A 115,343-nucleotide genomic window follows, 5' to 3' on the forward strand; every position below is an offset into this window, starting at 1 on the left:
TTCTTTTCTGTCTCAAGCAATCTCTCAAAGAACTTTCCGAGGAGCTACTCTCCTCGCTTGCCACCTCTCAGTGTCTCCCTTTCCCTCCCGAGCCGTTCGCTCCTTGGCGGGGTGCAAAGGTCCGAAAGTCAATCTCAACTTCCAAACTTTTTCGCAACTTTTTTTTCTCTCTTTCCGTTCCCGGGCTTCCCCCGGGGCGGGCTGCAAAGGTAAGGAACATTTCCCGAACCAGCGCAACTTTTTTTCATCTTTTTTTTCCGGCCCTGCCGGCCGAGGCTTCTCTGAAGGAAGCGGCTGCAAAGGTAAGCAATCTTTCCCTCATCCCAGCAACTTTTTTTCCTCTTTTTTTCCGCGGGCGGCCCGTGTTACCGTACCCCCCTCGCTGCCCCGTCCCTGCTGAACCGGGATGCAAAAGTAGGCAAAAATCCCGCCCCCGCAACACCACCACCCAAAAAAACTTAATCGAAACAGGTAAGCACCTGATTTTCAAATAAAATATTTATCAACTACTCAATACTTAATCTTGTTACCATTACTAGCTAATGCAAAAGGGGAGTAGAAAGGATACTTCCTTCTCCCCTTTTAATCTTTAAGTAGCCTAATTATCCGTTCTTGGGCTTTTTATAGAGTGGTACTGTACTGCAAGGTTCTCCATACATTATACTTGCTGCCACTGGCAATAGCTTTCGCATTACCTCAACATAGGCATATGTAGGCACTGGTATACTTCCGCAACCTTTTACTACAACCTTGGCATCTCTATATTCTTCCATATCAACTTTAGCTATGGCTTCTTGCATTAACGCCTGCTCCAGTGCCTCCAAATCGCCAAACACATAGTAGTGGGCATGGTTCTGCAGTTTAGACGCCAGCAGCATATAAGCCCAGGTTGGCACAATTGCATCTACTGAGCAAGTAATCGCAATGTTCTTGCCTTCATACTGCGACCAGTCGTGCTCCTTAACAAAGGCGCGGAAATCTTTCTCACGCAGGATCAGCCCCTGAAACAGGTTGTCCTTTATATCATATATTACTCGCTCGCCCGGATGCAGCAGCAGTTCCAGGTTTAAAGTTACCAGCGCACTTTGCGCCACTCGGTTTACTATTTCTTCTGACATGATTTTAACTCCTTTTACTTTGCTCCTTTACTCGGGCTTGTTATATAAACATCCTTCAGGTAGAAGGGTTCATAATATGCTACGTCTTCAAAGGCCTGCTGCTCATACTTTGGCAGCGCCAGTGCACCTATGGTTTTAGCGTTTGGCAGCACGCCATCTATAAATAACGCATTGGCCACTGTGTTCACCATACTTTTATACTTGGCGGCTCCGCTTCCGAAGAAGATGATCGGCTGCTCCTTCAGTCTATATTCAAAAGTATGCTCCTCCAGCACCACCGGTGCTATCGGCTCCACCTCCTGCAGCTCGTGGGTGAGCAGGCAGGTATATACTTCCATACGGCGGGCATCCAGCATCGGGCAGAACAGGTAACGCTCCGGGTTTGGCGTCATGGCGATAACCTGGGCCGCCAATCCATATAAGGTTGAGACCTCCAGCAGCGGGATATCAAGTGAGTAGCACAACCCTTTGGCCGTGGACGTGCCGATGCGCAGCCCTGTGTAAGAACCTGGCCCGCCAGACACTGCCACTGCACTTAAATCCTGCAGCGTAGCCCCGCAGTTCTCTACCAATTGCGACACCATCACAGTAATATGAGACGAATGTGATTTCTCGATCTGCAATTCTGATGCCCCCAGCAACTGCTGATCTTTATACAGTGCGACAGAACAGACGGTGGTAGAAGTTTCGAGCGCGAGCAACAGCGGCATGGGCAAGTATGGTTATAGTTTAAAGATGCTTGCAAAATTACGCCAAGTAGGCGAGGCCTCCAAAAGTATGGTTCTTCTAAAGTAAAAGAGGGAAGCACTACTGCGCCTCCCTCCCCTGCTTATGTTCTTTATACTCTTAGTTAGCCTTCAGGTATGCTTTATACTTTGCCGGATCGTTCAGCACCTGTACGGCTGCCAAAATATCCGGGTCATCATCAAAGGAAGACTCTATATATCCTTTCTGCAAGTAATAGCGCGAAGCTATCTCCGCCTCCAGCATCTCCTGAATTTCAGTACGGAAACGTGTCAGGTCGTTAGACTTGTTGTGCGACACTTTCTTTCTGATGGCATCAAGCTCTGCCTGTATATCATTGTAGTGTTTGCCCTCTTTAGCTTTTGAAGCCACATCTTCCAGCTCACTTTCTATGGCTGTGGTATAAGACAGGTCTTTATTGTCCAGGTAAGCGACAAACTTCTTGTACTCGGCATCTGTCAGCTTAAACTCTTTGGCCGAAGGGATGTTTGGATGCTCCACTTTATACTTGTTGGCATAATCGAAGAAGTAGCCCTTGCCAGCAATTGTTTTAATGATCTCAGAGTAATTCGGTTGCTCCACTTCCACATCCGGGCTAACGCCGCCGCCGTCGTATACTACTCTACCTGATGCTGTTTTAAATGCGGCTCGAAGCGAATCTGGAATAGCGGCCACGCTGCCGTCTTCGTTGCGGTGCGCATAATCGATGGCTTGGATGCAACGGCCGCTCGGTATGTAATATTTAGCCGTTGTAACTTTTAGCTGGGAATTGTAAGACAAAGGCCGTGTTACCTGCACCAGCCCTTTCCCAAAGGTACGCTCTCCTACCAGCACAGCGCGGTCATAATCCTGCATTACACCGGCCACAATTTCAGAAGCCGAGGCGCTGCGCGAGCTGGTAAGTATAACCAACGGCATATCCAGGTCCAGGGGCTCGTCCAGTGCTTTGTACGTTTTGTTCCACTCCTCTACTTTTCCTTTGGTGCTTACAATATCGCGCCCTTTCTCAACAAACACGTTAGAGATATTCACAGCCTCGTGCAATAAGCCGCCTGGGTTATCGCGCAGATCAAACACAATTTTCTTAGCGCCCATTTCTTTTAGCTTCTGCACCGCTGTCTTCACCTCTTTGCCTGCATCCACAGTAAAGCCCGATAGCTGCAGATAGCCGATTTCGTTGTTCAGCATGCCGTAATATGGCACGTTGTCCACCATAATGTTTTCGCGCATCAGCTCCAGGTTTCTGGACTTCGTTTGCCCGTAGCTGCGCACTTCCAGCTTTATAGAAGTATTGGCCTGGCCTTTTAGCAGCTTACTTACCTCTTCGGTTGATTTGTTTCTGACATCAACGCCGTTCACTTTCAGGATTTCGTCGCCGATAGAGAGCCCTGCTTTATGCGCCGGGGAGTTCTCGTAAGGCATCTGCACTACCACCTTGCCATCGCGGCTGCCGATAATAGCACCAATACCGCCGTACTGGCCAGTGGTCATCGTACGGAAATCCTCAATATCGTCTTCGGGAATATAATTGGTGTAGGGGTCTAATGACTTAAGCATGGCATCGATGCCGGAGCGCATCATTTGTGCGGGAGGCACATCATCCACGTAATAAGTGTTTACTTCTTTAAATAGCGTGGCAAAAACATCCAGGTTTTTGGCTATCTCAAAGTATCTCTCAGAATCTGTTTTAAAGGAAAAGAGGCCGAGGGCGAAAACGCCGATAAAAAGGCCAGCTATAGATTTCTTGTACATAATATCAGGCTTAAGGGAGCGGGTAAGTCTATTTATTTAGACAACGCTCCAAACCTGAAATTAGTTTTTTTTGAATAGATTGGAAGGATTTTTTTTCCTTGCCAATATACAGGATACCCAGCAGGCGTGGCGCCTGGTCCGGGTGCTGCAACAGGATGTGCTTGTTAAGCCGATATGCCTCCCGCATTTGCCTCTTCAGGTGGTTACGGTCTACAGCACGCTTAAAATAGCGCTTAGAAACGGAAACGAGCACCTGGTTTTGGCCAGGCGGCAGGTCTTGCGGCGTGTAATATACAAACCGCAGCGGATACAAATTAAAAGAAGAACCCTTGGAGAAAAGCAGCGAAATAAGCCGCTTACTGCACAAGTGTTCTTCTTTTGAAAAGGTATAACTGTTAGGCTGGTCGGCTTGCTGCTCGTTAGCTGCTCCTGAATCCATTAGCGGCTATAAAACGCAAAGCCTATTCCTTTAAAAGGAATTAAGCTGCCTTATGTCTTTTCTCGCTAGAAACCGTAAGTCTCTTTCTGCCTTTGGCTCTTCTGCTGGCCAATACTCTTCTACCGTTAGCGGTTTCCATTCTAGATCTGAAACCGTGCTTATTTCTTCTTTTTCTCTGAGAAGGCTGGAATGTTCTTTTCATCGTCTGCCAATGGTTTTATTATGGCCTGCAAAATTAGTAAACCTTTGTAGAATAGCAAAGTCTGCTTCAGATTTTTTGTAAAAAGATGTTGAGAGGGTGAGATACTGCTGTTAGAATAGTGTTGATGAAGTATGATGTTGCGGCTTTTGCTGATTGCGGCTATACTTGCTAGCTGCTTTTCTGGCGCAAGCATCCGCTTGTGCCTATAACTGCTGTTTCCTGCAACTTGACACAGGCTATTCTTTCTAACAGTCTTTTATCCTCAGTCTTACAAGCGGCTCGTTTCATTTCTGGCCTTGGCCCCCTCAAGCCCGGGAGGGCTCGTCTTCGGGCATCGCGCTGTGTTCCCTTCCTTTGCTACCCTTCGGTCGCAATGCCCTTACGGGCACCGGAATCTCACAAGGCGCTCAACCCAAAGACTGGGATCATTTTTGATAGCCACCCCTAACCCCTCCTTTGACAAGGAGGGGTTAGGGGTGTTTGGCCCCGTCGTTGCATACTTGTTTTTCCAGCTTCCATACTTATACTTGTATCACTTTCAACTACTCCAAAGTATAATCTGATTCATCCGTATAAGCAACCATGATACATTACCACCTCTCCTATCAAAACCCGCTCACGCATTTTGTTGACATTAAAATCACTGTAAAAAACAACCAGCAGCAGGAGTTATACTTGCAACTGCCCGCCTGGCGCCCCGGCAGGTATGAGCTACAGCATTTTGCGCAGAAGCTGCAGGCTGCTACGGCCACTGCTAACGGAGAAAGTATAGCCATAGAGAAAACAACCAAAGACCGCTGGAAGGTGCAGGCTGGCAGCGCAAATGAGATTGAGATTAGCTACAGCTTTTTTGCCCGCCAAATGGATGCAGGCGGCTCCTGGCTGGATGAGCAGCAACTGTACCTAAACCCGATAAACTGCCTGATGGCGGTAGAAGGACGCGAGCAGGAGCCTTGCCAGCTTGCACTGCAACTGCCGGAGGAGTGGCAGATTGCCTGTGGCTTGCCGGAGGCGGAGAAGCATACATTAGCGGCCGCAAGTTTTGATGAACTGGCAGATAGCCCATTTATTGCCAGCGGAAACCTGAAGCGGCAAAGCTTTGAAGTGGCAGGTAACACGTTTCACATCTGGATTCAGGGAGACTGCCAACCGGATTGGGAAAAGCTGAAGCATGATTTTAAAGGTTTCACACAGGAGCAGCTGGAGGTGTTCGGTGATTTTCCGGTGCAGGAGTACCATTACCTGAACGAGATACTGCCTTACCGCTTTTATCATGGCGTGGAGCATAGCCATTCTACTGTTATAACGCTTGGGCCAGGTGAGCTGCTGATGACACCCAGTGTGTACAAAGAATTTGTGGGTGTGAGCTCTCATGAGCTTTTCCATACCTGGAATATTAAGAAAATCAGGCCAAAGGAAATGCTGCCTTACAATTTTGCGCAGGAGAACTACTTTAGAACCGGTTACGTGGCCGAGGGCATCACGACCTACTACGGCGATTATATGCTGGCGCGGAGCGGCTTCTTTACTGCCGAGGCATACTTTGAGGAGCTTAACACCAGCTTGCAGCGCTATTTTGCAGACTACAGCCGCCATAACCTCTCCGTCGCCGATTCATCTTTCGACCTGTGGCTGGATGGCTACAAGCCGGGCATCCCCGACCGTAAAGTATCTATCTATATAAAAGGCGCCCTCACTGCCCTGCTCCTGGACCTGCAGCTGCGCAAAGCTACGGGCAACAAGGCAAGTATGGATGCGGTGATGCGGCAGCTGTGGGAGCGTTTTGGCAAAAAGAACATTGGCTATACCGCGCAGGATTATGCTCAGCTGGTGAATGAGGTGGCCGGGCAGTCGTTTGAAGCATACTTTGCCAAGTATATTAACGGCACTGAGAACATTGAACCTGCACTGGACGAGGCGCTGCATTATGTGGGCTGCTCCTTAATCGAGAACCAGAACCCGCTTATCTATGAAAGCAAGTATGGTTTTAAGATTTCCTCTGAAGGAAGTATAAAAGTAACTGCTATTGCTCCCGGCTCTCCGGCAAGCGAACTGCTAAGTATAGATGATGAGCTTATAGCCCTGAACGGACGAAAGCTGGAACACAACCTGCAACAGCTGCTGGCGTTGGAGCCGCAGGAGGTGGAGCTGGCGTTGTTCCGGGAGAAACAGCTGCGTGTGGTAAGGTTAGAGCAGAACGGCAAAAACTTTTATAGTAAATGCACCGTGCAGAAGTGCCAGGATGCCAGCGAGGAAGAGAAAACAAACTTTAAACTGTGGCTGAAGCAGGAGTTTTAGCCACTGCTTTTCCTATTGATGCCTCCGGCCTCCTCGGCTGGCGCTAGTTTTCAACTCGTGTCTTAATATGATGTTGAGTTTGTAACTCAACTGGGCCGGAGGCCCACCAATAGCCAGTTACGAGCGAGGGCGCTCGCGCCAGCTAAAAAGCTTATCCTTTAGTTAAACAACAGCTTGGCGTAAAATGAGGGCTGCCGGAGGCGCTTGCGCAGGTCCAGGTCATTAAACATGCAGGAGATGGTTTCGGCTAGAGCCTGGTTTCTGGAAGCTTTGCTGGCTACTTTGTCGAAAAGCCAAGGGTAATGGAGAAGCTTTTGCATCTGCCGGCTCAGCTTCAGTTCTTTCCAGAGGCGGTTGTACACGGCTTTGTCATACCCTTGCAGATAAGCAGCCGAAAAATTTTGCGCTGCTATACTTTTTGCGGCTTGCTCGGCGGCCCAGCGCCCGCTGATCATGGCATTGCTGATGCCTTCACCGGTAAAAGGGTCGATCAAGGCACCGGCATCGCCTAAAAGCATATAACTCTCTCCGGAGATGCTCCGCTTTTTTGATCCTAAAGGCAAGCCGTACCCTTTTATACTATCTACCAGCTCTGCCTTGGCAAAGCGCTTTTGCAGCTCAGGGTGCGATGCTATCATTTGCTGCATCTCCTTTTTCAGGTTTACTTTTTTACGGCTCACGGCACTGCTCAGCATGCCCACGCCTACGTTGGCCTGTCCGTTGGGCAGCGGAAATATCCAGAAGTAGCCTGGCAGGAAATCTTTGAAGAAATGGAGCTCTATGAAGCCATCGGCATCCATACCTTCCACACCTTTATAGTATGCCCGCAGCCCTGCGCAGTAATGCTCCGGCTCCTGCTGCAGGCCGGCCACATGCCTTGTAAACCCCGACTGCGCTCCGTTAGCTACCAGCAGCAACTTTGCCTGCAGCAGCGGCTGCCCCTGCTTATCCGAAAGTATAAACCCGCCCTCAGGCGCCTGCTCATACTTTGCCACATCTATATTTTCCTGAAATTCAATCTCCGGTCGCTGCCGCACCTGCTCCACCAAAAAATTATCGAAATCAACACGCTTGGAGATATAACCGGCTGGTGCATCCTGCTCCGGCGCATAGTCATACTTAAACGGCACGCTCAGCTTGTGCCCACCCGGCGATATAAAATGAATGCCCCACGATGGCAGCGCCTCCTGCTGCTGCCCCAGCAATTCGGGCAACTCCGGCGAAATGCGGCGCAGCTCGTTTACCACTTTGCCGCTCAGCGCGTCTCCGCAAATTTTATCTCGCGGAAAAGCAGCTTTATCTAACAGGAGGGACGGAATGCCTTTATTGGCGAGATGAAGGGCGGCAGTAGCTCCGGCCGGGCCGGCTCCAAGTATACAAATGTCTGTTTTGCGCATGTTTAGTTTTAAGGCTGCTAAAGATAACAGAAGCCGCTAAGCGGTACAAACCAGACAAAAAAAAGGGAAGCCCTATTAATAGGGCTTCCCTTTTTTACAGTTTTCATAGCTTATTTTGTGTAGAACGCCTTACTACTTATTGTTTGGCGTGTTGTTACCGCCCTTTGCCAGGTTGCGGTTTGGGTTTTGCACTTTAGTCGCGTCATCGTTTAATTTGTTGCGCACTGGGTTATCATCAATATTACCCATTGGCTTATTCGGATCTTGCTGATTTGGATTGTTTTTCTTTAGCTCATCCAAATTCTTTTTGTTCTCATTCTTTATGCTCATAGCTTGATTTCTTTACAGTGTATAGTATAGTTTACCCCGTTTGCCCCTATTTTGTTGCACTTAGTTGCTGCACCTCATACTCTGGAAGCTCTCAGCAAGCATATCGGAAGCATTTAAATTGCACTATATCCGGCAACAAAAAAGGGAAGCCGAAGCCTCCCTTTTCATATGTTATACTTTAGCTGCTACTACTGTAGCACGGTATCGAAGGCAACCAGGTTCACGAACTCCTGCACACGCGCGTCAATCTCTTCCTGCGTCAGGTTTTTCAGACGCTCGGTACCGAATTTCTCTACGCAGAACGATGCCATGGCAGAACCGTGGATCACGGCGCGCTTCATGCTCTCGAAGCTGATGTTGTTGCAGCTGGCCAGGTAACCTATAAAGCCACCGGCAAAGGTATCGCCGGCTCCGGTTGGGTCAAACACTTCTTCCAGCGGCAAGGCTGGTGCAAAGAAAACTTTATCCTCGCCAAACAGCAGGGCACCGTGCTCCCCTTTTTTGATGATCAGGAATTTCGGGCCCATCGCCATAATCTTCTTGGCAGCCTTCACCAGCGAATACTCGCCGCTCAGCTGGCGCGCTTCTTCATCGTTGATCGACAGCACATCCACCAGTTTCAGCGTTTGCGTCAGGTCTTCCAGGGCAATGTCCATCCAGAAGTTCATGGTATCCATCACCACCAGTTTCGGGCGGTTGTTCAGGCGCTCAATTACCGTGCGCTGCACTTGTGGGGCCAGGTTGCCCAACATCAGGAACTCGCAGCCCTGGTAGCTCTCCGGGATGATCGGGTCGAAGTCGCCGAGCACGTTTAGCTCTGTGGCCAGCGTTTCGCGGCTGTTCATGTCGTTAAAATAGCGGCCAGACCAGAAGAATGATTTCTCGTTCTCCTTCACCTGCACGCCTTCGGTGCTGATGTTGCGATCGTGCATCAGGCTAATGTGGTCCTGGTCAAAATCGCCACCCACTACCGATACCACGTTTACCGGCTTCACAAAATAAGAGGCCGACAACGAAATATAGGTCGCCGCGCCACCTACGATCTTATCTGTTTTTCCGAAGGGTGTCTCCAGCGCGTCAAACGCCATCGAACCAACTACTGTTAAGCTCATATTTTATCAATTACGAATTATGAATTAAAAATTAAGAATGGGGCACCACTTGTAAGTATAGCTCCTTGTTTAAAAGAAACTAAAAGGCATACCTCCATTTAATCTCAGCAAATATAAATAAAAAAAGCCCTTGAAGGTTCGCTTCAAGGGCTTGGGGTGGAAGATGGGGCTCGAACCCACGACCCCCAGAATCACAATCTGGTGCTCTAACCTACTGAGCTACAACCACCGTGTCTCAATTGAGAGTGCAAATATAAGCAGCATTTCACATAATACAACACCTATGGCTCATTTTTCGTCTTAAAAATCAACTTAAACTTATAACAAACTATAAATCAGAAATATATTTTTCTAAAATATAACAGTCCAATCTATCTGCTTCTGCTTATTTGGCTAACCTGGCGCCGCACCAGGGGCAATAGTTAATCACCACCATGGATGCGCTGCCATCATGCACGGGTATGCCGTACAGGCCTTCGTCCCATTTGTTGATGATCACCTCCGGGTCGTTATACTTGGTTTCGCCTTCCTCATCTATACTTTGGAATACCTTATCGGCCAGCATCAGGCAGCAGTAGCTCTCGTAGGCAAAGCCCTGGGCATTTAGCTTTTCTGCGGTAGCCCAGTTATAGCACCCCTCATCTTCGTGGATGGCATCGATGTAGGCCTCATACTCTTCCGAATCCAGCACCTCCTGCGGCAGTTCTTTCCCGAAAAAGCGGGCGTGCAGCTCTTTGAATTTTTCCAGCTCCATACTTACCTGTCGAACAGCATCCTCTCGCCTTTCTTGCTTTCATCAAAGGCGCCGTTGGCAAAGGCGTGGTGCCCTGACACGATGGTATGGATTATACTTGCACTAAAGGTATGGCCCTCGAACGGCGACCAGTTACACTTATAGTATGTATTCTCTTTGGTAACAGTATACGGCTTGTTCAAGTCCACCAAAACCAAATCGGCCCAGTAACCCTCGCGGATGTAGCCACGCTCGCGCACGTTGAAAAGTATGGCCGGGGCATGCGCCATTTTCTCCACCATTTTCTCCAGCGTCAGTTTGCCCTGCTTCACAAATTCCAGCATCATCTGCAGCGAGTGCTGCACCAGCGGCACCCCTGACGGCGCTTTTTTATACTTGTTCTGCTTCTCGCCCCAGGTATGCGGGGCGTGGTCGGTGGCAATTACATCCAGTTTATCTTCCAGCAAACCTTTTAGTAAGCCTTCTTTGTGCCGATGCTCCTTTATGGCCGGGTTGCATTTAATCTGCGTGCCAAACGTATCGTAATCGTCCTTATCAAACCACAGGTGGTGCACGCAAATTTCGGCGGTAATGCGCTTTTGCTCCAACGGAATATCGTTTCTAAACAGCTTCAGCTCTTCTTCCGTGGAGATGTGCAGGATGTGCAGGCGCGTGTTGTGCTTCTCGGCCAATTTCACGGCCAGGTAACTCGATTTAAAACAAGCCGCCTCGTTGCGGATTTCCGGGTGGCATTTTATCGGAATGTCCTCGCCATACTTCTGCTCATACAGCGCCATGTTATCACGGATGGTTTGCTCGTCCTCGCAATGCACGGCAATTGGCAGTTTGGCTTTGGAGAAAATCTCTTCCAGCGTCTGCTCATTATCCACCAGCATGTTGCCCGTAGAGGAGCCCATAAAAATTTTGATGCCACAAACCGTGTTAGGGTTAGTAAGCATCACCTCGGCCAGGTTATCGTTAGTGGCGCCCATGTAAAAGGAGTAGTTTGCCAACGAGGTTTCAGCCGCGATTTTATACTTGTCTTCCAGCAGTTCCTGCGTGGTAGCGTTAGGCACGGTGTTTGGCATCTCCATAAACGAGGTGGTTCCGCCGGCCACAGCCGCTCTTGCCTCTGTTTCGATGTTGGCTTTTTGGGTAAGCCCCGGCTCCCGGAAATGCACCTGGTCATCGATTACGCCCGGCAGTAAATGCAGCCCGGTGGCATCAATGGTTTCGTCGGCCTTGGAGGCTATACTTTGGCCAATCTGCGCAATGCGGCCGTTTTGCACCAGCACATCGGCGGTGGTTATACTTCCTTCGTTTACGAGTTGTGCGTTTTTTATGAGGATGGATTTCATCTATAGATATGCTCTCTGGTAACCATTATATCGGCTAAGATACGTGAAGTGCTCGAAAGGGTAAAGATTTAGTTGTACTTACTCTTGCCCTTTCCAGTTTAGATTGTAGCTTATCCCAAAACGCATGTTGGCGCGGCTCGACATAAAATCATAGCTTTTGCCCCATACCTTAACCGCGTTGGTGGCCGAGCGTGTTAGATTTGCCTGATACCTTGCCTCCAGCCTGAGCCGCCATACATTAAAACCGGCACCAACAGAAGTATCCCACACCACAGGTTTTACAGCCGTGCGCATGGCAGGCAGCACGTCCGATACGCCTTGCCCTGCATCTTTATGGAAATAGTACGGAGATCCTTTCCGCTGCAGCCTTATACTTGGCGATAGGCCTGCCATAACAAAAAATCTCCCTTCGGTTAAGGGGATGTTGAACTCCAGAAGCAGGGGAATCTCCAGCGAAGCATGTCCTACCGTTCCGCCTTTCGTGATCGGGCAGAACTGACAATCTGTTCTGGTGTTGTAAACAATGTAACTAAGACCATCATCATAATAGTTTATACCTGATGAGATGCTGAACGCCCTGTTTATAGTATAGGAAACATATCCGCCAAAGTAGCCGCCAAGGTCTCCGCCGCCGCCCAACTCCACCTGAACCGAATCCAACAACACCCTGCCAGCATCACCTTGGTTTATCAACCCAAAGGTAGGTCCGAAGGAAAGCTTTTGTGCCGTTGCAAAATGTATACACATAAAAGTGCAGATAGAACAGAGTATAAGTTTTGTTTTCATATAGAGTAGATAAAGTATAGCAGCATCAATATACTCAATTATAGTACAGGTTGTACCATACTTCAGAGCTTAGGCAAAGCTGCAGCAAACTGTGTTAACCTTTTTTCCCGTACCTTTGTGCATCAACACGAAGTATAAATTTGAACACCATGGCCGAAGAAGCAGAGAAAGAGATAAGCACCTTTGAGGATTTTAAGCTGAACAAGCAGCTGCTGAACGCCATTGAAGATGCCGGTTACGAAAAACCGACGCCGATACAGCTACAGGCTATCCCGCTGATTTCGGCAGGCCACGATATACTAGGCATTGCCCAGACAGGCACGGGTAAAACTGCCGCTTTTCTGCTGCCGCTGCTCATGAAGGTTAAGTATGCGCAGGGCCAGCACCCGCGCGCGCTCATCATTGCGCCAACCCGCGAGCTGGTGATGCAGATTGAGGAGAATATTACGCTACTGGCCAAGTATACCGATATCCGCCACCTGGCCATATACGGCGGCCTCGGCCCAAAAACCCAGATCGAAGCCATCAGCAAAGGCATTGATATACTGGTAGCCACGCCCAAGCGCCTGATAGAGCTCTATCTGAAAGGCGACCTTGTATTGAAAGACCTGAAAACGCTGATTCTGGATGAGGCCGACAAGATGATGGACATGGGCTTTATGCCGCAGATCCGGAGGTTGCTGGAGGTAATTCCGCGCAAGCGCCAGAACCTGCTGTTTTCGGCCACGATGCCGGATAAAGTGGTGGAGCTTTCTGAGGAATTCCTTGAGTTCCCGACCAGAGTTGAAATTACCCCGCAAGCCACGCCCGTTGAAACCGTGAGCCAGGTGCTATACAAGGTGCCAAACCTGCGTACCAAGATTGAGCTGCTGGAGCACCTGATTCAGGATGCGGAAACGCTTAACCGGGTCATCATCTTTACGCGCAGCAAGAAGAACGCCGAGAGCGTGTCTAAGTTTCTGGAGCACCGCAACTACGGCGAGGTGCGCGCCATACATGGCAACAAAGGCCAGAACACCCGCATCAACTCCATGGAGGCCTTTAAGGGCGGCGAGGTGCGTTTCCTGGTGGCTACTGATGTGGCAGCCCGTGGCATCGACGTAACCATGGTAAGCCATGTGATTAACTTTGACGTGCCGCTGATTTACGAGGATTACGTGCACCGCATTGGCCGCACAGGACGCGCCGAACAGGCCGGGGCAGCCATCACCTTCGCCACTGAAGCTGAGATGTACCATGTGCAGAAGGTCGAAAAGATCATCCGCATGAAAATTCCGCAGGAGCCGATGCCCGAAACGGTGAAAGTGTTTAAAACCCCTTTTGAGGAGCAGCAGGAAATGGCCCGTGAGATAGACCGCCAAAAGCGCCGCGACGATCCCGACTTTAAAGGCGCTTTCCATGAGAAGAAAGGCCGCCACAAGTCTAACTTCGACAAAGGCAAAAAGAAAGGCGACCCGAAGAACTCGGTTTGGCAGAAGACCAAGAAAAAAGGAAGCAGAAAGAAATAAAACAGCAGCGGCCTGAAGTTTAAACTTCAGGCCGCTGCTGTTTTAACTGTTATACTTTTATAAGGCTGATCAGAAAAACCGCGCGGCAAGGTGGCCAAACTCAAATACCATCAGGTTCAGCACGGCACTCCATACTATAGAGCTCCACAGCATATGTATAAATATCTGCTTGCGCGATGCCCCAAACAACGCCGCTACCACCGTACCTAAAATAGGCGTAAAAATAACGGGCGTTAAAAAGGCCACGCCTACCACTCCAAAGCTTCTCCAGATTTTGATAATGCGGCGGTTCTTTTTATTGAAAGCTGATTTGTTCTTTGCCTTTTGCCGCGCAGACCACCACTTTGCAAACGCTCTGCCGATTATTGAGAAGATAATCACGCTGGTCATCATGCCAGCCACCGTTAGCATCACCGTTTCGAAATAAGACAATCCTAACGACACACCTGTAAGCGGCCCTCCAATAAACTTCACCATACTGGCCAGGTATACCGAAAGGTATTTTAGTATTTCAACAAACACAGTAGACTACGTTAAAGAATTGCTTTCAAAAATTAAGCTAAAGCTGAATTAGTAGTTTATACGCAACACCAGAAAAATTACCGCACAATTTCAGGCGCAAACCAGCTGGGCAAGCGCATTTGCTATACAACCGCTCAGGCTGCCATACTCCCGCGAAAAATAAACCAGCGTATGCACTTAAATTTTCGGGCCAAAAGCAAGGTCGCCGGCATCGCCAAGGCCAGGCACAATGTATGATTTGTCGTTGAGGTGATCATCTACAGCTCCGAGCCAGATATGCGCCTCCGGCACCTGCTCCTGCACATAGGCAAGCCCTTCCGGGGCGGCTATGGCTGCGGCAATATGCACCTGCTTTGGCTTTCCGTGGCGCAGCATGCCCTGGTAAGACTTCACCAAGGATCGGCCCGTGGCCAGCATCGGGTCTGCCAAAATCAGAATCTTGTCGTGCAGGTTTACCGAAGCCAGGTACTCCATATTTATCTGCAGCTGCGTGTTCTCCTCCTCCACACGGTAAGCGCCTACAAAGGTGCTGTAAGCTTTATCGAAGTAGTTGAGCATGCCGTTGTACAGCGGCAGGCCGGCCCGAAGTATGGTGGCCAGCACCGGCTGCTCAGCCAGCAGTTGCGTGCGTGTTTCGGCCAACGGCGTTGTGATGTTTACTTCCTGGTATGGTAGCGTTTTAGAAATCTCGTAAGCCAACAATTCTCCCAAGCGCTCCAGGTTTCGCCGGAAACGCAGGCTGTCGCGGTGCACGTGCACATCGCGCAGCTCGGCTACGTAGTGGTTAGCAAGCGATGGTGTTTGGGTAAGGATGTGTACGTTTTCGTTTTCCATGATAGCTACCAAATTATAAGTGATGGCTTAAAGATACGTAAGGTGCAGGGCTCACTCCAAAACGGAAGGCAAATTTCAACCGCTCGTCGGTTTTACCTTATTTTTTGGAACCGCCAAAGAAAAGCATCTGCATGCTGCCACGGCACGTTCAGTAGCTCAGGCAAAGTATAAATTAGCCTTTCGTTTCTAAACTTTCAGCTTCAAAAAGAGTACATTCGCATTTTATTATTCTGATTTTCTTACTAATACAATATACATGAAACGCATACTTGGTGCCTTTGCCCTTTTGCTTGCCGCTTTTGCAGCGCAGGCGCAGGATGTATACATGCCTTATGATCGTGACACGTATCATCTCGTGGACCGTTACCAGATAAAGTTTGGCAGCCAGGTGCCGGAAATGCATACAGCCGTTCGGCCTTACGGCCGGGCCGAGGTGGCAGAACTTGCCGAGATTAGCGCCCGCAACACCATCTCCCGCGCTGATGAGTTTAACACGGCTTACCTGCTCAACGACAACTGGAACTACACTAACCAGGCCCAAAACGAAAGCCGCAAGCCTTTCCTCCAGCACTTTTACCGCAACAAATCGGACTTATACCATGTGGATACTGAAGACTTTGTGCTGCGCGTAAACCCAGTTATTCATTTTGAATTAGGGCTGGATAGTGAGTCTGATGGCGCGCGTTACGTAAACACGCGCGGTGTGCAGCTGGAGGGAAGTATAGACGAACGCTTCGGCTTCTATGCTTTTGTGGGCGAAAACCAGGTACGTTACCCGGAATACGTAAACCGCCGCATCCGCCGCGATGGCGTAGTACCGCACGAAACCATGTGGAAGAACTTTAAAGATGGTGGCTACGACTTTATAACCGCACGCGGCTACCTGAACTACGCCCTGAGCAAGCACGTGGAAGTACAGCTAGGGCACGACCGGCATTTTATAGGCGATGGTTACCGCTCCTTGCTTTACTCCAACTATGCTCCGCCGGCCTTCTTCTTCAAGCTCAACACCAAAGTATGGAAGCTGCACTACATGAACCTCTTCCAGGAGCTGATCTCACAGTTTAACCGCAGAGATGAACTCTTGCCTAAAAAGTACATGGCCATGCACCGCCTGGGCGTTAACATCACCGATAATTTTAACTTCGGATTATACGAGCAGGTAATTTTTGCGCGTGGCAAAGGCCGGTTCGAGCTGCAGTACCTGAACCCGGTGATCTTCTACCGCAGCGTAGAGCACGGCCTCGGCAGCCCAGATAATGTGTTGCTGGGCGGCGATTTCCGCTGGAACATCCTGAACCGTGTGCAACTGTACGGCCAAATAGCGTTGGATGAGTTTGTGCTGGACGAGGTGAAGTCCGGTGACGGCTGGTGGGGCAATAAGTTCGGTGGCCAGATTGGCGCTAAGTATATTGACGCATTCGGTGTAGCTAACCTGGACCTACAGGGCGAGGTAAACGCTATTCGGCCGTACACTTACCAGTACGAGGATGAATTCTCTAACTTCCAGCATTACCGCCAGCCGCTGGCGCACCCAATCGGGGCTAACCTAGTGGAGCTGATAGGCATTGTGCGTTACCAACCAATACCGCGTCTCCACCTTACAGCCAAAGCCATTGCCACACAGTATGGCCAGGATGTGGTCACGGCCACCGATACGCTAAACTATGGCAACAACGTACTGCTCTCCTACCTCGACCGCGTATCTACCTACGGAAACGAGATTGGCCAGGGCGTTAAGACTAACCAGGTACACTTAGACCTATCAGCAACTTTTCAGCTGCGCCACAACGTTTTCCTGGACCTGAAGCAGATTGTGCGGCGAGCTGAGGCAGCAGGCGAGGCACCAGACTACAACACATCTTTTACCTCCTTCGCCTTCCGCTGGAATATTGCGCAAAGGCTGCACGAATTTTAAGATGAAAGTATAGACGAATTTGAAAAGGTAGGAGGGTAACTTTCTACCTTTTTACCTTTCTACCTTTTATTAAGTATCTTTGCAGCGGCTTGAGCACCTAACGCTTTAACAGCCATAGTATAAACATTTTAAACACTGACCTGTGGTTGCCAAGTGTAGCAGCCACACCTGTTGCCGGAGTGCGGAGAAGGCTTGTGCAGAAGAAGCGGCCGGCAACCCCAACCATACCATGAAGACCTACCTTCGCATACTTCAGTTTGCCAAACCCTACAGCCGGTTTGTGCCGCTTTATACCATTTATACTTTCCTGGGCATCATCTTCGGCCTCTTCAACTTTACGCTGATCATCCCGCTGCTAAACGTGCTGTTTGGGGAGGTTGGGCAGGAAGAAGCTGTTGCAATGGCTGCCACCCGGCCGGAGTTTGCGCTCGACATCGAATTCTTTAAAGACTTTTTCAATTACCATTTCGGGCAGATTATACTGCAGGAAGGGCGCGAGGGAGCATTGCTGTTTGTTTGTATCATGGTGATTATTTCCGTGTTTCTGGCAAACCTGTTCCGTTACCTGGCCTTCCGGATTGTGGGTGCATTGCGTGCGCACGTAGTACGCAACATGCGCCAGACGGTATATAAACGCGTAACTGAGCTGCACCTGGGCTACTTCAGCAACGAGCGCAAAGGCGACCTGATGACGCGCCTGACCGTTGATATTCAAGAGATAGAGAGCTCGGTAGTGAGCACACTGACGGTGGTAATACGTGAGCCGATCTCCATCATCGCCTTTTTCATACTTCTCTTTAACATGTCGGTGGAGCTGACGCTGTTTTCGCTCATACTTTTGCCTATATCAGGCGGCATTATCGCTGGTATCTCAAAGCGCCTGAAGCGGAAGGCAAAAGAAGGCCAAAACTCCCTCAGTTTTATACTTACTATTATTGATGAGACCCTGAGCGGCATGCGTGTGGTGAAGGCTTTCAACGCTGAGCCGTTTATACTTAGCAAGTTCCAGGACCAGAATAGCCGCTATGCCCGCATTCAGCGCTCGATTGCCAATAAGCGTGATCTTGCTTCTCCGCTGTCGGAGTTTTTGGGTGTGTCGGTGGTGGCGGGGCTGCTGCTATACGGCGGCACGTTGGTGCTCAACCAAGAGTCTGATCTGTCGGCAAGTGAGTTCATCACCTATATTATACTTTTCTCGCAGGTGTTGGTGCCGGCTAAAGCCATGTCGGCGGCCTTCAGCAATATTCAGCGCGGCCTGGTGTCCGGCGACCGCGTACTGCAGGTGATTGACACAAAACCACAGATCGTGAACAAGCCAAACGCAAAAGTGCTGCCGGCTTTCAGACACGAGATTGAGTTCCGCGACGTGGCCTTTGCCTATGGCAACAAACCAGTGCTGCAGGATATCAACTTCCATATCAAGAAAGGTAAAACAGTGGCGCTGGTAGGCCCATCTGGTGGCGGCAAATCCACGCTAGCCGACCTGCTGCCGCGTTTCTATGACCCAACCGGTGGTGCTATTTTGATAGATGGCCACGACATCAGGGATTATACCATAGAGTCGGTGCGGGCACAGATTGGGGTGGTAACGCAAGAATCTATACTTTTCAACGATACCATCTTCAATAACATCGCCTTTAATAAAACTGATGCCACGGAAGAAGAAGTAATTGCCGCCGCCAGAATAGCCAATGCGCACGAGTTTATCATCAACGCTGAAAATGGCTACCAGACCATGATCGGCGACCGGGGTGGCAAACTTTCCGGGGGCCAGCGCCAGCGCCTCAGTATTGCCAGGGCTATACTTCAAAATCCGCCTATACTTATTCTGGACGAAGCTACCTCGGCTCTGGACACAGAATCAGAGAAGCTGGTGCAGGAAGCCCTGACCAACCTGATGCAGAACCGCACCTCTGTTGTGATTGCACATAGGTTAAGTACTATTCAGCATGCGGATGAAATATTAGTGTTGCAGAAGGGCAGAATAGTGGAACGAGGTACGCACGACGAGCTACTGGAGCATTCCGGTTTGTACGCAAAGCTGACGCAGATGCAGCTCACTGCATAAACCAAATTTGCACTGCAGCAGTTGCTTTATTGCTTTAGAAGCAAATTACCAGCACAACAAGTATTGCTAATACTATTTTTTTACTAATTTTAGCAAAACAGTTGTTGCACCTAAATTGCTAAATAAGCATGAAAGCTCTAAAAGCGTTACTTGATGTACTTGTGTTCTGTTATATTATATTCACGGTACTGCTCCTGGCCGGAGCAATAGATGAAAATGCTATTTTGAACACAACTATAGAAGATGAGGCTCTAACGCTTTACAAAGGACTGGTGGCTGTAGGCGGTGTGGTGATGCTGGCCAGAGTATTGCTGAGCAACGTTTACGTAGCCGACCTGGAGCATGAAAAGTATCGTGCAGAATTAAAGATAAACAACCTGAAGGCCACACTATACGAAAAGCGCCAGGCGTTCAGGAGCAACAACTATAAAGAGGCTTTCGCTGAAGAACAACAGGCAGAGGTCGCGTAAAAAAACACATGACATCAACTACCATACTTGCAGAACTAACGCAGGCACAGGAAGTGCTTACTGCGTTTCTGTCTGATGCGAAAAACATCGCATCCATTGAGCTGGCCGCCGACACAATGGCCGAATCTATTAAATACGGAGGAAAAATTCTGAGCTGCGGCAACGGCGGCTCTATGTGCGATGCCATGCACTTTGCCGAAGAACTGACCGGCCGCTACCGCGATAACCGCAAGGCTATTCCTGCTATCTCTATTTCTGATGCAAGCCACATGAGCTGCGTGGGCAACGATTATGGCTATGAGTTCGTCTTCTCGCGCTACCTGGAGGCACTTGGCAATAACGGTGACGTTTTGTTAGCAATCAGCACCAGCGGCAACTCCGGTAACGTAATTAAGGCAGCCGAAACAGCAAAAGCTAAAGGCGTGAAAGTAGTTGGCCTTACCGGCAAAGATGGCGGCAAGTTAGCCCCGCTCTGCGATGTAGAGATACGCGTGCCGCACTTTGGCTACGCAGACCGTGTACAGGAAATCCACATTAAAGTAATACACATACTCATACTTTTGCTGGAGCAGAAGCTGACTTAGGATACTCCATCTTAATAGCACAAAAAAGGCTGAAGCAGATGCTTCGGCCTTTTTTGTGGGTATGTTCGGGTCGCCGCTACATCGGCAAGTACACATCTATGGTAGTGCCTCTGCCAAGCTCGCTGGCAACTTCTATACGCCCGTTTGCATTTTCTATGATACGTTTCACGATGTATAAGCCTACCCCAGATCCTTCTACGTGGTCGTGGAGGCGCTTGAACATACTGAACAGTTGCTCCTTGTAATTCATATCAACGCCAAGGCCATTATCCTCCACCCGCAGCCTTACATGGTGAGGCAGTTTGGCAGTACTTATTTTAACCTCCGCAGGCCTGTCCGGCGACCTATACTTGATGGCATTGCTCACTAAGTTATATAGTACGCTACGCAAATTTTTATGAGAGAACTGCATGCTCTCCACCTCAGAAAAATCTTTCTGTATTGTGGCGCCTTCTCTTTTAATCAGTTCGCTTATACTTTCTTTCACCTCCTCCAGCAGCTCATCTAGGTCTATTTTTTCAGAGGAGTCTTCTTCTATGTTGCGTTGGATCTTGGATATGTCTGTCAGGTCTTCGATGGTTTTCTTGAAGCGCATCACTGCTTTATCCATCATCTTTAAAAGAGGCTTTACACTTCCGACCGGTGTCTCCAGTTCCTCTTCCAGCGCCTGCAGCAGGCCTTCCAGGTTAAGTATAGGAGCACGTAAGTCGTGCGAGGCTGTATAAATAAAGTTGTCCAGATCTGCATTGGTGCGGGTAAGCTCCAGGTTTTTTTGGCTTAGCTCTACATTGGCCTCCTTAAGCTGATCCTGCGCCTGCGCCAGATGCTCTGTCATCATCCGCTGCTCATGTATATCGGTGCTGGTGCCAAACCACTTTTTCACCTCTCCGGTACGGTCACGCAGCGGGAGAGCCCTTACCAGATGCCAGCGGTAACCTCCGTTGCGCCTCATCCGGAACTGCGTTTCATAGTCTATTCCGTTTAAGTACGAGTTGGCCCAAACCTTGATAACTGATTCCTTATCATCAGGATGCACTACACTCATCCAACTATTTCCAAGACCAAGCTCTTTATCCTGGCCGGCATACTCCTGTACCCAACGTGCATTCAGGTAGTCGAGTTCTCCGTCTGGGTTGGCAGTCCAGGCAATTTGCGGCATGGCTTCCAGCAGCATCTTAAACTTTTCGGAGCTTTCCACAATATCCTGCTGCGCCTTTTTCTCACGGGTAGTGTCTCGAACCTCAATTACGGTGCCTACCGGCACGCCATTTTCTTTTATTGGGCTGGCTGCACACGATACCGGGAAGAAGGTGCCATCTTTTCGAATAAATACATCCTCATGGGCTCGAACTGAGTTGTCCTGCGGCAGCGCACGGTCTATAGGGCATTCCGACATAGGATAGTGAGTACCGTCAGGGTGCGTATGGTGGATAAGGTCGTGCAGCGGCTTTCCCCTCACCTCCTCCAAAGTAAAACCGATCATGGCTACCGCAGCAGGATTCATAAAGGTGCAAAAGCCTTTCTCATCCATCATAAACATAGCAGCAGTGGCATTGTCTGTGATCGTTTTGGTGATGCGGTTTTGATACTCCAGTTCGGCAGTACGTTGCTGCACCCGTTTGTCCAAATCCTGGTTTAGGTTAAGCAGTTCGCTGTTGGCGTGCCGCAGGCTGCTTTCTAAAGCCGTGCGTTCGTTCAGCAGCTGCTTCCACTCTATTGCCGTACCAGCAAGGCCAGCGGCCAATTCCAACAGCTCTACTTCGTCTTGGGTAGGTTTTTTAAAGTTGGCATAATACATGGCAAAAGTCCCGAGCACCTTTTTTCTATCAGACGAAAGTATAGGTTCTGACCAACAAGCCCGCAAATCATAGGCTACGGCAAATTGATAAGCGCGCCAGCGCGGATCCTCGGCTATATTCTCCACAATTACCCGTTGCTTAGAGTAAGCAGCAGAACCACAAGACCCTACATTTTCTCCTATTCGCAACCCTTCAACTAACTCGCTGTAGGCTTTAGGCAGGCTAGGAGCACAGATAACATGCAGCGTTTGCGTCTGCTCATTAAGTTCTAGCACAGACCCTTTCATTTCCGGGTAATACGATTGCAGAACATTAATAAGAGACTCCAGCACCTGTGCCAGCGGTAGCCCCTGCATTAGTTGCTCCCGCACAGTATTTTGCGCCTCATTAAAAATAGCAAGCGCACCTTTTTTGCCAGACGAGGCAACAGGCACAGCTGTGTCTTTAGGCTGAATTTGCATGGTAAAAAATTGGAAGAGGTATAAAATGGCTTTCAGGAAGCCTTACAAGTACGCAAATTTATACTATATGTTTGATCCACAGACTCAATTTCTATAAAATAAGTTTCTCTCACACTCACTATTTTGTGCAATTGCAGTATTTTGCTAAGCCAGCTTTTGTTTTCATTTTAAGCATATCTCGCATGCTTAATAAAAGGCAGCATAAGACTTTGTATACCTGCAAGATACCGCCACTTACTATACTTCTGCAACGCTGAAAATATGTAAAAAATATATACTAAATCAATGCGATACTAATACTTATCACAGTCAGAGATGGTATTTGTGTGCAAACTTCGGATAGAAAAGCCAGCTGCTGTTACTCGTGGCTTACGGCTTAATCTGACCTGTACATGCTGCCGATAGTTACCGTACAAGTCAATATGGCCTGCGGCTTATGCTATACTATAAGGCATGGTCATACTTTCAGCATCTATAATTATGATAAGGAACACGCTATCCATTATATTCTTACTAGTTCTACTCTCCTGCCAAAGTCAGGAAGCCAACAACCAGGCAGCACCAGATCCTGCCGCTCAGGATACAATAGCCATTGCACAAGCTCCGCAGCCTGCCCCTCTAGACTCGGCCTATCTAATAGTTCCGGGCAAAAGCATTGGCCAGATACAATTAAACATGCCAGCCCGGCAAGTGAACCTTATACTTGGCAAAGCTGATAGCGGAGACGCTGCAATGGGTAAAGCACTATCTTTCTGGCTAAGCAAACAAGCTACTGGCCAGCCGCAGCACTATGTGGCAGTGTATACAGTTACAGATTTTGGAGGGAAAAAGGACTTGCCCAAAGTACAGCAAGTGCAGGTTACCTCGCCACAGTTCCAGACAGCCAAGGGCATTGGCACAGGTAAACCGCTATCTGCTATCAGAAAGCATTTCAGTAACATTCGTCCCATAGCTTATTACCAAAACGCACTACAGCAACAAGTATACATCTACGATGACCAGGAACAGGGAATTGCCTTTGAGGTTGCCTTGCCTGACAGCCTTTGCACTGCTGTAACCATACATCCGAAAGGGGAAAACATGGCGGATATTTACCTGCCGCTGCACCCTGACATAACCAGGCTTGAGCAGCCGTAACAACTTCAGCAACTGTTTCTTTAAATATTAAAGTATAGGGCGGAATCAATTAACAAATTGCATTGTTCCGCATCAAAATCCTCTGAAATTTATATTTCTTACAAGAAGAAAACATGCTTATCAAAACATTTGGCAGCGCCGTACAGGGCGTAAATGCCTATACCATTACCGTAGAGGTTAATGTTAGTGCAGGCACAAAATATTTCTTGGTGGGCCTGCCAGACAATGCAGTTAAGGAAAGCGAGCAGCGCATAGAATCGGCACTGAAGCAGTACGGTTATAAAATACCGAGGCAGAAGATTGTCATCAACATGGCTCCCGCCGATATCCGCAAAGAGGGCTCCTCTTACGACCTAACCATTGCCATGGGTGTACTTACTGCATCCGGCCAGATTGCTGATAGTAAGGTTGGCCAATACATGATTATGGGTGAGCTGTCGCTGGACGGCTCCCTCAGACCTATAAAAGGTGTGCTGCCTATTGCCATACAAGCCCGTAAAGAAGGTTTTAAAGGATTTATACTGCCGGCGCAAAACGCGCAGGAGGCGGCTATTGTCAATAATCTGGATGTGATTGGGGTACATACTATACTGGAGGCAATAGAGTTCTTAGACGGTGCACGCGAAATTGAGCCGATCGTGATCAACACCCGCGACTTGTTCAGCAGCACTGCCGATCAGTATGCCGCTGATTTTTCGGATGTGCAGGGGCAGGAGAACATAAAACGCGCCTTAGAAATTGCCGCTGCAGGTGGCCATAACCTAATTATGATCGGACCTCCAGGAGCAGGCAAAACGATGCTGGCCAAAAGGCTGCCGTCTATACTTCCGCCCCTCTCGATGCACGAGGCGCTGGAAACAACCAAGATACATTCTGTGGCGGGCAAGTTAGGCGAGGCTGCCTCCTTACTCACCACGCGTCCATACCGATCACCGCACCATACTATTTCAGATGTGGCTTTAGTGGGAGGCGGTGGCGTGCCGCAGCCCGGCGAAATCTCCCTTTCGCATAATGGCGTGCTGTTTCTGGATGAGTTGCCGGAGTTTAAGCGTACGGTGCTGGAGGTAATGCGGCAGCCGCTCGAGGAACGCCGCGTCACCATCTCCCGCGCCAGAACAACTATTGATTTTCCGGCCAACTTTATGCTGGTGGCAAGTATGAACCCTTGCCCCTGCGGATATTATAACCATCCCGAAAAAGAATGCGTGTGCGGACCAGGCATAGTACAGCGCTACCTGAACAAAGTAAGCGGCCCGCTGCTGGACCGCATAGACCTGCACGTAGAGGTAACGCCTGTAACTTTTGATGAAATGACGGCTTTGCGTAAAGCCGAAGATAGCGCCTCGGTGCGTGAGCGCGTGATACAGGCACGCGAGGTGCAGACAAAGCGCTTTACAGATTTGCCCCAGATTCACTCCAACGCCATGATGCCCTCGCAAATGGTAAAGGAAGTTTGCCAGATTAATGAAGCTGGGCGCAATCTGCTGAAAACTGCCATGGAGCGCCTCGGCCTCTCGGCACGCGCCTATGACCGCATCCTGAAAGTGAGCCGCACCATTGCCGACCTGGCCGGAAGTGAAGATATAAAAATTGAACATTTAGCAGAAGCCATTCAGTACCGAAGTCTGGACCGCGAAGGCTGGGCTGGCTAAACACCCCACCACACAACCATTTTATTAACAAACACTTGACATAAGCGACAACTAAGTATGGTTGTCGCTCTTTTTTTGCCTATACCGTTGTTGGGCCTCCCTAAATTGTACTCCTCTGTCGCTAAAATCCAAAATCAGAATTATACTTTTCTAAAAACCATGCGTAATAGCTTACGACTGTTAACCAAAACACTCATTTAGAGGCTGACAGTGTAGAGTAATTATCACAAAAAAGTAGAGCTATGAAAAAGACCCTATTACTTTTAGTATTTATGCTGGCAACTGTGTTTGCCGCAGACGCCCAGACGCGCTTCGGTGTTAAGGTTGGCGCTAATTATTCAGGTTTTGAGGGAGATGACGCTGATGACCTGGACCGTCTGTTTGGTGTGCACGCCGGCGTGATGGCAAGCGTACCTGTTGTAGAAAATTTCTTTTCCGTAAACCCGGAGGTGCTTTTCTCTAAGAAAGGAGCCGAAACCAGCGATGACCGGGTAAAGTATAAAGTCAGCTACATTGATGTGCCTGTGTTAGCGCACATTAACGCAGGACCGTTGTTTTTTGAGGCTGGCCCACAGGTATCTTTCCGCATAGGCGGCGATATTGAAGTGAATGACGTAAACGTCGATGATGACCTGGATCAGTTTAAGAGAACCAGCCTTGGTTATGCGGCAGGTATAGGTTTGGCCTCTACTCCGCTCGGCCTAAGCCTGGGCATCCGCTACAACGGAGATATTTCGAAGCTATATGATGATGACAGCATCTCTGACGCAAGAAATGGCGTATTCATGTTGTCGTTGGGTTATATGTTCCCGAGCCGCTAAGATTGCCTTAGTATAAAATAGAACTATGGAAAACAGAAAGTCCGGTTAACAGCCGGACTTTTTTTAATATCTGTAAACTAAGCATTTAAACATACAGGTCTTCCATATTTACGCATCCTATATACAATAAAACTATACTTTGGCCCATTTGTTGATATGGACGTTAAAGCTGGCAGGGCATATAAATTACAAGGCATTTTTCCGTTAAGTTATAGGCGGGTTGCTGCCTATACTGCCAGTTGATTACGGTATTTAACTACATTTATTAAAAAATTTGCTGCCTATAGACAGGCGCATACAACTAACTGTTACTATTATGAAGAAGCTAATTTTATCTTTTGTCATCGCACTCACCTCGTTTGCAGCGGCACAGGCGCAGTCTGGTCTTGGTATCAGAGGCGGCGCTAATTTCTCTAACCTCTCCGGCGACCTTAAAGAAGAATCCCGGTACGAGAACAAAGTAGGCTTCCATGGCGGGCTTACCTACAACATACCAGTGGTAGGCGACTTTTTCTCGGTTCAGCCTGAGCTGCTGTACTCTAACAAAGGCTTTAAGTATCAGGATTCGGAAATACCCTTGCCATTGGGCGGCACGTTGCGCAGAGAAGGCAACATGAACTATAATTACTTGGAGCTTCCGGTACTGGCTCGCATCAAGGCTGGCCCAATTTATTTTGAAGCTGGTCCGCAGGCCTCTTACCTCTTAAGCGTGAACAATAACATTAAGGAGTACATGAATGGAGAGCGTACCAGCTCCGCTACTACCGAAATGGACAAAAGTGATTTAAAAGATTTTGAGTTTGGCTATGCGGCAGGCATCGGTATTACCAGCGGTATGCTGAGCCTTGGTGTGCGTTACAACGGCAGCGTCACAGATTTTATGGATAAGTCTTCTTCAGATTACTTTGAAGATGAAAACTTTACCGATGCGCGCCACTCTACCATTTTGTTAACGTTAGGGCTCAACTTCTCAGCCTCCAGATAAAAAATTTTCTTTTCCTGTATTACCTAAGCCCGCCTCGCCTTTTTGGTGAGGCGGGCTTTTTTATGCCTCTCAACTATTTTATACCTCCGCCAGTAAACTATTATACAAATCCATTCCTCTCTATACTATGAAAAAGCTGCTCCTACTCCCACTGTTTATACTTTTGCCCATGTTGCTTGCGCAGGCGCAATATGCTCGTTTTGGAGCTAAAGTAGGCGGCAACCTTTCTACCGTGCAAGGCACCGATGGCTCCTCCAACACCACCAACAGCTTAGCTGGCTTAAACGGAGGGTTTATTCTGAGCTATGAGTTTGTATCTCGGCTGGCGGTGCAGGCAGAGCTGCAGTATGAGCAGAAAGGCTTTGTATACGATGCCTACCCGATTAGCCCGGATGAAGTGCTGGCAGACGACCACCGGCTGCATTACCTAACTTTGCCTGTTATGCTGAAGTTGCAGAAAGGAGGCTTGTTTGTAGAGGGCGGCCCATACTTAGGATACCTAATAGGCGAATCCACTGCAGTAAAGCGCCTCGACCGAAGTACCTTAGACAACCCCAGCCCCACCCAGTTAGGTAACTACCCATTAAACATGGATGACTTTGAGCGGTGGGATTACGGCTATACTATAGGTATTGGTATAGAGCTAGACAATGGCTTCTTTTTGAGTGTGCATAATTCCGGCGGGCTCACCTCCTTCTCCAAGGCATTAGACCAGAAAAACTTTGGCTACAAATTAAGTATAGGATACCTGCTGCGCCCGCCCTCGCTAGATCAGATGATGCGCTAAAAAACAAATGCCCGGCTAGTTTACCAGCCGGGCATCTTTATACTTTATACTTTAAATTGATGCTTATTTCTTCAGCTCAGCAAAGTGCTTGTAAAACAGCGGTATTGTTTCGATGCCTTTCATGTAGTTAAACAAGCCGAAATTCTCATTCGGAGAGTGAATAGCGTCTGAATCTAATCCGAAGCCCATCAGCACAGAGTCCAGCCCTAGCTCAGATTTAAACATGGCCACAATCGGAATAGAGCCTCCGCTACGCACCGGAATCGGCTTCACGCCAAATGTCTCCTCATAGGCCATAGCTGCCGCTTGGTAGGCTGGCGAATTGGTTGGCGTTACCACCGGCTCGCCACCGTGGTGCGGCTTCACCACCACTTTCACACCCTTAGGCGCTATACTTTCAAAGTGCTTTTTAAATTTCTCAGTGATCTCTTCAGAAGTTTGGTGCGGCACCAGGCGCATGGAAATCTTAGCATAGGCTTTAGACGGAATAACCGTTTTAGCACCCTCTCCGGTATAGCCTCCCCAGATGCCGTTTACATCCAACGTTGGGCGGATAGAGTTGCGCTCCATTGTTACGTAGCCTTCCTCGCCGTGCACACCGCTTAAATCAAGCGCCTTTTTATACTTGTCCAGGTTAAATGGTGCACGCGCCATTTCAGCACGTTCCTCCTGGCTCAGCTCCTCCACATTATCGTAAAAGCCCGGCACTGTGATGTGGTTATTTTCATCATGCATCGAGGCGATCATCTGGCAAAGTATATTGATCGGGTTTGCCACAGCCCCGCCATATAGGCCAGAGTGCAGGTCTCGGTTGGGGCCGGTTACCTCTACCTCCACATAACTTAGGCCACGCAATCCGGTTGTAATGGACGGTGTGTCGTTGCCCAGCATGCCAGTGTCAGATATCAGGATCACATCGCCTGTCAGTCGGTCTTTGTTCTCACGCACAAAAGCGCCCAGGTTAACGGAGCCTACTTCTTCCTCGCCCTCAATCATGAACTTCACGTTGCATGCCAGGGTGCCGGTTTTCATCATAGTCTCGAACGCCTTTACGTGCATGTACATCTGTCCTTTGTCGTCACAGGCTCCGCGGGCATAAATTTTCCCGTCTTTTATCACCGGCTCAAACGGAGGTGAGCTCCAAAGTTCATAAGGGTCGGCGGGCTGCACATCGTAATGGCCGTACACCAGCACCGTTGGCAGGCTTGGATCTATTATTTTCTCTCCGTATACTACCGGGTTACCGGCAGTCTCTACCAGCTCCACGTTATCGGCACCGGCTTCTTGCAGCCGCTCTTTCAGGAACTCGGCATTGCGCGTCACATCGGCCTTAAATTTAAGGTCGGCGCTTACAGACGGGATACGCAGCATATCGAGCAGCTCGTTTACAAAACGGTCTTTGTTGTCGTTGATATATTGATTGATCATAGCGTATGGGTTTTGCTCAGTTTTGACTTAAAGTTACAAAAAAAAGCCACCCTTGCTTAGCAGGATGGCTCTTCCAATGTTTTTTATACTTGTGTGTACTTTTTACCGTTTGCGGCCAAGTTTGATGTTCGCCTTGCTCTCCTCGCCCGCTATCAGGCGGTTAATGTTTTTCCGGTGGGTTAGCACCACCACCGCGAAAAGTATAAAACCGAAGATAATAAGTATAGGATTGTCAGGATGGAAGCGCGGAACCAACAGCAGCAGCATCGGGAAAGCCAGCGCTGCAATCATAGAGCCTAAAGACACATACCTAGACGTGAACAAGACAACCACAAAAATCGCGATACACATTAAGGCTACGACCGGCTCAATGGCCAGCATCATGCCCAGCAGCGTTGCTACACCTTTGCCGCCCTTAAACTTCTCGTATACCGGAAAGATATGCCCCAGCACTCCGACAGCGCCATAAATCAGCTGGTACACAATAAGATTCTCGGGCTCAATGGCGCTAAAAATCACCAGGAAACCTGCAAGCGAGGTAGCCGTCCAGCCTTTGAAAATATCCAATAGCATCACAATGGCACCAGGCTTCTTGCCCAATACCCGAAAAGTATTTGTGGCGCCGGAGTTACCGCTGCCATGCTGCCTCACATCGATGCCGTAATATGCTTTGCCTATCCAAACAGCCGAGCAAATAGAGCCGATCAGGTAAGCAGCCAGTGCAAATACAGCTATCAGTAAAATATCCATAAGTTTGAGATTTGAACCAAGGAGTTTGTTTTCTGCCAATTACACCGGCAAGCCGCTCAGGTACAGATTTAGCAATAAAAACAAGCCCAAATATAGGCAAAACTTAATTTCTAAGCTAGCAATTAAGCGCCTCTTTAACCCTATACGCTGTGTTTATGGTTCCTGGTTATATTAGAATATTTCTGATCCATCTTCTTCCTTGTTTTTCTTTTTCTTCTTCCGGCTCTTCTTGTCATCATCTTCTGATATAAAATCGAAGTTGCCTGTTGGCTCGTTGGCTACCTGCTGCGTTACAGTTTTAAAGCCTTCTTCGCCGCCCAAATAGGTTTGCTGGAAGTAGTTTATGAATTCGTTCTTTTCGATCGGCATACCTTCGTAGAAGCCATAGCTGCTTGTGGCGCCGCGGCTGCCTTTAGACTTAGACCTTACCACCTTGTTAAACTTATCATCCGATGATGCCATGGTGAGGCCGTTCTCGAAGAAACTGAAATAGTACCAGGTATACGGGTCAGCCTGCAAGTATAAATTCACCACCGGGTCGCCGTACATGTCCTGCTTCATTTCCAGATAGCCGTTCATGCGGGAGTTGATGTCTTCTTTCATACTGCTGGCCACACCTATTCCACCTTTGCTGTACCAGGCTTTCTGCTCGTTAGACCAATGCAGGTTCACATCGGTCAGTACCAGGCTGCGCTCCAGTTTCTTTGATACCTTCGGCAGCGGCACATACTCTATCATAGACTGATCTCTATACTTACGGGCATCTCTGTCGCCTATAAATTCGCCTAACTGGTAAAGCAGTTCATCATCTACGTTACTGATGGCTGCAGCACCGGCAGCATTGCCCCGCAGGTTACCGGCCATGGCGCCCAGTGCCTGCGATGGCACATCCAGATCAAATACAACCAATGATTTCAGGCTGTAACGGCTACTGTCTACGTCAGCGTCGCCGCTACCAGCTGCTTCCACGCTAAAGTTCTTCTTCGGCTTTACAAGGTTCAGTTTACCTTCAAAATGAATAGCATTAGAGGCCTCGTTGTAGCGCAGCATATTACCCTCATACGCGTTGCCATAAGCCCGATCCTCACGCCCGATCTTAAACTCGCCGCTTTCTTTGTTATAAGACAGCAGCCCATCCACTGTAAACAGGTCCAGGTCTTCTTCGCCCTGCTTTCTTGAAACGAATGTGTTGTAAATTTTACCTGATCCGGTGGCTACGTGCAGCCCTGTATACAGCGGCGACCCGTCAGCGGCTTTCGGTTTCAGAATAGGGATGCGGACGTTGTTAGGGTTAAGCGTGTCTTTCTTGTAAGGAAACCAGTCAGCGTCTTCCGGGTTGCCCGTAAAGTTCAGTTTCACTTCTCCGTCAAAATCCATGTACTGATTTGGCGCTTGCATCACGGCTTTACCGCGGTACATAATCTTAGGGAAGATGTAAAACGGAGCGGCTCCTTCCTCCATATTTGCTGTGGCATAAGTATAAATCGGCTTCTTTTTCTCCTGCGGATTTCCGTATACAAAATCGCCGAAACGCAGCTGGAAAGAGTCTCCTGCGGCATTGTAGTAGTCGTGCACTGCATCGCCCCGAAACTCCTGCCGCGACAGCACATCAATATTGCCTGCATACAGTTTATGGTGCTGCTGCACGGTATCCGCTAAAACTTTAGCATTGCGCAACGTCCGGATACTGGCCCCGGCTAACACGGCCACCTTACCGCTATCGGGCACTACATACGTATCGGCTACAGCTATATGAGGCACTCCGATGGCATGCAGCGTATTGTCCTGAAGACTAAACTCACCTCCGTCAGCCATAAACCTTAAGCCTTCCTGCTCTGGGTGCTGCGAGTAGAACCAGTTCTTGCCTCCATTCACATCTGCCTTCAGGTTAACTTTTTCCTGATTCATATTCCAGCGGGCGCTGCTCATGGAGGTTTTGTACTGCGTTTTCGGAAACTCCATACTGGCTGCTCCTTTCTGTTCGCTCTCAAAATCTACGAAGCCGGTTGTCATATCATAAGTAAAAGCCACATCCAGGGCTTTGATTGCCGGGCGCCCCTCCACATCCGATTTCACAAGCATCTGCGCATTGTTGCCACTAAAGCTGCGCTGCTTAAACATGATATCTGCGGATGTTATACTTGCATTCTGGTTATCCAGCACGCCGCTGCCATACAAGCCGCCCGGAGCAAGCTTGGCTACACCTTTAAAAACGTAGCCTTCTTTGTACACCGTCATTGGGCTGTCTGTGGTCTGCAGGTACATGGTATCTGCCTGCGGCTGCCAGTTCATACTAAAGTTCTTTAAAGAAGCTACCGGGTAGGCTGTTCCGTTTAAGGTACTTTCAGAAATGGTAACTTCTGCTCCGGCTTCGGCCACGGCTCCGTTTTTGTAGAAAGTATACTCTGGCGCTTGTAGCGTGGCAGCTAGATAGGTTAATTTGCCCCGGCTCTGTATACCTGCTGAGCTCATCATAACGGTATCATACACCACACCTTTGCCGCCAAAAGCTTGAAGGCCTTTGGAAGATGGCTGGTAGTAGAAGCCCATGGTTTCATCTTCCATCATCTGCAGCTTTGTTTTTATGGGCGGAAAGATGCCTCCTGAATGGAAGGTGCCATCAAAGGCAACCACACTTTTGCTCGAACTTAAGCTATCGAGCTTAAAGGGAGGCATGTCGAAATACACAGTGCTGTCGTAAGCGCCCCCAGCCACATCAGGGCGGGCAAAAGCCATTTGGGCACCGGCCACCGCGTCAAATTTAGGGTACTCTGCCATGTACTTCTCCCCGGATTTGTTGCTTGGCTTGTTGATGTAAAGTTTACCGGAGAGGTTACCGCCTGAATTACTTGTCAGTACCTGCTCCGACACTTTCCGGTTCAGAGTTTTGCGGCTCTTTGTTACCAGTGCAATGGTGTCCAGCTTGGTCAGGTTGATGGCAAACTCATCATAGTTAAAGCGGAACTCCGTGCCGCGTAAAGCAAGGCGGCTCGCGTATACTTGTCCGTCAAACTCAATGTCGCGGTTCTTCAGCACATGAATCTCCTCGCGCCGTGGCAGTATGTATACGCTTGCGGTATCATTGTTAAAGGTGATTCTATTCACTCCGCGCACTGTCAGCTTGTTGTTTTCCAGGTTTAGCGTGGCGTTGCGGCCAGAGGGCACCACTGATTTTATAACGATGTGGTCGTAGTCGTTTTTATCGCGAGAGGCGCCAACGTAATGCCAGGCTTTGTTCTTGAGTTCTATATAGCCGGAGGCGGGATCAAAGTCTAAATACCCCTGGTAAGACATAGCTTCGGCTGCCTCGCGCACAGCTTTTTCGTTTAAGCGGGTAGCTTTTGCCACGTCAGAAGCATAGAATGTACTTGATTTGGCCTTGGCTCCGTAGCCAACCAGCACCTGCAGCGGGTGGAAAGTAGCGATACCGACTAGCTGCTGATACCGCACGTTAGAGTAATATTCCGTCGACTCCAGCTGCACTGGAATAAGTGTTTTTGTGTTCAGGATGGAGAACTCGATTTCTGGGCTGTTGAGCTTCCAGTGCAAACGCTCGGCAGTTATTTCCAGCTCGTGGTAAGAGTCGTAGAACGGTGTGTGAGCGTAAGGCCCTTTGTCTTTTGTGAGTGTCAGCTCCTGGTTTGCGCGGGAGTAGCGTAGCTGCATGGCCGGGTGCGTCAGCGAATCCTGCCCTTGGTACACAGCTACTGAGGCGCGGTTTGCCAGCACTAGCGAGTCCTCAAAAGTATAGTTGCGGGCCATGGTGCGGAATTTACGCTGCCCCTGCTGCGACACAATCAACTGAGAAAGACTGCCATCCAAGGGGCGGCTGCCTATACTATTCCCCGTAAGCGAGAAGCCACCGGTATATGCAATGTTGCTCCCCAGGCTGTTCAGGCGGGCATCGCTTGTAAAAGATGTAAACTTAGGGTAAGGGTAATTGCCGGTTTTGCGCTTGCTACTGATCCACTCCAAGGCGCCATCTACAGGGGCGGCAAGCACAGCAGGGTAAGTTACTTTTACATCTGGTGCCTTAAAACCGGCAAAGCTGGTGTTAAAGCTATACTTGGCAAGTTCCGCTTTGGCAGCCTCTCCTTTTACCTGCCAGTTAAACTCTCCGCCTTCGCCCACAAACATGTTTTGGGCAAGCATCAGCTGGCCGGCCGTACGCTGAATAACCGTAGAGTCCCAGGGGGTAATAAAAGTAAGCGCAACCTCCTGCAGCTTAAGCACCGGACCGGTTACCTTGGGCATGGCCGGTACAAACTGCCGCTTCAAGCTTTCTTTCTGCTTCTGCGCATTTTTCTGTTTATCTTCTTTTTTAGGCTTCGGAATAACTGCTCCCCAACCATCATCTTCCCAGGCGTCTGCCTCCCCTGAGCTTGCTTCATCATCCCAGGATACGCTGCCCCAGGCATCCGCGCCTTCTTCCTGCTCATCGGTTGCTTTGCTGGCACCCTCATACCCAAAGCTGAAGCTGCCGCCAGAGGTGCGCAGGCTATAGTAGGAGTTTTGGAACAGCTTGTTCTGGTCCATAAACAGGCTGGTAGTACGCAGAAACTGCTCCAGGCGCTTTGTATCCTCCTGCTGCACCGTTTTCGCGATTACATCCAGCATATTGTCTAGCTGGGTTGGGCGCAGGCTCTGCTTTTTTACACCGGCCGTAAGTATGGTAAACAAATCGGAGAAGTGAGGGTTGCTGCGCATACGCTTGCGGTACATCTGCTGCGCAATCTCAATAACCTCTTTTTGCTGCCTCGCGGAGATTTTGCCGCCGCTCCATACTTCCTCCAGGTCGGCAGAAAGCGCTTCGGCATTCTCAACCTTACCTGCCAAGAGCATGGTTTTTACATCTCCCAAAAATTTATCAGGCTCGGTAGACAGCTTTGCCTGTTGTGCCTGCGCCGCCAAAATTGTAAAAAACAGGATGAGGGGTAAAAGTTGTTTCATAAAGTAGTGGTTGGGTGATTGGGGTGGTGAACTTTTATACTATGCCCTAAAGACTGCAGAAACCCAGTTGTTCTTAACGCGGTGTGATACATAGGCCAGGCCCAGTTCTTCACAGCGTTGCTGAATCAGGGGCAGGTCTTCTGTGTAGAAGCCGCTCAGCAGCAGCCAGCCTTCCGGCTTTAGTACAGCCTTGTAAGCCGGCATATCTTCTAATAGAACGTTTCGGTTGATGTTGGCTAGTATAATATCGAAGGGTTTTTCTCCTTTAACAGCCTCAGCATCACCGAGTCTCACATCTATACTTGCGTAATTGTTGAGTTCGGCGTTTTCGCGGGCATTCTCCACTGTCCAGTCTTCTATCTCTACCGCCACAATCTCTGAAGCGCCAAGCTCTCCGGCCATAATGGCGAGTATGCCCGTGCCGCAGCCCATGTCCAGCACGCGCTTGCCCTGGTGGTCCAGCGTCAGCTGGTTCTCAATCATGAGTGTGGTGGTTTCGTGGTGGCCAGTACCGAACGACATCTTCGGGTTGATGACGATATCATACTTGGCGTTGGCAGGTTTCTCATGAAAAGAGGCTCTTACCGATACCTGATCGCCGATAAAAAGGGGCTCAAAGTTGCGCTCCCACTCCTCGTTCCAGTTCTGGCGCTCGATCTTCTGCGTGGTATACGCTACCTGCACAAAATCAGCGTAGCGGTTCAGGGTGTCCTCCAGTTCCTGCTGGCTATACTTATCCTCCTCAATGTAGGCGCTAAAGCCGTCTTCATTTTCTACAAAGGCGTCAAAACCAAGCTCTCCCAGCTCGGCTGTCAGAATATCCGCAAAGTCTGCGTTTACTTTTAAGGTTACTTCTATAAAATCCATAGTAAATATTAATCTCGACAAGTGGCAAAAGATCGCGCATCGGTAAAATGCACGGTAAAATCAGCTTGGTGGCGCTGCTCCGTTACGTACAGCACATGGTTGGCAAAGGCTTTGTTGGGAGTTACATACCAGATGGCGGGTGCATCGGCAAAGAGCTTGTTGCTCTCGCGGTATACTACCATATCAGCAAAAGCCTCTTCCTCTCCCAGGTAAACAATATGCGTGGCGGTGTTTTTATATAACGGGTTTCGTTCCAGGTACACAGACCCGTATACCTGGCAGTGGTTTCGCCCGACTTCTGTGGCAGCAGCAGGGTTCAGGTATGGCAGCAGCGCCATACAGATCGTGAACAGTATCTGCATAATATTAATTTGTTGAAATATTGGCAAGATACAAAAAAAGGCCGCTAACCCAGTGGGCTAGCGACCTTTTTAGCAATTTCTGTTTGTATTTTATATGGATTTGATCACATCCGTAAAATCTCTGGATTTTAGAGAGGCTCCGCCAATCAGGCCGCCATCCACATCGCTCTGCGAGAACAGTTCTTGTGCGTTGGCCGGGTTGCAGCTGCCGCCATAAAGTATGGAAGTGTTGTAAGCCGCCTCGGCATCGAACATGCGCGCAATTTGCTCACGTATGTACTCGTGCATCTCCTGCGCCTGCTGGCTGCTGGCGGTGCGACCGGTACCGATGGCCCAGATTGGCTCATAAGCGATAACTACCTGCTCAAACTCCTCGTTGCTGAGGTAAGAAAGGCTGTCGTGCAGCTGCTTGCCTACATAGTCGAAGTGGCGGTCAGCGTCGCGTTCTTCCAGCGGCTCTCCGCAGCAGAAAATCGGCTTCATGCCATGTGCCAGTGTGGTTTTCATTTTTTGGTACAGGGTCTGGGCATCCTCATGGTGATACATGCGGCGCTCGCTGTGCCCGATAATCACATACTCTACACCCACTGACTTTAGCATAGCCGCAGACACCTCACCGGTATAAGCGCCGCTTTCGTGTTCGCTCACATTCTGGGCTGCCAGGTGCATTTTATCGTTGCCTTGTGTTAGCTTGCCTAAGCTCTGCAGAAACGGGAAAGGAGGGGCCACAACTACTGCTACATCGCCATTCACCTCGTCTTTCACCATGTTATCGATCTCCGACACCAGCGAAAGCGCCTCTTCAGCGGTTTTATTCATTTTCCAGTTGCCTGCAACAATTCGTTTTCTCATGTTTTATACTTTGGGTTGATGATGGTTATACTTGCTTTTGCTTGCTCAGAAGCTTTACGGCAAGATAGGAAAATTTGGTGTACCTCTCCTATTCATACTTAGTATGGATATTATCTTCAGAGATATACTCCCATGGCCACAGCTTCTCGCAACTAGATACAAGCTATACTTTCCAGCTGCTGTTTATCCCTAGCCTTACAACCTGCTCTTTTCACCTCTTGCTTTGGCTCCCTCAAGGCCGGGAGGCCTCGTCCTTGGGTATCGCGCGGTGTATTGAAGCTGCCATCGCTTCGCTGTAGGCTGCCCTTCGGGCACCGCATCAATACAAGGCGCTCAACCCAAGGACTGGGATCAGTTCTCTATAGCCGCTGCTGACGGAGCTTCTACAGAATTCCCCGCCTTGGACTAGTGAGAACGGGAGTTCGAAACTAGCGAGCGTAGCTCTGAGGGGTTAGGGGTGGTTCGATAGCCACGGCTGACGGAGCTTGAACCAAACTCCCTCCCCTGTTTTGGGGGTAGGGGCCCTCGATAAAAGGGGAGGGGCGAAATGAGGGTTGGGGTTGAACACAGGCACAACAAAAAAGCCGCTGCATTTATACTTGCAGCGGCTTTTTAATCATACTTTATACTTACTTTACAGCCTCTCTTTCAGGAATCTGGCGGTGTGGTTGTCTTCCAGCTTAATCATTTCCTCCGGCGTGCCCTCAAACAATAAATGGCCTCCGTTTGTGCCCCCTTCTGGTCCGAGGTCTATAATCCAGTCTGCGGATTTCACAATATCCATGTTGTGCTCAATAATAACGACGGTATTGCCGTTCTCGATCAGTGCGTTAATGGAAGTTAACAGCTTGCTGATGTCGTGGAAGTGCAACCCTGTGCTAGGCTCATCAAAAATGAATAAGATATTATCCTGGTGCGGCTGCGCCCCTTTGGTAAGGAAAGATGCCAGCTTTACGCGTTGCGCCTCGCCACCCGAGAGGGTGTTACTAGACTGCCCCAGGCGTATATAACCCAAACCTACATCGTTCAGCGGCCTCAGCTTCTCAATAATTTTTGGCTGATCAGCAAAGAAGTTTATACTGTCTGCAATTGTCATGTTGAGCACGTCGGAAATGCTCATGTCTTTAAACTTGATATCCAGCACGTCCTGCTTAAAGCGCTGTCCGTGGCAGCTATCGCAGGTCAGGTAGATATCAGCCATAAACTGCATCTCAATTTTCACCTGCCCTTCGCCCTGGCATACTTCGCAGCGGCCGCCCTCAATGTTGAAAGAGAAATGAGAGGGCTTAAAGCCACGCGATTTAGCCAGAGGCTGATCTGCGTACAGCGCCCGGATGGCATCATAAGCCTTAACATAAGTGACCGGGTTAGAGCGCGACGATTTGCCGATCGGGTTCTGATCCACAAACTCCACATGCTCGATGCTGTTATAGTCGCCGGCCAGTTTATCGAACTTACCCGTAGCCTCTGCGGTAGAGCCATGCAGCTTTTGCATAGCCGGAGCCAGTATCTTCTTAATCAAGGTTGATTTGCCGGAGCCGCTCACACCGGTAACCACTGTCATCACGCCCAGTGGCACCTTTACATTCAGGTTTTTAAGGTTATTCTCGCGTGCACCGATAAGCTCAATAGCATTGCGCCACTTACGGCGCTGCGCAGGAACCGGCACCTCCATGCGGCCACTTAAATATTTTGCGGTATAGGTATCCGCTTTCTCGGCGAGCTCTGCAAAAGTACCCTGAAACATCAGGTTGCCTCCGCCAGATCCAGCTTCAGGCCCAATGTCTATGAGTTGATCTGCCGCACGCATCATTTCTTCCTCGTGCTCCACAACAATAACGGTATTTCCTAACTGCTGCAGGGTACGCAGCACCCCGATTAACTGCTCCGAATCTTTTGGGTGCAATCCTATACTTGGCTCATCCAGAATATACATAGACCCAACCAAGGCACTGCCTAAAGAGGTAGCCAGGTTAATGCGCTGGCTCTCGCCGCCGGAAAGCGTGTTAGACAAGCGGTTGAGGGTGAGATAGCCCAAGCCAACACGCTCCAGGTAACTCAGACGGTTTGTTACCTCCGTTACCAGGCGCTCGGCCACATTCTGCTCGTGCTCCGTTAGCTGCAGGTCGCGGAAAAACGGCAGCACCTGTGTCAGGGGCATCAGCACCAGGTCGGTTATACTTTTGCCGCCTACTTTTACGTAGCTGGCGTCTTTGCGCAGGCGCGAGCCTTTACAGTCGGGGCAGGTGGTGCGGCCACGGTAGCGCGACAGCATCACGCGGTACTGAATTTTATGTGTCTGCGACTGTATTTCTCTAAAAAAGGCGTTGAGGCCCGAAAAGAACTTGTTACCTTTCCATAGCAGCTCCTGCTCCTGCTCCGTCAGCTCGTTGTAAGGCCTGTGAATCGGGAAATCGAAGCGGATACCGTTTTTGATAAGCGGCTGCTGCCACTCGTTCATTTTGTCGCTTCGCCACGGTGCGATGGCTCCTTCGTATACTGTCAGGCTTTTGTCTGGTATCACCAGGTCCGGATCGATGCCAAGCACACTCCCAAAACCCTCGCAGGTTTGGCAGGCGCCGTATGGGTTGTTAAAGCTGAAAAAGTTGACCGACGGCTCCTCAAACACCATTCCGTCCAGCTCAAATTTATCAGAAAACACCCGCTCCTCATTATCGCCATACTTTATGCGGCACTCACCATGGCCTTCAAAAAAAGCGGTTTGTATGGAGTCAGCAATTCTGAACTGCAGGTCTTCATCAGTTTTGTAGATAACGGCACGATCTACCAAAATATAGGCTTCTTTGCCCAATTTAGGCTTTTTCTCTTCCAGCAGCTCCTCAATAAAGTATACTTGCCCGTCGGCATACAGGCGGGAATACCCCTTCTGCAGCAGCAGGTCCAGTTCTTTGGCCAGTGTGCGCTCCTTGTGCTGGTGCAGCGGCGCCAGAATCATCACCCGGGCCTCATCTTCCAGGGAGAAAATGAAATCCACCACATCCGCCACAGAGTCTTTCTGCACCACCTCGCCTGATACCGGAGAGTATGTTTTGCCAATGCGGGCGTAGAGCAGCTTCAGGTAATCGTAAATTTCGGTGCTGGTGCCAACGGTGGAGCGGTTGTTTTTTATACTTACCTTCTGCTCTATGGCAATGGCCGGGCTGATGCCCTTGATATAATCCACATCAGGCTTATCCATGCGGCCCAGAAACTGGCGCGCGTAAGAACTGAGGCTTTCCACGTACATGCGCTGCCCTTCGGCATATAAGGTATCAAAAGCCAGCGACGATTTGCCCGACCCCGAGAGGCCGGTGATGACAATAAACTTGTTGCGGGGCAGGGCCACGCTCAGGTTTTTAAGATTGTGCACCCGTGCGCCTTTGATAATAATGTGCTGCCGGGCGTCAAGTTCTTCTAATTTATCTTCCGTGTTATTTACCATATATCAGTTAGCCTCTCTGGCAAGTATAAGTAGCCGTTTATGAGGCTGTTTTATGCGAATTCTCAATTTGTAAAGATACGAATAGATAACCGCTTTTTGAAGGGCTTTGTTGCAGTTAGAGCCAGAGGCAATTGCCTGCCAACCGAGTAACTTTATACTTTCAGCAGAGACCAGGCAGGAGGTAGTGCGGCAGCGGCTAGGTCTGGGGCAAGAATCCAGCAACAAAATTCAGCCTCTGCCAGACAACCTGCACCGGCATATAAAGCGTATGAATTGTTACTGTTAAACAAAGTTTTAAGCATTGTTTTATCATGGGAAAAGGCGACAAAAAATCCAGAAAAGGCAAAATCACGAAAGGCACTTTCGGGAAAAAGCGGACTCGTAAAGATTACAACCTCAAAATGAAGCCTTTTAACAAGGAGGCATCTGCCGAGTAGTGCAGCAGAACTATCTTAAAGCGCCTTGCTCCGGAACCTAAATGCCTGAGTGAGGCGGTTTTGGATTTTTACACTTGTCTGCCTTAGCCATAACAGGTAATATACCTATCCCGCCCCTACCCGGCAACAACAGTAATTAACATCAAACAGTAAGGGCTTTACAATATGGTAGCAATAAGCTGCCTTACTGACTTTTAGCATTATTAATCAATTGCATCCAAAAATTTTACTAAAAACAAGGCTTTTTCTGCAACTATGTCCTATTCAAGGAAGTATAAAGATTTACCTATTTTTAGTTTCGAGCCACACTTAATTAGGCGGGCATAAGGTATTTTGATTAGCCTGCTGTAACAATATTGTAATCTCACTGTTAACACAGCGGCTCGGGTGTTATTAGTATGTAAACTATACTTTTCCAAGCCAACACTTACCATAAAGGTTCGTACCTTAAGGTCTATTAAGCATTAAATAAATTATTTTCATCTTTAAAACACTATTCCATGCAAGTACTGAACATCAGAAATTTGTTGGAGAACATTGAGCGGAAGGTGTACCAGCAGGAAATCACTACCGACGACGCAGTAACAAAGTATATCAACACAGAAATTGCTAAAGCCATAAACCTAAAATATAAAAAGGAGAATGAGGCTGAAGCAGATATACTTAAAAATGTATCTTGCACAACGTTGGAGTGCTACCTCGACCACCTGAAGGCCGTAGAAGCCAAGCTTAAGACGCCATGTGATATCTCCGCGCAATGCAACCCGGTAGAGGAGCGCGAGATTAACCGCCGCCTGTTACTTATACTTAACCGCCTGAAAGGCTACAGCAGAAAGTAACAGCCAGCACAGTCTCTTAATTGTCAGACCATCCTTCGAAGATTCCTCAGCTCTCTCGAAGGATTTTTTTATGCCTATACTTTTTCCTCCACAAATTAACCCATACATGACATAGATCATTTTTCGGGTGGCTCTACCTTTGTAAACTTGTACTTTACAAAAGGCAGCAGGAGAAGGTATGGCACATACACTAAATAACTTACAGGAATTTACCGAAATGGGCAGCCAACTGGCTTTTAGTCCCACAGGATTCCAAAGCAAGGTTATCTTTGAGCGCGAGAAGCAGAAAATTATTCTTTTCGCTTTCGAGCAGGGGCAGCAGCTAAAGGAGCATAAAACAGCTCACGACGCACTGCTGGTTATGCTGGAGGGGCAGTGCACTTTTGATATTTACCAGACGAGGCTGCACCTGAAAGCAGGGGAAGTGTACCGCATACCAGCAAATGAGCCGCACGCCCTGCAGGCAACAAGCAACTTTAAAATGGTGCTTATCAAGTAATAACAATGAAGAAAGACATTTCAACCCAAGAAGACATAAAGCTGCTCGTAAATACGTTTTACCACCACGTAAACCAGGATGAGTTACTATCGCCGGTGTTTAACGGTTTTGCAAACGTAGAATGGCAGCAGCACCTGCCCATTATGTACAGCTTCTGGAGTTCGCTGCTTTTTGGGAGCATGTCGTACAAGGGCCAGCCGTTTCCGAAGCACATGCGCCTGCCCATCCAGCAGGAGCACTTTTTGCGCTGGACAGCACTATTTACCAAAACTGTAGATGAGCTTTTTGAAGGCGTTAAGGCTAGAGAAGCAAAGCAAAAGGCTAAAAGTATTGCGCGCATTTTCCAGATGAAAATGGGCCTGCTCAGCATACTTGATAAGGAGGGATAAGCAGTACCGCAGCCTTCCTTGTCATTTTATAAGAGGCAGTAGCACCACCAGCTACTGCCTCTTACATTTTACGGCAATCATACTTAGGTGTAGAGCAAAGTATTGAAGGCATTTATACTTTCGAAAGAGGCCTGCATTTATTTGATGTCTAGGCAAGTTGCGCGGCACAGCCTTTTTTAGCTAACAACAAGGCTACAACTTGTCCTCTTATTAAGAATTTGCCCTTCCATACCTTATATACTGTTTGTGCTCAACTCCACTTTCAATAAGCTCGGCAAGCTAACTAGACCATAACAACCTACTGCACAAACCAATAGCTTTTCTTTCAATATGTGGAAAACTAAATTTAACCCATCGCATTATAACTTTGATTATCTTAACGTATATACCACTTTAAGCAAAAGCAGCGCAACGTTTTAGTGCGGTGGCAAGTATAAGGCCAACTTATTTTTTTTGAATATTACCGGCATCAATGCTTGCACATCCAAAAGGCGTTCTATATATTTGATTTACATTTCTGATAAAAACTGTTTAATAACAAGTAAACGCTACAATATGATATAAAGCTCTACGTTAACTTAATGTAGCTTTAAGATGAATACAACTACCCAGATGAGCGACTCAGCATTGGTGTCTCTCTACATCGCAGGTAATGAAGGTGCGTTTGAACAGCTTGTAAACAGGCACAAAAACAAAGTCTACACCACTATTTTATTGATTGTAAAGGACTCGTACACGGCCGAGGACCTCATGCAGGATGCTTTTATCAAAGCCATCCACACCATGAAGGGTGGACGTTATAACGAGGAGGGCAAGTTTTCTTCCTGGATATGCCGTATTGCACATAACCTGGCAATCGATCATTTCCGTAAAGAGAAAAGAAGCCCGGTGATCACGCTGGAAGACGGCAGCAACGTGTTTAATAATATGTCTTTCTCTGAGGACTCTGCGGAGTCGCTGCAGATAAAAGAGGACACGCATGCCCGTTTACGCGAGCTTATCCAAACGCTGCCACAGTCGCAGCGCGAAGTGCTTATGATGCGCCACTACGCAGAAATGAGCTTTCAGGAGATAGCTGACGCTACCGGTGTGAGCATCAACACTGCCCTGGGCCGGATGCGCTATGCGCTGATCAACCTCAGGAAAAAGATGCTAAACAGTAATATTGCGTATGATACAAACCTCTACTCAGAATGAACTGATCCAGTACGTATATGACGAGTTGGCCGACGACGCCTGCGCGCAGCTGGAATCAGCGTTAATGCAAGACTCAGAGCTGGCCGAGGGCTGCTCCGACCTGCTCCTGCTCCAGCAGCTCCTTGATGGGGCAGCAAAAGCGCCAAGCGAACGCTCGGTACAAAACATATTAAATTACTCAAAAAGCTTAAGTTTGCAGTCTTAACTGATTGCAAGCTTTTTTTTATGCAGAAAAAGGAACGCTACAAGCTCCTGATTGAGTACTTTACCCAACACTTTCCGGAGCCGGAAACCGAACTGGCTTACAGCAACCCTTATGAGCTGATACTGGCCGTGGTGCTGAGCGCCCAATGCACCGATAAGCGTGTGAACATGGTAACGCCTGCCCTATTTGAGGCTTACCCAACGGCTGAGGCACTGGCCACTGCAACGCCTGAGGATATTTTTCCGCTGATCAGAAGTATATCATACCCAAACAACAAGGCCAAACACTTGGCTGGTTTAGGCAAGATGCTGTTGGAAAAGTTTAATGCGGAAGTACCTAACACTGTGGAGGAACTGGTGAAGCTGCCGGGCGTTGGCCGTAAAACAGCAAATGTAATAGTTTCTGTTATCTGGAACCAGCCAGCCATGGCCGTTGATACGCACGTGTTCCGGGTAAGCAAACGTTTGGGTTTAGTAACAAAAACCGCCAAAACGCCACTGGAGGTAGAGAAGCAGTTGGTTGCCAACATTCCGGATGAGCTTATTTCCAAAGCGCACCACTGGCTTATATTGCATGGCCGCTACATTTGCCTAGCCCGCCGCCCTAAGTGCGAGGAATGCCCTCTAACCCATTTCTGTGCCTTCTTCCAGAAGAACTTCCCTAACATACCGGATGACCCGGAGAATAAACTGGGTGGGGTGTAGATTTAGAAGTATAAAACAGAGACAGGCAAGCTTTATAGGCTTGCCTGTCTCTGTTTTATACTTCTTCTAGCGGGATTGCATTCTGCCTCTCTCTTGCTGGGCGCCACGCTTACCTTTTTCCTGGTGGCGGGCTTTCATTTGCTCACGCTTCTGAGCCTGCAACTCCTCATACTTGGCATACTGCTTTTTGTTGAGGATGTCTTTCATCTCTTCGTTGTGGCGTTTATGAGCAGCCATCATTTCAGACCGCATCTGCTTACGTGCAGTAGCATCTTTCCGGTCGCTCTTCTTAAAACCTGCTCGCTTTGCCTCACGCTCTTTAACCTCTTTCAGGTGTAGGGCCTCTACTTTTTTAGCCTGTGCTTTAGTAAGATCAAGCTCTTTTGTTATACGCTCTGTTCTAGCTTTGGCTCTCTCTTCAGGAGATTTGCGCTCGCCTTTATGCTTATGCATTCTGGCTTCCTGGCGAGTTTTATTATTGTCTTGTGCTACTGCTGGTGCTACAGAGCTTCCTGCTATCAGCACACCTAGTGCAAGCATTAATAGGTTCTTTTTCATCTTCTTTGGTTTTAAGTAGGTTAGATAGATCAGCACCACAGCCTAGTTAAGGCGTTTTGTGCTTGTATTTTTACTTATCCAAACCATGTGCCAAAAACCAAATGTAGATTATCCACAAAGCCGACCCATCAATAACAACTTGATAATCAAATATTAAATATTTAATTAAATTAACCTAAAGGCTCTATATATGCTTGTTTGCCACTTGCGCCAGAATACTCTCTACCTGCCTTACCAGCTTTTTTCTGTCAAATAGATCTCGCGCTACTGCCTCTCCCCTTTTTCCGGTAGCTTGCAGCAGCTGCGGCTGTGCCAATACCTCACGCAGGGTTTGTGCCAGCGCATCCGGCTGCTCGGCGGGCGTGTACCAGCCACACTCATACTTCTCTACAAATGCTTTTGTCCAGCCGGGGTTGGTAACAATAGTAGGCGTGCCGCAGGCAAGGCTGTCATAAAACTTAGCAGGCGAATTACTGGCTAGCACGGCCAGATCATTAAAAGTCACTAAGGATATAGCAGCCAGTTTAAAGAGCTTAAACACGTCCGGCCTGGGCTGCGGCGGCAGCAGCAGCAAATTAGTGACTTGCTGTGCCAGTTCTTTTAGCTGTGGCTCATAGTATCCGTTGCCCGTCAGTACAAACATTATACTTTCATCCTGAGCCATACTTCGGATGGTTTGCATGAGGGTAGTCATGCTGTTGGCGCGGCCATAAGTGCCGGCGTACAGTACCACCTGCTTGTCTTGCAATTTATACTTTCGGCGCAGCTCCTCCACCTCCTGCTCCTGCACGGCATCCACCATATTAAAATCAGTGCCGTTATAGTTAGTCGTGATTTTCTCCTGCGGAATACCAAGGCTTGCTATATAATCCGTCATATCCGGAGAAAGGGTGATGATATGGCTAGCGCTTTCGTACAGGCGGCGCTCCATATTAAACAGCCGTTGCTGCAGCCAGGCATTTTGCACTGCCCCCATCTGTATCGGGAAACTCGGCCACAGGTCCTGCACCTCAAAAACCCACGGCACATTTCTCAGTTTAGCCACTTGAGAGGCAACCCAAGGCGTACTTAGCGGAGTTGAAACCGCCCACAAAACATCCGGCTTCTGCAGCTGCATAGTTCGTTTAAAGGCACTACCGGCAAAACCTGCAAAAGACTTAAGCCGTTTGCGCACACCCATTTTATTAGAGTATGGCGCAATACACTCCTGCAACTCTACCCTGTTGGGCACCCAACTGTATTTATTTGTAATACGAACTTTTCGCCAGCCGTCGCTTGTCACCAAGCTTATCCTATGCTTTTGCACCAGCTCCTCCATAAAAGTATAATGCCGGCACGTGGCGGGGCAGTCCGGATTATGGTGATGCTGATTAAGGAGGGCAATATGCATTCTTGATTGTTGAATTGGTGGATCGTTACATTGATGCGCGTAGAATTTTCTTTTCAGCAATGTAACAGCTAAGCCATTTGGCTTTTAAAAATTACCGTCGTTTCTCTGGTTTATACTTTGATCCGTCAAAAATCTTGCGGTAATCTGTTTCGGCCATTAACTCTGGCAAACTCACATCCGGGTTACGTTCCATGTACTTCCGCACAATCTGCCAGCCTAACCAGGCGCCTATCCTGCCGGGAGCAGTGGCATCAATTTCAGGTGTGTTCGGGCGCTCACCAATATATTTATTTATGTTGAATGGAGTTTTATCAAACAATAATTCCTTCTCTACAAAATGTGCCCAAATCCGGCCTTCGTTATGGAACACATCTGCAATTTGCTTATCTGTGTAAGAGATGATCAGCGAATCAGGCACGCACGGCAAAACCTCTTTTACAAAATAATATGCCTTGCCCATGCCAATCATTTCGGCTAGCAATGTGCGGTCTGCAAAATTGGTATCGTTGAAACGGTTGGATAGCAACAGCATGGCGGCAGGCACCATTTTACCCGGCTCATAGCGGTTCAGTATATACTCGTAGGCCTGCGGGCGATACTTTGCTTCCGGTCCAATGAAGTAGTCTATCCCAAACACGATCAGGCTGTCAGAAACATACAAGTCGTTGCCCAGAGTACCAAGGCCAGTTACAAAGGTCTTTACCTGCGGCGCTTCAAATTCAGGGTAGTTATACTTAAGCACTTTGAAGGCGCCTTCCAATTGTTTTTCCTGCTCCTCCATATCCGCAAAAGTATACATGGCCTGTTGCGCCAGCGAGTCTAGGGCTGGGTTGGTTGCAAGGCCGTATAGCGGGTTGATAAAAGCAGAGTCGGACGGATACTCCCCCTGCTGCAGGTACTGCTCCGTAAAGTATGGGTTTGCTTTGATAAATTCGGCTATATCCGCTTTTGTATCAGCCGCAAAAAAAGGCTTCTCCAGCCGCTCTATCTGCACCTCAACCGGAATTTTGGCAATTTCTTCAGGCAGTTCGCACCCTTTGTCACCGCATCCGAAAGAAAATACAAGTATGGCAAGTATAAGTAATCTATAATACATGTTTCGTATCTTTGTACAAAAATAGGGGGTTACTTCGTAATAGGGTAACACAAAGTATAATAAAAGCTATGCTGATGAAGAAAATTACACTCTTAATGCTGTTTTTGTGCGCTGGGTTCACATCTATGGCTCAGGTTGAGATCGGTTTGCAGTTATCTCCCACCATTTCCGGCAACCGCTTCGTGGCTGAAGACAGGTACAACTTTGAGAAGGAGAGCAACAAGCTTCGCCTTGGCGTTGGCGTGGTGGTTGACTACTTTTTTGCTCAAAATTACGCTTTCAGCACAGGTTTAATGTACCGCAGCAAAGGCTCTGAAATTACTTATACCGAAACAGACGACAGCGGTTTTAGCCGTTCTGCGAAAGACGATATTTCAGTGCAGTACATTCAATTGCCGATTACGCTTAAGCTATTTACCAATGAGGTAGCCCCAGGCACAATTTTATACTTCCAGGTGGGTGGCTCGCTTAACACGAAAGTGGCTGCGCAGGTAAACGACAAGAAGGTAATAAACAGTGAGAAGGTTATAAAGCGCTTCAATATTTTTGAAACGGATGCTATCTTAGGAGGCGGCGTGGAGTTTCAGATGGGTCAGAGTACAAAGGTTTTCGGCGGACTTACTTACCACCGTGGCCTTACTGACATAGACGATTTTTATGAGGAAAAATTTGATGACAAGAATATCTCTGTAAAGAATAACGGTGTGTCCCTGGATTTCGGACTGAAGTTCTAGATCAGCCACCGGGGTTATAATAAAAAAGCCGCTGCTAGTAATTAGCAGCGGCTTTTTTGTGAGTAATTTAAATTACTTCTTCTTCTTTATCTTGCACGCCATTCATGTCGCTGAAGGCGGATCGCAATTCAATTTCCTCTCCTCTGCTATCCATCACTTTAAACTCAAGAATGCCAAGGGAGGTGTCTTTTACTAAGCTCACCCACCTGAAGTACTTGAAGAACCACTTCACCTGTCGTGAGATCAAGCCTTTGGTATAGTAGGCATGCACAAACGGGTGTAAGTATACTTCCAGACTCTTGTGGTTGTGGCTGGTCAGCAGGTCGTCTACCGCTGCGTCAATTTCGTCTGTTACCAGAATACTGGCAGATGTTTTACCGGTGCCGCCACATGTTGGGCAAACCTCTCCGGTTACAATGTTTTGCTCGGGCCTTACACGCTGTCTGGTGATCTGCATCAGGCCAAATTTCGAGATAGGAAGGATCGTAGACTTCGAACGGTCTCGCTTCATTTCCTCCTTTACCACCTCGTATACTTTCTGGCGGTTTTCCGGCGACTTCATATCAATGAAGTCAACTACTATGATACCACCTATATCCCGGAGACGCAACTGGCGGGCCACTTCTTTGGCGGCCATCATGTTTACGTGCAGTGCGGTTGCCTCCTGATCGGTTTCAGTATTAGATTTGTTCCCACTGTTCACATCAACTACATGCAGTGCCTCGGTGTGCTCTATTACCAGGTATCCGCCTCCTGGTATTGTCACTGTTTTACCGAATGCAGCTTTTAGCTGTTTCTCGATGTGGAAGTGTTCAAAGGTCTTGGTTTTGCCCGTATAGTGCTTCAGGATCTTGATCCTTTCCGGCGCTATACTTTGAACATATGCCTTGATCTCGTCATAGAGTTGCGTGTTGTCAACTACTATGTTGTCAAAGCTCTCGTTTAATAAATCCCTCAAGATGGAGGAAGAACGATTGAGCTCACCAATGATTTTATCATTTGGCTTTGCTATTCTGAGGGTTTTAAAGCCCTCTTCCCAATTTGCTAACATGGTACGCAGGTCTCTGTCGAGCTCTGCCACATCGCGGCCTTCTGCCACTGTCCGGATAATCACGCCGAAATTCTCCGGCTTTATACTTGTGATCAGGCGTTTCAGTCGGTTTCGCTCCTCTTTGCTAACGATTTTCTTGGATACGCTTACCGTGTTTGAAAACGGCACGAGCACCAGATAGCGTCCGGCAAGAGAGAGCTCGCAGGATAAGCGTGGGCCTTTGGTCGAGATAGGTTCTTTTACAATTTGCACCAGCAGCTGCTGCCCTTTCTTGAGCACGTCAGCTATTTTGCCGAGCTTGTCTATCTCAGGCTCATACTTCGCCTGGTTTAGCTTGGGTGTTGCGTTCTTCTGTGTTTGCGCCGCTTTAACATACTTGTTAAGTGTTTTGATATTGGCGCCCAGATCGTGGTAATGCAAAAATGCATCCTTCTGGTAGCCAATATCAATGAAAGCGGCGTTCAGTCCAGGCATTACTTTTTTTACAGTTCCCAGAAAAATATCGCCTACTATGTAGTCCGTGTCCTTCGACTCGAAATGATATTCAACCAGTCTCTTATCCTGTAAAAGCGCAATGCGATCCCCATCTTGAGTAGAATTGATAATTAGCTCGTTGCTCAATTTCTCTCAAATGGTTATGTTGGATGTATAAGACCAAAGCCCACTTTAGCTTATGCAAAGTGGGCCCTCGTGAACGCAGAAGAATTACTTCTTCTTATGTCTGTTTTTTCTAAGGCGCTTCTTTCTTTTGTGTGTAGCGATCTTATGTCTTTTTCTTTTCTTTCCGCAAGGCATAATCTTGTAGTTTTTGTTTTATGGATGATTTCTTTAACTCTCTACTGTAATCTTGCCAGATACTCGTCTGCCGAGGAATTCAAGGCCGGATCCGTGCTCATGCCCTTCACCTTGTTAAATAATTCTTTAGCCTCTTCGTTCTGCCCCGTCTCAGCCAACGCCACACCCAGGTAGAAGGTTCCTTCCACGTGCTCCGGGTTTACCGCAACAAGCTTCTGGAAGTGCCCTACAGCCTTATCAAACTGGTTTGACTGAATGGACAGAATGCCAAGGTTAAACAGCGCCTTCTGGTTGTTAGGGTCTGATGTCAGCACCTCGCGTAGCATGGTAATTCCCTGCATCGGATTTGAGGTCGCGATATAGGTCATGGCTACGTTTGTTTTGGCATCATGGTCAGAAGGGTTGTTCTTTAACACCTGCTCATACATGCTGCGGGCTTTTGTACCCAACTCGCTGGCACGCTCCTGTGTAGCGGCAAACGTAAAAGCCTCATAGTAAGCGTCTCCGGCTCTTTTAAAGCTTTTCTCACCTCCACGGGCCTTAGCGGCAACTTCGTAATAATATCCAGCGCTATCATACTTGGCAGCGTTGGCATAAGCCTCCCCAAGTTCTACAGCCACACGACTGCGTGCCTGCTCATCGGTAGCCTTGTTATACTTGGCGCGCGCTGTTGTTAGCGCCATCAGCTGCTCTGGTGTGGCTGTTCTGTGAGCGTCTACCGCTGGTCCCTCTTCTGCTGCTCCGTGGTTGTGGCCATCATCTTCTGAGTGGCCTTCCGGCACGGCGGCAGTAGTCTGGTTTCCGGCTAGGTTGTCCTGATCGTCATTATCCACAACAACTTTAGGCAAAAAGAATAGAACGGCCACCAACGCGATGGCTGCAACAACTATCAGTATTTGTGTCCGTTTCATTCTTTTTGCCTTAGTGCTGTAATGCTTTATTCAATTTAAGATCAGCAAAGATACAAAAAATTAAGAATGCGTAAGCTCCTGAATCTTTTTGCTGTTCTTGATCTTCTGAATGAAGGTCTTAGACGGTTTGAAGCTTGGAATAAAGTGCTCGTCGATAATGATAGATGTGTTTTTAGAAATGTTACGAGCTACTTTTTTCGCACGCTTCTTATTCACAAAGCTACCAAAACCTCTCACGTAGATGTTGTTACCATCAGCCATTGAGTCCTTCACCACTTTGAAGAAAGCCTCGATTGTAGACTGTACATCTGCTTTATCAATCCCTGTCTTATCAGCAATCTCTGATATTACTTCTGCTTTAGTCACTTTCTTAGATTTTTAGGATATTAATAATATGTTAACTTTCTAATCTTTGGAAATCAACCTGTTCCGTGAAACGGTAAATTTCGGGGCACAAAGGTAGTTTTACTTTTCGAATAGTAAAAGCTTTAGTGCTAAATTATTAGGGATGAAAAAAAGCCATTTTTAAGGCGTTTCACCTGCCGTAATGCAACCGCTGCTAAACACTTACCATCTGGTAACGCTTCTTGCCTGCCATTATTTTAATGTTTACCCATTGGTTCTATACTTGCGCTTGCCTTAAACAATGACGTAACTTGCCTGTTCTGCAAACTTTAAGCGATACAATTAATGTCAACTGCCGAATACGCGCATTTCTCAAGAACACTCCTACAATGGTATGGCCGGCACAAACGTTCCCTGCCTTGGCGCGATACTACTAATCCATACTTTATATGGCTTTCGGAAGTAATCCTGCAGCAGACGCGTGTGGCGCAAGGCTTGCCTTATTACGAGCGCTTTGTAGCGGCATACCCTACCGTGCACGATTTGGCTGCAGCCCCGCAAGACGAGGTGCTGCGGCTTTGGCAAGGACTCGGCTACTACTCCAGGGCCCGCAACATACACCACACAGCGCAAATAATAGTAGGAAAGTATGAGGGCAAATTTCCAGGCAGATACGAAGAACTGATAAAGCTGAAAGGAGTGGGCAGCTACACGGCTGCGGCCATAGCGGCTTTTGCCTTTAAAGAGCAGGTGGCCGTGCTGGATGGCAATGTTTTTCGGGTGTTGTCGCGTGTCTTTGGCATCTCGGACGATATTGCCGCCCCCGCCTCCCGAAAAATATTCCAGAAACTGGCCGATGAACTGGTACCCGCCAATGAACCGGACACCTACAACCAGGCCATTATGGAGTTTGGGGCCATACAGTGCACGCCCGTAATGCCCGACTGCCTGTTCTGCCCGCTGCAGCAGAGCTGTTTTGCCTTTAACCATGGCATGGTGCAGGAGCTGCCGGTAAAATCGAAGGCCAAGGCGGCGCGGCCACGCTTTTTCCACTATATTGTGTTTGAGCTGGAGGGTAGCTTTTACCTGCGCAAGCGCCTGGAGGGAGACATTTGGCAGGGGCTTTATGACTTCTATCTTTATGAGAGCGACACCAAAGACTTGCCAACCGAGCGCCTCCTGCAGGAACTACGAGAAGCAGGCGTGCCAGTACAAAATGCGCAGCTGCAGCCGCCCGCTAAAGATTATAAACACGTACTTAGCCACCAGAAAATAACAGCGCGGTTTTACCGTATTAAGCTTAAAGCGCCTTTAAAAGAGGAGGTACTTCAGGAGACAAGGTTAGCACTTTATAACACCGAAAAAATAGAGGCCTTACCGAAGCCAGTTTTGATCAGCAGCTATTTGAAAGATGCTAAGATTTTAGTATATTTATAGGCTGAAACTTTTCTGGTAATAAAAGCATTCTAGTAGTTCAGTAAAAGCCATATTTGCCTCCAGCTTGGTTGTTGGAGTAGCCCAATTAAACGTTATATTTAGACAAAAAAAGACATGGCAAGTGTAAACAAAGTAATCCTGATCGGAAACCTGGGCAAAGACCCGGAAGTACGTCACTTGGAAGGTGGAGTGGCTGTTGCCCGCTTCCCAATCGCAACTTCCGAATCCTTTAAGGATAAAAGCGGACAGAAGCAGGAGCGCACCGAATGGCATAATATTGTGGTTTGGAGAGGTCTTGCAGAGGTAGCAGAAAAGTACCTGCGTAAAGGCAATTCGGTTTTTATCGAAGGCAAAATCCGTACTAACAGCTACCAAGATAAAGAAGGCGTTCAGCGTTATAGCACCGAGATTGTGGTGGATAACCTGACCATGCTCGGCGGCCCTAACGGCGGTAGCGGCAACGGCGGCGGTGACTATCAAAGCTCTAATGCGGCAAGCAGCGGAAACTACAGCGCTGCTCCAACGGCCAGCAAAGGCGGCGGAGCTGCCGGCGGGTTCCAGAATGATGAGCCGGACGACCTGCCGTTCTAACCTATGTTCCATTAAACTGAACAATCTTGGAAAGTACAGATCCCGGAGACCCCCTAAGTTATAGTCTACTCCAACTTTTACAGAGTTCGCTAACGCAACTTAGATTTGAATACCTGGCTGCCATAGCAGGCGGCTTGATTTTATTGCTGCTCTCGGCCCTGACCTCAGGTGCCGAGGCAGCATTTTTCTCTCTTTCGGAGCAGGAGCTAGAGCAGTGCAAAACAAGCAAGCACCCCGCTGAGCAACGTGTGTATCGCCTCCTGCAGGACCCGCGCAAGCTTCTTACCACTATACTGATTTTTAACAACGGCATCAACGTTGCCATCATCACGCTATTTGCCTATGTGGCCTGGCAGGTGTTTGGCACCATGTCTTTGTCTGTTGGCGCTTTTGCACTGTGCATGCTGTTTGCCACGTTCTTCATTGTTTTTTGTGGGGAGGTGCTGCCAAAAGTATACGCTCAGAAACAGCGCATGCCGCTGGTAAAGCGTATGGCAGGCGTGCTGGACAGGCTACAGGTTTTAGTGCGTCCTATCTCCTGGCTGCTAATTTCTATCAACGAGTATGTAGACCGCAAATACATTATCAGGGGGTATACCCATACGATAGAGGAGCTACACCATAGCCTAGATGTTGCGCTTATAAACGCCGACACCTCGCCGGAGGAGCGCAAGATACTTCGCGGCGTGGTAAACTTCGGGGCTATTTCTGTAAAACAGATTATGCGGCCGCGCATTGATATGGTGGCTTTCAACACAGCCCTTACACTACCTGAGCTAATGCCGGAGATCGTGAAATGGGGTTATTCGCGCGTACCTGTTTATAACCAAGACACTGACCACATTGAAGGTATACTTTACGTGAAAGACCTTTTGCCGCACCTGGGCAAAGGGCAAGACTTTAACTGGCAGCAGTTAGTGCGCACGCCATTCTTTGTGCCGGAAACAAAGCGAATTGCCGACCTTTTTCAGGACTTTAAGGAGAAGCATGTGCATATGGCCATCGTCGTAAATGAGTATGGTGGCACAGTGGGCTTGCTCACACTAGAGGATATTGTGGAGGAAATTGTAGGCGAGATTAATGATGAGTTTGACGATGATGACGATATTATTTACTCTCAACTCGACGAAAATACCTATATCTTTGATGGCAAAACCTCTTTGCATGATTTCTGCAAAATTACAGAGGTGCCTTTTGATGCCTTTGATGAGGTAAAAGGTGAAAACGAAACGGTGGCTGGCCTGATGTTAGCGCTGTTCTCCAAAATCCCGAAATCCGGCGAAGACGCTTCTTTCGGGCGCTTCCATTTTACTGTAGAGTCGGCGGACTTAAAGCGTGTGAAACGAGTAAAGATCAATGTCACAAGTAAAAAAGAACAGTATCATAAAGTTGGGTAGCCTAAAAGCGTTTATGTGGTTAAGCCTGCTAGCAAGCATGGCAGCCTGCGCAGGCGAGGAATATACTCCAAAGCCTAAAGGGTATAACCGCATTGATTTGCCATCGCAGTCGTACCAGCAGTTGCAGGAGGCACACCCGTATACTTTTGAGTACTCGCAGCACGCCAAAATACGCCCTGACTCTTCCGGCATTGCACAGCCGCACTGGATTAATATCATCTACCCCAGCCTGGGCGCCAATGTGCAGCTGACGTACAAGCAACTGCAGAGCAACCCCAAAATGCTGAACGACCTGGTGGAGGATGCACGTAAACTTACCGCCAAGCACCAAATTAAAGCCTACGCCATCGAGGAATCCCAGATCAAGGTGCCTACCGGCGATATAGCTGCGGTTTTCGAGCTGGAAGGCGAAGTGCCAAGCCAGTTCCAATTCTACGTCACTGACTCTACCGACCACTTTCTACGCGGCGCTTTATACTTCCGCACCGCCACCCAAAACGATTCTTTAGCTCCGGTTATTGAGTTTGTGAAGAAGGACATCGTACACTTGCTGAATACACTGGAGTGGAAATAGGCTGGTTGTTGATTGTTTTTTATTGCTTGATAAAAAGCTGAGCAGGAATAAAAATCCTGTCCATCCATGCATCCTGTAAATCCTGATTCAGACAACAAGTATAAAGTATAAAGCCCCGGCAGCATTTACTCCTGTCGGGGCTTTTGCGTATTTTTGTAATCTATACTTGCCAATCTTTCACCCTAAGCAAGCCAGAGCACGTGAGCAATTTCTTCAATACCAAAATAGAATTTCTGAAAGGCGTAGGGCCGATGCGGGCAGAGCTGTTGCAGAAGGAGCTCAACATCCATACCTACGGCGACCTGATCCAGCATTACCCCTTCCGCTACCTCGACCGCACCCAGTTTTATAAAGTGGCCGAGCTGGACGAGAGTATGCCCTATGTGCAGGTGCGCGGCCGCATCCGGGGCAAGGAGCTGATCGGGGAGGGACGCAAGCAGCGCCTGGCCGCTACGCTGGTAGATGAAAACGGCGACCAACTGGAGCTGGTTTGGTTTAAGGGTGTGAAGTGGATGCAGAAAACGCTGAAGAACCACACCGATTACATTGTGTTTGGCAAGCCAACCTCGTTTAACGGGCGTTTTAACATGGCGCACCCCGAGCTGGAAGAACTGGCCGAGGAAAAGCAAACCACCTCGTTTCTGCAGCCGGTTTACCATACCACCGAAAAGCTGAAAGCCCACCGCATCGACAGCAAGGTGATTGGTAAGATGATGGAACATCTGCTCAAAGTGGCCTTGCCGCAGGTACAGGAATCGCTCTCCCCAGAGCTGATTGATACGTATAAGCTGATGGACAAGCAGAGTGCTTATGCGAACATCCATTTTCCTGAAACCGCAGACAAGTATAACAAAGCTAAATTCAGGCTTAAGTTCGAAGAACTTTTTTACATACAGCTGCGCCTGTTCCGTCAGAAGGTGGTGCGCAAAGCCGACCTGAAAGGGCAGATTTTTAACCAGGTGCCCACGCTCACGGAGTTCTATAAAAATCACCTGACCTTCGACCTGACCAATGCCCAAAAACGGGTGGTGAAAGAAATTTACGCCGATCTGAATGCTGGCAAGCAAATGAACCGCTTGCTGCAGGGCGATGTGGGCTCGGGCAAAACCATCGTGGCCTTCATCACCATGCTGATTGCCGCAGACAACGGAGCGCAGTCGGTGCTGATGGCGCCAACCGAGATCCTGGCCGACCAGCATTACGTGGGGCTGAAGAAGTTTGCCGAAAGCTTAGGTATAAACCTGGGCAAGCTCACCGGCTCCACAAAAGCTAAAGACCGCAGAGTGCTGCACGAGCAGCTCCGCTCCGGCGACATGAAAATGATTGTGGGCACGCATGCCTTGCTGGAAGACGTGGTGCAGTTTCAGAACCTGGGCTTGTGTATTGTGGATGAGCAGCACCGTTTTGGCGTGGAGCAACGCTCCAAACTCTGGCGTAAAAACCCGCGCATTATTCCGCACGTGCTTGTGATGACAGCCACGCCAATTCCGCGCACGCTGGCCATGACACTGTACGGTGACCTGGATGTATCGGTGATTGATGAGCTGCCGGCAGGCCGGAAAGAGATCGTAACTGTGCACCGCTTCGACTCGCACCGCCTGCGCGTGTTCCAGTTTATCCGCGACCAGATAAAGCTTGGCCGCCAGGTATACATTGTGTACCCGCTGATAGAGGAATCGGAGCAGATGGAAAATTACAAAGACCTGATGGATGGCTACGAGAGCGTGAAGCGGGCATTTCCGGAGTATAAGGTAAGTATGGTGCACGGCAAAATGAAGCCGCAGGACAAGGACTACGAGATGCAGCAGTTCGTGAAGCACGAAACGCACATTATGGTGGCCACCACGGTAATTGAGGTAGGCGTGAACGTGCCCAATGCCTCTGTGATGGTGATAGAAAGTGCCGAGCGCTTCGGGCTTTCGCAGCTGCACCAGTTGCGCGGCCGCGTGGGCCGTGGCGCCGAGCAAAGCTACTGTATCCTGATGACGGGCTACAAACTGAGCAAAGACAGCAAAACCCGTCTCGAAACCATGGTGCGCACCAACAACGGTTTCGAGATTGCCGACATTGACCTGAAACTACGCGGACCCGGCGACCTGATGGGCACTCAGCAAAGCGGCGTGCTCGACCTGCTCATCGCCGACCTTTCCAAAGACGCAACCATACTTCAGGAAGCCCGTGCCGCTGCCCAAAAAGTCCTGAATGAAGACCCGCAGTTGGAACAGCCGCAGCACCTCAACATCCGCCGACATATACAGTCGCTCAGCGCCAACACCGTGAACTGGAGCAGAATCAGTTAAGTTAGAAAGTTAGAAGGTTAAAAAGTTAGAGAGTTATAGGCTCCTTAATGTGATTGGTTTGTACTAATGATAAAGGAGAAGTGTGCTTACCTTCTTTTTCTAATCAAGCAGATATTCCCCTCCTCGGAGGGGTTAGGGGTGGGTCTTTCATGCTACACCTGTAAAGGCATACTTAATCTGCAGCAGCTAATTGATATTATCATCTACGCTTAAGTATAAGCTGATTCATCCCCATACATTTCTCAAAAAGCTTACCTTTGCTGCGTCTGCGGTACTTTGGTTAAGTATAACCGGGGTTTAAAGAGGAACCGTGTGTAAATCACGGGCTGACGCGCAACTGTAAGTAACGTTTATACTTGCTGCCATTATAAGTCCATTGTCCGGAGGAAGGATGAGAAGGGCCGCAGCGAGGTTACAAGCCAGGAGACTTGCCACAGACACATACACGCATGCTTTCGCGGATAAGGCCTGTGGACAAAGTATAAACGGCAACACACTCTTGCCGTTATCCCTGCTTTTCCCCTCTCCTACTGCTGCGCCAGTCTGCATTTTATACAGGTGTTTGCCGCAAAGCTACACTTTAGCCAAAGCTGCCTTTGCGCCTGCACCATAACAACAGGCATACTTAAACATTATACTTTATGAATTTAGAAGAACGCATTGCGCAGTCCGAAACCCGCATTTTTAAAGCCGTATTCCCGAATACTACCAACCACTACGACACCCTTTTCGGTGGCACCGCCATGCAACTCATGGACGAGGTAGCCTTTATCGCCGCCACCCGCTTCTGCCGCAAACGCGTCGTTACCGTTTCCTCAGACCGCATAGACTTTACCCAGCCCATTCCGGCAGGCACCATTGTAGAGCTTGTAGGCCGTGTAATGAGTGTAGGCAACACCAGCCTAAAAGTACAGGTTGAGATTTTTGTGGAGGAAATGTACTCTGACGTACGCATAAAAGCCGTAAGCGGCAGCTTCGCTTTCGTAGCCATAGACGAGCACAAACACCCCGTGCGCGTGCTCCCCGACTAAGCCAAAGTATATCCCTGCTCCGCCAGAAGTTCCACGAGAAACAATAGTTAGATTTTATACTTTATCAAATTCAGATTAAGTATATTCGGTGGGCTTATTCGGATCAATCCAGCTGCTGATGGATGGGTAATGGCAGTAGCTACTGAAATCTACTAGTTGGGGTATAATAATATAATATGAATGAAGAAGTAGAGGGTCATTTAAGAAGCTTAGAACTTTTAGAATCTAAAGTTAAACATTCTGCAAAAGTTCTGATGCAATCGGGAAAAGGCATATACGATTTAGACTTTTTAGCTAATGCAGCTTTAAACAGGACTTTATCTACGATTAATGGGTTCCTATTATTGACAAGAGCAAATAATTTTAATTGTGCGGCTCATCTAATAAGAATCCACTTAGATACCTTTTTAAGATTCGCCGCTGCATGGCTTGTAGATAATCCACACGAATTTGCAAGGAATATTCTTGAAGGTAAGAAGGTTAGCGCAATGAAGGACAGAGCAGGAGTATATATGTTAGACAGAAATTTAAAAGAGAAACTGTCTCAGCTATATCCTTGGGTCGAAAAGGTCTACGACGAAGCTTCTGGCTATATCCATTTAAGCGATAAACATATTTTTAACTCATCAGCATTAAAGGATGGAGGTACATTAGCATTTTCAATTAGCAGCGAAGACCGCTTTGTGAGTGATGCATCAAGGATTGAGGCGACAGAGCTTATGATTGAAATCACAAACTGTATCTGCCATTTTGCTAATGAGTATAGTATAGCAAAAGATAATCAAATTAATCTTGATGATGAAGGTTAAGACTTTATAGCCTTACCGTTAGCACTAAATTCAAACTACTTGATGCATCCGGTATAACTTACATCTAAAAATGAACAGAAAACTTACTCTCACCTTAATCATAGCCCTTTTAATCTGCTATCTACCATTGTTTGCACAAGGAGATTCGAACACAGAAGAAGTTGGAAGAACTGTTATAAAAAATGGCGTAGGCTTAGGTGCTGTCATTGCTGTAGTAGCCTCTTGGTCTAGAAATGCATCCATTCTATGGGCTATACTTCATGGACTTTTTAGCTGGTTTTATGTGATTTACTTTGCCTTTACAAGAAGGTCAGAAAGTTAAAAGGAATAGCAACTCTCTAAAATATCATAGGTTCTAAATTTTAATAACGCCACAATTTATTCCTACACCTCAGCCCAGGAAAGTAAAGACCTGCACAACAGGCACACAGAATAAACAGCAACAGCCAACCGTTGTTGTAAAATACTAGTACACGCGTTAAAACCCAGTTATACTACCCGTGAAAAAGCATTTTATACTTCTGGCGCTTTTGTGCCTGCTCTGTTTGCCGCAGTTTATACTTGCCCAATCAAAAACCAAGGCAGCCATAGCGTTTAATTACCAGCCCAACCCGGAGGCAGATCAGTACAACCAACGCCTGCCGCACAAATCCATACCTGTGGGGCAAAACGAGTTTATACTTTTAAACCGCCAGGGCGATGGCAAGTATGTTGTGGAGAAGTATAACGTAGACCTTAAAAAGCAGTGGTCGGCGGAGATACCGATGGCTGCAGGCGAGGAAGTAGAACAGTTTACGGCCAGCCAGGAGGCGGCATTGGTAGTAACGTACCAGAAAGAAAGCCAAAACCAGTTGCTGCACGCGCACCGCATCAACCTTAAAAACGGCCAAACAGACAAACCTGTGCAGCTGCTGGAGGCCCCGGCCAAAGGTCGGCGTGCAGGAGTGGCGGTGTCTGCCGATGGCTCTCAGGTGCTAGCTTACCGCTTCCATACCGACAACAGCTTTCAGATACAGCACATCAGCGGAACGCTCTACAACGGCAACCTGCAAAAACAGCAGGATGTAAAGTATGATCTCAGCGACCTGCGCGGCATCCTGACAGCAGATATAAAACTGGGCAACGGAGGCGAACAGTACGTGAACCTGATCTCGGACCAGATGAACCGCCTGAGCGTGCGCCAGTTTAAGCCGGGCAGCCAAGAAGCACAGGTAATGTCGGTGCTGGTGGGTGGCGTGTTTGGAGGCAAAAAAGTATACATCCGCGATACGCGCTTTGAGCTGATGCCAGACGGACAAATGTACGGCGCCGTACTAACCGCCGATGAAAAAACAGGCAGCTACTACAGCCTGAAAGCAGTAAAGTATGATTTTGAGAAAGAAGACATGCGCTTTGCTGAGGAGTTCAGGTTTACACCGGAATATGTGCAGAAGGTAAACGCACTGGATAAGGCCAACACGAACAACAGACTGCAAGATATCTACCTGACTGACCTGGTACTGACGCCAGAAAAACAGCTGCTTATACTTGCCGAAAAAAAGTATACCGAAGGCGGTGAGGATGCGCCATACTTTGCCAAAGAGATACACCTGTTCGCCTACGACGAGTACATGACTTTTGACTGGAACTCTGTGCTGACGAAGCAGCAGCAAGCCCCTGCTTCCGAGGGTTTTAGCGGCATTTCCTATAGCTCCTTTTTAGATGGCAACACGTTAAACCTGCTCACGCTGGAAAACCTCAATGGAAAGCATGATTTATACTTCCGCCAGATAAATACCGGCAACGGCAGCGCTTCAGCACCGCAAAACCTGCGCCTGAACATCCCGAATGATAGCAAGGCAGCCTATATAAAAGATTATACTACCTGGCTTGGCCAAAAAGACCTGGTAACGGTGCTCCGCAGCGGCAAACAAGAGCTGCAGTTAGTCCGCATCGAGGTTAAATAAAAGCTGTTGAAAGCACAAAATAAAAGCGCCGTAGCCTAGAGCCACGGCGCTTTTATTTTGTGCTTTACCGAAAGGCCGCTGCCAGCAGCAACAGCCTTTCTTAACTATAAAAAATGGTCAGAAATTAATAGGTAAATTCGTTTGCCTCAATCATAGCAGCGGCTATGCGGCGACGCGCTTCTTTCGTGTTGTACAGGTCCTTCTTCGTGAAACGCTTCAGGCCCATAAACAGCAGGCGCTGCTCATCGCCTTCGGCCATGGCGGCAATTGCCTCCTTACCAGCTTTAAAAGAAGTATCCACGGCATCGTTTACCGTAACACGCACAATATCAATTTCGTTAGCAACGGCCTCTTCACCTTTCTGGCTCACCAGTTTCTCCACACGCAGCAAAGTAGACTCCGCCACATACGTTTTAATAGACATGTCAGCGATGTTCATCAGAATCTCCTGCTCTTTTGCCAGCGAGTTCATGTACTTCTGCACGGCTGTACCGGCTACCATCAAAATGGCTTTCTTCAGGTTTTTAATTGCCTTGTGCTCTGCCGAGAACAATGTTTCTTCCTCTGTATTAAAATCCGGAATGGCCATCAGTTCCTGCTGCACCGCCTGGGCTGGGCCCATCAGATCCAACTCGCCTTTCAGCGCTTTTTTCAGGATCATGTCTACGGTAAGCATGCGGTTGATTTCGTTGGTACCCTCAAAAATGCGGTTGATGCGTGAATCGCGGTACGCGCGGTCCATAGGGTAATCGGCTGAGAAGCCGTAGCCACCGTAGATCTGCACGCCTTCGTCCACCACGTAATCCAGCACCTCGGAGCCTTCTACTTTCAGCATGGCGCACTCTACGGCAAATTCGCGGGCAGCACCCAGCAGCGCTTCGTTCTCGTTCGCTCCGCCGGCCATCAGCTCCTGCTCCTTGCGGTAAATATCCATTCCGCAGCGGTACAGCGCCGACTCCACCGCGTAAATGCGGATAGCCTGCTCAGCTAGTTTATAACGGATAGCACCGAATTTAGAGATTGGCAGTTTAAATTGGTGGCGCTCATTAGCATACTTAACTGATAGGTTAGCCACACTTTTGGCAGCACCTAAAGTAGCAGCACCAAGTTTGATACGGCCAATGTTCAGGATGTTAAACGCGATAAGGTGCCCTTTGCCGATCTCGCCCAAAACGTTCTCTTTCGGAACTTCGCAGTCTTCAAAGAAAACCTGGCGGGTAGATGATCCTTTGATACCCATCTTATGCTCTTCGTTGCCTAAGCTCAGGCCTTTAGAGTCTTTATCCACAATAAAGCCAGTAAACTTGTCGCCATCAACTTGTGCAAACACTACAAACACATCGGCAAAGCCAGCATTGGTAATCCACATTTTCTGGCCGTTCAGGATGTAATGCGTGCCTGCCTCGTTCAGCTCAGCTTTGGTTTTGGCTGCAAGCGCGTCAGAGCCAGAACCCGGCTCCGTTAAACAGTAAGCCGACATCCACTCGCCGCTCACCAGCTTCGGGATATACTTGTTCTTCTGCTCCTCGTTGCCGAAGTATAAAATCGGAAGTGTACCAATACCCGTGTGCGCCGCAAAGGCAACTGGAAACGAGTGGCCACCGCCTACTGACTCTGTTACCAGCAGCGAGGTGTTAAAATCCATGTCCAGGCCGCCGTACTGCTCCGGTACAGATACTGCAAATAGCCCTAGCTCGCCTGCTTTTTTCATCAGGTTCTCCATTAGGCCTTCTTCATGGTTATCGAGACGGTCTAATAGCGGGTATACTTCCTCACGCACAAAATCGCGGCATGTCTGAGCCATCATGCGCTGCTCCTCATTAAAGTCAGCAGGTATAAATACGTCTTGCGGGTTAGTCTCCTTTATCAGGAATTCACCACCTTGGATGGTGGCTTTTTTGTCTGTTATATTTTCCATGGCAGGTTATCTTTTTATATTCTGAATACAGTCTTAGTAATTTATTTAAAGGCAATGCTGGCGCGAGCTTCCTCGCTCGTGATGCACCATAATTTGGGCTTCTGCCCCAGTTGAGTTACAAACTCAACTTTATCGTAAGACACGAGTTGTAAACTCGCGCCAGCAAAAGTTTTATGTCGTGTGGCGTGATACGTGATACCCTATTTCAGCAGTTCAAACACACCGGCCACACCTTGTCCGCCGCCAACGCAGGCAGTAACAAGGCCGTGCTTGCCGCCGGTTCTGCGCAGGTCGCTGAAAAGTTGCACCGACAGCTTGGCGCCAGAGCAGCCCAGCGGGTGACCAAGGGCAATGGCACCTCCGTTGATGTTCAGCTTATCCGGATCGAACTCCAGGTGGCGCATAACAGCGATAGATTGTGCCGCAAAGGCCTCGTTCATCTCGATCAGGTCGATATCGTTGAGTGTCATGCCGGCTTGCTTCAGCGCTTTAGGCACAGCCGCAATCGGCCCCATACCCATAATGCGCGGATCTACGCCGCCGGTTCCGTAACTAATTAACCGGGCAATCGGTTCGAGGTTCAATTCTTTCACCATACGCTCGCTCATCACGATTACGAAAGCAGCTCCGTCGGACGTTTGTGAGGAGTTACCGGCCGTTACCGTACCACCAGCCGCAAATACAGGCTTCAGGCGGGCAAGCGCTTCCATAGACGTATTGGCACGCGGGCCTTCGTCAGTATCTACCACATAAGTGCGCGTCTTCTTTTTGCCGTTCTCGTCCAGGTAAGTCTCCTCCACGGTTACCGGCACGATCTGATCTTTGAAGTAGCCGTTTTTGATGGCGTTTATTGCCTTTTGATGCGACTTAAATGCAAACTCATCCTGGTCTTCACGTGAAACATTGTAGTCGTTAGCCACTGCCTCAGCCGTTAAGCCCATGCTCAGGTACCAGTCGGGGTTATTTTTGGCGATCTTATAGTTTGGAACGGTTTTCCAGCCGGCTGTTGGCACCATCGACATAGATTCCGTACCGCCTGCCACGATACAATCTGCCATACCTGCTGCGATGCGATTTGCGGCAATGGCAATTGTTTCCAGGCCTGAGCCGCAGTAGCGGTTCACCGTCATGCCACTCACGGACATTGGCAAGGCCAAAAGCGAGATCATACGGCCAATCTGAAGCCCCTGCTCTGCCTCCGGTACAGCGTTCCCCACAATCAGGTCGTCTACGCGCTCAGGATCGAGGGCTGGCACAGAGTCCATTACATGTTTGATGACGTCAGCGGCCAGGTCATCAGGTCTGGTGAACCGAAACCCGCCACGGCCCGCTTTACCCACGGCGCTACGAAATCCGGCTACGATATATGCATTGTTCATTTTGATGCTCTTTTATAGTTTATACTATAGTTCTTAATTTCTCAGTGGCTTGCCTGTGGTCAGGATGCTCTGGATACGCTCCAGTGTTTTGCGCTCCCCTGTCAGCGACAGGAAGGCCTCACGCTCCAGATCCAGCAGGTACTGCTCGCTTACCTCGGTCGGGGCCGACAGATCGCCGCCGCACATCACATAAGCCAGTTTTTGCGAAATTTTCAGGTCGTGCTCCGACATATAACGGCCAGTATACATGGCGTTGGCACCTGTCAGGAACATACCTAAGGCTCCTTTGCCTTGTACCTTCACGTTTGTGCGCTGTACCGGCTTGGTGTAACCAGCATCTGCCAGAAGTATAGCCTGCGCTTTGGCATCGGCTATCAGTCGGTTGCTGTTGATCGTGATGCCGTCGCTCTTGCGCATAAATCCTAAGTCAACGGCTTCTTTAGCCGAGGTAGAAACCTTCGCCATACCGATGTTCAGGAACACGTTTTTCAGGTCGTTGTACTCGATGTCGCCGTCAGCATACATATCGGCAGCGCGAAGCGTCATCTCTTTTGTACCGCCACCGCCTGGTATCAGGCCAACACCAAACTCCACCAAGCCCATATAAGTCTCAGCGGACGCTTGTATATGGTCGACGTGCAGGTTCAGCTCGCAGCCACCGCCCAGCGTTAGGCCATGCGGAGCACCTACCACAGGAATAGCCGAGTAGCGCATGCGCATCATGGTGTTCTGGAACTGGCGGATAATCATGTTCAGTTCATCGTAATCCTGGTCCAGCGCATACATATAGATAAGGCCCACGTTGGCACCGGCAGAGAAATTAGCTCCCTGGTTGCCCACTACCATACCACGGAAATCTTTCTCGGCAAGCTCTATCCCTTTGTTCAGAGCCTGAATCACATCGCCGCCAATGGTGTTCATCTTCGTGTGGAACTCTACGTTCAGGATGCCATCTCCCAGGTCAAGTATGGTAGCGCCGCTGTTTTTCCAGATCACGTTGCTGCTGCGCAGGTTATCCAGGATAATGAAGTTCTCAGCGCCAGGTATGGCTTTATACTCGTTGCTGTTGATGTCGTAGTAGCGGCGGGTGCCGTTCTCTACAATGTAGAAAGATTCTTTGCCGTGCTCCAGCATCTTCTCTACCCAAGGCGCAGGCTGATAGCCGTTCTCGATCATGCGCTGCACACCTTCGCGGGCGCCAATGGCATCCCAGTACTCAAACGGACCAAGTTCCCAACCAAAGCCGGCACGCATGGCATCGTCTATTCTGTATAGTTCGTCGGAGATTTCTGGGATACGGTTGCTCACGTACTGGAACAGCCCGTAAAGCGACTCGTTGAAAAACTGTGCGGCTTTATCGTTTTGTTTGGAGAAGGTCTTGATGCGTTTCTTCAGGTCATCGATCGGCTTGAGCACTTCCAGGCTCTGGAACTTAGGCCGCTGCTTTGGCCCGTACTCCAGTGTGTTCAGGTCCAGCGTCAGTATCTCAGTTTTGCCTTTGGCGTCTTTTGTCTTTTTGTAGAAGCCCTGACCGGTTTTATCGCCCAGCCATTTGTTCTCTACCATCTTCTGAAGGTAGTCAGGCAGCTTGAACAACTCTCTGGACTCGTCGTTCTCGCCTGTCTGATACAGGCCATTGGCCACATTTGCCAGGGTATCCAGGCCAACCACATCCAGTGTGCGGAACGTAGCCGACTTCGGACGGCCAATGATCGGACCGGAAATCTTATCTACCTCATCCACGTTCAGGCCCAGTTTGCTCATTACTTGCAGGCCCTGCATAATGGCATAAATGCCTACACGGTTCGCAATAAAGGCAGGCGTATCTTTGGCCAGAACGGTAGTTTTGCCTAAATATAAATCACCGTAGTGCATCAGAAAATCAACTACCTTTTCATCCGTTTCCGGAGTAGGAATGATTTCGAGCAGCTTGAGGTAGCGCGGCGGGTTAAAGAAGTGCGTGCCGCAGAAGTGTTTCTTAAAATCGTCGGAGCGGCCGTCCAGCATCATGTGGATCGGGATGCCCGAGGTGTTAGACGAGATAAGCGTACCCGGCTTACGGTGCTGCTCCACCTGGTCATACACAATCTTCTTTATTTTCAGGTTCTCCACTACCACCTCAATGGTCCAGTCGGCAGTGGCGATGTCCTTCATGTTATCTTCAAAGTTGCCTGTCTTGATCAGGCTGGCATCGGCCTTGCGGTACAGCGGCGATGGATTGGAGTTGATGGCCGCCTTCAGCGAACTATCCACGATGCGGTTGCGCACAGCTTTGCTTTCCAGCGTCTGCCCTTTTTTCTCTTCGTCCGGCGTGAGCTCTTTGGGTACGATGTCGAGCAGCAGCACCTGCACCCCGATATTGGCAAAGTGGCAGGCAATGCGAGAGCCCATCACTCCGGAGCCAAGCACGGCTACTTTCTTGATTATTCTTTTCATAGAATAGCGATAGTTGTCTATGGGTTAAAAGATTTTTTTATTTTCGATCATGCCAAGTATATGGCCACACACTTTAAAGAACACATCCAGCTCCTCCTGCGGTATCTCTTCGCGCACCTTGTTGTTGAACTGCTTCACCGTTAGCCGCGACACCTCCTTTTTCTCCAGCCCCTTCTCCGTTAGGAAAATACGCACCAGGCGCTTGTCGTTGGGATCTGATACTTTATAGATAAGGTTTTTCTCCTCCATGCTTTTGAGGATGCGGGTGAGGCTGCGGGCCTCCAGGCCAAGCAATGGAGCTATTTTAGTGGCGGGAGTGCCTTTGTCCTGGTCTATGTTGAGCAGCACAAAGCCAATGGATGTGGTAATATCGTTCTGCGCCGCCTCGGCATTATACATACGCGAGATGGCGTGCCAACATACTTTAAAGTTATAGTCTACTGTTTCTTCGGGCTTCATCATTCGTAATGGTATATACCAAATATAGATAAAATTGTTATGCTTGCATACCTTTTTCAGCAAAAATTTTATCTGTACCCCTGGTGCAGCAGCTGGCAGTAATATTATAGGAGTTACAGGTATAGTTATACTCCAAACTTGCAGATGGGATTTGCTAAACTGCGATTAAGTATGAATAGAGCTAAAAAAAGCCCTTTCCGGTGGGGGAAAGGGCTTGGGGCAAGGATTTATACTTATAAACTATCGAGCAATGCTTTATCATACTCATGTCCTGGAGGCGGAGGAAGTGTTACATCTTTAGCAGTACTGAAATGTCGGTTCTTACTTGGCACAAACTTCTGGCTCTCAATAATATTTAACAACTCAGCAAGCTTAGGATACATCCCCTTAGGGGTACCAACCATATGTACTTCACCATTAGCCATATTAAAACGTGCAGATATGTAAGATTCATGCTCTGCAGTCAGCTCTTCTATTTTTAATCTATTAAAATCAATTGATGCTAGAACAGAGCGCACCTGAAACATTAACACAGAGTCTAGCACACCAGTATAGTTTGCTTCTATTTGGCAGCAGTACCTTTCTCTTAAGCGGTAATAAAATGTGCCATCTTCTAAAATCTCGACATCCTTGCTATTAGGTACACTGCTGAAACCTGGAAAGATGGAAAAAGTAATTCTCTCAAATTGCGCCTGCTTCTTAGCAGCAGGTGCTTCCACAACAGCAATAGCAGTCTCCTTCTGCCCACCACAGGACACAAGCACAGCAAAAGCTGCGAGTAGTAAGGCTTTTATTATTATAGGTTCGGGAAAGGCAAGCATGAAGTATAATAAGTCTAAACAAAATCATCCTGAAAGAACCTTAGCAGAAGCGAAACCTCCGCCCAGGATCCTTTCAGGATGACAAATTAGGTTATGGAAGTATGGCTGCAGTTAGTTTACCAGCATCAACCATACTTTATACTTTAGTACATGCCCTCAATCACATCGCGGTAGTTCTGCGTGATGATCTTGCGCTTTACTTTCAGGGTTGGTGTCAGTTCTCCGGTTTCTACTGTCCACAGGTTCGGGATGAGCGCAAACTTCTTGATGGTTTCGTACTGCGCCAGGCCTTCGTTGGCTTTCTCAATCTCACGCTTAAATTTCTCGATCACCTCCGGGTGCTTGATCATCTCCTCATCCGAAGTATACTTTAAGCCTTTGTGGTTTGCCCAGTCCTGCAGCCCCAGGAATGCCGGCACAATTAGCGCTGCGGCATACTTGCGGCCGTCGCCTACAATCATCACCTGCTCTATCACCACCGACTCTTTCAGCTTATTTTCTATTGGCTGCGGCGCCACATACTTGCCACCAGAGGTTTTGAACATCTCTTTTTTACGGTCCGTGATCTTCAGGTATTTGTCCTGTATCATCTCGCCGATATCACCGGTATGGAACCAGTTATCCTGGTCGATCACCTCGGCAGTCAGGTCCGGCTTTTTATAGTAGCCCTTCATCACGTGCGGTCCGCGGGTCAGTATCTCTCCGTCTTCTGCTATTTTAATCTCTACCTCGTCAATGGCCATACCTACGGTCCCGATCATGTTATTCTCCGGCTCGTAGCGGTTTACGGCAATTACCGGCGATGTCTCTGTCAGGCCGTAGCCTTCCATGATGCGGATATTGGCCGACCAGAACACGCGCGCCAGACGCGGCTGCAGCGCTGCACCACCCGAAACGATCACTTTTACATTGCCGCCCAGGGCTTCGCGCCATTTGCTGAAGATAATTTTGTTGGCCAAATCCAGCTGCTTGTTGTACCACCAGCCGTGGTCTACCTGCGGGTCATACTTCAGGCCCAGCTCCAGCGCCCAGAAAAACAGTTTGCGCTTTACGCCTGTCAGTTCCATGCCGGTAGCTACAATCTTATCGTATACTTTCTCGAGCAGGCGCGGCACTGTGGTAAACAGGTGCGGCTTTACCTCCTTCAGGTTATCGGCTACTTTCTCTATGCTTTCGGCATAGTAAATAGACACCCCAAAACGGAAGTACAGGTAAAGCAGCATACGCTCAAACACGTGGCAAAGCGGCAGGAAGCTCAGCGCGCGATGGGTATGGTTTACTGGCACGTAAGGTCCTGCTCCGCGCACGTTGCTCATCAGGTTATTGTGCGTCAGCATAACGCCTTTGGGGTTACCCGTGGTGCCCGAAGTATAAATAATAGTCAGGGTATCATCCGGCTTCACGGCGGCTTTTAGCGGCTCCAGCTGCGCCACATCTCCAGACTCGCCCATCTTCAGCACTTCGCTCCAGTTTTTGGCGCCGTGTATGTCATCAAAAGTATAAATCTCCTTGATGCCTTCCATACCCTCGGTGGCGGCCACTACTTTGTTGTAAAGAGAAGCATCCGCTACGAAAATAGCCTTTACCTCGGCATCGTTAAAGATATAGCGGTAGTCCTCTTCTGTTATAGTCGGGTACATCGGAACGCTGATGGCTCCTATTTGCTGAATCCCGAAATCTACAAGCACCCACTCCGGCCGGTTGAACGAAATGATCGCTACTTTGTCTTCTTTACCTATTCCAAGTTTCAGCAAGCCCAAGCTCACTTTGTTGGCATATTCCTGCACATCACTGGTGGTATACTTTTGCCAGCTGCCGTTTACTTTAGCCGCCAAACAGTCGGGCTGCGGGTAGTTCTGCAACTGGTAAGGCAAAAGATCGAAGGTACGGGTTACGTTCATAGTGTAGCGTTATACAACAGTATTTTGATTAAATAGCTTGCAAAACAGGTAAAGATCAGTGAAAAAGACCTGTTCTTGATGCATTTTAATTATTTTTTTCGAATTCTGCCACGGCAGACCATATAAATATTTCCCATGTGTTATATTTATACTTTTAGAAGTATGGCCATACATACGCATAAACCCATACTTGTTTCCTGTATGCTGAAAGTGATTTTTCGGAGATAAGCCAACAACGCCACACCTATGAACCTGTCAATCTTTTTCGAGCCCCTGAGCGAGGAGGTTTTTTCCAACCTGAACAAGCCGCGCACGCTTGGCTCCTACGTCAGCCGTTTCGTGAGCAAGTTCCCTGATTGGCGCTCTGCCGACATTGCCATACTTGGCGTAAACGAAACACGCGGCCGCAGCAGCGAGCAGGAAGACCTGCCAGGCCTTGTTACCACCCAGGCTCCGGCCAGGTTGGTGCGCAAAAAGCTTCTGAGCATGACTAAAGGCAGTGGCCGCTGCCAGATTGTAGACTTGGGCAACTTGCGCCCCGGCATTACGCTGGAAGACACGCACCTGCGCCTGAAGGAGATCGTGGAAGTGCTTATCTCTCATAACACCATCCCGGTTATTATTGGCGGCTCTCATGACCTGGAGTATGGCCAGTACATGGGCTACGAGCACCTGGACCGCGTGGTGAACATGGTAACTGTAGACAGCAGCGTGGACATGACCGAAGACACAGACGCAGCGCCAAACAAAAAGCAGCTGCGCCAGATACTCATGCACGAGCCCAACTACCTCTTCAGCCTGAGTCAAATTGGGTACCAGTCGTACCTGGTGGAGCCTGAGGTAATGGCTACTTTTGAGAAGATGCACTTTGAGGCTTACCGTGTAGGGGAGGTGCACCGTAGTGTGCAGGAGATGGAGCCGGTAGTACGTGTGGCGGATTTGCTGACTTTTGATATCGCAGGCATACGCCACCAGGACGCACCAGGCTATGTTCCCGCCAACCCGTTTGGGCTTACCGGAGAGGAGGCTTGCCAGCTATGCTGGTACGCCGGCCTGAACGACAACCTGACTTCATTGGGTATCTATGAGTACAACCCCGACCTCGACGACCGTGAGCTAACCGCCATGACCATCGCCACCATGATCTGGTATTTTATAGAAGGCTTTTACCATCGCAAAAACGAGACAAGCTTTAACAACCGGAACTTTACAAAGTATGCCGTAGCCTTTACCGAAGATAACCCCGACCGCATGATCTTCTTTAAAAGCCGCAGCAGCGAAAAGTGGTGGCTGGAAGTAGAACCCCTGAGTTCCGACAAAGGCAGCCGCATTGTGCCCTGCAGCTACGAAGATTACCTGCAAGCCACGAAAGGCGAGGTGCCCAACCGCTGGATTCTAACACAGGCCCGCATCGGTTAAGCTCAGGTTTTGTAGTTTTGGGAACGAACTATATAGAAGCATGCGCTCTCTCCGGGTATACTTCTTTTTGGAAAGCACCAGGACGACCACCGGCAGTTACAGCCGTTTCTTAGCTTTTAAAACCTAAACCAGGCAATGATTTTACCAGAATATACGCTACAGCAACTGGCGCTACGAAACGGCCAAGACCGCGACGAAGTATGGGTAGCTTACCAAGGCGTGATCTATGACGTTAAAAAGTCCAGAATGTGGCGCAACGGCAAACACTATGAGCACTGGGCCGGGCAGGATTTAACAGAAGAACTGGCTGATGCACCGCATAATGCCAATGTTTTTGATAAATTTGAGGCTGTGGGCCTTGTTAAGAATTCTGCCTACCGTCCGGCGCAGAATTAACAGACCTCAAAATAAAACCGTATATTAGGGTTACCACTTGTATAAACACAAATAATTCAAATTTATACCAATGATATTTATAGCTGATAGCGGCTCAACGAAAACAGACTGGCGCATCGTATCGAGCGACAACGAGCTGGGCCAGGCACAAACTGCCGGATTTAACCCGATGTACCAGGAGGCTGACGAGATTTACCAGGAGATACACGATGTACTGCTGCCACAGCTAAACGACCAAAAACCTGAGGCTATCTACTACTACGGCGCAGGCTGCAGCTCCCCGGAGCGTAACAAACGTGTGGAAGAAGCGCTTCTTAGAGCTTTCCCGGATGCACTGATCCATGTCGACCATGACCTGCTGGCGGCGGCGCGCGCGCTGTGCGGCCGCAAGCCTGGCATAGCCTGTATTCTGGGCACCGGCTCTAACACCTGCCTTTACGACGGCACCAACATTACGGATAACGTACCATCGCTGGGCTTCCTGCTAGGCGACGAGGGCAGCGGCGCTTATATGGGCAAGCTGCTGATAAAGGCATACCTGTACCGCGAATTGCCTGAGGATTTGGCTACATCACTGAAAAACACCTATGGCCTGACCAAAGACGGTATTCTGGACACGCTGTACGGCTCTGCCATTCCGAGCCGTTACATGGCTACGTTTGCCAAGTTCATGTACGACAAGCAGAAGAACCCGATTATCCACAGCATGATCTATGAGAACTTCTCTGAGTTTTTTGAGCGCCATGTGGTAAAGTATGAAGGCTACCAAGTCCTACCGGTAAACTTTGTGGGTTCTATTGCCTACCACTTCAGCGATATACTAAAGCAGGTAGCGAAGAAGTATGGCCTGCACGTAGAAACTATTCTGCAGAGCCCAAGCGAAGGCCTGATCAAATATCACCAGGAGCTGCTGCAAACATTCGGCACTCCTAAAAAAGCGTAAAGTATAATTATAAAGGATAAAGAGATGGCTCCAACTGTCTCTTTATCCTTTTACCTGTTCATCACCTTAAAACACCTTACACAGTGTCTACTACCGAATCAACGTCCAACTACGACGGATTAGAGCAAATGAGCGTGCATGAGCTGCTCGTAAACATAAACCGCGAAGATAAAACCGTACCCCTTGCCGTAGAAAAAGCTATTCCGCAGCTAGAGGCTTTGGTAAACGCCACAGTGGAGCGCCTGAACCAGGGCGGCCGCTTGTTCTACATCGGTGCCGGCACCAGTGGCCGTTTGGGTGTTGTGGATGCTTCAGAATGCCCTCCTACCTATGGCGTACCGCATGGCATGGTGGTAGGCATTATGGCTGGCGGCGATGCAGCTATCCGTAAAGCAGTAGAGTTTGCCGAAGACGATGAGCAGCAAGCCTGGAAAGACCTGCAGGAACATAATATTTCGGATAAGGATATTGTGGTAGGTATAGCCGCCTCTGGTCGCACACCCTACGTAATAGGTGGCCTGAACGCTTGCCGTGAGCGCGGTATCGCCACAGGTTGTGTTGTTTGTAATGCGGATAGTGCCGTAGCCGCCGCTGCTGAGTTTCCGGTAGAGGTTGTTACCGGACCCGAGTTTGTGACAGGAAGCACCCGCATGAAAGCAGGAACAGCTCAAAAACTCGCCCTCAACATGCTCACTACCTCCACCATGATTAAGCTTGGCCGCGTAAAAGGCAACAAAATGGTAGACATGCAGCTCTCTAACTTAAAGCTGGTAGACAGGGGCACCCGCATGGTGATGGAAGAGCTAAACATTGGCAGAGCGGAGGCAGGCGCCTTACTTAAAAAGTATGGCAGTGTACGCGCTGCCGTAGAAGCCTACCGCAACGGAAACGGGCATCAGGTTTGAAAAACACAGAAACAGCAAGAGCCGGAGCAAAACTCCGGCTCTTTTTTTATACTTGTAGGCGGCGCAAACTTCAACCATACTTATCTTAACACACCAATGCACCGTTAACTATACTATAGCAACCCACAGAAGACGATCTGAATGAAAACTGGCATAGCGTCTCTTCTAATTGGCATGATAGGCTTGGCAATAGTAACTTATTTTTACTACCAAACCGCGCACTTTGGCCAGCTGCAGGATGTAGCCACCGCCCCTGCCCTGAATTATACAACCAGGCTCATACTGTTTATACTTGAAGCTGCGGGTGCAGTAGCAGGGTTTTTATCTTACAAAAAGTGGCGAACTAAAGTCGGGCTGTTGGGTATGGGCTTATGCACGCTTAGCCTTATTTTGCTTCTATACTACCCTTTCTAGGTTGATTGATTCCAGCAAATCCTAAATCTACACTTTACTACTTCATCGTCAGCTTCTCCAGCAGCACCCGGGCAGCCTCTTTGCTTGGCACTACATAATTTATCACCGACCACGGATAAGTAAGTATAAACTGCTCTCGGTTCTTGTCGCCGATGTGCACTATTTTATACTTGTACAGCTCCAGCGGCTCAAGCCCAAGCTCTTTGCGGCGCTTATCAACCCTTTCTTCTTCTTTTCTGCTGATTTTTGTGGTCATGTAGTCATCCAACGAGCCGAGTTCCTCATCGCCGGTGCATTGGCCGCAGTTTATCTTGGCGAAAACGCGGGAGCCATACTTGCTGGTACCCGCCTGCTGGTCTAAAAGGTAAGCAGCGGCTTGTGGGGCTATGCGGCCCTGCTGTACTGCTTTTGTGAGTACTTCTGTAAAGTCGTGGCCTTTGCGTGCTTTTGTCTGCCGCTCAATCACAACCGTGAAGCGGGGCAGCAACTCCAAGGTATCGGCTAAACCTATCTGGTCTTCGCCGGGATAGCCATACTCCTCCACCCAGCCGAGCAGCAGCTTTGTGTTAGCATCTTCAATTTCCCGTATGGTGTCGCCGTGCACGCGCCAGCCACCTTCGGCCTGCCGGAAGTACTGGTCTCGGGCATACAGTTCATCCAGGTCGGCACGCAGTTCTTTGTTCAGCTTCTGCTCATACTTTTCGCGGCGCTTCGGGTATTTTTTTGCAAATTTCTTCCAGTGCTTTGTGCTCCGCAGCGAGTCTAGCACCGGCTGTTGCTCCAGGTACTCCAAGCCCACGCCTTTCTGCACCAGCTCCTCCAGGTAATTAAAAGTCTGTTTGCGGTCCTGTAGCTCCAGCGCACAGATTGCCGCATTGTAATAATCGCGGGCGAAAGGAGAAGGCACAGCGGCAAAGGCTCTTTTGTAGGTACGCAGTGCCTGTTGATAGTTTCGATCTACTACCAGCAGTTCCGCCTCGTTTATGACCGGGTGGTATACCTGCGTGTAGTCAGGCGCCTCTTGGGCAAAAGTATACTGCTGCACCAGCAGCAGCACCACAAAGTATAAAAATAGTTTTCTGAACATTGTTGTAGAGCTGATGGCGCGGGAGGTACGGCGGCAGCCCTGTTTTAGCTGCTGCTACCGTAGCCAGTCTATGGCTGTATCGCGCTCATCTAATTTAAAGAATTTCACATTATCTCCGGGAGGCTGCACACCCGACCGCTGCAGCCACTCCTCATGTCCGGCTATAGCCACCTTACTTAAATCGCTGTAATACTGCACCCGGTGCTTCAGGTCTTCCCACATGGCTTCCGGTGTGGCTCCGTTAGGCTGAAGCACCTCCAGATACAAACGCAGATTGGAGCTTTGAATTGCCTGCTTGTCCAGCAGCTGGTTTATAGTCTGGTAATCGCCTGCGGATAGCCCGCTGAGGGTAGCCAGCCCTACCACGTGCCTTGGCATCGCCTCCAGCACCGATACGCCCTCTTCGGCCTTTTCGGGTATAGGCAGCCGCAGCCAGTCTAGCGCCTTTTCTTTATCAGCCAGGCCAAAAGCCATCACTTCAAAATGTGGTGTCAGAAAATTAGCCAGCCTCGACTGTTTTTTAACCCAGTCTTTGTCTGTTACAATTACATAACGGGCTATTTTGTTCCAGCTATGGAACTTCATCTTCAGGGTATCGAAAAATGACTGCACACTATCCCAGTCGCCGAAGCTGATAAACTCAAAGTATAAGTATACCTTCTCATGAGCGCAGGCTTTCTTCTCCATCTCATGTACAATTGCTCTAAGGCCAGATTCGTCAATATAGTGTTGCACGTGGAAACCCGCCAGGTTGCCTTCTTCAAACTGAATAATAGAAACCATATTTTGCCGAAAAGTTAAAGTTGAGCCGCGCTCTTTGTGGATATCTTTGCTACTGTAAAGCAGCGCTATAATCTACATACAGCAGGAGCTTCTAAACTGTTTCCTTATCTTGCCTTTTACTTTGCTAACTTAGCGGCTTTTGCTTTATTTAACCTGCACCGGTGCCTAAACGCCGCAAAAAAGGATAGCGCTGCGGCTAACTTTGCGACAGCCATTGCAGTAAGTTATGCTACAGCTGCTAAACCTGTACTTATTGCTTATGCACACAATAGAACCATACTACAACTGGATTGAGAAGTATTCTGCCTCCGAAGACCCGTGCTCGCCCCTTTACGGAGCCGAAAACAGCCTCTCGCAATACACCCATACCATTTACGGGTATTTTATACACCCGCAGTGGGACGACATGGACTCTGAAACGCTTTTCCTGAAGATCCTTTTTGTTGATTATGACCTGAGCTTTGCCGTGATTGAGCTGATAGGCGAGTGGAACGATGCCATAAACAACGATATTATGCAGCTGAAGCGTAACATCATCGACCCTATGATAGAAGAAGGCGTTAAAAACTATATTTTAATCGGGGAGAATGTATTTAACTTTCACGGCTCCGACGACTCCTACTACGAAGAATGGTTTGAGGACATAGAAGAAGGTTGGATAGCTGCACTAGGGTTTCAGGATTTTGTATTGAGTGAGATGAAGAACTATAACCTGGACTACTACATTAACTATGGCGGCAACCTGGACGATATTCATTGGCGTACCTTTACGCCTAAACGCTTGTTCGGGCTTGTAAACAGCCTGATTCAGAAGCGGCTGGGGCCATAGCAAAAGAGCCTGCACAACGCGTTGTGCAGGCTCTTTTGCTATTAAGGTTAACGGTATTACTTCTTATCTATTTCGTCTTCTACTTCTTCAGCAGCTTCTTCCACTTCGTCGGCAGCCTCTTCTGCTGCGTTCTCTACTTCGTCAGCTCCCTCCTCTACTGTGTTTTCTGTAGAAGCGCAGGCACCCAGGGTAAATAACCCTGCAACTGCCATGGTATAAAAAATCTTTTTCATCGTTTGTAGTTTTAAGTGTGTAGTGGCAGCGTGGCATGCTTAACTTTCATTACCATGCCTATTGAGAATTCTTAGCAAACTAATGGCAAGATTACTCAATTACAGTGTTAGTGTCTGCTTCTTGGATTTCTTCCTGATACTCACCTCTTTCCTCTTCCAGTTCACGTCTTTCCTCGGCTATGTCATCTACATCACCTTCAGCTCGCTCATCAGCCAAATCCTCTCTTTCCTCTATAACGTCCTCTCTCTCACTAGCGGGAGAGTCGCAGGAGGTGGCAAAAGTAAATGTGCCCATGGCAAATAACATAAAGATTAATTTCTTCATAACTTATTAGGTTTTGGTTTTACATTTTTGACTCCACCTTGCTTCAAGTACATACATGCACCCAAGCAAAGAGTTCTTTACTTCAACGTTACTAACCTATCCTAGGTTAATCATCAAAATGATAAGGAGAGATCACCAACCTGCTAATCGCAAAAATTTGTGGCATACTGTTCTCTACGACCAATATTCTTATTTATACTTTAAGGTACTGCATATTCACTCAGTTAAAAGTGCAGCACTTTTAACTGAGTGAATATATGACAATGGTCAAACCCAGTATGGCTGCTCTACTCGATTACAGCTGTTGTGTCTTCCATTTCATCGGCCATATCGTCCATTTCTTCGGCTCTTTCCTCTGCGTTGTCTTCCATTTCCTCTACGGCTTCTTCTCTATCCTCAGCTCTTTCTTCAGCCGGAGAGTCGCAAGAAGCAAAGCCAAACAGGCCTGCAAGGGCAAATACATACAGTACTTTTTTCATGGTTCTTATTGTTTAGTGGTGGGATATTCCCTTTTGAATAGCACAGCATACTACAGGCTGCGCCAAAACATGAGAACAATACGCGCTGCTTCCTATATAGTTTTTGCAAATATTGTAAAAACGCAAAGAGGCACCTTTTCAGGTGCCTCTCCGGAAGCTTGCTAGCAGCTAATTATCTTTAAAAGACAGTTACTTTTTCTTAAATAGTATCCTGATCGGAACACCTTTGAAATCGAAGTGCTCGCGCATCCTGTTCTCCAGGTAGCGCATGTATGGCTCCTTAATGTACTGGGGCAGGTTGCAGAAAAACGCAAACGTAGGGTTGTGTGTTGGCAACTGCGTGATATACTTAATCTTGATAAACTTGCCTTTGTTTGACGGCGGCGGGTAACGCTCGATATCGGGCAGCAGCAAGTCGTTCAGCTTAGAAGTTGGGATTTTACGCGTCTTGTTGTCGTATACCTCCATGGCCACCTCAATGGCTTTGTGGATACGCTGCTTCGTTACCACCGATGTAAAGATGATCGGCACGTAAGATATTGGCGCAATACGGCTGTAGATTTCCTCTTCAAAATGCTTGGTAGTATGCGTATCTTTCTCCACCAGGTCCCACTTGTTCACCAGAACCACGATACCTTTGCGGTTCTTCTCAGCCAGGGCGATGATGTTTACGTCCTGCGCCTCGATGCCGCGCGTGGCATCCAAAATTACGATACAGACATCAGAGTCTTCCAGGGCGCGCACCGAGCGCAGCACAGAATAAAACTCAATGTCTTCGCTTACCTTGCTTTTGCGGCGCAAACCGGCCGTATCTACAATGATAAACTCCTGGCCAAACGCGTTGTAGCGGGCATGGATGGCATCGCGGGTGGTACCGGCTCTATCGGTTACAATGTTGCGCTCATGGCCGAGCAGCAGGTTAACAAAGGATGACTTGCCTACGTTCGGGCGGCCAAACACACCAATCTTCGGAATGCCTGCGTCCGGGTCTTCTATGCCTTCGTCTTTAAAGTGCTTTACAACTTCGTCCAGCAGTTCGCCGGTTCCGGAGCCGCTCTGCGAGGAGATCGGGAAAATATCTATACCTACACCCAGAGAGTAAAACTCGCCCATTTGGTGCATGCGGGCATTTGTATCGGCTTTGTTAGCCACTACATACACCGGCTTATCAGTGCGGCGCAGCACGTTGGCAAACTCTTCGTCCAAACCTGTCAGGCCGGCATCCACGTCCACCATAAACAGGATCACGTCAGCCTCGTTCATGGCCAGCTCAACCTGGCGGTTAATCTCGGATTCAAAAATATCGTCGGAGCCGTGCACGTAGCCACCTGTGTCTATCACGGTGAAGTACTTGCCGGTCCAGTCGCCGTGGCCGTAGCTGCGGTCGCGAGTTACGCCGCTCACGTTGTCCATGATGGCTTTGCGCTGGCCTATCAAGCGGTTAAAAAGGGTAGACTTGCCTACGTTTGGGCGGCCTACAATGGCAATGATGTTGGTTGACATCGAACTAAAATAAAAGTGTTAAAGTGCCCCCGGAGCACCGTGCCCCGAAGCTTTATGGTGCGCTACTCTTCGCGGTAGCCGAAGCGCCGAAGCAGCTTCTGGTCTGTCCGCCAGTTCTCGTTCACGCGCACGTATAAATCAAGAAATATCTTTTTCTGGAAGAAGTTCTCCATATCGAGGCGGGCCTGCGTGCCTACTTTTTTCAGCGCCTCGCCCTTGTTACCGATCACAATGCCCTTCTGGCTGCGTCGCTCCACACTGATCTCTGCACGAATCCGTATGATGTCCTCCTCTTCCTTGAACTCCTCTACCACCACCTCGCAGCTGTAAGGGATCTCTTTCTTATAGTTGAGGAAGATCTTTTCCCGGATCATCTCCGACACAAAGAAACGCTCTGGTTTGTCTGTCAGTTCATCTTTGGGATAAAAGGCCGGATGCTCTGGCAGGTAATGCAGTAAGCGCGCGAAAAGCTGGTCCAGCCCAAAATTGTGCAAAGCTGAAATGGGATGTATTTCCGTCGGGTTCATGTGCTCCTGCCAGTAGGCCACCTTCTCGTTAACCTCCTCTTCGGTGGCCTGGTCAATCTTGTTGATCAGTAGAAGTATGGGCACCTTAGCGTGCTGCAGGCGCTTGATCACGTCGTCCTCATCGTGCTTCTCATAAATGTCCGTCACAAACAGTATAACATCGGCGTCCTCCAGCGAGGTGCGCACAAAACCCATCATCGACTCGTGCAGGGCATACTGCGGTTTAATGATACCCGGGGTGTCAGAATACACGATCTGGAAATCATCGCTGTTCAGGATACCCATGATGCGGTGGCGCGTTGTCTGGGCTTTTGACGTGATGATAGAGAGCTTCTCTCCTACCAGTGCGTTCATCAGCGTTGATTTACCCACATTTGGTTTCCCTACTATACTTACAAAACCTGCTTTGTGCGGTGTGTCAGCCATACTCTTAAAATTTGAGGGTGCAAAATTACTTCTTTTTTACGAGAGTCTGGCAGAATGTCTAAATTATTGTGAATGAGGATGTGAGCGCATGAGCACTTTGTTGCCCAGAATTGCTTTCTATACTTGCAGCAGAAAGCTGGTTAGCACCTTTTCTAATACATCCTGCCGTGAACTTTAAAGTCATATTTATTATGAGGCAAGTTTTTAGCTTGCGCAAGTATAAGTATAAATCACCCTCGCCGGTTAGAAGTTTGCCAGATGCAGCACCACAAGCCGTTTATGGCAGCATTGCCATTTCATAAACCAGCTTCTTAAACCTTTTTTATACTTGTGGCTTTATGCTTTACCGCCTCTATAAGGCATAAAGAATTCTGATCGGCAAGAAAGAATTATACTTAGTATCTTTGCACCAGATAAGCACTTATACTTTACATGAGCAAGAAGAACACCGGTAAGATTGGTGTGCTGTTGGTAAACCTTGGCACCCCCGATACCCCCGAAACGCCTGATGTTAGAAAGTACCTGCGCGAGTTCCTGCTGGACAAGCGCGTGATTGATATAAACCCGGTTGGCCGCTTTTTCCTGATTAACGGGGTAATTGCGCCTTTCCGTGCGCCTAAGTCTGCGGTGGTGTACAAGCAGCTCTGGACTGAGCGCGGCTCCCCGTTGCTTTACCACGGCCTCGACCTGAAAGAGAAGCTGCAGGCCAGCCTCGGTAACGATTACTTCGTTTCCTTTGGCATGCGCTATCAGAAGCCAAGTTTAAAAAGCGCCCTGGAAGAGCTGCGTGAGCAAAGCGTGGACCGTATTATCGTATTTCCGCTGTTTCCGCAGTATGCCTCGGCCAGCACCGGCTCCGCCCAGGATAAGATCATGGAGATTGTGAAAGACTGGTGGATCATTCCGAGCATCAACTTCATCTCTAACTTCTGCAACGACCCTGGCTTTATTGAATCGTTTGCGGAGCTTGGCAGCAAGTATATGCAGCAGGAAGAATACGACCACGTGATGTTCAGTTACCACGGCCTGCCGGAGCGCCACATCCTGAAGGGCAGCGACCACGGCTATTGCAAGCTTGGCTCCTGCTGCAACAGCTACAACAAGCGTAATCAGTACTGCTACCGCGCATCCTGCTTCGAGACCTCACGCCAGTTGGCGGCGGCACTTGGCCTGCGCGAAGACCAGTATTCCGTTGCGTTCCAGTCGCGTTTGGGCAAAGACCCATGGCTGAAACCTTATACCGATGAGATGCTGAAAACCTTTCCGGAGAAAGGCATCAAGAAAGTGCTTGCCTTCAGCCCGGCCTTCGTGGCCGACTGCCTGGAGACCACTATAGAAGTGGGCGAAGAGTTCAGAGAGATGTTTTTAGAAGCTGGCGGCGAGAAGTGGCAGCTGGTAGAAAGCCTGAACTCCAACGACACCTGGGTGGAGGCCGTGAAGCAAATCATACTTGAGAACTAGTTTGAGAAATTTAAAGACGCAGAGATCTCTGCAAAGTATGAAAGGCCGCTGCAAGTATAAATGCAGCGGCCTTTTTATGTAACAGTAATCTGCCGCTATACTTTAAATTGCCGCAAGTTTAGCGCAGCGTACCTTGTGGTAAAAACGACTGAAAGCTTTCGACTTGCTTTCTGTGGAACAGAAAAGTATGTTTTTAAAAAACACTCCGCGAAATTTTGCTCGCCTATTCTATTTGGTCCTCCGCCCTAGTTGAGTTAAAAACTCAACACCATACAAAGCCACGAGCTCGCTAGCCTAAACTCGCAGCAGGTATTTTGAGCAGCCTGTATAACCAGTAATTAAATTCGCTCAGCGTCTACCCAGTCTTTGGCACAGGCAGCGGCATACTTGCCCAGCTTTTCGAGCAGTACACTTGCCTCAGCTTCTACAATCAGGCTCTTCTGATATGCAGGCTGGATGAATCCTTCTGCCACACCGAGCGCCACCTGCTGCATAAACGCATCAAAGTAACCTCCTACATTGTAAAACGCCACAGGCTTCCGGATGATACCCAGCTGGTTCCAGGTGATGATTTCGTTGATCTCGTCGAGCGTTCCAAAGCCGCCCGGCATCGCAATAAACGCATCCGACTGTGCCGCCATCAGCGCTTTACGCTCGTGCATAGTTTTTACCACGTGCAGCTCCGTTAGCCCGGTGTGCGCCACTTCGCGATCAACGAGGCTCTGCGGGATAACCCCAACGGCCTCGCCGCCGGCAGCAAGTATGGCATCGGCAATGGTGCCCATCAACCCTACTTTTCCGCCACCAAACACCAGCTTAATGCCTTGCTCGGCCATAAGCTGCCCCAGTGCTGTGGCCGCTTCTGCATACATACTTTTATGGCCGGCACTGGCTCCGCAGAACACAGCTATACTTTTTATACTCATCTGTTAACTGATTAGAATGTGATGTAACTAAAGAAGGCTCCGGCAAAACTGCCAGAGCCTTTGAATTTATACTTCAAGTAAACTATCCTTGGTTTAGGCCAGCTCCTTTTTATACATTTTAGCTAGTGTGGCAGCGGCATAATCTATCTCTTCGGGTGTGTTATACTTGCTGAAAGAGAAACGCACCGAGCCGCGAGTTGGGTCTACATTTAGCGCGCGCAACACATGCGAGCCGGTGTTGGCCCCGCTGCTGCAGGCACTGCCGCCGGATGCTGATATCTTATTGATATCCAAGCTAAACAGCAGCATTTCGTTAATGTGCGAAGCCGGCAGGTTCACGTTCAGCACCGTATATAGGCTTTTGTCACCAAACTCCGACATCCCGTTAAAGCTCACATCCTCCATCTGCTCGCGCAGTTTATAGATCATGCGGTCTTTAAGCCCTTGGATATATGTGGTGTGCTCCTCCATATCGCGGTAGGCAATTTCCAACGCCTTGGCTAGGCCAATAATACCGTACACGTTCTCGGTGCCGCCGCGCATGTTACGCTCCTGCGCCCCGCCCTGGATCAGGGGCTGAATTTTAGTGCCGCCATCGCAATACAAGAACCCAACACCTTTTGGCCCATGGAACTTATGCGCCGAGCCTACAATAAAGTTTGCGCCCAGCTGCTGCACGTCGTGCTTGTAGTGGCCCATCGTCTGCACGGTGTCCGAGTGGAACAGCGCATTATACTTGCGGCAGATCTCCCCGATGGCTTCTATGTTGTTCAGGTTACCGATTTCGTTGTTGGCATGCATGACCGACACCAATGTTTGCGGTTGGTTTGCCAGCAGTTCCTCCAGGTGCTCCAGGTCCAGGTTGCCGCGCTCATCGTGGCGCAGGTAGCTCACCTGTACGCCTTCCTGTTTCTCGAGCAGCTCCATGGTGTGCAGCACCGCATGGTGCTCCAGCTTGGTAGAAATGGCGTGCTTAATGCCCAGCGAGCGGCACGTGCAGATTAGTGCAGCGTTGTCGGCCTCGGTGCCGCCGGAGGTAAAGAACACCTCGGCAGGAGATGTATTTATTAAGCCCGCCACCGTTTTGCGTGCTTTCTCGATGGCTGCCCTCACCTCGCGCCCATGCGAGTGGATGGAGGAAGGGTTACCGAAATGCTCCAGCATAAACGGAGCCATGGCATCAAAAACCTCTTTATCCAGAGGTGTGGTGGCAGCATTGTCTAAATAAACACGCATATTCTTAAACTGATTTTTTATTCTATTCTTAAATCAACCACTAAAGTATAAAAAAAAGTTGCGCCAGAGACAGGAACATTCTCCTACCAGTGGCGCAACACGGTGCGTTACTCATTGTTTTTATGACAGCAGCAACAACACATTATACTTATGCTTTGGCAGAGATGATCTCTTTGATGTCCGCAATAATTTTATTGGCCAGGTGCTCAGCGGTGGCATTGCTATCGCTCTCGGCGTAAATACGAATGATAGGCTCGGTGTTGGACTTGCGCAGGTGCACCCACTCCTTGTCAAACTCAATCTTAACGCCATCAATGGTATTGATCGGCTGCTTGGCGTAACGGTCCTCCATCTGGTGCAGCACTTCGTCCACGTTTACATCCGGAGTCAGCTCGATTTTATTTTTGGAGATGTAATAGTTAGGATAGCTGGCACGCAGGCGCGTCATGCTCATCCCTGATTTAGCCAGGTGCGTCAGGAAGAGGGCGATACCTACCAGCGCATCGCGGCCATAGTGCAGCTCCGGGTAAATAATACCGCCGTTGCCCTCGCCCCCGATGATGGCGTTTTGCTCCTTCATCATGTTTACCACGTTCACCTCGCCTACTGCGGCTGCATAATACTCGCCGCCGGCTTTCTCGGTAACGTCGCGCAGGGCGCGGGTAGAGGAAAGGTTAGATACGGTGTTGCCTACTTTGTTCTTAAGTATATAATCCGCTACGGCTACCAAGGTATACTCTTCGCCGAACATGCTGCCGTCTTCGTTTACCAACGCCAAACGGTCTACATCCGGGTCTACCACAATACCCAAATCAAACTTGCCTTTCTCGATTACCTTCGATATTTCGCGCAGGTTTTCTGGGAGCGGCTCCGGGTTGTGGGCAAAGTTTCCGTCTGGCTCGCAGAACAGTTTTTCAATCTTATTCACACCAAGCGCTTCCAGCAGCATCGGCACGGCAAAACCACCGCTTGAGTTTACGGCATCTACCGCTACGCTGAAGTTTTTGGCTTTGATGGCCTCCACGTCTACCAGCGGCAGGTCAAGTATGGTTTTGATGTGCTTCTCCAGCGCATCTTCGCTCTGCGTATACTTGCCAAGCTCTGTTACCTGCGCAAACTCGAAAGCTTCTTTCTCCGCGATCTCCAGCATAAGCTTACCTTCGGCATCAGAAATAAACTCTCCTTTATGATTGAGTAGTTTCAGCGCATTCCATTGTTTTGGGTTATGGCTTGCTGTAAGTATGATACCGCCTCCAGCCTCTAGCGCCGGCACCTCCATCTCCACGGTTGGCGTGGTAGATAGCCCTACATCCACCACATCTATCCCTAAGCCTTGCAGCGTAGCGCACACAAGCTTGTTCACCATGTCGCCGGAAAGGCGTGCATCACGGCCAACTATAATTGTTTTTTTGTCGGTGTTCTGAAGCACCCAGGTTCCGAAAGCAGCAGAAAACTTAACTACATCCACAGGGGTAAGTCCTTCACCAGCCTGTCCGCCTATCGTGCCACGTATTCCTGAAATCGATTTTATTAAAGCCACTGTTCGTATATTTATTACTCAGGCAAAAGTAGTAATTTTACTTATACTTCCAGCGGGATAATTTGGTATTGTGGCAAGCCGAAAAATACGTAGCGGGAAGCACGCAGCGCAAAAACCTTGTATAGAACATTCAACAGCTAATCCGGAAAGGCGCTAAACTTTACTCTCCGTTCTCGGCCTCCAAACTATTGTCTATTTAAGATTGATACCATTGTTTACAGCGGAAGATTTTTAATGGCTGATTAACCAACCGCCAAGCCTGCTAATACCACAGCAACGGCAAACCTGTTTATACTTGCTTTCAGCATATCTATACTCAACACCACCGTTTTTTTTAAGGAAAGGCGCAGGCCGGTGACTTCAGAAATCACTTCAGGGTTAATAGAGGGTTAAGCCTTGCTTTGGCCGAACCACATACGTTAATTATTTAGTATCTTTGCCTTTATGACTACTTTACAACCTGGTAATAACATGCGCCATCGCCAGCTCGAGGCCTTTAGCCGCCTGCTGGATGTGATGGACGACCTGCGCGAAAAATGCCCCTGGGATCAAAAGCAAACAATGGAAAGCCTGCGCCACCTGACCATTGAAGAAACCTACGAACTCTCTGACGCCATCCTGAAAGGAGAGCTGCAGGAGGTAAAGAAAGAGATCGGCGACATAATGCTGCACCTGGTATTTTACGCCAAAATTGCCGCCGAGAAAGGCGCCTTTGACATAGCCGACGTACTAAATGCGCAGTGCGAGAAACTCATCTTCCGCCACCCACACATTTACGGCGACACCAAAGCCGACAGTGAGGAGGAAGTAAAGCAGAACTGGGAGAAGCTAAAGCTAAAAGAAGGCAACAAATCTGTGCTGGGAGGAGTACCTCAATCGCTGCCTGCATTGGTAAAAGCGATGCGCATACAGGAGAAAGCCCGCGGCGTTGGCTTTGACTGGGACGACAAATCGCAAGTATGGGCTAAGGTGGAGGAGGAACTAAACGAGTTCGCAAGTGAGTTTAACATAGAGGATCCTGCCGCCATAGACCAGCAAAAAGCCACGGCCGAGTTCGGCGATTTACTGTTTTCGCTCATTAATTTTGCCCGCTTTGCCGGCATAAACCCAGAAGAGGCGCTGGAACGCACAAACCTTAAGTTTATCTCCCGCTTCCAGTTTATTGAGACAGAAGCTGCCAAAGACGGAAAGCAACTACAGGACATGACCTTGCAGGAAATGGATTTTTATTGGAACCAGGCAAAAAAGCTGTAGGCACACGCACCGAATAAAGAATTATTGTTTATATTTAATGCGCTTTTCTTTACAGTAAAGAGAAAAAGCAGCTTAAAGAGCGTAAAGCAGTGTGTATTAGCAGGCGTGTTTATTTAATAAAAGTAAAGAGCAGGCCAACATGCCGCCCCACATTCCCCATTTCACCCCCTGGTGGAGTAAACTGATGCGAAACGGGAGAGCAAACTAAGTACCGTAAGCTTCGGTGTTTATACTTTGAAAGTAACTTGATAATTGATAATTTGCGATATTGCTGCAGCATGGATTTGGAATCCTGAAAGATAAAAGCTTAAATTTAGGCAGCTAAAGCAGCAGATTTTGGCTTTTATCTAAATTTTCCGGCCTAATTTAATTTGGAAAAGTTTAGAAAAATCGGAAATTGCAATTTCAATAAAGAACTAAAAGCGAAACAATTACATTTTATACTTACACAACTTTTTTTTATTACAACACAAACAGCTAAACTTTAAATTTTAATCAAAATGGAAAAAAAGACTGCAGTAGTGAGCAAGAATGCTAATGTAGAGAAGCAACCTAGCCCGGTAGGCTCTCTATTTGCAACCATCGTTATTCCGGTAGCCTTGATAGCATGTGTGCTTATCTATATGTTCGTTTTTGGCAACCCTGCCAACTTCGAAGGCAATGATCCAAACAATCACCCGCTTCCGGGCAACTATCTTGGCATCGTTTACAAAGGTGGATGGGTAGTACCAATCCTTCTTTCTCTTAACTTGATGGTATTCATCTTCGCTATCGAGCGTGCACTTACTATCGGTAAAGCAAAAGGTACTAAGAGTGTTGCTGAGTTCGTACGTAACATCTCTGCAAAACTGAACCAGCGTGACATCAACGGCGCTATCGCTGCCTGCGACTCTCAGAAAGGTTCTGTTGCAAACGTAGTAAAGGCTGGCCTGCTGAAGTACAAAGAAATGCAGAACGAGCCAGAGTTACTGAAAGCTGAGAAAGTAGCCGCTATCCAGAAGGAAATCGAAGAGTCTACTTCTCTTGAGCTGCCAATGCTGGAGAAAAACCTGGTAGTTATTTCAACTATCGCCTCTATCTCTACACTGGTTGGTCTGATCGGTACAGTACTTGGTATGATTAAGGCCTTCTCGGCTCTTGCAACTTCAGGTGCTCCTGACTCAGTAGCTCTTGCAAACGGTATCTCTGAGGCCCTTATCAACACGGCCCTGGGTATTACAGGTTCTACTATCGCGATCATCGCTTACAACTACTTTACAAGCAAAATCGACGAGCTTACTTACAGCATCGATGAGGCTGGTTTCAGCATGGTGTCTACTTTCACGGCACAGCACGAAACTCCAACTACAAGACCTCAAACTGTTTAAGTTAAACCGTTTTAATAAAATAAAATGCCTAAAGTAAAAGTAAAAAGGAAAAACCCCTCATTGGACATGACGCCAATGGTGGACTTATTCTTCTTGCTGGTTACTTTCTTTATGCTGACTGCAACAGCCCGTCCTGACGAGGCTGTTATAGTAGACACGCCTTCATCGGCGTCAGAGATCAAAATCCCGGATACTAACGTAATTACTATTACAATAGATAAAGATAGCCGAGTGTTCTTTGGAGTTGATGGGCAGCAAACAAAGGAAGCGCTACTTGACAAAATGGCGGGCAAGTATGGCATAGGATTCACGGAGGAAGAAAGGAGAACGTTCTCTCTTCTTAGCAACTTCGGTGTTCCAATGAGCCAGCTTAAGTCTATCCTAGCCATGGAGTCATCTGCACGCAAGGAGGTAAACCAGCCAGGTATTCCAATTGACTCAGTTCGTAACGAGCTTGGTGACTGGGTACTGCAGACACGCTTGACAAACCCAAAAGTAGTTATCGCTATCAAAGGTGACCAAGATGCAGATTACCCAACAGTTCAGCGAGTAATCGATATCCTGCAGGAAAGAAAAGTAAACAGGTTTAACCTGATTACTGACATGGAAGCCAAGCCAACGAATTTATAATTAGAAAGGAGAAAGACTATGGCAGAAATGCAAGAACAAGGCGGCGACTCCGGCAAAGGAGGTAAAAAACGCGCCAAACGTTCGTCGACTAAAATCGACATGACTCCACTGGTAGACCTTGCTGCCCTTCTGATTACATTCTTCATGCTTACCACGACTTTCAACAAGCCACAGACCATGGAAATCAACATGCCTGTGAAGCCTGAGAACGAAGAAGAACAGATAGCTCTGAAAGCCAGTAACGCGATGACGATTATACTTGGCGATGACGATGAGATCTACTACTACTTCGGTCTTGCTGAAGATAATCCGGAGGTAATCGAGTCGAGCTACGCATCAGACGGTATTCGTAAAGTTCTGACTTCACCGCAAGTGAAATCTAACGACAAGATGACCGTAATGGTGAAGCCAATGGAAGGGTCCCGCTATAAGAACATGGTGGACATTCTGGATGAATTAAAAATAACTGATACCAAGAAGTTTGCAATGGTAGAAATTGCCGATGATGACAAGCAACTGGTACAAGAACAAATTGGAAATTAAGATATGGACGCAAGTAAGTTAGCAAAAGCATCGCTTGATGATATCGTCTTTGAAGGACGAAACAGAGCGTACGGTGCCTACCTACTTCGCAGACTTTACAACAAGCATATCACAATTGCCGCTATTGTAGCGATTGTATTGTTCTTCCTTTTCATTAGTATTCCTTTGATCACTAAACTGATTAAAGGCGACCAAAGTGAAGAACAAGTGGTAGAGCGAATTGTAACAGAAGTAGACTTGGCCCCACCACCACCATTAGATGAGGCTACGCCGCCACCGCCGCCACCGCCGCCGCCAGATCTTCCGCCACCACCACCACCAGTGCGTGCTACTGTAAAGTATACGCCACCGGTAGTGAAGCGTGATAACGAAGTTGTGGAAGAGGAAGAGATTCCGGATGTGGACGTACTTGACGAGATTGATGCGGGTATAGAAACCGTAGAAGGTTCTAAAGACGCACCTCTCGACTTAGGTGAGATCGACGGTACAAGCGATGTAGTAGCAGAAGTAGTAGAAGAAAAGCCTTATACTTACGTTGAACAGATGCCAACCTTCCCGGGTGGTGAGATGGAAATGATGAAGTATTTAGGTAAAAACATTCGCTACCCAGCAGCTGCACAGCGTGCCGGAGTTGAAGGCCTAGTAGTACTATCGTTTGTAGTAAGCAAATCAGGAGAGATCTCCGATATCCAGGTTGTTAAAAACCTTGGAGCAGGCACCGACGAAGAAGCTGTACGTGTTGTGAAAACGATGCCAAAGTGGACTCCGGGCAAGCAGAACGGTAGAGCTGTACCAGTGCGTTACACACTTCCAGTACGATTTACTATTAAGTAAGCAACAAAGCTTATTATATAAAAAGCCCCGCCAATCTAATTGGTGGGGCTTTTTTATGCTCAAAAATAAAATACTCAGCATGCATACTGTTTATGCAAAAATCCGTATATTAAGAAAACAAAACATAATCCCTTACACAAAATACCTACCAAAATGCCTTAACTATTTTTTCACATAAACCTTACAGCCCATGGAAAAGAGCTATTTCTTAAACATGACCTTCAACGACATTGTGTTCAGAGGGCGAAACAAAGCGTATGGAGCCTACTACCTGCGCAGGAAGTATAGTAAGCATATGTTATTGGCATCAACATTAGCCATAGCAACCTTTTCCGGGGCACTAGTCGGCCCACTGGTGGAAACGCTGTTTTTCAGTGAGCCAGTAAAGTATGTGAAACCCATTTATACCGTAGTAGAGCCGGTAACTATTATACTTCCTGAGCCACCAAAACCCAAGCCGGAACCGGCCGCTGCTGCAGTAGCACCGACACCTGCATCTGAGAAAAATGTGGCAACTGAAAAGTATACCAGCATTAAGGTGGTGGACGATGCAACTCCGCTAACAGAGACAGTACCTAACCAGGAAGACTTAGCGAAGGCCAACATCGGGACAGAAAAGATAGAAGGCGCCGCTCCAGAAGTTCCATCGGTTACTTTATCTGATAGCCCGCCAACAGGCATAGAAGAAGGTACAGGAACAGAACCGGCAACATCAGAACCTTTTGTACATGTAGACCAAATGCCGCAATTTAAAGGAGGCACTGACGCACTGATGCAGTACCTTGGCCGAAAACTGCGCTACCCACACGAGGCACAGAGCAACGGCATAGAAGGCACTGTAGTAGTAACGTTTGTGGTGGCAGCCAATGGTAACATCTCGGATGTAGCCGTACTGAAAGGGCTTGGTTTTGGAACGGAGCAAGAGGCAAGCAGAGTAATAGAAAGTATGCCTAGGTGGGAACCTGGCAGGCAAAACGGACGGGCCGTACCTGTAAGATATACGCTCCCGATTAAGTTTAAAATTCAATAAGACAGTAAATAAAATTTAGGAAAGCAGAGGCAGCAAGTTACTTTTGTATGCTTCTGCTTTCTTTTTATTAGCAATAGCCTTATTTTTAAGGGTTAAACAAACTGACAGCACATGCTAAGACCAAGGAGAGAAAATGAAAGGCAAACACAAAGTATGTTTGCAAAGTTTGCACGTATCTTCGGCATCTTCATGACTTTGCTGTACATCTGTATGGGTATCTTTATCATGTTTGCAGGAGATACCATGAATTTAGACATTCCTGACACCATGAAATATGCCTTGGGGGGAATTCTCATATTATATGGAATTGTTAGATTTGTAAGAGTATACAATAGCACGAAATCTAACAGAAACAGATATGAAGATTAAAACAATAAGCATAGCGGCCTTTGCAGGCATTGTGGCTCTCACTAGCTGTGGCAGCGACCCAACCACTCAGCTTGATACCCCCACAACCGGCACTATCAGCATAAGCGTTGATGAGTCCTTTCAGCCAATCATAGAATCAGAGGTTAACACGTTTGAAGGCATCTACAAGTATGCCAACATCAATGCAGCCTATAAGGCAGAAGGGCAGGTAATAAATGACCTGCTGAACGACAGCACCAAGATCGCCATACTTTCGCGAGAGCTTACTGCCGACGAAAAAGCAGTGTTTGAAAAACAAAACAGGGTGCCCCGCGTTACCAGAATCGCAATTGACGCTATAGCCATTATCACTAATAAGCAGAACCCAGACACGCTTCTAACTATGGACGAGCTGAAGCAGATCTTCAACGGGCAGGTTAAAAGCTGGCAAGAGCTGGACGAGGAATCTACTTTGGGTGATATCACAATTGTTTTTGACAACAACAACTCCAGCACAGCGCGTTACGTACGAGACTCTTTAATTACCGGCAATAATCTGCCAGCTAATACGTTTGCATCAAACTCGCATAAAGCTTTGATAGATTATGTAGAGGAAAACAAAAACGCCTTGGGTGTGATTGGTATAAACTGGGTAAGCGACTTGGATGACTCAACAGCCGTAGGTTTTCTTAATAGAATCAAGGTGTTGGGTATAAGCAAAGAAGCGGCACCTGTAACCACAGAAAGTTATTACCAGCCTTACCAGGCATACATTGCTCAGGAGGCATATCCGCTTCGCCGTTTCCTCTATATCATTAGTACTGAGGGGCGTTCAGGACTTGGCACAGGTTTTGCATCTTATGTAGCCAGTGACAAAGGGCAACGCCTTATCCTGAAGTCGGGCCTTGTGCCGGCTACAATGCCAGTTCGGGTAGTTAGCCTGGGAGACAATTAAAATCGCAACAACTAAACTATAATACAATGACAAATAACTGGAAGTACATCGCTTTGATGGCGGCTGCTTTCCCTGCTACTGCAGCGTTTGCGCAAACAGGTGATGCAGGAAGAAACGCCGTTGACCTTGAGCGCTATGAAGAAGCTAAATCTATTTATAAGTCTCAGCTGAAAAGCAAAAACACAGCAGATAATGCTTACTTCGCACTTGGCGATATTTATCTGCGCACTGATATGCCAGATTCTGCGGCATACTACTTTAATCAGGGTATTGCAGCAAATAAAAAGTCTTACATCAACCACGTAGGTTTAGGTAAGATTGCACTGCAGCAGGGGAACCAGGCTAAAGCAGAGCAGCACTTTGATGATGCGCTTAGCGGCCGAGGCAAGAAAGATTCTTATGTACTTGCTATGGTTGGCGAGGCGTTTGTAAATGCACCTAACGCTACTGAAGAGCAAATCAACAAAGGCATTAGCTATTTAAAGCAGTCGCTTGAGCGTGACAATAAAAACGCTGTGGCGAACGTAATTATGGGTGATGCTTACCTTGCGCTTAAAAACGGGGGCCAGGCAATGTCTAGCTACGACAGAGCTATCCAGTTGGATGAGCAGTACGCAAACGCTTACCTGAAGCGTGGCCAGCTTTACACCAGCTCCCGTAACTATAACGAGGCTGAGCAGGCATTTCAGAAAGCAATTGAAATTGACCCTAACTTTGCCCCGGCATATCGTGACCTTGGCGAGCTTTATTACTTTGCAGGTCAGTATGACAAAGCTTTATCTACCTTCCAAAAGTATGTAGATATGGCAGAGGATACGCCAGATACAAAAGCGAAGTATGCGTCTTTCCTGTTCCTGACTAAGAACTATGATCAGGCACTGAAAACAGCAGAGGCCGTACTGCAGCAGCAGCCAGACAACATGGTAATGAATCGCTTGAGAGCTTATTCATACTTAGAGCTAGGCCAGCCGCAGCAAGCTTTGCAGGCTATGGAAACTCACATGCAAAAGGCTGACCAAAGCAAACTGATCGCTCAGGATTATGAGTATTTTGGCCGCATCTTAGCTAAGAACAATCAGCCTCAAAAGGCAATTGAGAACCTGGAGAAGGCGCTGCAGATGAACAATGCTAACGTTGAGCTGTATGCTGAGCTTGCAAACGCTTACGCCCGTAATAACCAGTACGACAAAGCTATTGAGGTTTATGACCGTAAGCGTGAAAACGTAGAGCCAAGCAACTCTGATTATTACTACATGGGCAACATCTATATGATGGCCGGAGAGGAAAACGCTGCCAGCGGTAACGCTTCCAAAGCAAATGAATTTTTCTCTAAGGCAGACAGCACTTATGCCAAGGTAGTTGAAGCTAACGCTGATTACGCATATGGTTACCTTTGGAGAGCGCGTGCTAACGCCAGCCAGGACCCTGAGACTGACAAAGGATTAGCAAAGCCATACTACGAGGAGTTCATCAACAAAGCTGGTGGAGAGAAAGAGAAGTATAAGAGAGACCTTATCGAGGCTAACTCATACTTAGGCTACTACTACTACCTTAAAGGAGAGAGAGACAATGCCGTGAAGTACTGGACTGAGGTTAAAAGCCTTGACCCTAGCAACCCACAGGCAGAAGCCGCTCTTAGAGAAATCTCTAAAACACCACGTAAGAAGTAATCTCCTTCTTATAAGTATAAAACAGAAAACCCGCTACAGTAACTGTAACTGTAGCGGGTTTTCTGTTTTATACCCTATACCTAATGCAGCGGAAGGTAATCTTCACAGTCTGCATATGCATAAACAATTGCGACTAACTCTTCGCTTAATACTTGAAACGAAAGTATAGGTTCAGGTTTTAAAGCTGCTCTGCATATAGCTCCCACTTCTCTAGCACAGCGTTTAAATCTTCTGGCAAATCAGAGTTAAAATGTATAAATTCTTTTGTGGAAGGATGCAGAAACCCTAAAGACTTAGCATGTAACGCTTGCCGTGGTATAAGTTTAAAAGCATTTTCAACAAATGATTTGTAGCTTCCGTTTGGCGTTCCGTAAAGTATTTTATCACCGCCGTAGGTAGCATCAGAAAAGAGCGGGTGCCCGATGTGCTTCATGTGCGCCCTTATCTGGTGGGTTCTGCCTGTCTCCAGGTTGCATTGCACCAACGAAACATACCGGAAGCTCCGCAGCACCTTATAATGCGTCACAGCATGCTTGCCATAATCTCCGGCAGGGTAAACAGCCATAAACTTACGGTCTTTCGCGCTTCGCCCAACATGGCCTGTAATGGTTCCCTCCTGCTCTTTAGGCACTCCCCACACCAAGGCGTAATAGGTACGCTCTATACTATGGTCGTAAAACTGCTTGGCCAGGTAAGCCATACTATAATCTGTCTTGGCAATAACAAGCAAGCCGGAAGTATCTTTGTCGATACGATGCACCAGGCCCGGCCTTCCCTCTCCGTTGCGGTGAGTAGGCAGGTTTTGCAGGTGGTATGTCAGTGCGTTTACAAGCGTGCCGCTCCAGTTGTTGTAAGCAGGGTGCACAACCATGCCTGCGGGCTTATTTACCAGCAGCAGCTCCTCGTCTTCGTAAAGTATGTTAAGCGGAATATCCTCCGGTACGATGTCTGTATCGCGAGGAGGTTCTGCCAGGGTAATTGTAATTACGTCCAGCGGCTTTACTTTATAGCTTACCTTTACCGGCTTCTGGTTTACCTGCACCGCCTCTGAGCGTATAGCACCCTGCAACTTGTTACGGGTTACATTTGGCAAACGATCCATCAGGAATTTATCTACCCGAAGCTGCGCCTGCCCTTTATCCACCACTATGCGGTGGTGCTCATAGAGTTCGTCTGAGTCTTCTGTACTTTCTGTTTCTGTGTATTCTACCACGGTATTACCATAAAAAAAGAAAGCCGAAGTATACACAACGGCTTTCCAAACAATAGAAAATATTTTGCTTAGTTCTTTTTCTTGTTGCCTTTAGCAGGTGTAGCCGCTGGCTTTGTTGCTGGCTTAGCAGCAGCCGGCTCCGGAGTCTGCTGTGCTTTAGCTGGGTCTACGCCAAGCTTCTTCAGTACAAGCGGAGAGATATCACCGTCCTCAGGGCCGGCAAGCAATGCCTGGTTGCTGATAACATAAGTATAGCCATTCTCTTTTGCTACATCTTTGATAGCTTTATCGATCTTCGTGATGATTGGATCTACAAGAGATTTCTCCTTTTGCTGCAAAGACATCTGTGCGTTGCGCTGAAATTCCTGGATAGAGTTGTTCAAACCCATCAGTTCTTTCTCTTTATCTTCACGGATAGTGGCATCCATAGTGGCTGCACCTTTCTCGTATGCCTGCAGCTTTGTTTCATACTCAGAGTATTTTGTTTTCAGCTGGTTCTCTAACTGAGCGCTATGCGTTTTCAAATCAGACTCTATTTGCTTGCTCTCTGGCAACTGCAAAAGAATATACTCTACGTTTGTATAACCAATTTTAAGCGGCTGGTCGTTGCTTTGTGCGAAAGACGCAAAGCTGATCAGAAAGAACGCTGCTACTAATAATTTAATCTTGTTCATCATTGGTTGGGTTGGTTAATAAGTATTTAGATGTTTAGTTGTTAGACTTCTTTTTTGTTGATTTTCTGGCAGGTTGCTCTTGTTGCGGCTCCTGCTCTTCCGCTCCTACTTCAGGTAAGTCTTCCGGGGCATCCTGTATGGCATCGGCCGGCTGGGCACCTGGCGTATTCTTTCTATCTGAGGCTAGACCAAGCTCTTCCAGCACATACTCTGTATAATCATGCACCGGATTTGTGTAGATCATGACAAGATCGCCTGATTTGTCGAACATGATCTGAACACTTCGCGACTTGGCTACTTTCTCTACAGCAGTAAATACTTCATCCTGTATCGGGCGCATTAACTCTTGGCGGCGCTTAAACATCATACCTTCATAACCAAAAACTTTCCGCTGGTAATCGCGCAGTTCATTTTCCTTTTTAGCTATCTCGGCCTGTCGTTTCTGCTTCATCTTATCTGTCAGCAGCACCTCTTCCGCTTTGTAATCTTGCTTAAGCTGATCAGACTGCTGCTGCAACTGCTCTATTTCACGTTGCCACGCCCCAGCGTATTTGTCCATCTCCTGCTGCACTTTATTATAAGCCGGCATCTTACTCAGGATAAAGTCCGAGTCAATATAGCCAATCTTCTGCGCTTGCGAAACAGACGCCAGCAAAAAGCCTGCTAAAAAGATGAACAAAAACTTCTTCATACTAATTCAATTCTGGGTTTAGCGTATCTGCTGGCCAATAATGAAGTGGAACATGCCACGCTTATCATTAGCTCCACCAGGTAGGTCGTCCATTCTCCAGGCATAGTCAAAACCGAGTAAGCCAAACGCCGCCATAAAGATTCTGGCACCTACACCCGCAGATCGATACAGCTTAAACGGATTGTAGTTTTTGTAACTGCCGAAGTTATTACCAGCCTCTACAAAAGCCAGGCCATAAATTGTAGCAGCCGGGTTAGGAGAGATTAATTGGCGTGCCTCAAACACAAATTTGTTGTAAGCAATACCTCCTGCTTGGCTCAATTCTATATCAGTGTTAGTGTTAATCACTCTTTCGTCATCATATCCGCGAAGGCCGATATATTCTGTACCCACAAAGATGTTACCGCCACCAAGGCCGGCGCCACCAAGCTTAAAGCGCTCGAAAGGTCCAATATTAGCTTCTTTGCTGTAAGTGCCCAGGAAGCCAAAGTGCGCTCTTGTGTTGAACACTAAATTGCCCGTCACATTTATGAAGTATGAGGCATCAAACATCCACTTATTAAATTCGATGTATTCAAACTCGTCTTTACGATCAGAGAACAGCGAGTATGGAGGTGTCAGGTTTACGCTCAGCGAGAAAGTTGAACCACGTCTCGGGAAGGTTGGGTTATCTATACTTGAGCGGCCTACTGTATTTACTATAGATATACTGTTTGAAATACCGTTATCAAACGAGCCAAATAAAGTATAATCTTTCAGCGTGTATCGGTTGTAAGACAACGAGTGATTCATGTAGAAGTAGTTATCCGGCCAGTTTAGTCGGCGGCCCAAGCTAACAGCAACACCATCTACATTAAGGCGGCTTAGCTCATTCACATCCTCTACTTCGGCATATGGGTTATAAGCTCTAGGGTCTCTTCTGTAGATGGTTTTAAACAGGCTAACTGAAAGCGAGTTTGGCTTACGGCCACCTAGCCAAGGCTCTGTGAACGAGAAGGAGTAAGACTGGTAAGCTTTACCGTTCGCCTGTACGTTCAGCGACAGGCGCTGCCCATCACCAGTAGGTATAGGTTTCCACTCTGACAGGTCCAGCATTTTGCGGGTAGAGAAGTTGTTTAGCGACAGGCCAACCGTACCTACGGCACCAATCGGGCCACCCCAACCACCTGATAAACTGATCTGGTCATTTGGTCTCTCTGTTACGCTATAGGCAATATCAACTGTACCATCCGCCGGATTCGGGATTGGGTTCAAGCCAATTGTTTCAGGGTCAAAATAGCCTAGACCAGCTAATTCGTTCCTAGTTCTGATCAAGTCATCACGGCTATACTTCTGCCCAGGCAAGGTACGGATCTCACGCAAAATCACGTGGTCACTGGTTTTATCGTTACCTGAGATAAGAATCTTGTTGATTGTTGCCTGCGGCCCTTCCTGCACGCGCATTTCCAGGTCAATAGAGTCGCCGTCTACACGCATCTCTACCGGAGTAATGCTCGAGAAAAGGTAACCGTCGTTCTGGTACAAGGCAGATACGTCTACACCTGCCGGGTTATAAGTCAGGCGCTTCTCCAACTCTATCTGATCGTATATATCTCCCTTGCTGATACCTAACACACGCGCCAAGTATTCATCGTTATACAGGTAGTTGCCCGACCAGATGATATTACGATAGAAGTACTGTTGTCCCTCATCTACTGTGATTTGTATACCTAAGCGGTCTTCGCTGATACGGTATACGGAGTCAGAAACGATAGTAGCATCGCGGTAACCCTGGCTGTTGTAGAATGTGATTAGCGCCTCTTTGTCTTCCTCAAATTTGGTGCGGTTAAACTTAGAGGAGGTAAATATTTTATAGAAGCGTTTTTCTTTGGTGTTCTTGAGCTGGCGCTGGAGTTTTTTATCCGTAAACGCATCGTTGCCAACAATCTCGATATCGCCAACTTTTACTTTATCGCCTTTATCCACGTTTATGTTCAGCACCACGCTATTTGGCAGCACAGAGTCAGGGCGCTGGGTAATATTTACCTTTACGTTCAGGTAACTTTTATCAATGTAGTATTCCCGCACTACGTTGCGGGTGCTGTTCAGAACTGCGTCTGTCACAATTCGGCCCTTCTGCAGCGGCACTTTATCTCTCAGCGTTTCCCCCTGCGATTTATTGATGCCGGAGAAGCGGAAATTAGAAAGGCGCGGACGTTCTGTTAAGTTAAAGGTAAGATAGATAACATCACCTTCTGTACGGGCTGAGACATCAACATCACCTAGAATCCCTTGATCCCAAAGGTTCTGTATAGCACGGCTAATGTCCTCACCAGGCACTGTAATCATATCACCTTCTTTCAGGCCTGTCAGAGAGGTAAGTGCGATCGGGTCCAGGAATTTGTATCCGCTAACCGAGATTTCACCGATACGATACTGGCGGGGCTGCTGGTAATCTACCGGAGACGACTGGGCAGGTCTGTTTAGTACTTGAGAAGAGGCCGTGCCTGCCATTAGCAGAAACACAAGCACCCAGATACATCTTGTCATTCGAGTGTCTATCACTTTGTTATTTGTTCACTTGTCTTACCGAAACGGCGCTCACGGCTCTGGTAAGCTAATATTGCTTCATACAGGTGCTCTCTTCTGAAATCAGGCCAAAGCAACTCTGTTATATATAATTCAGTATAAGCTAACTGCCACAGCAGGAAATTGCTGATGCGCTGCTCTCCGCTAGTCCTGATTAGCAGTTCAGGGTCAGGTATGCCTGCTGTAGAGAGGTAGTTGGCAACAACTGCTTCGTTTATTTCGTCGGCTTTTATACTTCCATGACCCACTTCGCTGGCCAGGCGTTGCATAGCTTGCGTAATGTCCCAGCGGCCGCTATAGCTTAGCGCCAGCACCAAAGTCATGCGGCTGTTGTCTTTCGTAATCTCAATAGCCTCCATCAGCTCACGCTGGCAAGCCTTTGGCAGGCTGTCGGTGTTGCCAACTGTCTGCAGACGAATGTTATTTTTATTGAGGGTAGCGGTTTCCTTGCGGATGGTAGATACCAATAGCGTCATCAGTGCCGATACTTCCTCTACCGGCCTCGACCAGTTTTCAGTAGAGAAAGCATAAAGCGTTAAGTACTCAACGCCAAGTTCAGCTGCAGCCTCCACTGTATCGCGCACGGCCTTTACAGCGTTCTGATGCCCGAAGATGCGAAGTCCGCCTCTTCTTTTCGCCCAACGCCCGTTACCGTCCATAATAACGGCTATGTGCTTTGGTAAATTGCCTAAGTCTACTTTCTCCTTCAAATTCATTAAAACACAATTTCCTTGCAAGTTACAAAAAGCAAGACAAATTTGTGAAAGATTGCGACTTAATCTAAAAGGCCAGGCCTGTTCTTGTAGATAGGAGGGCAGTTATAGCGGTAAAAAGTATAGGAAATGCTGATGCCGTTGTAGAAGTACCAGTCGTTATCGTGTGGGTTTGCAATATTCTCCGGGTATTCTTCAGTGGTTAGATGATCTAACTTATCTGTAAAAGTTTTTCGGGCTCCAAATTCCAGCCCCAGGTTCCAGTGGGTACTTAGGGCATATTTTAACCCTACCCCAAACGGAATGGCCACTGTCATATCTGTGTCAAACTCTTTGCTCTCATTGCCGGCAAAGTTTAGTTTTTTATTGTAGAGCAAGCCTGCCACACCTACAAATACGTATGGCGATAGGCGCGGACTTTGGGTACGGTCGTAGTAATCGAGGAAGTTATACTCGACCACGCCGGAAAGCTCCAGCAGGCTTAAGCGCAGCTCAGCTTGGCGGTAGGCGTGAAAAGGACGGTCATCAAAGGCCTCGTCGCTGAAAGTGTTGTCATTCACAATACGGTGGCTGCCCATCAGGCCTCCCCGTAAGGTAAGCGCATTAGACATGTCGCGACGGTAGAACACCGTTACAGCGGGTTGGTTATTCAGGAAACGGTAATTCGGCGCTATTTCTCCCTTATAGTTGGCTCCGCCTATACCTATACCTATTTCTGAAGTGGTAACAGGCTGAGATGTTTGGGCGTTTACATCGGAGCCAAAAAAAACACTCCCTATCTGCAGAAATAGACAAATAAGGAGTGTTTGCTGTAAAGTACGTAATGTCATGTATTCTGAACAAAGTTTAGTTGAACAACGCTTGCGCTGTCCGTTCTATTATCTAAACTTCGGACTTCTAACGCGCGGTGATAAAATATAATTTAATGTAAGGCCTGTGGTGATGTACCAGTCATCATCTGACGACTCGCCTCTTTGTCTGCCTGGATCACCATAGCCTTTTACAACAGCATAAGGCGTACCGCTTTGATCAGGCTGTGTGGTAAATCCTGAACCTGCGCTTCTGTCTGCTAATATAGCTGCTGCGGTAGGGTTTTCGCCTCCCCCTGCAAGTATATCAGCTTTTGATGCATAGCTAGTACTAACATCATCCAAGTAATCTGTAAAGGTTTTTCTCCAGCCAATTTCCAGGCTCAGGTCCCAGTATCTGTCGATCTTATAACGAACACCTAAACCAAACGGAATGGCAAATTGCACTCTTTTGTAAGGCTCTGGATAATCTCCACCATCAGCATACTGTCCTTCGGTACCTAAAGGTTGCAATTCATACCAACCTGTTGAGATATCAGCATTACCAAAGTTGCCCTGCGACCCACTTTCGTAATAGGCTTTTGGGTTATGGTGCATTACAGCCACACCTGCAAAAGCGTAAGGCACAAAATCAGGACGGCGCTGAAAAGTGCTGCGGTTCTCAAACAGATCCACAATGGCAACTGCGCTAACTTCCTTGATATCATTTCGGAAGGAAAGATTTCTGCCGAAGCGGCCTCTGTTTTCTCCTTCATTTTGAGAAGCACTCAGGGCATCATCGCCTGTAATGCGTCCCCATGTAAAACCCGCACGGTACGAGAAGCGCGGTGAAAAGCGGTAAGTATAGCTAATGCCTGCACTTGGCCTGGTAGACTTAAAGCGGAAGCTCGTAAAGTCTGGCTGAGGCACGATATCCCCGAAGTAGTTCATAGCACCGAAGGTCACGCCTACGCTACCATACTGCTTACGCTTTGTCCAGCGCTGCGCCACAGCGTCAGTCGCAACAAGTGTAAGCATAAAACCAAGTGTTAAAACAAGAGTACAAAGTTTCTTCATAACAGAGAAATATCTAAAAAGTAGCGTTTCAGCAAGCTTATATTCGCCCTAAATTAATAGAAGCCAAAAATAATTGAAATAGCTGATTAATAAAATAATATAACGGATATATTTAATATTATTTTATCTGTGTGTTCCGTTTGTCAAGCCCCCAATTTAGCTTGCTCCGAAGCGTCGACAAAAAATTAACATGATGTAGCTTTACTAACCTGGCTACAAAAGCCTCCCTCCGAACAGCCAACTGCACATTCATATCCACTGGTGTAGACCTGGAGTCCAGCGCAGCCAAATAGCTGCTGCTGCGGCCCTCCACTTCAAACGAAATAACGCTGCGGTCTGACACAATCATTGGCCGCACGTTAAGGTTATGCGGACATACGGGCGAAATGACAAAATTGTTGGTCTGTGGCAGCACCAATGGCCCCCCGCAGCTAAGCGAGTACCCCGTTGATCCTGTAGGCGTGGCCACTACCAAGCCATCGCCCCAATAAGAATTTAAATATTCACCATCTATATACGTATGCGCCACAATCATAGACGATGTATCACGCTTTAGTACGCTAAACTCATTTAACCCAAAGTTAATGCCGTTAAATACTTCCTGATCTGAGTCTACCCGAATCAGGGCACGGTCGTCTAACGTGTAGTGGCCTTTGTAAAGCGCATCTAAAGCAATGTTTATACTATCGTAAGGGATGGTGGCCAGAAAGCCGAGGCGGCCGGTATTGATACCAAGTATAGGTATCTGCCTGGCACCTACGTAAGTAACCGTATCCAGCAGGGTTCCGTCTCCGCCTACACTCAGCACCACGTCCACACCCTCCAGCCTATCTCCGCGCCTGAAAGTCTCGATACCTGTAGGTAGATTGATGGTGTTTTTGAGGTACAGCTCAAAATGCTCCACTAAGTATAAATTGGCCTTACGGCGCTGCAGCTCATCGAAAAGCGCCTGAATGTATGGCGCAATGTCATCCGTGAAAGGCTTCCCAAGTATGGCTATATTCATTCTGTTGTTCTTAAAAAGGAAATCTTGCACTAAAATACAATCCCTTGTCCCCCTCTCGGTTTAAAGTGTACTCCAGGCGCAGCACAATATCATAGAAGGTGACGGCATGCAGCCCCAGCCCGCTGCCAAGCAGCAGGCGGTTTGTAAGCGGGTTCTGCTGTTCAAACACCTCGTCTACCACATAACCGGCATCTGTAAAAGCATTCAGGTACAACGCCAGAGGCACACTATTGAACTTCGGATTATCTATAAATGTAAGCTTTATACTTTTAATATCCAGCAGCTGCCGCGTAAGGCCCTGCTTAAAAAGGCCGTAATGCTGCCCGCCTACCACGTATAGCTCGTAACCCCGCACGTAAGACCTGTAGCCCAGCGCAATATTATCAGCGAAGGCGTGCTTGCCGGCCAACCGCAGCTGCCCCTCTGCCCCAGCCATGTACGTATACTTATCCGAAAGAGGCATGTACTGCACATACTTAGCGCGGGCCGTAGTATATGGGCTGCCTGAGCTAGCCATGAAAAGCGTTTGCGCAAGACCCGCCTCAAAATAGCTACCTGCCGTTGGGTAAGAGAAATTATTCCGCAAATTGATCACCTTGTATAACTCCACCCGCAGGTACTGCCGCTCCTGCTGTTCATTTCGGTAGTATTCCGGGTTCAGAAAAGTTACAGAGTCGGAAATTTGCTCGTTGTAGTACGATAGCCTCAGGCCCGCCTGTCGCTGCACGTCCTGCCTATGCACCAATGCCGCTGATACGGCAGCACGCTTGATAGGCATTCCGTTCTGTTGCTCAAAAAAACGTTGCTTGTTGTTCAGGTTGGTGTAGCTGATGGTGCGGCTACGGTAGTCGGATACAGAAAAATCGGCTCCTAAATTATACTTGCGCCATACATACGGGATGCGGTAAGCCAGCTCCAGCCGCTTGTTAAAACCCCGCTGCACCCGCACACGCACCTCCTCGTTTCGCCCCCTAAAGTTTCTGCGGGTCAGGTTAATGCCGTAATCTATCCGGCTCCAGTCTTTCTTCTCGAGCCAGGCGTTAAAGTTGCGATCTGCAAAATCAAAAATCGGGATGGGGTAAAGGTAAAACCGCTCCTGCACCTCATACGTCACCTGCACTTGCCCATCTGCGCAAGTATAAGTATAGTTTACATGATGAAACAGGCGGAGGTTGAACAGGCGCTTCTGGTTCTCCTGCAGCAGTAGCTCCAGTTCCTCTGTGCGTATGGTATCGCCGGGCGAGAAAGTGAGCTCGCGCAGCATTACCTGGCTTTTGGTGATTTCGTTACCGGTTAAGCTGATATCCGCTATCACCACTTTGGGTACAGCACAAGGCGCAGCTAGCCCAGCAGCTCCGGTTAAAAGTATAAAAACAAGTAGGTAAACCCGCACCAGCATTTCTGCGAGCGTTAAATATCAAGGTATTTGAAGAGCATATCAAGTCGGTCGCGGCCCACATCGTACTCAGTGTTGTCATTAAACTGGGCGGTGATGCGGTATTCGAAGCGCTCTAAGGTAGCAATGATGCGGCTAAGGTCGGTGGTGTTCAGCTTCAGTGTCAGCTTGATTTTGTAAGGGTCCAGCTCGTCTGGCGACACGTAGGCGCTCAGGATCTTGCTGTTTTCCTCCTCTATCAGGCGGCTGATCTGGGCCAGCGAGTAGTCTCGCTCCGGCATGGAGAGCACGAGTATACTTCCCTGCCCCTGCAGCGCCGACATCTGCCCAAAAGCTGCCAAAGTATCGTTGATGGTGATCACGCCCATGTAGTCCAGCTCCTCATCAAGCACGGCCACTACCTGTATTTTGTTTTTGATGGCAGCCTCCATCACATCGTAAAAGTGCTGCTGCCCCTGCACGTGCACCTCCTGAAACTCCAGTTCAAGGTCTTTTAACTGGCGAGTGCGGTCAGGCATTTCAATTAGACTTAGCTCCGTTGCCAGGCCCATGTACTTGCGGTTGCTTACTACCGGCAACTCGTTTACGCGGAACTCATCCATCCAACGCAAAGCCTTATCTACGGTGTCGTAGAGCTTCAGCGGCGGAATCATTTGGTTGATGAGTTCTTCTGCGATCATACGGATGAGACGGTTATGGGTGTTCTTTCTAAATATTTCTCTAAGATACTGTTAAACTTCTCCGGATGTTCCATCATGGGGGCGTGCCCGCACTTATCAATAAAGTATAAATCGGAGGATTCTATGAGCCTGTTAAACTCATAAGCCACCAGCGGAGGCGTGATGGTATCGTTCAGTCCCCAGATTAACAACGTGGGCACCTTAATGTTTGTGATATCTTTGGCCATATTGTGGCGCTGCGCCGATTTGGCGATGGCGATGATGCGCAAGCACTTGGCGTTGCTGTTGGTGATGGCGAACACCTCATCCACCAGCTCCTTAGTGGCCGTTTTAGGATCGTAGAAAGTATAGCCTACGCGCTCCTCCACGTACTCATAGTTGCCGCGCTTCGGAAACGAACCGCCCATGGAGTCCTCAAAAAGGCCGGAGCTGCCCGTAAGTACCAGGCGCTTTACCGCAGTAGGGTTATTTAAAGTATAAACCAGCCCCACATGGCCGCCCAGCGAGTTGCCCAGCAGCGTCAGGTTATTCAGCTTTTTAAACTTAACGAAGCCTTCCACAAAATTCACCAGCCCCGGCACGCCGGCCTTGTGCAGCGCCATTTCATAGATCGGCATCAGCGGAATAACCACGCGGTAATTTTTCGAGAAATGGTCTACAACGCCGTTCCAGTTGCTGAGTGCCCCGAAAAGACCGTGCAGCAGCAGCAGTACTTCTCCTTCTCCCTCATCAATATACTGATATTCTCCTTCTTGTCTGACTTGTAAATCCATGAATCGAAAAAATCTTTAAAATAAACGTGAACTCAGCGCATGTTACACTTTATACTTTGTGCGGCAAAACCGGGTTCAAAAACTTGCTGCTTCTGCGGGCAAAGAGCCTGCTAAAGTATAAATCTGCCTGTTTGTTGCTTAAAATTAAAAACTAAAATGAAACTTTAAGCTTTATTGGCCCGATGCATGCGCAATACTAGCCCAATTTTGAAGCATCTGCAAACCATAAGTAGTAAGCGCCGCTTCCGGGTGAAACTGCAACGCATATAACGGCAGCTCTTTGTGCCGAAACGCCATTAGCTCGCCCTCGGCGGTGTACGCGAGCGGCAGTATACTTTCGGGTATGTGCCGCAGCACCAGCGAGTGATAACGCACCACCGGCATGGTGGCAGGCAAACCTTTGAATATCGGATCAGGCTCGCAGCTGATTTCTGACAGCTTACCGTGCATTGGCCGCAGCCCTTTCTCCAGCTTTGCACCAAAAAACTCACCCAGCGCCTGGTGCCCCAGGCAAATTCCAAGCATCGGCACGCGGTTGTGGTAATATTGGATCACTTCCATCATACTTCCCGCACCCGCCGGAGCACCCGGCCCCGGAGAAAGCACAATCGCCTCTATTGGCAGCTTCTGCAGCTCCTGCAGCGGCACATCGTTCCGGATTACCTGCACCTCTACCCCTAACCGGCCAAAATAATCCACCAGGTTATAAGTAAAAGAGTCGAAGTTATCGAGCAGCAAAAGCATGGGAAAGCTGGAAAGTTAGAAGGTTAAAAAGTTAGCGCGTTAGAAAGTTACATATACTTGAGCGGCTGTTCTAAAGTGCTATGATGTATACAAGAGCCTGTTTAGAGTTTATTCATACTACACTGCCTGCCCTTGCTGCGTGTTTTCACCAGCAAGATTTACAGCATCCGCATTTTGATTGTTGGTGAAAAACACTAATAATGGCGGGTGTAGGCCCTATAACCAATATTCTAAACAGCTTCCAAGTATAAATCAGCTTGATCAATAAATTCTACTCCCGAAAATTATTCACTTTTTAACTTTCTAACTTTCTAACTCCTAAAAGTGTTGGCGCAGCGATGTTATCAGAGCTTTGATGAACGGGAGCACGTAGCTCAGGATGTCGAGGGCGTAGGGTGTGGTTTTGAGCACCACCGGGTATACCATAGAGGCATCAGCCGTATCCTTCGCAATACTGATTCCGGCCATATCCGAAATATAGAGCAGCAGGCTTAGGGCCAGGCACCATTTCAGGGCACCCAAGATACTCCCAAGCATATTATCGAAAAGACCGAAGGGCGTAAAGTCAATTACTTTTTTGAGCAGCAGGCCACCCAGATGTATAATCAGAATGATACCCACAAACACTACCAAAAAGGTAACGTAAGGCAGCAGCCCGTGCGCATCGCCGAGAAAACCGGCCATTAGAGGCAGGGCCGTATCCAGCAGTTTAAGGCCGCCAAGTATGGCCAGCACCAACGCCACCAACGACACCAGCTCCAGCAGCAGCCCCTTCCGGAAGCCCATAAATGCGCCGTAAGCAATCGGAATAGCCAGGAAAAAATCTAACGTACTCATAATATCATAAAAAGTAGAAGCAGCAGGAAATCATACTTCTAAAGTATAGCCAGGCCATACTTATTTTATAAATTTGCAGCTGCCGCCGCCTTGCAAGGCGGCGGCAGCTGCAAATTTATACTTTAAAAGTCAGTATTGCTCAGCAGGTCGCCCACCGTCTGCGAAATAGCGCGGCCGTCGGCCTGCCCTGCCAGCTCTTTGGTGGCTATGCCCATTACCTTGCCCATGTCTGAAGGCCCAGTGGCACCCACACGCTGGATAATCTCAACCAGGCGCGTGCGCAAATCGCCTTCATCGAGCTGCTTTGGCAGGTAATCCTCAATCACGGCCAGCTCGGCCAGCTCAATCTGCTCCAGGTCTGCGCGGCCCTGCTGGGCATACAGTTCTGCCGATTCGCGGCGCTGCTTGGCGGCCTTGGTCAGCAGCTTCATTTCTGTATCCTGAGAGATGCCCTCTGTGCCGCCTTTCTCTGTTTCGGCTAGCAGAATTTGGGATTTTATACTTCTAAGCGCCTGCAAACGGGCTTTATCTTTGGCCAACATAGCTTGTTTAATGTCGGCATCAATGCGTTGCTTTAGTGTCATAGTTTCTGGTTTATATACTTTTATCAGGTTGAGGTGCTACTGCTTACGCGGCAGACGCTTTTTTATACGCGGCCATGGCTATGGCAAGAGGCTGTCATCTTAAACAAAATTCCATTAATTTAGTCATTCTATTACGTTAGACGATGACAGGGCAGCGGCCCGTAAAACAAAGCCATGACAAAACTGAGTGTAAATATAAACAAAATAGCTACGCTGCGGAACGCCCGCGGCGGCGACAGGCCAAATGTTGTGCAGACGGCAAAGGATTGTGAGCGTTTCGGTGCGGAAGGCATTACGGTGCACCCGCGCCCCGACGAGCGCCACATCCGCTACCGCGATGTATATGATTTACAGGAAATCGTAACAACCGAATTCAACATAGAAGGCAACCCAACGCCGGACTTTCTGAAACTGGTAAAAGAAGTACGCCCGGAGCAGGCTACGCTGGTACCAGACGCACCCGACGCCATCACCTCCAACGCCGGCTGGGACACTATAAAGCATAAGGATTTTCTGACAGATGTGATCGGGGAGCTGAAGGAGCTCGGCATCCGCACATCTATTTTCGTGGACCCAATAGAACAGATGGTGGAAGGTGCCGCCGCTGTTAACACTGATCGCATTGAGCTATACACGGAAGCCTACGCCAGCGGTTACCATCAAAACCGCGAGGAAGCCATTGCCCCATACTTGCAAGCTGCCCTAAAAGCACAGGAATACAACCTGGGCCTGAACGCCGGCCACGACTTGGACCTGGATAACCTGAAATACCTGCACGGCACGCTGCCGAACCTGATGGAAGTTAGCATCGGCCACGCCCTGATCTGTGATGCTTTATACTTTGGTTTGGAGAATACCATACAGCTGTACCTGCGCCAGCTCAAGTAGATGGTAAATAGCATTAGCATACAGGAGTTTTTGCAGAAGGCCGAACAGCTGCCCGTGCTGGATGTGCGCGCGCCGAAAGAGTACGCGGCTGGGCATATACCGGCAGCGTACTCTTTCCCTATTTTTGATGATGAGCAACGCGCCAGAGTAGGCACCGCCTATAAGCAGCAGGGCCATGATCCGGCAGTACTGATCGGTCTGGATTTATTCGGGCCAAGGATGTCGGAGTTTGTGAAGCAGGCCAATAAACTGGCTACAGGCAAGGAGGTGTTGGTGCATTGCTGGCGCGGCGGCATGCGCAGCGGTGCTATGGCGTGGCTACTTGGTTTCTCTGGTTTGAAAGTGCACCTGCTACAGGGCGGTTACAAAGCTTACCGCCGCCTGGTGCATGCCGAATTTGAGCAGTCCCGTAAGCTACTTATACTTAGCGGACTTACGGGCAGCGGCAAAACCGACATTCTGCCGTACCTGCAAAAGCACGGCCAGCAAAGTATAGACCTGGAGGGTTTGGCCAGCCACAAAGGTTCTGCCTTCGGAAGTATAGGCATGGCCTCGCAGCCCAGCACCGAGCATTTTGAAAACCTGCTGGGCACAGAACTGCTGAAACTGAATGAGGAGCAGCCGCTGTGGCTGGAAGATGAAAGTATAACCATCGGCAAAGTACAGATGCCTAAACCGCTCTTTGACCAGATGCAAGCTGCGCCTACCCTTGTGCTGCAGGTGCCGCATAAGCTGCGCGTACAAAAGCTAGCACAGGAATACTGCCGCACCAACGAAGCCATACTTGCCACAGCCATCCTAAAGATAAAAAAACGCCTGGGCGGACTGGCTACTAAAGAAGCACTTTCCGCCATATCAGACGGCGACATGGAGAAGATGGTGGAGATCGCGCTTACGTATTACGATAAAGCCTATACTTTTGAGCTGGCTAAAAAGCAGCAGGTGCTGCCGCTGGAGCTGCCAGGTATAGACCCCGAAGAGAACGCTGCCCTTGTGGTAGCCTTTGCCAAACAACATAACTTGCTTTAAAAATGGAATCCACATCCACCGAAAACATAAAACTAACCCAATACAGCCATGGCGCCGGTTGCGGCTGCAAAATATCCCCGAAGGTGCTCGATGCCATACTTCACTCTGATGTGCATTACCCGGAGGAGAAAAACCTGCTGGTGGGCAACAGCTCCCGCGACGATGCCGCTGTGTACGATATCGGTCAGGGCCGCGCTGTTATTAGCACCACCGACTTCTTTATGCCGATTGTGGATGATGCCTACGACTTTGGACGCATTGCTTCAGCCAATGCCATTTCGGATGTGTATGCCATGGGCGGAACCCCTATGATGGCGATTGCCGTACTGGGCTGGCCTATCGACAAACTGGCCCCCGAAGTAGCCAAACGCGTGATAGAAGGCAGCCGCAGCATTTGCCATGAAGCCGGTATTCCATTGGCCGGCGGACATAGTATTGATAGCCCTGAGCCGATCTTTGGATTGGCCGTAACCGGTATGGTAGATATCAAAAACCTCAAGCAAAACGACACCGCCACCGCCGGTTGCGAGTTATACTTAACCAAACCATTGGGCGTAGGTATACTTTCCACATCTCAGAAAAAAGCTATACTTAAACCCGAGCACACGCAGCTGGCACCGCAGCAAATGATGCAGCTAAACAAAATAGGCGCGGAACTGGGCCAACTGCCACAGGTAAAAGCTATGACCGACGTAACTGGTTTCGGGTTGATGGGCCACCTCTCGGAGATGTGCGAAGGCAGCAACCTGGCAGCAGAAGTATACTTTAACAAAGTGCCTGTAATACCAGAGGCGCTGGAGTACCTGGCGCAGAAAGCCATTCCGGGCGGCACGCACCGCAACTTCGACAGCTACGGCCACAAACTTGGCGAGCTAACCCCAGATCAGAAGCACCTGCTCTGCGACCCGCAAACCAGCGGCGGCCTGCTTGTTGCCGTAGACCCGGCTGGCCGCCAGGAAGTACTGGCGATTTTTGAGAAGCACGGTTTGCAGCTGGAGCCGTTGGGCGTGCTGAAGGAACGGGAGAATAGCGATAAGCTGATAAGAGTGATATAAGCTGCAGCAGATGAACAGAGGCAAGCATAAGAAGCTATACTATGTTCCGGGGCTAATTAGCTTGGCCCTGTTGCCTCTTATTTTATCTTTTATTGGTGCTGATATAGTCAAAAGGATAGATAAAAGGGTTATCGAGATAAACGTATACCATCCAAGGAATGAAGCATACTATCCCTTGCTAAAGAGAAATTACAAGGACTTTATACTTTCAGGTAATTCAGCGAATGACAATAAATCTATTGAATCAGCAAAGCTTCTTATAAAAGATTTATATGCCGCAGAAGACACTCTAAATGGCGTACACTTTATCTTACAGGACTCTGTTTCTTATGGCACTTTTGTAGAGTTAATTAACTCTTTTAAAGCCGACAGCTTAAGGTACTTTGCTATTTATGGAGAGAGTATTTGGGTTGCGTACCCTTTGCCAGTTAAACAAATTGAAAGTAATTACCTCTTTGTGTGTGGCACAGTAGGCATGTTCCCTGTTCCTGATGAGCCAAGCTTTCTTGATCGTATATCATATTACTTGCCAACAGCATCTAAGTTATGGCCTGTACTCGCTTCTCTTTTATTTCTTATACTGGTAAGTATAAAACATCTTACGTCTCGAAATTTTGAACAACCTCTATCAACATAGACTATAATCCCGTAGAAAACGAGAATATTGACAATTGACCTCTTATAAACATGAAACTACACTATAAGGAAATGGGCCATGGCCAGCCGCTGCTGATTCTGCACGGTTTGTTTGGCACATTAGATAACTGGGCCACTCTGGCTAAGCGATTGGCAGAGCATTACAATGTGTTTCTGGTAGACTTGCGCAACCACGGCCGCTCCCCGCATAGCGATGAGCACGATTACGATGCTATGGCTGACGACGTACTGCGCCTGGTGGATGAACTCAACATACCGACACCCGCTATTATGGGGCACTCGATGGGCGGCAAGGTAGCCATGAAATATGCGCTGAAGTACCCCACCAGACTTACACGTTTAATTGTGGTGGACATCGCTCCAAAAGCTTACCCGCCGCACCACGATGAAATTATAGAAGCACTACAGTCAGTGGATCTGAGTACAGCCACCAGCCGTGGTGAGATAGACGCGCAGCTGGCCAAAAGTATAAGCGAAGAAGATGTGCGCCTCTTCCTGATGAAAAACCTCTACCGCAAAGAGGATAGTACCTTCGGCTGGCGCATGAACCTGGATGCTTTAGAAAAAAACTACGAGAAGATAGCCGCTGCCATTACCGCAGATGTTCCATTTAAAAAGCATGCGCTGTTCATTAAGGGTGGCCGGTCTGGCTACATCAAACAAGAGGATATTTACAGCAGCATTGAGCACCTTTTCACGTTGGTAGAGGTAGAAACCATACCTGAGGCCGGCCACTGGGTACACGCCCAAGCTCCGGACAAAGTATATGATTTGGTCACAGCTTTCCTGAGCGCCGACTAGCTTCAGGATTTACTGGATTACATGTTGAGCAGGATTTTAGCACAAAGTATAAAATCTATATAATCCATCTCAGGATATTAGCTCTGATTTATACTTTAGAAGGTCATCCTGTCCATCCTTACATCCTGCAAATCCTGATCCCGACAAGCTGCCACTGCTAAAAGCTGTGGCAGTTTCGTTTATACTTTTACAGGCCTCAACAGTTTATTGATAAAGCATTCCAGCAATTACTTTTACCTTTGCACCATGAAGAAAACCGGCACTTTATACTTGATACCTACCATACTTGCAGAAAACACCCAAGACCAGGTTATTTCGCCGCAAGTAAAAGAGACGGTGCAGCACCTTACTTATTTTATAGTAGAAAATCTGCGCACAGCCCGCCGCTACGTAAAAAGCATTTGCCCGGAGCTGGTGATAGAGCAGCTAAAGTTCGTGCAGGTAGACAAGGATGCTTCTCCGGCACAGGTGCAGGCCTCGCTGAAACCGCTGCTGGAGCAAGGCATAGATGCCGGTATCATCTCGGAGGCCGGCTGTCCCGGCGTGGCAGACCCCGGCGCTGAGGTAGTAAAGTATGCCCACCAGAAAAGTATAAAGGTAGTGCCCTTTGCAGGTCCGTCGGCTATACTTCTGAGTTTAATGGCCAGCGGCTTCAGCGGGCAGCAGTTCTGCTTCCACGGCTACCTGCCCATCGAGAAAGGCCCACGGCTGCAGGCGCTGCGCCAACTCGAGAAGGAGATGCAGCAGCGCAACCAGACGCAGATCTTTATGGAAACGCCCTACCGCAACAACAAGCTGCTCGAAGACCTGCTCGCCACCCTGCACCCCGACACAAAACTCTGCATCGCCGCCAACATCACCTCCCCGGAGCACGAGTTCATCCAGACCAGAAGTATAAGCCAGTGGCGCGGCAAGCTGCCGGACATACACAAGCAGCCGGCGGTGTTTCTAATTTATAGGTAAAAGAAAACCGCTTCCATAAAAGCAGAAGCCTCAGCAAACAACACTGAGGCTTTTTTATGCAAAAGAAAAGGCCCTCGGAAACCGAGGGCCTTTGTCCAATGAAGAAGACTACTACCTAGTATTCTAATCTATCTACTTTATTAATCATTCTCTTGCTTAGTTAACATCCCACCAAGGCCTCACACCTAGGCTGTTCTTGCCACCAATTCTCTGTACAGCATCAGCATAGTTAGTGCCGTTCAGAGAAGCTTCTGTTACAGGGTAGCTCATACGGAATGGCACCAAGGTTACATCCGGATCAACTGATCCATCGGCTGGCTCTACAAAGATTTCCTCACCTGTGTAAGGGTCTTCAAACTCTAAACGAAGGCGCTCGAACCAAGACTGGATACCCTGGCCATACATCGCTATCCATTTCTGAGAGCCGATCAGGTCAAGAGCTGTCTCCAAATCAGGAGCTACCATAGCGGTACGAGACTCACTGTAAGGCACCTCTGCCAGGTAGGCCTCATATTGTTCCTGAGTTAAACCTGCATCATCGAAAGACGCTTTGATACCAGCCTCATAATGCTCTTTAGCAGTCATAGGAGTGCCAGCTATACCACGTGCAGCAATTTCTGCCAGCATGAACTGAACCTCAGCGTAGCTTAGGATATAAGTCGGAGCAGTTTCACCGATAACATAATCGCCTGGTAAGCTTACAAGTTTAGCATCTCCGTTTGAGTTACCATTACCTGCATCTAGACCATAAACCTCACCTACATACTGCTGATTACCGTTAGCATCTAAGATTGGCGTGAAGCTTGAGCCCAGCGGGTTGCCTGTTCCAAGAGGTCGGGCAAACACAGTTACACGTGGGTCATCATACCTCTGCAGGTAATCAATAAACGGCTCAGAAACAGAGAAGTCGATTCTAGTCTTATAAGCCTGTGCAAGCGGGTTGTTGTTAGGCGCACCAGCTACCCATGCAAACTTAGCGCTCTCGTCGTTAGATGAGATAAAGCCCGCATCGCTGTTCAGAGCTTTTGTGATAGCCTCAGTAGCTGCACTTTGGTTAGCGTCATACATACGAAGTGCGATACGCAGGCGAAGAGAGTTTGCAAACTTCTTCCACATCATCACGTCTCCGCCGTAAATCACATCACCAGCCTGGAAGCTTGGCTTCGACTCATCCAGAATAGCGATTTGCTCATCCAGCGTGTTTAAAACACCCATATAGATTTCTTCGCCTGAATCATACTTTGGTGTTACATTTTCTGTGCTCAATGCCTCAGAATATGGAACCGGCCCACCGTAGATATCAGAAAGAGTCTGGAATGTCATCGCCTTCATAATTTCTGCGATGGCGATACGGTTTTCATAACCGTTTAACTGATTCTCTGCTTCTATTTCCTGAGCAGTGGTTAACTCTCTTAATACATCAGCATAGAAAGTGTTCCACATCGTTTGGTTTACACCCTCACGAATCTGGTAGCGGCTTTCGTCTGTGTACTGCGTAGAAGACCAATACTGCGCATAGTACATACCC

General features: G+C 48.4%; 107 protein-coding genes, 1 tRNA gene and 1 riboswitch (1 of these 109 running past the window's edge). Of the genes, 49 read left to right on the forward strand and 59 right to left on the reverse strand.

The features are described 5' to 3' along the window. On the forward strand, positions 1-494 hold a 494-nt coding region (locus Q1B04_RS11215), incomplete at its 5' end, for a hypothetical protein (RefSeq protein WP_299758907.1). A 108-nt stretch (positions 495-602) separates the two neighbouring features. Here Q1B04_RS11215 and Q1B04_RS11220 read toward each other — a convergent pair. The 5 genes from Q1B04_RS11220 to rpmH form a co-directional block, all read right to left on the reverse strand. Further along, a complete protein-coding gene (locus Q1B04_RS11220; RefSeq protein WP_299758908.1) occupies positions 603-1,118 on the reverse strand; it encodes a DUF2480 family protein in 516 nt (171 codons plus the stop codon). A 14-nt stretch (positions 1,119-1,132) separates the two neighbouring features. Then, positions 1,133-1,828: a tRNA (adenosine(37)-N6)-threonylcarbamoyltransferase complex dimerization subunit type 1 TsaB gene (tsaB, locus tag Q1B04_RS11225; protein ID WP_299758909.1), complete on the reverse strand. Its 696-nt coding sequence runs from the start codon at positions 1,826-1,828 to the stop codon at positions 1,133-1,135. A 136-nt stretch (positions 1,829-1,964) separates the two neighbouring features. After that, the gene (locus Q1B04_RS11230) at positions 1,965-3,614 is read right to left on the reverse strand and encodes a S41 family peptidase (protein ID WP_299758910.1); all 1,650 of its coding nucleotides are present in this window, start codon (positions 3,612-3,614) and stop codon (positions 1,965-1,967) included. Between the two features lie 28 nt (positions 3,615-3,642). Then, entirely contained in the window at positions 3,643-4,053 is a 411-nt protein-coding gene (locus Q1B04_RS11235; protein WP_299758911.1) for a ribonuclease P protein component, read from the reverse strand. Between the two features lie 40 nt (positions 4,054-4,093). Beyond that, positions 4,094-4,255 (reverse strand): 50S ribosomal protein L34, encoded by a 162-nt coding sequence (gene rpmH, locus Q1B04_RS11240; RefSeq protein WP_071784616.1) that lies wholly within the window; start codon positions 4,253-4,255, stop codon positions 4,094-4,096. A 582-nt stretch (positions 4,256-4,837) separates the two neighbouring features. On the opposite strand from rpmH, the gene Q1B04_RS11245 reads away from it, so the two are divergent. After that, on the forward strand, positions 4,838-6,553 hold the full coding sequence (locus Q1B04_RS11245; protein ID WP_299758912.1) for a M61 family peptidase: 1,716 nt from the start codon (positions 4,838-4,840) through the stop codon (positions 6,551-6,553). A 158-nt stretch (positions 6,554-6,711) separates the two neighbouring features. Here Q1B04_RS11245 and Q1B04_RS11250 read toward each other — a convergent pair whose 3' ends face one another. From Q1B04_RS11250 to Q1B04_RS11280, 7 genes are all read right to left on the reverse strand, one after another. Continuing rightward, on the reverse strand, positions 6,712-7,950 hold the full coding sequence (locus Q1B04_RS11250) for a geranylgeranyl reductase family protein (protein ID WP_299758913.1): 1,239 nt from the start codon (positions 7,948-7,950) through the stop codon (positions 6,712-6,714). Positions 7,951-8,082: 132 nt separating this feature from the next. Continuing rightward, positions 8,083-8,280 carry a hypothetical protein gene (locus Q1B04_RS11255; protein WP_299758914.1) on the reverse strand — a complete coding sequence of 66 codons (198 nt, stop codon included), beginning with the start codon at positions 8,278-8,280 and terminating at the stop codon, positions 8,083-8,085. Between the two features lie 188 nt (positions 8,281-8,468). Beyond that, complete coding sequence (locus Q1B04_RS11260) at positions 8,469-9,392, reverse strand: PfkB family carbohydrate kinase (RefSeq protein WP_299758915.1); 924 nt, start codon at positions 9,390-9,392, stop codon at positions 8,469-8,471. A gap of 152 nt (positions 9,393-9,544) precedes the next feature. Then, a tRNA-His gene (locus Q1B04_RS11265) sits at positions 9,545-9,621 on the reverse strand. Positions 9,622-9,777: 156 nt separating this feature from the next. Then, complete coding sequence (locus tag Q1B04_RS11270) at positions 9,778-10,146, reverse strand: hypothetical protein (protein WP_299758916.1); 369 nt, start codon at positions 10,144-10,146, stop codon at positions 9,778-9,780. 2 nt (positions 10,147-10,148) lie between these two features. Continuing rightward, positions 10,149-11,483 (reverse strand): dihydroorotase, encoded by a 1,335-nt coding sequence (locus tag Q1B04_RS11275; protein WP_299758917.1) that lies wholly within the window; start codon positions 11,481-11,483, stop codon positions 10,149-10,151. 78 nt (positions 11,484-11,561) lie between these two features. Further along, positions 11,562-12,230: an outer membrane beta-barrel protein gene (locus Q1B04_RS11280; protein WP_299758918.1), complete on the reverse strand. Its 669-nt coding sequence runs from the start codon at positions 12,228-12,230 to the stop codon at positions 11,562-11,564. A gap of 188 nt (positions 12,231-12,418) precedes the next feature. Here Q1B04_RS11280 and Q1B04_RS11285 point away from each other — a divergent pair, with 188 nt between their 5' ends. Further along, positions 12,419-13,777 carry a DEAD/DEAH box helicase gene (locus Q1B04_RS11285; RefSeq protein WP_299758919.1) on the forward strand — a complete coding sequence of 453 codons (1,359 nt, stop codon included), beginning with the start codon at positions 12,419-12,421 and terminating at the stop codon, positions 13,775-13,777. Between the two features lie 69 nt (positions 13,778-13,846). Here the strand turns inward: Q1B04_RS11285 and Q1B04_RS11290 are convergent, their stop codons facing one another. Further along, the gene (locus tag Q1B04_RS11290; RefSeq protein ID WP_299758920.1) at positions 13,847-14,254 is read right to left on the reverse strand and encodes a hypothetical protein; all 408 of its coding nucleotides are present in this window, start codon (positions 14,252-14,254) and stop codon (positions 13,847-13,849) included. 222 nt (positions 14,255-14,476) lie between these two features. Next, positions 14,477-15,133, reverse strand: coding sequence for a uracil phosphoribosyltransferase (gene upp / locus Q1B04_RS11295; RefSeq protein ID WP_299758921.1), 657 nt, complete (start codon positions 15,131-15,133; stop codon positions 14,477-14,479). Between the two features lie 256 nt (positions 15,134-15,389). Between upp and Q1B04_RS11300 the strand changes: the two genes are divergently transcribed. The 4 genes from Q1B04_RS11300 (at position 15,390) to lpcA (ending at position 20,173) form a co-directional block, all read left to right on the forward strand. Further along, positions 15,390-17,051, forward strand: coding sequence for a hypothetical protein (locus Q1B04_RS11300; protein ID WP_299758922.1), 1,662 nt, complete (start codon positions 15,390-15,392; stop codon positions 17,049-17,051). Positions 17,052-17,280: 229 nt separating this feature from the next. Beyond that, complete coding sequence (locus Q1B04_RS11305) at positions 17,281-19,119, forward strand: ABC transporter transmembrane domain-containing protein (RefSeq protein WP_299758923.1); 1,839 nt, start codon at positions 17,281-17,283, stop codon at positions 19,117-19,119. 128 nt (positions 19,120-19,247) lie between these two features. Continuing rightward, the gene (locus Q1B04_RS11310) at positions 19,248-19,589 is read left to right on the forward strand and encodes a hypothetical protein (RefSeq protein ID WP_299758924.1); all 342 of its coding nucleotides are present in this window, start codon (positions 19,248-19,250) and stop codon (positions 19,587-19,589) included. Between the two features lie 8 nt (positions 19,590-19,597). Continuing rightward, on the forward strand, positions 19,598-20,173 hold the full coding sequence (lpcA, locus tag Q1B04_RS11315) for a D-sedoheptulose 7-phosphate isomerase (RefSeq protein WP_299758925.1): 576 nt from the start codon (positions 19,598-19,600) through the stop codon (positions 20,171-20,173). Positions 20,174-20,249: 76 nt separating this feature from the next. Here lpcA and Q1B04_RS11320 read toward each other — a convergent pair whose 3' ends face one another. Continuing rightward, a complete protein-coding gene (locus Q1B04_RS11320; protein WP_299758926.1) occupies positions 20,250-22,433 on the reverse strand; it encodes a PAS domain S-box protein in 2,184 nt (727 codons plus the stop codon). Positions 22,434-22,913: 480 nt separating this feature from the next. Between Q1B04_RS11320 and Q1B04_RS11325 the strand changes: the two genes are divergently transcribed. The 5 genes from Q1B04_RS11325 to Q1B04_RS11345 all read left to right on the forward strand — a co-directional run bounded on the left by Q1B04_RS11325 (position 22,914) and on the right by Q1B04_RS11345 (position 27,815). Beyond that, on the forward strand, positions 22,914-23,570 hold the full coding sequence (locus tag Q1B04_RS11325) for a hypothetical protein (RefSeq protein ID WP_299758927.1): 657 nt from the start codon (positions 22,914-22,916) through the stop codon (positions 23,568-23,570). Between the two features lie 113 nt (positions 23,571-23,683). Then, a complete protein-coding gene (locus Q1B04_RS11330; protein WP_299758928.1) occupies positions 23,684-25,222 on the forward strand; it encodes a YifB family Mg chelatase-like AAA ATPase in 1,539 nt (512 codons plus the stop codon). 242 nt (positions 25,223-25,464) lie between these two features. Beyond that, on the forward strand, positions 25,465-26,043 hold the full coding sequence (locus Q1B04_RS11335) for a porin family protein (RefSeq protein ID WP_299758929.1): 579 nt from the start codon (positions 25,465-25,467) through the stop codon (positions 26,041-26,043). 316 nt (positions 26,044-26,359) lie between these two features. Further along, a complete protein-coding gene (locus Q1B04_RS11340; RefSeq protein WP_299758930.1) occupies positions 26,360-27,028 on the forward strand; it encodes a porin family protein in 669 nt (222 codons plus the stop codon). 127 nt (positions 27,029-27,155) lie between these two features. Continuing rightward, on the forward strand, positions 27,156-27,815 hold the full coding sequence (locus Q1B04_RS11345) for a porin family protein (protein ID WP_299758931.1): 660 nt from the start codon (positions 27,156-27,158) through the stop codon (positions 27,813-27,815). A 63-nt stretch (positions 27,816-27,878) separates the two neighbouring features. Here the strand turns inward: Q1B04_RS11345 and Q1B04_RS11350 are convergent, their stop codons facing one another. The 7 genes from Q1B04_RS11350 to uvrA all read right to left on the reverse strand — a co-directional run bounded on the left by Q1B04_RS11350 (position 27,879) and on the right by uvrA (position 40,466). Next, entirely contained in the window at positions 27,879-29,240 is a 1,362-nt protein-coding gene (locus Q1B04_RS11350) for a dipeptidase (protein ID WP_299759100.1), read from the reverse strand. 105 nt (positions 29,241-29,345) lie between these two features. After that, positions 29,346-29,993 carry a glycerol-3-phosphate 1-O-acyltransferase PlsY gene (gene plsY, locus Q1B04_RS11355; protein WP_299758932.1) on the reverse strand — a complete coding sequence of 216 codons (648 nt, stop codon included), beginning with the start codon at positions 29,991-29,993 and terminating at the stop codon, positions 29,346-29,348. Positions 29,994-30,164: 171 nt separating this feature from the next. Next, a complete protein-coding gene (locus tag Q1B04_RS11360) occupies positions 30,165-34,943 on the reverse strand; it encodes a hypothetical protein (protein ID WP_299758933.1) in 4,779 nt (1,592 codons plus the stop codon). Between the two features lie 39 nt (positions 34,944-34,982). Then, positions 34,983-35,810 (reverse strand): 50S ribosomal protein L11 methyltransferase, encoded by an 828-nt coding sequence (gene prmA / locus Q1B04_RS11365; RefSeq protein WP_299758934.1) that lies wholly within the window; start codon positions 35,808-35,810, stop codon positions 34,983-34,985. Positions 35,811-35,818: 8 nt separating this feature from the next. Continuing rightward, complete coding sequence (locus tag Q1B04_RS11370) at positions 35,819-36,172, reverse strand: DUF6150 family protein (protein WP_299758935.1); 354 nt, start codon at positions 36,170-36,172, stop codon at positions 35,819-35,821. Between the two features lie 90 nt (positions 36,173-36,262). Beyond that, a complete protein-coding gene (tpiA, locus tag Q1B04_RS11375) occupies positions 36,263-37,024 on the reverse strand; it encodes a triose-phosphate isomerase (protein WP_299758936.1) in 762 nt (253 codons plus the stop codon). Between the two features lie 634 nt (positions 37,025-37,658). Next, positions 37,659-40,466, reverse strand: a complete 2,808-nt coding sequence (uvrA, locus tag Q1B04_RS11380) for an excinuclease ABC subunit UvrA (RefSeq protein WP_299758937.1) — start codon at positions 40,464-40,466, stop codon at positions 37,659-37,661. Positions 40,467-40,777: 311 nt separating this feature from the next. On the opposite strand from uvrA, the gene Q1B04_RS11385 reads away from it, so the two are divergent. The 7 genes from Q1B04_RS11385 (at position 40,778) to nth (ending at position 44,736) form a co-directional block, all read left to right on the forward strand. Beyond that, positions 40,778-40,903: a 30S ribosomal protein THX gene (locus Q1B04_RS11385; RefSeq protein WP_299758938.1), complete on the forward strand. Its 126-nt coding sequence runs from the start codon at positions 40,778-40,780 to the stop codon at positions 40,901-40,903. A 500-nt stretch (positions 40,904-41,403) separates the two neighbouring features. Further along, complete coding sequence (locus tag Q1B04_RS11390) at positions 41,404-41,742, forward strand: hypothetical protein (protein ID WP_299758939.1); 339 nt, start codon at positions 41,404-41,406, stop codon at positions 41,740-41,742. 178 nt (positions 41,743-41,920) lie between these two features. Next, positions 41,921-42,241 carry a cupin domain-containing protein gene (locus Q1B04_RS11395; RefSeq protein ID WP_299758940.1) on the forward strand — a complete coding sequence of 107 codons (321 nt, stop codon included), beginning with the start codon at positions 41,921-41,923 and terminating at the stop codon, positions 42,239-42,241. Between the two features lie 5 nt (positions 42,242-42,246). Further along, positions 42,247-42,630 carry a group III truncated hemoglobin gene (locus Q1B04_RS11400; protein WP_299758941.1) on the forward strand — a complete coding sequence of 128 codons (384 nt, stop codon included), beginning with the start codon at positions 42,247-42,249 and terminating at the stop codon, positions 42,628-42,630. Positions 42,631-43,224: 594 nt separating this feature from the next. After that, the gene (locus tag Q1B04_RS11405; protein WP_299758942.1) at positions 43,225-43,827 is read left to right on the forward strand and encodes a sigma-70 family RNA polymerase sigma factor; all 603 of its coding nucleotides are present in this window, start codon (positions 43,225-43,227) and stop codon (positions 43,825-43,827) included. Further along, a complete protein-coding gene (locus tag Q1B04_RS11410) occupies positions 43,802-44,032 on the forward strand; it encodes a hypothetical protein (protein WP_299758943.1) in 231 nt (76 codons plus the stop codon). Before Q1B04_RS11405 ends, Q1B04_RS11410 begins: the two co-directional genes overlap by 26 nt. Before the next feature lie 20 nt (positions 44,033-44,052). Continuing rightward, the gene (gene nth, locus Q1B04_RS11415; protein WP_299758944.1) at positions 44,053-44,736 is read left to right on the forward strand and encodes an endonuclease III; all 684 of its coding nucleotides are present in this window, start codon (positions 44,053-44,055) and stop codon (positions 44,734-44,736) included. Positions 44,737-44,802: 66 nt separating this feature from the next. Here the strand turns inward: nth and Q1B04_RS11420 are convergent, their stop codons facing one another. The 3 genes from Q1B04_RS11420 to gldB form a co-directional block, all read right to left on the reverse strand. Beyond that, a complete protein-coding gene (locus Q1B04_RS11420; RefSeq protein WP_299758945.1) occupies positions 44,803-45,294 on the reverse strand; it encodes a hypothetical protein in 492 nt (163 codons plus the stop codon). 184 nt (positions 45,295-45,478) lie between these two features. Next, entirely contained in the window at positions 45,479-46,684 is a 1,206-nt protein-coding gene (locus Q1B04_RS11425; RefSeq protein WP_299758946.1) for a glycosyltransferase family 4 protein, read from the reverse strand. A gap of 91 nt (positions 46,685-46,775) precedes the next feature. Continuing rightward, entirely contained in the window at positions 46,776-47,780 is a 1,005-nt protein-coding gene (gene gldB / locus Q1B04_RS11430) for a gliding motility lipoprotein GldB (protein ID WP_299758947.1), read from the reverse strand. A gap of 74 nt (positions 47,781-47,854) precedes the next feature. Between gldB and Q1B04_RS11435 the strand changes: the two genes are divergently transcribed. Beyond that, on the forward strand, positions 47,855-48,514 hold the full coding sequence (locus Q1B04_RS11435) for a porin family protein (RefSeq protein WP_299758948.1): 660 nt from the start codon (positions 47,855-47,857) through the stop codon (positions 48,512-48,514). A 67-nt stretch (positions 48,515-48,581) separates the two neighbouring features. On the opposite strand, the gene Q1B04_RS11440 is transcribed toward Q1B04_RS11435, so the two are convergent. The 3 genes from Q1B04_RS11440 to Q1B04_RS11450 all read right to left on the reverse strand — a co-directional run bounded on the left by Q1B04_RS11440 (position 48,582) and on the right by Q1B04_RS11450 (position 51,637). Further along, entirely contained in the window at positions 48,582-50,186 is a 1,605-nt protein-coding gene (locus Q1B04_RS11440) for an Rne/Rng family ribonuclease (protein WP_299758949.1), read from the reverse strand. A 215-nt stretch (positions 50,187-50,401) separates the two neighbouring features. Further along, positions 50,402-51,271, reverse strand: coding sequence for a tetratricopeptide repeat protein (locus Q1B04_RS11445; RefSeq protein ID WP_299758950.1), 870 nt, complete (start codon positions 51,269-51,271; stop codon positions 50,402-50,404). Between the two features lie 60 nt (positions 51,272-51,331). Continuing rightward, entirely contained in the window at positions 51,332-51,637 is a 306-nt protein-coding gene (locus Q1B04_RS11450) for an HU family DNA-binding protein (RefSeq protein WP_046309325.1), read from the reverse strand. A 324-nt stretch (positions 51,638-51,961) separates the two neighbouring features. Between Q1B04_RS11450 and mutY the strand changes: the two genes are divergently transcribed. From mutY to Q1B04_RS11490, 8 genes are all read left to right on the forward strand, one after another. Beyond that, positions 51,962-53,053, forward strand: a complete 1,092-nt coding sequence (gene mutY / locus Q1B04_RS11455) for an A/G-specific adenine glycosylase (RefSeq protein WP_299758951.1) — start codon at positions 51,962-51,964, stop codon at positions 53,051-53,053. Positions 53,054-53,167: 114 nt separating this feature from the next. Further along, complete coding sequence (locus Q1B04_RS11460) at positions 53,168-53,644, forward strand: single-stranded DNA-binding protein (RefSeq protein ID WP_299758952.1); 477 nt, start codon at positions 53,168-53,170, stop codon at positions 53,642-53,644. Positions 53,645-53,670: 26 nt separating this feature from the next. Further along, entirely contained in the window at positions 53,671-55,041 is a 1,371-nt protein-coding gene (gldE, locus tag Q1B04_RS11465) for a gliding motility-associated protein GldE (RefSeq protein WP_299758953.1), read from the forward strand. Between the two features lie 13 nt (positions 55,042-55,054). Then, positions 55,055-55,615, forward strand: coding sequence for a gliding motility lipoprotein GldD (gene gldD / locus Q1B04_RS11470; RefSeq protein ID WP_299758954.1), 561 nt, complete (start codon positions 55,055-55,057; stop codon positions 55,613-55,615). A 200-nt stretch (positions 55,616-55,815) separates the two neighbouring features. Then, entirely contained in the window at positions 55,816-57,915 is a 2,100-nt protein-coding gene (gene recG, locus Q1B04_RS11475; protein WP_299758955.1) for an ATP-dependent DNA helicase RecG, read from the forward strand. 252 nt (positions 57,916-58,167) lie between these two features. Next, positions 58,168-58,366: riboswitch (cobalamin riboswitch) on the forward strand. Positions 58,367-58,556: 190 nt separating this feature from the next. Continuing rightward, positions 58,557-58,946: an acyl-CoA thioesterase gene (locus Q1B04_RS11480; protein WP_299758956.1), complete on the forward strand. Its 390-nt coding sequence runs from the start codon at positions 58,557-58,559 to the stop codon at positions 58,944-58,946. A 176-nt stretch (positions 58,947-59,122) separates the two neighbouring features. After that, positions 59,123-59,755 (forward strand): hypothetical protein, encoded by a 633-nt coding sequence (locus Q1B04_RS11485; RefSeq protein WP_299758957.1) that lies wholly within the window; start codon positions 59,123-59,125, stop codon positions 59,753-59,755. Positions 59,756-60,255: 500 nt separating this feature from the next. Beyond that, the gene (locus Q1B04_RS11490; RefSeq protein WP_299758958.1) at positions 60,256-61,701 is read left to right on the forward strand and encodes a hypothetical protein; all 1,446 of its coding nucleotides are present in this window, start codon (positions 60,256-60,258) and stop codon (positions 61,699-61,701) included. Between the two features lie 124 nt (positions 61,702-61,825). Here Q1B04_RS11490 and Q1B04_RS11495 read toward each other — a convergent pair whose 3' ends face one another. From Q1B04_RS11495 to Q1B04_RS11520, 6 genes are all read right to left on the reverse strand, one after another. Beyond that, positions 61,826-63,619, reverse strand: a complete 1,794-nt coding sequence (locus Q1B04_RS11495; protein ID WP_299758959.1) for an acyl-CoA dehydrogenase family protein — start codon at positions 63,617-63,619, stop codon at positions 61,826-61,828. A 200-nt stretch (positions 63,620-63,819) separates the two neighbouring features. Further along, on the reverse strand, positions 63,820-64,998 hold the full coding sequence (locus Q1B04_RS11500; protein ID WP_299758960.1) for an acetyl-CoA C-acyltransferase: 1,179 nt from the start codon (positions 64,996-64,998) through the stop codon (positions 63,820-63,822). A gap of 33 nt (positions 64,999-65,031) precedes the next feature. Continuing rightward, on the reverse strand, positions 65,032-67,434 hold the full coding sequence (locus tag Q1B04_RS11505; protein WP_299758961.1) for a 3-hydroxyacyl-CoA dehydrogenase/enoyl-CoA hydratase family protein: 2,403 nt from the start codon (positions 67,432-67,434) through the stop codon (positions 65,032-65,034). A 24-nt stretch (positions 67,435-67,458) separates the two neighbouring features. Beyond that, complete coding sequence (locus tag Q1B04_RS11510; RefSeq protein WP_299759101.1) at positions 67,459-67,893, reverse strand: MarR family transcriptional regulator; 435 nt, start codon at positions 67,891-67,893, stop codon at positions 67,459-67,461. A 233-nt stretch (positions 67,894-68,126) separates the two neighbouring features. Continuing rightward, a complete protein-coding gene (locus tag Q1B04_RS11515) occupies positions 68,127-68,714 on the reverse strand; it encodes a hypothetical protein (protein WP_299758962.1) in 588 nt (195 codons plus the stop codon). A 143-nt stretch (positions 68,715-68,857) separates the two neighbouring features. Further along, complete coding sequence (locus tag Q1B04_RS11520) at positions 68,858-70,615, reverse strand: long-chain fatty acid--CoA ligase (protein ID WP_299758963.1); 1,758 nt, start codon at positions 70,613-70,615, stop codon at positions 68,858-68,860. A 246-nt stretch (positions 70,616-70,861) separates the two neighbouring features. Between Q1B04_RS11520 and Q1B04_RS11525 the strand changes: the two genes are divergently transcribed. The 5 genes from Q1B04_RS11525 to Q1B04_RS11545 all read left to right on the forward strand — a co-directional run bounded on the left by Q1B04_RS11525 (position 70,862) and on the right by Q1B04_RS11545 (position 74,692). Beyond that, on the forward strand, positions 70,862-72,034 hold the full coding sequence (locus tag Q1B04_RS11525; protein ID WP_299758964.1) for a formimidoylglutamase: 1,173 nt from the start codon (positions 70,862-70,864) through the stop codon (positions 72,032-72,034). 135 nt (positions 72,035-72,169) lie between these two features. Beyond that, positions 72,170-72,430 carry a cytochrome b5 domain-containing protein gene (locus Q1B04_RS11530; protein ID WP_299758965.1) on the forward strand — a complete coding sequence of 87 codons (261 nt, stop codon included), beginning with the start codon at positions 72,170-72,172 and terminating at the stop codon, positions 72,428-72,430. 70 nt (positions 72,431-72,500) lie between these two features. Then, a complete protein-coding gene (locus Q1B04_RS11535; protein WP_299758966.1) occupies positions 72,501-73,373 on the forward strand; it encodes a hypothetical protein in 873 nt (290 codons plus the stop codon). Positions 73,374-73,456: 83 nt separating this feature from the next. Further along, positions 73,457-74,278 carry an N-acetylmuramic acid 6-phosphate etherase gene (murQ, locus tag Q1B04_RS11540; RefSeq protein WP_299758967.1) on the forward strand — a complete coding sequence of 274 codons (822 nt, stop codon included), beginning with the start codon at positions 73,457-73,459 and terminating at the stop codon, positions 74,276-74,278. 141 nt (positions 74,279-74,419) lie between these two features. After that, the gene (locus Q1B04_RS11545; protein ID WP_299758968.1) at positions 74,420-74,692 is read left to right on the forward strand and encodes a hypothetical protein; all 273 of its coding nucleotides are present in this window, start codon (positions 74,420-74,422) and stop codon (positions 74,690-74,692) included. Positions 74,693-74,729: 37 nt separating this feature from the next. Here the strand turns inward: Q1B04_RS11545 and Q1B04_RS11550 are convergent, their stop codons facing one another. Both Q1B04_RS11550 and Q1B04_RS11555 read right to left on the reverse strand, forming a co-directional pair. Further along, positions 74,730-75,779 (reverse strand): hypothetical protein, encoded by a 1,050-nt coding sequence (locus tag Q1B04_RS11550; RefSeq protein WP_299758969.1) that lies wholly within the window; start codon positions 75,777-75,779, stop codon positions 74,730-74,732. A gap of 54 nt (positions 75,780-75,833) precedes the next feature. After that, positions 75,834-76,562 carry an STAS/SEC14 domain-containing protein gene (locus Q1B04_RS11555; protein ID WP_299758970.1) on the reverse strand — a complete coding sequence of 243 codons (729 nt, stop codon included), beginning with the start codon at positions 76,560-76,562 and terminating at the stop codon, positions 75,834-75,836. A 259-nt stretch (positions 76,563-76,821) separates the two neighbouring features. On the opposite strand from Q1B04_RS11555, the gene Q1B04_RS11560 reads away from it, so the two are divergent. Further along, a complete protein-coding gene (locus Q1B04_RS11560; protein ID WP_299758971.1) occupies positions 76,822-77,391 on the forward strand; it encodes a hypothetical protein in 570 nt (189 codons plus the stop codon). A 56-nt stretch (positions 77,392-77,447) separates the two neighbouring features. Here Q1B04_RS11560 and Q1B04_RS11565 read toward each other — a convergent pair whose 3' ends face one another. From Q1B04_RS11565 to era, 5 genes are all read right to left on the reverse strand, one after another. After that, positions 77,448-77,624 carry a hypothetical protein gene (locus tag Q1B04_RS11565; protein ID WP_299758972.1) on the reverse strand — a complete coding sequence of 59 codons (177 nt, stop codon included), beginning with the start codon at positions 77,622-77,624 and terminating at the stop codon, positions 77,448-77,450. A 91-nt stretch (positions 77,625-77,715) separates the two neighbouring features. Continuing rightward, on the reverse strand, positions 77,716-77,949 hold the full coding sequence (locus Q1B04_RS11570; RefSeq protein ID WP_299758973.1) for a hypothetical protein: 234 nt from the start codon (positions 77,947-77,949) through the stop codon (positions 77,716-77,718). 287 nt (positions 77,950-78,236) lie between these two features. Then, complete coding sequence (locus Q1B04_RS11575; RefSeq protein WP_299758974.1) at positions 78,237-78,428, reverse strand: hypothetical protein; 192 nt, start codon at positions 78,426-78,428, stop codon at positions 78,237-78,239. Between the two features lie 189 nt (positions 78,429-78,617). Continuing rightward, the gene (gene der / locus Q1B04_RS11580; protein ID WP_299758975.1) at positions 78,618-79,931 is read right to left on the reverse strand and encodes a ribosome biogenesis GTPase Der; all 1,314 of its coding nucleotides are present in this window, start codon (positions 79,929-79,931) and stop codon (positions 78,618-78,620) included. A gap of 62 nt (positions 79,932-79,993) precedes the next feature. Beyond that, positions 79,994-80,884, reverse strand: coding sequence for a GTPase Era (gene era / locus Q1B04_RS11585; protein ID WP_299758976.1), 891 nt, complete (start codon positions 80,882-80,884; stop codon positions 79,994-79,996). Between the two features lie 432 nt (positions 80,885-81,316). Here era and hemH point away from each other — a divergent pair, with 432 nt between their 5' ends. After that, positions 81,317-82,345, forward strand: coding sequence for a ferrochelatase (gene hemH / locus Q1B04_RS11590; RefSeq protein WP_299758977.1), 1,029 nt, complete (start codon positions 81,317-81,319; stop codon positions 82,343-82,345). A gap of 338 nt (positions 82,346-82,683) precedes the next feature. Here hemH and Q1B04_RS11595 read toward each other — a convergent pair whose 3' ends face one another. The 3 genes from Q1B04_RS11595 to glmM form a co-directional block, all read right to left on the reverse strand. After that, a complete protein-coding gene (locus tag Q1B04_RS11595) occupies positions 82,684-83,271 on the reverse strand; it encodes a TIGR00730 family Rossman fold protein (protein ID WP_299758978.1) in 588 nt (195 codons plus the stop codon). A gap of 93 nt (positions 83,272-83,364) precedes the next feature. Then, positions 83,365-84,507, reverse strand: coding sequence for a cysteine desulfurase family protein (locus tag Q1B04_RS11600; protein WP_299758979.1), 1,143 nt, complete (start codon positions 84,505-84,507; stop codon positions 83,365-83,367). Positions 84,508-84,655: 148 nt separating this feature from the next. Beyond that, entirely contained in the window at positions 84,656-86,047 is a 1,392-nt protein-coding gene (gene glmM / locus Q1B04_RS11605; protein WP_299758980.1) for a phosphoglucosamine mutase, read from the reverse strand. 444 nt (positions 86,048-86,491) lie between these two features. Here glmM and mazG point away from each other — a divergent pair, with 444 nt between their 5' ends. The 8 genes from mazG (at position 86,492) to Q1B04_RS11645 (ending at position 94,678) form a co-directional block, all read left to right on the forward strand. Next, complete coding sequence (mazG, locus tag Q1B04_RS11610; protein ID WP_299758981.1) at positions 86,492-87,301, forward strand: nucleoside triphosphate pyrophosphohydrolase; 810 nt, start codon at positions 86,492-86,494, stop codon at positions 87,299-87,301. 500 nt (positions 87,302-87,801) lie between these two features. Beyond that, complete coding sequence (locus Q1B04_RS11615) at positions 87,802-88,668, forward strand: MotA/TolQ/ExbB proton channel family protein (RefSeq protein WP_299758982.1); 867 nt, start codon at positions 87,802-87,804, stop codon at positions 88,666-88,668. A 24-nt stretch (positions 88,669-88,692) separates the two neighbouring features. Continuing rightward, positions 88,693-89,298 (forward strand): biopolymer transporter ExbD, encoded by a 606-nt coding sequence (locus Q1B04_RS11620; protein ID WP_299758983.1) that lies wholly within the window; start codon positions 88,693-88,695, stop codon positions 89,296-89,298. Positions 89,299-89,316: 18 nt separating this feature from the next. Continuing rightward, on the forward strand, positions 89,317-89,841 hold the full coding sequence (locus Q1B04_RS11625) for a biopolymer transporter ExbD (RefSeq protein ID WP_299758984.1): 525 nt from the start codon (positions 89,317-89,319) through the stop codon (positions 89,839-89,841). 3 nt (positions 89,842-89,844) lie between these two features. Further along, entirely contained in the window at positions 89,845-90,675 is an 831-nt protein-coding gene (locus tag Q1B04_RS11630) for an energy transducer TonB (protein WP_299758985.1), read from the forward strand. A 190-nt stretch (positions 90,676-90,865) separates the two neighbouring features. After that, complete coding sequence (locus Q1B04_RS11635; protein ID WP_299758986.1) at positions 90,866-91,705, forward strand: energy transducer TonB; 840 nt, start codon at positions 90,866-90,868, stop codon at positions 91,703-91,705. Positions 91,706-92,063: 358 nt separating this feature from the next. Next, positions 92,064-93,008: a substrate-binding domain-containing protein gene (locus tag Q1B04_RS11640; RefSeq protein WP_299758987.1), complete on the forward strand. Its 945-nt coding sequence runs from the start codon at positions 92,064-92,066 to the stop codon at positions 93,006-93,008. Positions 93,009-93,034: 26 nt separating this feature from the next. Further along, entirely contained in the window at positions 93,035-94,678 is a 1,644-nt protein-coding gene (locus Q1B04_RS11645; RefSeq protein ID WP_299758988.1) for a tetratricopeptide repeat protein, read from the forward strand. A gap of 178 nt (positions 94,679-94,856) precedes the next feature. On the opposite strand, the gene Q1B04_RS11650 is transcribed toward Q1B04_RS11645, so the two are convergent. The 14 genes from Q1B04_RS11650 to Q1B04_RS11715 all read right to left on the reverse strand — a co-directional run bounded on the left by Q1B04_RS11650 (position 94,857) and on the right by Q1B04_RS11715 (position 108,422). Then, complete coding sequence (locus Q1B04_RS11650; protein ID WP_299758989.1) at positions 94,857-95,891, reverse strand: RluA family pseudouridine synthase; 1,035 nt, start codon at positions 95,889-95,891, stop codon at positions 94,857-94,859. A gap of 68 nt (positions 95,892-95,959) precedes the next feature. Next, a complete protein-coding gene (locus Q1B04_RS11655) occupies positions 95,960-96,568 on the reverse strand; it encodes an OmpH family outer membrane protein (RefSeq protein ID WP_299758990.1) in 609 nt (202 codons plus the stop codon). Between the two features lie 31 nt (positions 96,569-96,599). Continuing rightward, on the reverse strand, positions 96,600-97,256 hold the full coding sequence (locus Q1B04_RS11660) for an OmpH family outer membrane protein (RefSeq protein ID WP_299758991.1): 657 nt from the start codon (positions 97,254-97,256) through the stop codon (positions 96,600-96,602). 18 nt (positions 97,257-97,274) lie between these two features. Continuing rightward, positions 97,275-99,785, reverse strand: coding sequence for an outer membrane protein assembly factor BamA (bamA, locus tag Q1B04_RS11665; protein ID WP_299758992.1), 2,511 nt, complete (start codon positions 99,783-99,785; stop codon positions 97,275-97,277). An 11-nt stretch (positions 99,786-99,796) separates the two neighbouring features. Next, positions 99,797-100,540: an isoprenyl transferase gene (locus Q1B04_RS11670; RefSeq protein WP_299758993.1), complete on the reverse strand. Its 744-nt coding sequence runs from the start codon at positions 100,538-100,540 to the stop codon at positions 99,797-99,799. A gap of 59 nt (positions 100,541-100,599) precedes the next feature. Beyond that, complete coding sequence (locus tag Q1B04_RS11675) at positions 100,600-101,367, reverse strand: DUF6089 family protein (RefSeq protein ID WP_299758994.1); 768 nt, start codon at positions 101,365-101,367, stop codon at positions 100,600-100,602. Positions 101,368-101,415: 48 nt separating this feature from the next. Then, positions 101,416-102,363, reverse strand: coding sequence for a DUF6089 family protein (locus Q1B04_RS11680; RefSeq protein WP_299758995.1), 948 nt, complete (start codon positions 102,361-102,363; stop codon positions 101,416-101,418). 157 nt (positions 102,364-102,520) lie between these two features. Next, positions 102,521-103,408, reverse strand: a complete 888-nt coding sequence (locus Q1B04_RS11685) for an NAD kinase (RefSeq protein WP_299758996.1) — start codon at positions 103,406-103,408, stop codon at positions 102,521-102,523. 10 nt (positions 103,409-103,418) lie between these two features. Beyond that, positions 103,419-104,723: a BamA/TamA family outer membrane protein gene (locus tag Q1B04_RS11690; RefSeq protein ID WP_299758997.1), complete on the reverse strand. Its 1,305-nt coding sequence runs from the start codon at positions 104,721-104,723 to the stop codon at positions 103,419-103,421. A 95-nt stretch (positions 104,724-104,818) separates the two neighbouring features. Further along, positions 104,819-105,484 (reverse strand): cbs domain containing protein, encoded by a 666-nt coding sequence (locus Q1B04_RS11695; RefSeq protein WP_299758998.1) that lies wholly within the window; start codon positions 105,482-105,484, stop codon positions 104,819-104,821. Beyond that, on the reverse strand, positions 105,481-106,257 hold the full coding sequence (locus Q1B04_RS11700; protein ID WP_299758999.1) for an alpha/beta hydrolase: 777 nt from the start codon (positions 106,255-106,257) through the stop codon (positions 105,481-105,483). Before Q1B04_RS11700 ends, Q1B04_RS11695 begins: the two co-directional genes overlap by 4 nt. A 171-nt stretch (positions 106,258-106,428) precedes the next feature. Then, entirely contained in the window at positions 106,429-107,001 is a 573-nt protein-coding gene (locus Q1B04_RS11705; protein WP_299759000.1) for an aminodeoxychorismate/anthranilate synthase component II, read from the reverse strand. Positions 107,002-107,319: 318 nt separating this feature from the next. Continuing rightward, entirely contained in the window at positions 107,320-107,838 is a 519-nt protein-coding gene (locus tag Q1B04_RS11710; RefSeq protein WP_299759001.1) for a CvpA family protein, read from the reverse strand. Between the two features lie 122 nt (positions 107,839-107,960). After that, positions 107,961-108,422, reverse strand: coding sequence for a GatB/YqeY domain-containing protein (locus Q1B04_RS11715; RefSeq protein WP_299759002.1), 462 nt, complete (start codon positions 108,420-108,422; stop codon positions 107,961-107,963). A 174-nt stretch (positions 108,423-108,596) separates the two neighbouring features. On the opposite strand from Q1B04_RS11715, the gene Q1B04_RS11720 reads away from it, so the two are divergent. From Q1B04_RS11720 to Q1B04_RS11745, 6 genes are all read left to right on the forward strand, one after another. Continuing rightward, entirely contained in the window at positions 108,597-109,310 is a 714-nt protein-coding gene (locus tag Q1B04_RS11720; protein WP_299759003.1) for a pyridoxine 5'-phosphate synthase, read from the forward strand. After that, positions 109,311-110,339, forward strand: a complete 1,029-nt coding sequence (gene mnmH / locus Q1B04_RS11725) for a tRNA 2-selenouridine(34) synthase MnmH (RefSeq protein ID WP_299759004.1) — start codon at positions 109,311-109,313, stop codon at positions 110,337-110,339. It abuts the gene before it with no gap. A 2-nt stretch (positions 110,340-110,341) separates the two neighbouring features. Next, positions 110,342-111,394 carry a selenide, water dikinase SelD gene (gene selD, locus Q1B04_RS11730; RefSeq protein ID WP_299759005.1) on the forward strand — a complete coding sequence of 351 codons (1,053 nt, stop codon included), beginning with the start codon at positions 110,342-110,344 and terminating at the stop codon, positions 111,392-111,394. Positions 111,395-111,404: 10 nt separating this feature from the next. Continuing rightward, entirely contained in the window at positions 111,405-112,031 is a 627-nt protein-coding gene (locus Q1B04_RS11735; protein ID WP_299759006.1) for a hypothetical protein, read from the forward strand. A 50-nt stretch (positions 112,032-112,081) separates the two neighbouring features. Further along, positions 112,082-112,852 carry an alpha/beta fold hydrolase gene (locus Q1B04_RS11740; RefSeq protein WP_299759007.1) on the forward strand — a complete coding sequence of 257 codons (771 nt, stop codon included), beginning with the start codon at positions 112,082-112,084 and terminating at the stop codon, positions 112,850-112,852. A 246-nt stretch (positions 112,853-113,098) separates the two neighbouring features. Beyond that, positions 113,099-113,815, forward strand: a complete 717-nt coding sequence (locus tag Q1B04_RS11745; RefSeq protein ID WP_299759008.1) for an SAM-dependent methyltransferase — start codon at positions 113,099-113,101, stop codon at positions 113,813-113,815. Between the two features lie 156 nt (positions 113,816-113,971). Here Q1B04_RS11745 and Q1B04_RS11750 read toward each other — a convergent pair whose 3' ends face one another. After that, positions 113,972-115,343, reverse strand: the 3' portion of a protein-coding gene (locus tag Q1B04_RS11750) for a SusD/RagB family nutrient-binding outer membrane lipoprotein (RefSeq protein WP_299759009.1). 185 nt of this gene lie beyond the right edge of the window; only the last 1,372 of its 1,557 coding nucleotides appear in the window; its start codon lies off the right edge, out of view; the stop codon is at positions 113,972-113,974.

Origin of the sequence: uncultured Pontibacter sp., assembly GCF_947495565.1 — a bacterium.
Taxonomy (GTDB): domain Bacteria; phylum Bacteroidota; class Bacteroidia; order Cytophagales; family Hymenobacteraceae; genus Pontibacter.

Coding starts and splice junctions, on each gene's coding strand:
- Q1B04_RS11705 (WP_299759000.1), bottom strand. CDS start 107,001: ATGCTTTTGCTGCTCGATAACTTCGACTCTTTTACTTATAACCTGGTG.
- mazG (WP_299758981.1), top strand. CDS start 86,492: ATGACTACTTTACAACCTGGTAATAACATGCGCCATCGCCAGCTCGAG.
- Q1B04_RS11480 (WP_299758956.1), top strand. CDS start 58,557: ATGAATTTAGAAGAACGCATTGCGCAGTCCGAAACCCGCATTTTTAAA.
- Q1B04_RS11360 (WP_299758933.1), bottom strand. CDS start 34,943: ATGAAACAACTTTTACCCCTCATCCTGTTTTTTACAATTTTGGCGGCG.
- Q1B04_RS11345 (WP_299758931.1), top strand. CDS start 27,156: ATGAAAAAGCTGCTCCTACTCCCACTGTTTATACTTTTGCCCATGTTG.
- nth (WP_299758944.1), top strand. CDS start 44,053: ATGCAGAAAAAGGAACGCTACAAGCTCCTGATTGAGTACTTTACCCAA.
- Q1B04_RS11300 (WP_299758922.1), top strand. CDS start 15,390: ATGAAACGCATACTTGGTGCCTTTGCCCTTTTGCTTGCCGCTTTTGCA.
- era (WP_299758976.1), bottom strand. CDS start 80,884: ATGGCTGACACACCGCACAAAGCAGGTTTTGTAAGTATAGTAGGGAAA.
- Q1B04_RS11720 (WP_299759003.1), top strand. CDS start 108,597: ATGACAAAACTGAGTGTAAATATAAACAAAATAGCTACGCTGCGGAAC.
- Q1B04_RS11615 (WP_299758982.1), top strand. CDS start 87,802: ATGGAAAAAAAGACTGCAGTAGTGAGCAAGAATGCTAATGTAGAGAAG.
- der (WP_299758975.1), bottom strand. CDS start 79,931: ATGTCAACCAACATCATTGCCATTGTAGGCCGCCCAAACGTAGGCAAG.
- Q1B04_RS11310 (WP_299758924.1), top strand. CDS start 19,248: ATGAAAGCTCTAAAAGCGTTACTTGATGTACTTGTGTTCTGTTATATT.
- Q1B04_RS11405 (WP_299758942.1), top strand. CDS start 43,225: ATGAATACAACTACCCAGATGAGCGACTCAGCATTGGTGTCTCTCTAC.
- Q1B04_RS11270 (WP_299758916.1), bottom strand. CDS start 10,146: ATGGAGCTGGAAAAATTCAAAGAGCTGCACGCCCGCTTTTTCGGGAAA.
- bamA (WP_299758992.1), bottom strand. CDS start 99,785: ATGACAAGATGTATCTGGGTGCTTGTGTTTCTGCTAATGGCAGGCACG.
- Q1B04_RS11325 (WP_299758927.1), top strand. CDS start 22,914: ATGATAAGGAACACGCTATCCATTATATTCTTACTAGTTCTACTCTCC.
- Q1B04_RS11635 (WP_299758986.1), top strand. CDS start 90,866: ATGGAAAAGAGCTATTTCTTAAACATGACCTTCAACGACATTGTGTTC.
- Q1B04_RS11340 (WP_299758930.1), top strand. CDS start 26,360: ATGAAGAAGCTAATTTTATCTTTTGTCATCGCACTCACCTCGTTTGCA.
- Q1B04_RS11425 (WP_299758946.1), bottom strand. CDS start 46,684: ATGCATATTGCCCTCCTTAATCAGCATCACCATAATCCGGACTGCCCC.
- Q1B04_RS11535 (WP_299758966.1), top strand. CDS start 72,501: ATGATATTTATAGCTGATAGCGGCTCAACGAAAACAGACTGGCGCATC.
- mutY (WP_299758951.1), top strand. CDS start 51,962: ATGTCAACTGCCGAATACGCGCATTTCTCAAGAACACTCCTACAATGG.
- Q1B04_RS11520 (WP_299758963.1), bottom strand. CDS start 70,615: ATGAACGTAACCCGTACCTTCGATCTTTTGCCTTACCAGTTGCAGAAC.
- Q1B04_RS11565 (WP_299758972.1), bottom strand. CDS start 77,624: ATGAAAAAGATTTTTTATACCATGGCAGTTGCAGGGTTATTTACCCTG.
- Q1B04_RS11715 (WP_299759002.1), bottom strand. CDS start 108,422: ATGACACTAAAGCAACGCATTGATGCCGACATTAAACAAGCTATGTTG.
- Q1B04_RS11685 (WP_299758996.1), bottom strand. CDS start 103,408: ATGAATATAGCCATACTTGGGAAGCCTTTCACGGATGACATTGCGCCA.
- prmA (WP_299758934.1), bottom strand. CDS start 35,810: ATGGATTTTATAGAAGTAACCTTAAAAGTAAACGCAGACTTTGCGGAT.
- Q1B04_RS11745 (WP_299759008.1), top strand. CDS start 113,099: ATGAAGAAAACCGGCACTTTATACTTGATACCTACCATACTTGCAGAA.
- Q1B04_RS11620 (WP_299758983.1), top strand. CDS start 88,693: ATGCCTAAAGTAAAAGTAAAAAGGAAAAACCCCTCATTGGACATGACG.
- Q1B04_RS11525 (WP_299758964.1), top strand. CDS start 70,862: ATGAACCTGTCAATCTTTTTCGAGCCCCTGAGCGAGGAGGTTTTTTCC.
- Q1B04_RS11495 (WP_299758959.1), bottom strand. CDS start 63,619: ATGGAAAATATAACAGACAAAAAAGCCACCATCCAAGGTGGTGAATTC.
- Q1B04_RS11460 (WP_299758952.1), top strand. CDS start 53,168: ATGGCAAGTGTAAACAAAGTAATCCTGATCGGAAACCTGGGCAAAGAC.
- Q1B04_RS11435 (WP_299758948.1), top strand. CDS start 47,855: ATGAAGAAAATTACACTCTTAATGCTGTTTTTGTGCGCTGGGTTCACA.
- Q1B04_RS11305 (WP_299758923.1), top strand. CDS start 17,281: ATGAAGACCTACCTTCGCATACTTCAGTTTGCCAAACCCTACAGCCGG.
- Q1B04_RS11505 (WP_299758961.1), bottom strand. CDS start 67,434: ATGAAAAGAATAATCAAGAAAGTAGCCGTGCTTGGCTCCGGAGTGATG.
- Q1B04_RS11320 (WP_299758926.1), bottom strand. CDS start 22,433: ATGCAAATTCAGCCTAAAGACACAGCTGTGCCTGTTGCCTCGTCTGGC.
- Q1B04_RS11670 (WP_299758993.1), bottom strand. CDS start 100,540: ATGAATTTGAAGGAGAAAGTAGACTTAGGCAATTTACCAAAGCACATA.
- lpcA (WP_299758925.1), top strand. CDS start 19,598: ATGACATCAACTACCATACTTGCAGAACTAACGCAGGCACAGGAAGTG.
- Q1B04_RS11235 (WP_299758911.1), bottom strand. CDS start 4,053: ATGGATTCAGGAGCAGCTAACGAGCAGCAAGCCGACCAGCCTAACAGT.
- Q1B04_RS11385 (WP_299758938.1), top strand. CDS start 40,778: ATGGGAAAAGGCGACAAAAAATCCAGAAAAGGCAAAATCACGAAAGGC.
- Q1B04_RS11555 (WP_299758970.1), bottom strand. CDS start 76,562: ATGGTTTCTATTATTCAGTTTGAAGAAGGCAACCTGGCGGGTTTCCAC.
- Q1B04_RS11255 (WP_299758914.1), bottom strand. CDS start 8,280: ATGAGCATAAAGAATGAGAACAAAAAGAATTTGGATGAGCTAAAGAAA.
- Q1B04_RS11370 (WP_299758935.1), bottom strand. CDS start 36,172: ATGCAGATACTGTTCACGATCTGTATGGCGCTGCTGCCATACCTGAAC.
- Q1B04_RS11400 (WP_299758941.1), top strand. CDS start 42,247: ATGAAGAAAGACATTTCAACCCAAGAAGACATAAAGCTGCTCGTAAAT.
- Q1B04_RS11735 (WP_299759006.1), top strand. CDS start 111,405: ATGAACAGAGGCAAGCATAAGAAGCTATACTATGTTCCGGGGCTAATT.
- Q1B04_RS11335 (WP_299758929.1), top strand. CDS start 25,465: ATGAAAAAGACCCTATTACTTTTAGTATTTATGCTGGCAACTGTGTTT.
- Q1B04_RS11595 (WP_299758978.1), bottom strand. CDS start 83,271: ATGAGTATAAAAAGTATAGCTGTGTTCTGCGGAGCCAGTGCCGGCCAT.
- Q1B04_RS11655 (WP_299758990.1), bottom strand. CDS start 96,568: ATGATGAACAAGATTAAATTATTAGTAGCAGCGTTCTTTCTGATCAGC.
- tpiA (WP_299758936.1), bottom strand. CDS start 37,024: ATGAGAAAACGAATTGTTGCAGGCAACTGGAAAATGAATAAAACCGCT.
- Q1B04_RS11515 (WP_299758962.1), bottom strand. CDS start 68,714: ATGCTTGCCTTTCCCGAACCTATAATAATAAAAGCCTTACTACTCGCA.
- Q1B04_RS11285 (WP_299758919.1), top strand. CDS start 12,419: ATGGCCGAAGAAGCAGAGAAAGAGATAAGCACCTTTGAGGATTTTAAG.
- plsY (WP_299758932.1), bottom strand. CDS start 29,993: ATGGATATTTTACTGATAGCTGTATTTGCACTGGCTGCTTACCTGATC.
- Q1B04_RS11680 (WP_299758995.1), bottom strand. CDS start 102,363: ATGCTTACACTTGTTGCGACTGACGCTGTGGCGCAGCGCTGGACAAAG.
- upp (WP_299758921.1), bottom strand. CDS start 15,133: ATGGAAAACGAAAACGTACACATCCTTACCCAAACACCATCGCTTGCT.
- Q1B04_RS11445 (WP_299758950.1), bottom strand. CDS start 51,271: ATGAAACGGACACAAATACTGATAGTTGTTGCAGCCATCGCGTTGGTG.
- uvrA (WP_299758937.1), bottom strand. CDS start 40,466: ATGGTAAATAACACGGAAGATAAATTAGAAGAACTTGACGCCCGGCAG.
- Q1B04_RS11510 (WP_299759101.1), bottom strand. CDS start 67,893: ATGAAGCCCGAAGAAACAGTAGACTATAACTTTAAAGTATGTTGGCAC.
- Q1B04_RS11280 (WP_299758918.1), bottom strand. CDS start 12,230: ATGTGTATACATTTTGCAACGGCACAAAAGCTTTCCTTCGGACCTACC.
- Q1B04_RS11220 (WP_299758908.1), bottom strand. CDS start 1,118: ATGTCAGAAGAAATAGTAAACCGAGTGGCGCAAAGTGCGCTGGTAACT.
- Q1B04_RS11545 (WP_299758968.1), top strand. CDS start 74,420: ATGAAAACTGGCATAGCGTCTCTTCTAATTGGCATGATAGGCTTGGCA.
- gldB (WP_299758947.1), bottom strand. CDS start 47,780: ATGTATTATAGATTACTTATACTTGCCATACTTGTATTTTCTTTCGGA.
- Q1B04_RS11695 (WP_299758998.1), bottom strand. CDS start 105,484: ATGATCGCAGAAGAACTCATCAACCAAATGATTCCGCCGCTGAAGCTC.
- tsaB (WP_299758909.1), bottom strand. CDS start 1,828: ATGCCGCTGTTGCTCGCGCTCGAAACTTCTACCACCGTCTGTTCTGTC.
- Q1B04_RS11740 (WP_299759007.1), top strand. CDS start 112,082: ATGAAACTACACTATAAGGAAATGGGCCATGGCCAGCCGCTGCTGATT.
- Q1B04_RS11485 (WP_299758957.1), top strand. CDS start 59,123: ATGAATGAAGAAGTAGAGGGTCATTTAAGAAGCTTAGAACTTTTAGAA.
- Q1B04_RS11660 (WP_299758991.1), bottom strand. CDS start 97,256: ATGAAGAAGTTTTTGTTCATCTTTTTAGCAGGCTTTTTGCTGGCGTCT.
- Q1B04_RS11330 (WP_299758928.1), top strand. CDS start 23,684: ATGCTTATCAAAACATTTGGCAGCGCCGTACAGGGCGTAAATGCCTAT.
- Q1B04_RS11230 (WP_299758910.1), bottom strand. CDS start 3,614: ATGTACAAGAAATCTATAGCTGGCCTTTTTATCGGCGTTTTCGCCCTC.
- Q1B04_RS11700 (WP_299758999.1), bottom strand. CDS start 106,257: ATGGATTTACAAGTCAGACAAGAAGGAGAATATCAGTATATTGATGAG.
- Q1B04_RS11550 (WP_299758969.1), bottom strand. CDS start 75,779: ATGTTCAGAAAACTATTTTTATACTTTGTGGTGCTGCTGCTGGTGCAG.
- rpmH (WP_071784616.1), bottom strand. CDS start 4,255: ATGAAAAGAACATTCCAGCCTTCTCAGAGAAAAAGAAGAAATAAGCAC.
- Q1B04_RS11645 (WP_299758988.1), top strand. CDS start 93,035: ATGACAAATAACTGGAAGTACATCGCTTTGATGGCGGCTGCTTTCCCT.
- gldD (WP_299758954.1), top strand. CDS start 55,055: ATGTGGTTAAGCCTGCTAGCAAGCATGGCAGCCTGCGCAGGCGAGGAA.
- Q1B04_RS11260 (WP_299758915.1), bottom strand. CDS start 9,392: ATGAGCTTAACAGTAGTTGGTTCGATGGCGTTTGACGCGCTGGAGACA.
- mnmH (WP_299759004.1), top strand. CDS start 109,311: ATGGTAAATAGCATTAGCATACAGGAGTTTTTGCAGAAGGCCGAACAG.
- Q1B04_RS11600 (WP_299758979.1), bottom strand. CDS start 84,507: ATGCGTGTTTATTTAGACAATGCTGCCACCACACCTCTGGATAAAGAG.
- hemH (WP_299758977.1), top strand. CDS start 81,317: ATGAGCAAGAAGAACACCGGTAAGATTGGTGTGCTGTTGGTAAACCTT.
- Q1B04_RS11245 (WP_299758912.1), top strand. CDS start 4,838: ATGATACATTACCACCTCTCCTATCAAAACCCGCTCACGCATTTTGTT.
- Q1B04_RS11410 (WP_299758943.1), top strand. CDS start 43,802: ATGATACAAACCTCTACTCAGAATGAACTGATCCAGTACGTATATGAC.
- Q1B04_RS11630 (WP_299758985.1), top strand. CDS start 89,845: ATGGACGCAAGTAAGTTAGCAAAAGCATCGCTTGATGATATCGTCTTT.
- Q1B04_RS11395 (WP_299758940.1), top strand. CDS start 41,921: ATGGCACATACACTAAATAACTTACAGGAATTTACCGAAATGGGCAGC.
- Q1B04_RS11250 (WP_299758913.1), bottom strand. CDS start 7,950: ATGCGCAAAACAGACATTTGTATACTTGGAGCCGGCCCGGCCGGAGCT.
- Q1B04_RS11710 (WP_299759001.1), bottom strand. CDS start 107,838: ATGAGTACGTTAGATTTTTTCCTGGCTATTCCGATTGCTTACGGCGCA.
- selD (WP_299759005.1), top strand. CDS start 110,342: ATGGAATCCACATCCACCGAAAACATAAAACTAACCCAATACAGCCAT.
- Q1B04_RS11290 (WP_299758920.1), bottom strand. CDS start 14,254: ATGGTGAAGTTTATTGGAGGGCCGCTTACAGGTGTGTCGTTAGGATTG.
- Q1B04_RS11675 (WP_299758994.1), bottom strand. CDS start 101,367: ATGACATTACGTACTTTACAGCAAACACTCCTTATTTGTCTATTTCTG.
- Q1B04_RS11625 (WP_299758984.1), top strand. CDS start 89,317: ATGGCAGAAATGCAAGAACAAGGCGGCGACTCCGGCAAAGGAGGTAAA.
- Q1B04_RS11560 (WP_299758971.1), top strand. CDS start 76,822: ATGCACACAATAGAACCATACTACAACTGGATTGAGAAGTATTCTGCC.
- Q1B04_RS11420 (WP_299758945.1), bottom strand. CDS start 45,294: ATGAAAAAGAACCTATTAATGCTTGCACTAGGTGTGCTGATAGCAGGA.
- Q1B04_RS11275 (WP_299758917.1), bottom strand. CDS start 11,483: ATGAAATCCATCCTCATAAAAAACGCACAACTCGTAAACGAAGGAAGT.
- Q1B04_RS11640 (WP_299758987.1), top strand. CDS start 92,064: ATGAAGATTAAAACAATAAGCATAGCGGCCTTTGCAGGCATTGTGGCT.
- Q1B04_RS11390 (WP_299758939.1), top strand. CDS start 41,404: ATGCAAGTACTGAACATCAGAAATTTGTTGGAGAACATTGAGCGGAAG.
- Q1B04_RS11500 (WP_299758960.1), bottom strand. CDS start 64,998: ATGAACAATGCATATATCGTAGCCGGATTTCGTAGCGCCGTGGGTAAA.
- Q1B04_RS11570 (WP_299758973.1), bottom strand. CDS start 77,949: ATGAAGAAATTAATCTTTATGTTATTTGCCATGGGCACATTTACTTTT.
- Q1B04_RS11530 (WP_299758965.1), top strand. CDS start 72,170: ATGATTTTACCAGAATATACGCTACAGCAACTGGCGCTACGAAACGGC.
- Q1B04_RS11575 (WP_299758974.1), bottom strand. CDS start 78,428: ATGAAAAAAGTACTGTATGTATTTGCCCTTGCAGGCCTGTTTGGCTTT.